The following is a 113649-nucleotide window of genomic DNA, read 5'->3' on the forward strand; positions in this document are numbered from 1 at the left end:
TAGGACGAAACGATTCAAATTTACCACACCTGTTGGCACCGGACTTGATTCAAATGCGTTTTCCGGCAAGGCTGAGGGTATGAACATGCAGCCTCCCAGCCGGTTTTCTGCAAACTCGGCCCAGATGCCCGTCGCGTTCGACCGGCGCGAGATGTCACATATACTGTCTGTCTATGGCAAGATGGTTGCCGCCGGAGAATGGCGTGACTATGGCATTTCCAACCTGCGCGATATGGCGGTTTTTTCCATTTTCAGACGTACGGCAGAGCATCCGATCTACCGGGTCGAAAAACACCCTCGTCTGCGGTCCAAACAGGGGATGTATTCGGTGATCGGCATGGACGGGCGTATCTTGAAGCGAGGCCATGACCTGCGCACCGTGCTGCGCGTGTTGGAACGCAAGCTGATCCGGTCTGTGGACCTTGACTAGAGCCTTTTGTGAGAAGTTACTGACCCGTCGCCCTGCTCCAGAATCCGTGTGATTGCTTGATCCATCGGCTCGAACGTCACGTCCATGTGGTAGGCGTTGGCATGAAGCAGCATGTTCTCGCCATAGACCCATGCCACGTGGCCTTTCCAGAACAACAGATCCCCGCGCTTTGGTTCAGTTCCGGCAGGCAGCGCCGTACCCAGTTCGCGTTCCTGATCGTTGCTATCACCGGGGCAGGGTATGCCGCAGGCCAGCAAACCGGCCTGAACCAACCCAGAACAATCAATACCGAAGCGACTGTTTCCCCCCCAAAGATAGGGTGTGCCCAGAAACAGTTCGGCCACCGCTACGGGATCGGTCAGGTGAGTTGCGCTGAGTTTGGCGTGAATCGCCGGAATGAACCCCAGTTCTGTTTCCAGAAACCTATTCTGTTCCGACAGCACGCATAATTTGCTGCCGAAACTCAGCGATACGCGGTCCTGGCTTTTCATGTCGGGTTGTTTATAGGCATGTGTCGCGGGCGCGGTGACCCAGTGGGTCTGTTGGGCCTCAGGTCCCAACTGATCGGCCCTGACCCAACCGGGATAGCCGTCCTTGTCCGAGGTGATCCGGCTCCACCCATCGGTTTTGTCAACAACATCTACCGGGTCGCCAAACAACAGCTGCCGGTCCCTGGGGCCATTCGGGCTGCGCAACAAATCAACAACCGGCTTTATGACGCGCAGGCGGGTCATAGGTTCAGAATCTCGGGCAGGGCGGTCAGCAAGGCACGCGGCCCTTGGCCCAGACCGCCTTTGCTGCGTCCGGGGGCCTTGCTGGGCTGCCAGGAATAGATGTCGAAATGCATATAGCGGCTCTCACCCACAAAGCGGCGCAGGAACAGGGCCGCGGTGATCGAGCCTGCGAACCCACCTGAAGGCGCATTGTCCAGATCAGCAATGCCGGGTTCGATCATCGCCTCATAGGGTTCATGGAAAGGCATCCGCCAGACAGGGTCGGCCGATTGCCGACCAGCGTTGGCCAGTGCGTCTGCCGCGCCATCGTCATCGGTGTAAAAGGGCGCCAGATCGGGGCCAACCGCGACGCGCGCGGCACCGGTCAGCGTCGCCATCGAAATGATCAGGTCAGGTTCACCCTCATCCGCCAGCGCCAATGCGTCAGCCAGAACCAGCCGCCCTTCGGCGTCGGTGTTGTTGATCTCAACCGTCAGACCTTTGCGCGATGTCAGGATATCCCCCGGACGGAAGGCATTCCCCGCGACCGAATTCTCAACCGCCGGGATCAGCACGCGCAGTTGCACAGGCAGCTTTAGTGCCATGATCATCCGCGCCAAACCCAGCACATTGGCCGCACCGCCCATGTCCTTTTTCATTAGGGACATCGAATTCCCTGGTTTCAGATTCAGTCCGCCAGTGTCAAAGCACACACCCTTGCCGACAAGGGTCAGTTTGGGCCCGGTGTTGCCCCATGTCATCTCGATCAAGCGCGGAGCTTGCGCGGCGGCGCGTCCGACCGTGTGAATCAGCGGGAAATTTTGATCCAACAGGTCGTCGCCTTTGATTACCGAACAGGACGCGCCGAATTCCTGCGCCAAATCCTCGGCTGCGGCCTGCAGCTGATCCGGTCCCATGTCCGAGGCCGGTGTGTTGACCAAATCGCGGGTCAACGCCTCGGCACTGGCAAGCGCCTCAATTCGCGCGGCATCGACACCTTCCGGTGCGACGAGTCGCGCCTTGGCGGGTGATTGATTGGCGTAACGGTTAAAGGCATATCCTGCGAGCAACCAACCAAGGCACTCGTTGCTTATCGCATCAGCGGGCACACCTGATGCGATGCGATAGGTTCCCTTCCGCAAGGCTTCGGCCGCCGCTGCCAACGGGAACCGTTTGCGCGCGCGCTTGTTGTTTTTTCCGTAACCCGCCAAGGCCATTTGGGGGGTACCATCCGATTGCGGGATCAGCAGAGCTTGTCCCATGGCCCCGGTGAATCCGCTGACCTCGACCCACGATGCGATGTGGCTTGGCTGGTCTTTCAACCAATCGTCAAGATCGGGTTGCGAAATGACATGCAGCGGAACAGAGGGTTCGGACGGCGAAGCGAAGGACAGGGTCATGTGTATCTCGGCTGGTTCGAATTACGCTCAGCCTAGCCGCCCACGATCCGTCCGCAAGCCCCGTCAGAGGGAAAGATCCTGCTGATCCCAGATCACGGTCAGCGATTTCTCACCTACACGGATCAGGCGCGACAGGGTGGCCCCCGTCGCGACCGCATCCCCAACATCCACAGATTGCGCCACATCACCGGCGACTCGGGCCAGCGCGGTCATGCCAATCTGTTCGGCGATGGCCACCAATGACCGGGCGCATTTGCGCAGCCCGGCCCAGTCGCGCTGACGCCAAAATCGCTCGCAGTTTGACAGGCGCACGGCCAATTCTTCGACCGTACGGCACAACACATCCAATGCGTTCTTGTCGCCCAATTGGCGATGCAGCCCGTTCAAGCGGTCCGTATCCAGCCGAACGGTTTCCTTTTGTTCAAGCGTGACTATTGTATCCACCACATCTACCCCAATTCTCTACGCCCCCACGGCATAGTTGGACATTGGCGGTAGAATCCTTTGCAAAACCTTGCGTCGATGCTGGAAAATGGGTCGAATTTTCTGCGAATTCAGGTTACAGCAGCCGACAGACAAAAGAACGGGGACATGAGAATGGACTTAGCCAAACCTCTGCCGACCTATCTGGTCAAGCGGTACCACGGATGGAAAGCCACCACCTATTCGGAGAACCAGGTCTGGTATCGCCGCCTGGCCACTGAAGGGCAGCGCCCGCGTGCGATGGTGATTTCGTGCTGTGACAGCCGGGTTCACGTGACATCGATCTTCGGTGCCGATCAGGGCGAGTTCTTTATTCACCGCAATATCGCAAACCTTGTGCCGCCTTACGCACCTGATGGCGATCACCACGGCACCAGTGCGGCAATCGAATATGCGGTTACGGCGTTGAAAGTCGCGCACCTGATCGTTCTTGGCCATTCGCAATGTGGTGGCGTTCAGGGCTGCATTGACATGTGCAAGGGAAAAGCCCCGCAACTGGAGGCGAAAGAAAGCTTTGTCGGCCGCTGGATGGACATCCTGAAACCGAAGTATGACTTGGTTGCCGATGTTGAAGACAGCGTCGATCAAGCGCGGCAGTTTGAACGGCAGGCAGTCGTGGCATCGCTGGAGAACCTGATGACCTTTCCCTTCGTTTCATCTGCGGTAGATGACGGCTCGCTGAGCTTGCATGGGCTGTGGACCGACATCGGTGAAGGTGGCCTGCAATGTTATGACCCGGCCGAGAAGAAATTCGTGGTTGTCTAAACGGGCTGACATCTGAGAGTTTTCGAATGGCGCGGATCAGGTCTCTGATTTCGCGCCATTTTTTGCTATGATCGAAAACACACTCTTTCGATCAGGAGCGCGTCATGCGATTCATAAAACGTATTTTCATCACTCTGCTTGTTCTTATTCTGGTTCTGGTTGGCGTGTCTTATCTTTTGCCGGGCAAGGCCGAACTGTCCCGCAGCATTACGATCAACGCACCCGCCAGCGCGATCTTTCCTTACGTGAATTCGATGCAGGAAACTGAAAAATGGTCACCTTGGTTGACGCGCGATCCCGAAACTCAGCTGTCCTACAGCGGCCCTGAGGCGGGCGTTGGCAACACCTTGAATTGGGCATCTGAACACCCGCAGGTTGGTACTGGATCACAGGAAATCGTCGAAAGCGTTCCGGATCAAACCGTCATAACGGCGCTTGATTTCGGTCCGATGGGGTCCGCATCGGCCTCCTTCGATCTGACGCCCGAGGGTGAACAGACGCAGGTGACCTGGGGGTTCGAGTCCGATCTAGGCATGAACCCCATGTCACGCTGGATGGGCCTGATGATGGATAAATGGGTCGGAGGAGATTACGAGCGCGGTCTGACAAACCTCAAAGCATTGGTCGAGGGGCAGGGATAAATCAGGCGCTTCGATGCATTCGCGACGGCTGGGTTTGATCGGTCTGATCACCCCTCGGCTGGGGAAACAGCCCTTTGGTAAAGATGCCACGTGGTGTGGCCCAGAATCGGAAGGGTGAAGATCAGGCCTAGAAATGCAGGTAACATCGACAGCAACATCGTGACCGAGATAATCGCTGCCCAGCTGAGCATGACCACTGGGTTTCCGGTGACAACCCGGATGGATGTGATCATCGCGGAAATGAAGTTCGTCTCTCGATCCAGCAGCATTGGCATGGCGACGACCGTTACCGAGAACAGGACTGCCGACAAAAATGCGCCCACACAGGTACCAATGGTAAGGAACGTCCAGCCCTGCGGCGTAAAGAAGACGATGTTCAGAAAACGGTCAAAATCAGAAAACGATGCATTTTGCAGCGTGATCGCCAGCCAAAGCCGTATTTGATAGGTCCAAACCCAGAAAATGAACAGGGTTACAAAGGCCATCCAGCCCATTTCACGCTTTCGCTGGTTGGCCATGACGGTGAGGATATCAGACCATCCGAAATCCTCGTTGTTTTGCATCCGCCGAGACATCTCATAGAGCCCGGCGGCGGCAAAAGGCGCAACCAACGGAAAGCCAACAGCCGCGGGAATGATCATCCAGATTTTGCCAAGCCAGACCAGACACCAGACAAACAGAATCCCAAAAATTGCATAAAACAGGCCAAAAAAGCCGCTCATGACTGGGCGTGCCAGAAAATCAGCTAATCCGGCTTTTAGCGATGCGCTGATATCTGCCGCCGTCAATGTGTTCACCTCGGGCATGGCTTGCTGCTGCGGCGTCAGGTTGTCCGGGGGCGAGGACCCATTGGTTTTGGATGTCATGACACACTCCTCCAAAAGGGCGGAATCGTACTTGTCGGTTCGACAACAGGCTTTGCGGCGAAAGTAGTCCCTGCTGCGTATCGAAGTGTGTATCAGCTAAAGGACAAGAGCAAGGTTTCCTGGCGATCCTGGACGCCCTTCGAGTCCGCGAAGACTCCGCGTCCCGCCAAAAAAAAACCCCACTGACAGCGCAGCAGGGTTTATACAATTCGCAGTTTCGGGTCGGGGCTTAGCCCTTCTTCAGAACCTCACGGCCCAGCAGTTCCGCAATCTGCACCGCGTTTAGCGCTGCACCTTTGCGCAGGTTGTCCGAGACGCACCACAGGTTGATACCATTCTCAACGGTCGAGTCCTGGCGGATACGGCTGATGAACGTGGCAAAATCGCCTGCGCATTCGATCGGGGAGACGTAGCCGCCGGGTTCGCGCTTGTCGATCACCATGATGCCTGGGGCTTCGCGCAGGATGTCACGGGCCTCGTCTTCGTCCAGGAATTCCTCGAACTCGATATTCACCGCCTCGGAATGGCCGACGAAAACCGGCACGCGGACGCAGGTGGCTGTGACCTTGATCGACGGATCGACGATCTTTTTAGTCTCAACAACCATCTTCCACTCTTCCTTGGTCGAGCCGTCTTCCATGAAGACGTCGATCTGGGGAATGACGTTGAAGGCGATCTGCTTCTGGAACTTGTTTGGTGGCACGTCCGTAGTGGGATTATAGATCGCTTTGGTCTGATCCCACAGCTCGTCCATGCCTTCCTTACCGGCGCCAGACACCGACTGATAGGTCGACACGACGACGCGCTTGATGCGCGCGCGGTCATGCAGCGGCTTCAGCGCGACAACCATCTGCGCGGTCGAGCAGTTGGGGTTGGCGATGATGTTCTTGTTTTTGTAGTCGTGGATCGCCTGCGGGTTACATTCCGGCACGATCAGCGGAATGTCCGGGTCATAACGATAGAGCGACGAGTTATCGATCACCACGCAGCCAGCTTTGGCCGCCTTGGGGGCGTAGACCTTGGTCGCCTCGGACCCTACGGCAAACAGCGCCATGTCCCAGCCGGTGAAATCGAACGTGTCCAGATCCTTGGTAGTGAGTGTCGTGTCGCCAAAGCTTACTTCGGTGCCCAGCGAACGACGGCTTGCCAAAACAGCAAGTTCATCGACGGGGAACTGGCGTTCAGCCAGAATGTTCAGCATTTCGCGGCCCACGTTACCCGTGGCGCCGACGACTACGACGCGATAGCCCATTTCATGTCTCCAATGTTAAGGACGCGCGTTCATAGCCGCGTTGCAGCAAATAAAAAAGAGTTTTCGGGGTTTATTTCGCGCAATGACACCGATTTGACGTGGCGCATCGCCTCAGGTGTCGGTCAAAAGGCGTTCATAGAGCGCGACAAGCGTCTTTGCCTCACCATTGATGTCGAAATTCTGCTCGACATGAACGCGGGCGACGGCTCCAGAACGCGCAAGGGAATCGCGGTCGGACAACATCTCGGCGGCGGCTTCGGCCAGAGCGGGGATATCACCGGGTTCGACCACGCGGCCCAGCGACGGGTCGGTGACGATCTCGGAGAACGCGCCTACATCGGTCGCAACAACCGGCACGCCGCAAGCCATTGCTTCCAGCGGCGTCAGGCCGAACCCTTCCCACCGTTGCGGGGCAATGAACAGGTCCAGCACCTGATACCATTCGGCGATCTGATCGACGGTCACCTCGGGCATGAACAGAATGCGGTCGGACAGGCCCGCCTTGGCGACCTTGTCTTTCAATTCGGTCAGGAAGCTCGTATGCTTTTCCGTGGCGCGGCCCATGACGATGCCATGGACGTCGTCGAAGCGGCCGCACAGGTCGATCATTGCGTCGACAAAGGCATCGGTGCCCTTCTGGTGACGAATGCGGCCGTAGCAGCCCAGCAATAGACCATCTGGCAAACCCAGTCGCGCCCGAACAGCTGCTTTGTCTTCGGGCGGTGTGAAATCCTGCAAGTTGATGCCATGCATGATGACCTGCGCATCTCTCTCCAGATACTCGGCGGTTTTGCGCGAAGTCGCGACGACCGCGTCCATTTTGTCGATCAGCCATTTGGTGTAGCCGCTATGCGCGCGTTGCGAGGCGCTGGTGAACAGCAGCTTCAATCGCAACCGCAGCACATTGCGCAGGATCAGGCCCAGCAGCATCTCGGTATTGCGGCGCGCGTGCCAGACGCGCAGTGTTTTGCGCGACAAAAAGGGCAGGCGGCCCAGCGGGATATGTGGGATGTCATCCGGCAGACCCGGCCCGGTGGCCGCGATGTCGATCCATTGCACCTGCAGCGGCACCAACCGGGCAATCGTCGCGGTCACACCCGAAAGTCTGCGTTTGAGGTTGGGGGCAATGACGCGCGGGTCGGACATGGACACTCCTGGCAGTTCCAGCGTTAGTCGACGCTGTCGCGGCTGAACAAATAGATCACGCAGCCGATGGCCAGCGTGACCGCAAAAAAGCCGAATATCGCTGTGTAGGGCGCGGTCGGGCTGATGTCCACCGTGGCGGCATGGATGCGGCCGGTGACGAATTGCGCCAGTCCTACACCGCCAATGCCGAAGAGGTTCAGGAGGGTCATGCCGCGCCCAACCAGATGCGGCGGAACAAAGGCCCGTCCATGAGCCATGATGACCGGGAAGCTGGCCCCCAGAAACCCGATCGCTGCCATCAGGACGACCGCCAGCCCAACTGCGTTGTCGACCCAAAGGCACATCAGAACCAGCCCCACTGTGCCCAGCGCGTTGCCGCCAAAGATCACCCATTTTCGCGTGCCCAGCATTCGATCGAGCGGCCCATACGCAAAGGTACCTGCAATCATCGCCGCCCCCATGATCAGGGTCGCTGTCCCGATCTGGGTGGTGCTAAGACCGAAGATATCGCTGAGGTATGGCCCGGCCCAAAGGCCGCGCGTTGCCGCCGACGGGGCATAGGCCACCAGCATCAGCGGCAAGATCGCCCACAGGGCGGGCTCTTTCAGCAGGTCCAGCACCGATCCCCTGTGTTCGGTCTCGACACGTTTGGGATCATGCACGCTGAACCAGATGCCCAACGCGATCGCGGCGGAAAAAACGGCCAGCGTCCCCATCGTGGCCCGCCATCCCATCAGCTCGACCGCCAGCGCAGTAGGGTACGAGGCAACCAGATTGCCGACCGATCCAACGCCCAGCATGACAGCCGCCAAAGTGGCGAAGCGGGCAGGTGGGAATTCTCGGGCGAAGATATAGTAAGATGCCATCAACACCGGTGAGCAGCCGACCCCGATCAATCCCATGGCGATGGCGATGTGAAATGGGGAGCTGGATAGGGCAAACAATGCCGCTCCGCCGGCACCACCGACCAGCAGCAAGACCGCCGCCGTCAGGCGCGGTCCAACTCGGTCCAGTGCCCAGCCTACGGGCAACTGCATGGCAGCAAAGATCAGAAACCAAAGACCGGACGCAAAGGCCAGATCCTCGGGTGTGGCCCCGATATCGCGCCCCAGATCAACACTGAGAACCGCGAGAAAGGCGCGAAAGAACTGGCTGAGCACATAGCCCAGGCACAACACCACCAGACCTGCCTTCATGAAAACCCTCTCCCCCAAACCGGCGAAGAAATGCTTGGCACGTCACGGTGCCACACACAAGCGCGTGTGCTATACTGATTTTGCCGGACAGTGATCACATTCGGGCTATCCTTGTCCTTACCGATTATCCGAGGTGCCAATGAAAGACGCCCAGGCCGCGTTCTATGACAGTCTTCCCCTGTTGCGGGACTTTACCCGTTTGGTGGATCCGGCGCGTTTCTCTGCTGTTCCGGGCGATTGGGCGTTGGGCGTGGCAGATATCGTCGACTCCACCGGTGAGATTGCAAAAGGGCGCTACAAGACGGTGAATATGGTCGGCGCGGCGGTGATCTCGGGCATGATCAACGCGCTCCACGGCAAGGATTTTCCATATGTTTTTGGCGGTGACGGCGCAGGGTTCGCCGTGCCCGCAAGTGAAATCGACACCGCAAAAGCGGTATTGGCAGACCTCAGGCGCTGGGCGGAAGAAGAATTCTCGATCTCGCTGCGCGCGGCGTTGGTTCCGGTTGCCGAAATTCGTAAGGCAGGTAAGGACCTGCGGGTCGCGCGTTATGCGCCGTCTGATGGGGTGGATTACGCCATGTTCTCGGGTGGCGGGTTGGCCTGGGCTGAGGCGCAGATGAAGGCTGGTACCTTTTCGGTGCCGCCTGCCAAACCTGGTGCACAGCCCGACCTAACCGGTTTGTCCTGCCGGTGGTCCAACAGCAAGGCACGCAATGGTCAAATCGTCTCGGTCGTCGTCCAGCCCACAGCAAATGCGACCGAAAGTGACTTTGCGGATTTGGCCCGCTCGGTTCTGTCGGCGTCAGAAGAGTTGGAGCGTTCGGGTCATCCAGTACCAGAAGATGGCCCACCGATCAGTTGGCCGCCGCCGGATGTTGGCCTGGATGCCCGCGTATCACGAGCCGGGAACAATTTGTTGCTGCAGCGGATCAAATTGCTGGGCCAGAACTTTTTGATCGCCCTGTTGTTCGCATCGGGCAAACGGTTGGGCAATTTCGAACCCGGCCATTACAAGCGCATGGTCAGCCGCAACGCCGACTACCGTAAATTCGATGATGGGCTGAAAATGACGCTGGATTGTGACGCTGCCACGTTGACGCAAATCCGGATGATGCTTGAACAGGCACGCGGACAGGGCAAGATCCGCTATGGGCTGCATGCGCAAGACGAGGCGATGATGACCTGTATCGTCCCCTCGGCGACGCGCGACGATCATGTTCACTTTGTGGATGGGGCTTCGGGTGGTTATGCGCAGGCCGCCGCCGCCATGTACGCCTGACGCGCTATTTCGCTTTCCATTTTGCCGCCAACGCCCGGGATGCTTGCGCCAGCAACATCACATCAATGCCGACCGCAAGAAACTGTGCGCCCATTTCATAATAGGCTTGGCTGGCCTCGTCACTGGTTCCCAGAATGCCGGGCGCTTTGCCGGCGGCCTTGATACGCGCTATGGCATCCGCAATGACAGCGCGCACTTCGGGTGCTGCGCTGTTTCCCTGAAACCCCATGTCCGTGGACAGGTCCGCTGGGCCAATGAACACCCCGTCGATGCCGTCGACCTTCAGGGTATCATCCAGCGCGGCAATTCCGGCGCGGTTTTCCACTTGCACCAGAAGGCAGATTTGGTCGTCTGCAGTTTGAATGTACTCGGGGATCGAGCCGTACATTGTCGCCCGGGCCGCACCGGCCCCAACGCCGCGCACACCCGTCGGGGGATAGCGGCAGTCCCGAACCAACTGTCGCGCCTGATCGGCGGTCTCGACCATCGGTACCAGAACGGTTTGCGCCCCGGCATCCAGCACCATCTTGATCAAAGCGGTGTCGCCAACCGGAACCCGCACCACCGGATGCGAGGAGCTGGCAGCCAACGCCATAAGCTGATCACGGATTGATCGGATATCGTTCGGCGCGTGTTCACCATCAATGACCAGCCAGTCGAATCCGGCGGTGCCCATAATTTCGGCAGTGATGGATTCGGCAAAACTCATCCAGCAGCCTATCTGCCGATCACCCTGTATTAGAGCCTGTTTGAAGCTGTTTTTTGGGACTGGCATGGCCGGACCTCCTGTTTATGTCAGTGAGCGGGCGATTTCGGTTATGACGTCATAGGCCATTCGGACATCGTCTTCGGTGGTTTCGAACTGACCGGCCTGGAACCGGATCACCAGATCGCCATCCACGCGGGTTTGCGTCAAATAGATGCGGCCGTCGTCATTGATGGCGTTCACCAAACGCAGGTTCAGGTCGTCCAGATCCGCATGACCTTCCGGCGCATAGCGGAACGTCCACAATGACCACATCGGCTGTGTGACGATTTGGAAATCCGCCTCGCTCGCGAGCCGATCATGCAGCGCTACGGACCAGTTCACGTGATTGCGCAGGCGTTGGCGCAACCCTTCCAGCCCATATGCCCGGATCACGAACCATAGCTTGAGCGCCCGGAACCGACGGCCAAGTGGCACAGACCATTCCGAATAGTTGATGATACCGTCCTTGCCATGGGTCTTGAGGTATTCAGGGCTGATCGCCAGCGTCTGCACCAGATCATCGGGGTCTTTCAGGAAATGCGCACAGCAATCGAACTGCACACCCAGCCATTTATGCGGGTTGAAAACGATACTGTCGGCCTGATCCACGCCGGGCCAGTAGTGGCGGTATTCCGGGCAGATCATGGCCGATCCGGCCCAGGCCGCATCTACGTGGGAGTAAAGCCCGTATTTCTGGGCGATCTTCAAACATTCATCTACGGGATCGGTGGCCCCCGTTCCTGTACCGCCAACGCAAAGGATGACGCCCGCCGGATGCAAACCAGAGTCTAAATCGGCCTGGATCGCTGCCTCCAGTGCTGCGGGATTCATCCCGCGCCAATCTCCCTTGATCGGAATCCGAACCAGATTGTCTTGCCCGATCCCCGCAACCCAAATGGCACGATCGACTGACGTGTGCACTTCGGCCGAGCAATAGACGCGCAGAGGTTTTTGCCCAAAAAGACCCTGTTGATTTCCCTGCCACTTCAACGACTTTTCGCGCATCGTTAGCACAGCAGCCAATGTTGCTGACGAGGCGGAGTCTTGAATAACGCCAGCGAATCCCTCGGGCAGGTCCAGCGCGTGGCGCAACCAGTCCATCATCCGTGTTTCCATCTCGGTCGCAGCCGGTGACGTTTGCCACAACATACATTGCGGTGCGATGGCGCTGGCCAGAAACTCGGCTAGGACCGATGGGGCAGAGGCGTTCGAATTGAAATAGGCAAAGAACCTTGGATGTTGCCAATGGGTGATCCCCGGCATCACGATCTGTTCGAAATCCTGAAACACGTCCTCCAGTGACTGTGCGTGCTCGGGCGGCAGCGCGGGCAAGGCATTGAGGATATCTCCCGGCTCAGTCCGGGCGCGGACGGGTTTGTCACCTACAGTCAGGTGGTAATCCTGCGTCCACTCAGCAATTCGTTTGCCCCAATCCGAAAACTCATCCCACTTCATCTTAACCCTCAGATTTCTGCCAACCCCGGGATCGGACCGGGACTTAGTTTCTTTGTGCGTCCAGTGATCGTCATTCTGAAGAAAACGTCAATATTAATTGCTTTGTTTACTAATTTTGAGATGCGGCTCGAAGCTGCGGTGTGCCTAAAAGGGTAGTATATTGCACGTTCAAGTTACTGATATCATAAATAAAATTCTTGGACAGTTGCAGTTTGATCCAATTTGGGCAAAAATTCCAATATGACCAGAGACCTGCCTAATACGTCCCGCTCATTGCCGATTGCACTGCTGCGGGCGCGCGAAAGGGTCATGGGGCCCATTCGAAATATGCTGGCTGATGCGGGTGTTACGGAACAGCAATGGCGCGTTCTGCGTGTTCTGAAAGAAGAAGGCCCTCAAGAGCCAACGCATATAGCGGATCGATCGTGCCTTTTGCTGCCCAGTCTGACGCGCATTCTGCAAAAACTGGAAGCCAAAGATTTGATCCGGCGCCGGGTCCATCCCGAGGATAAGCGTCGTCAGATCATCGATATCACGGCCAAAGGCGAAAAGATCATCCAAGACAACATGCAGGTGACACTACGTCTGGCTGAAGAGATCAAGACTCAGCTAGGCCCGGATCGGCACGAAGCGCTGCTGGACTTACTGAACGATCTGCATGATCTGAAGACCTGATTGCACGTCGCGCATGCAAAGGCTTTTGTCCCCGCCAGAGAAGTATGGATATCCTCCGGCGGGGTGGCCAGACTTTGACTGGACTGCGTGTCTGGCCCGCGGCCGGATGGATTTATCCGGCTCACACCTCAGAGAAACAGCCACCTGAAAATAAGCGGACATCCGGACGCAAAGACCGTGTGGGGGTACAGGTCTTTGGCCGTCGCTCTCTGATTCAGTTGCACTCGCCTACAGGCAAATCACCTGATCAGCGACGAGTGGATTTCGGATATCGCCAGGGAATGAGTGTCAAAACGATGGTGGCGTGATCCATTATACAACCAAAGGTAGCGCGCACCCAAGGCTTTCCAAGGCAAAACTTTGAATTGTGAACAGCCAGCCACGGGGCTAGTTCGCGTGATGGTGATGCCTGGCGCGAACCTGCATGGCTTGTTCAACTGGTCCCGCCAACTTAGAAACAAGCTGCAAGTTGCAGTTAGGGGGCTTTGATACCGGACAGCTTGTTTTCCTTACCCGACCCGATTTCGATCCCGGTTGAGGGTGAATTGTCGACCTATCCCGTGGGGCGCATTTTCTGTGTCGGCCGAAATTATGCGGCCCATGCGGCCGAAATGGGAAATGAGGTCGATCGTGAGGCGTCTTTCTACTTTACAAAATCTGCTCTGAACGCGGTTCTGTCGGGTGCAACCGTGCCTTATCCGCCTGGAACTGAGAATTTTCACCATGAGATGGAACTGGCGGTCGCGATCGGCAAACCCGTTTTCCGTGCGACGCGTGCCGATGCGCTGGATGCGGTTTATGGCTATGGTTGTTCGTTGGACATGACGCGCCGTGACCTGCAAGTCCGCGAACGGAATAAACAGCGCCCGTGGGATTTGGGCAAGGATCTGGAAAACGGCACTGTGTTGGCCGCTTTGACCCGCGCGGCAGATTGGTCCCCGGACGACAAGAAACGCATCTATCTTAACGTGAACGGGGAAACGCGGCAGGACGCGACGCTGGAAGAGCTGATCTGGAAGATAGATGAGGTCATCTGCCATTTGTCCGGATATTATCACCTACGGCCCGGTGATCTGATCCTGACTGGTACACCGGCTGGGGTTGGCCCGGTGTTGGCGGGCGATGTCCTGGAAGGCGGGATAGACGGGTTACAGTCTATCAGCCTGAGTCTGATCTGAAAAAAGACCCTATTTAGGGTCTTTTAACCAATCACGGGCGAATTCCACGTTGTCCAGCCCGGCAAATCGTCGGACTCGGTCGAGCTCTGACTGCAACCTTTTGGTTCTGGCATCTGACCAGCGCACGGATCGTTCCGGCCATAAGGCGCTGATTTGCAGCGCCCCGCAATCCCGGTTGGCTTTCATGTCAATACGCCCGATCAATCGGTCGCCCTCAAGCAACGGGAACACATAGTAGCCGTAAGTGCGCTTTGGGGCAGGTACAAAAACCTCGATGCGATAGTGAAAGCCGAACAACCGTTCGGCACGGTTACGGTCGCGCAGCATGGGATCAAATGGGCTAAGGACCCGAATGCGGCCTGGGGGACGGGGTGCAGCCTCTGCATCCTCGGAGATGTTTGGTCGGGCGATCACTTTGCGCAGCTTGCCGTCCGCGCAGGTCACCTCGATCTCTTCCAATTTTCCCTGAATTAGACCCTGTTCACACCAGAATTTTGCCTCGCTTGTCGTGACAGTGTCCCAAAACGCAGCCAATTCACCCGAGGTTGCAAACCCCAACCGATCAAGCGCCGCGTTGCACAGCCAATCCACTGTCTCCTCGGCATCACAGGGCATATTGCCCGGGCAAAGATGCGTTTCGATCACCCGTTCTGTCAGATCATAGCGCTTTTGAAATCCTTGCCGCCCTATGACCGTCAGTGCGCCCGAGCGCCAAAGAAACTCTAGCGCCGTTTTTGACGGATGCCAGTCCCACCAGCCGCCGGACCCCTTTTTCTCGTCTTTGCCAACATCGGACGAGGATACTGGCCCGTGATCCCGGATATGTTGCAGAACGGTTTCAAATCGCTGCTCGAACCCGTCGCGGCGCCAGTTTTTCCATCGGGACTTCAGCAGATCTGCATCGCGCTGAAACCGCAAATGCCAGTGCGGATAAAACGCCATCGGAATGACAGCGGCGTCATGGGTCCAGTGTTCAAACAGCGCCCTGTCGCTTTCGTACAAGCGTTTGAGATTGCCTGCGCGATAGGATGGGCGCCGCGAAAACAGGATCATGTCATGGGCGCGCGCAACCGTGTTGATGCTGTCCAATTGCACAAAGCCAAGACGATGGATCAGGTCCAGCAATTCCGCGCCTTTTGCGCCGCCCGATGGCGGCTCGGCCAATGCATGACGATCCATGAACAGCGCGCGAGCTGTTCGGTTGTCCAGCCGTTGCAGCGCCACGCGTTCAGCGCCGCTTTAGGGTGTCGCCAAAGCTGATCCTGGGGGTCAGGGTCACACGCGTGTCGACCTCGGCATTGGGATCAGCCAATTGCGCCGCGATGATCTCTGCGGCTGTGCGTCCGATCTCCAACCTGCAGGCGTCCATTGTGGCCAGCTTGCGCGGCAGACCCTGCAAAAGCTCGACGTTATTGAACCCGGCCAGGCCGATCTGTCCCGGCACATCAATACCCTGATCCAGCAGATATAGCAGCCCACCTGCACCGATCATGTCGTTGGAGTAATAGAGGAAATCCAGATCGGGGGACCGTTCCAGCATGGTCTGGGTCATCTCACGCCCTTTGGCCAGAGCTGATCCGCCAGAGTAGAATTCGCGATCCTCGATCTCAACCCCGTGTTTGCCCAGAACTTCGGTGAAGCCTTCGAACCGTTTGCGCGCCCGGTGATCCAGCGGCATTTTGGTGCCCATGAACCCTATATGCTCATAGCCCGCCTTCAGGATCGCCTGCGCCATTTCGCGCCCGGCACGGCGATGGGAAATCCCAACCATCGCGTCGACCGGTTTGCCGTCGGTGTCCATGATCTCGACCACTGGAATACCCGCGGAATCCAACATGGCGCGCGCGGCCTCGGTGTGTTCGAGGCCAGCAATGATCACTCCGGACGGCCGCCACGAGAGCATCTCGTACAGCACTTTTTCTTCCTTTTCCGGCATATAGTCGGTGACGCCCACAACCGGTTGCAACTCGGTGTCTTCCAGCACCTGATTGATACCTGTCAGAACCTCGGGGAAGACCATGTTCGACAGCGAGGGGATAATCACCGCCACCAAATTCACCCGGCTGGAGGCCAATGCGCCTGCGATTTTGTTTGGCACATACCCCAGCTCTTTCGCGGCGGCCAAGACGCGGGTGCGTGTGGCGTCCGAAACATCGCCCCTGTTCCGTAGAACCCGACTGACCGTCATTTCCGACACTCCGGATGCTTCCGATACATCACGAAGGGTAAGCGGGCGTTTGGTTTCTGTTGTCACTGAGGCACCTGCGATGTTGTTTTGCCCGATGGTAGCGTGAACAGCGCAAGTTTTACAACCGTCGCGCAAAGGTCATGGCGACCCCGAAAAACCCGGTTAGAAAGAGCCGTGCGCGGGTCCGTGGCTTAACCGGATAGAGCAGCCCCCTCTTAAGTGCTCACGAATCCTGTCTTAATGACAGGCAAGCATGCCAAAGTGCTATGAACTGGCCGTATAGATCAGGCGACGCGTGATAACACTCTGCCAGACATCGACAACACAGCACAAAAACGTAATGGAAACTCGACCGCACAACCAATTTCCATTTCTACTTTAGCATCATGCATATTGAGGATTTAGTGTGGGGTTTTTAACCGAAAATCTTCAAAAAAGAGAGGTTGATCAGCGGTAAAAATTGGGTAGATGCTTTTAACCTCACGTTAACAGCTAAGTCTGTTGTTTTTTCTTTCAATTTCACGAAAGTGAGGTTTCGTCGCCTTAATTGGGTCATCATTTTTAGAGAAAACCCGAGCAATCAATATCGTTTAAGTTGAGAATCCCTAATGACTGCTACTACATTTGTCGCAAGACCGCCTGCATCCTCCCCCCTCAGTGCAATTCAAGGTACGCGCGCATATGGCGATGGCAACCCTGCGACCGTTACCACGATTACATACCATTTCGGGAATTTCCTAGATACACGGACGTGGACTTCAGAGTACAAAGCCGAGTTTCGTGCGGCGCTCGCTGCGATAGAAGCTGTGGCGAACATCAGATTTGTCGAAACTCCATTTTTTGGGTCGGCTGATCTGGTGGAAGCTATCGCGCCGGCGACATTTTTTGATTCACCGAATGTTCTTGGGTTTCATTCCACCCCATCCGATGGGGTCTCTGTTGGCGCCTTCAACACGAACTTCTGGACAGCCGGTTTTAACAGCAACGGCGACCCGGGTGGATTCTTCTTTACGACATTGCTGCACGAATTGGGCCACGCGCTTGGGTTAGGTCATCCACAGGATGATGGTCTGGGCACGACGGTTATGGCCGGGGTTACCGCGCCTTTTAACTCATTTGGTGTCGGCGGCCTTAATCAGGGTGCCTACACAGTCATGTCATACAATGACGGCTGGACCTCAAAGAACGGAACTCTCCCGGCAAATGCGACTTATGGTGGGTCGACCGGGTTAGGTGCTCTGGACATCGCGGCGCTTCAGGCCATGTACGGTGCGAACACCTCGACCAACTCGGGGAATAATACATATGTCATCCCGTCCGCGAACGTCGCAGGTGTCGGATATCAGGCTATCTGGGACACCGGCGGTTATGACTCGATCTGGTATCAGGGTAGTGCGAACGCAAGGATCGACTTGCGCCCGGCGACACTGGATTACACTGACACCGGTGGCGGTGTAATTTCGTTTGCCGAAGGAGTAAAAGGCGGCTTTACCATCGCGCAGGGTGTTGTGATCGAAAACGCCTATGGCGGTGCAGGTGACGATCTGATCTTTGGCAACAATGCCCAGAACATTTTGCGCGGCAACAGCGGCCACGACACGTTCCAGTCACTTTCGGATGGAAGCGATAACTCAATCTTCGGCGGGTACGGTAACGACTTGATTTACGTCGCGGTCAGCACCGGTGCAGATCAGGTATTTGGCGAACAAGGCAATGATGTTGCCGTTATTTCAAGCAATGCCGGATCTTTTTCCGGCGGAACCGGCACAGATATCGCTAGGTTTGTCAGTGCGCTGAGCGGTTATCTGTTCATTAGTAACGGTTCGACTTACCAGTTTCTGAACATCGTCACGCGTATCACGTTTTCGGTTTCAAGTGACGTGGAGCTGATCCAATTCCAGAACGGTTTGATTCAGTATGACCGATCGAGCATCATAAACGCGACACAGCTTTCGGATATCGACACTACGGGATTGACACTGAAGCACGCAAATCAGGGTGTCTATGTAGTGGATGCGGGCAACTCGAACGTCGGTGTGACTTTGAATGGTCAGGCGGTCGGACAAAACTCGATTGCAGGTTGGCAAGCTGTTCAGACCGAAGTGTATTTAAGTGGCTATAAACTGCTTTGGAAGCACGCAAGCGGAGCATTCAGCGAGTGGTACATCAACAGCGCGGGTCAGTTTGTCGCCAGCGCCGGCATCCAAAACATTGTCGACTTCGAAACATACTACAATGTCGATCTAAATAACGACGGCCGGACAGGTCACTTCTCGACCCTTGTTGAAAACACGGGGGGCACTTCGCTCTTTTCGTCCACTCATGAAGTTTATCTTCTGAACGACAATATTGGCTTGACCCTGAACGGCGGCCTTATCGGTGCTAACAGCATTGCCGGTTGGCAAGCGATTCAGGCCGAAGCCATCGAAGGTGGTTTCAAGGTGCTGTGGAAGAATGGGGACGGCGCTTATAGCGAATGGACCGTCAATAGTGCTGGCCAGTTTATTGGCAGTAACGGGGTCGGAAATGTCATCGACGTCGAGGCGTTTTACAATGTCGATCTGAATAACGACGGTCGGACTGGACACTTCTCGACGCTTATTGAAAACGACGGGGACACGTCTTTCTACTCGTCGACCCACGGCGTTTATCTACTGAACGACAATATCGGTCTGACTCTGAACGATGGGCAGGTGCTGGTCGGCCCCGGTACTATTGGTGGTTGGGATGCGATTCACGCCGAAGCCTCTGGCGAAAACTATAAGGTGCTTTGGAAGAATGCGGACGGCGCTTATAGCGAATGGACCGTCAATAGTGCTGGCCAGTTTATTGGCAGTAACGGGGTTGGAAATGTCATCGACGTCGAGGCGTTTTACAATGTCGATCTGAATAACGACGGTCGGACTGGACACTTCTCGACGCTTATCGAAAACGACGGGGACACGTCTTTCTACTCGTCGACCCACGGCGTTTATCTACTGAACGACAATATTGGACTGACCCTGAACGGCGGGCTTGTCGGCCCCGGTACTATTGGTGGTTGGGATGCGATTCACGCCGAAGCCTCTGGCGGCAACTACAAGGTGCTGTGGAAGAACGCGGACGGTGCGTACAGCGAATGGACCGTTGGCGCTGACGGCAAGTTTAAAGGCAGCAACGGGGTCGAAAATGTCATCGACGTCGAAGAGTTCTACAACGTCGATCTGAATGATGACGGCCGGACTGGGCATTTCACGACTACTATAGAAACGAACGGATCCACCACGCTCGCCTCATCAACACGAGGTGTTTATCTGATCAATGACTCGATTGAACTGACATTGAATGGAGCCAAAGTCGGCCCCAACAGCTTTCCTGGCTGGCAGGCGATTCACACCGAGGCCTTTGACGGTGGCTTCAAGGTGCTTTGGAAGAATGCAGAGGGTGCCTATAGTGAATGGACCGTCAATGGCACCGGGGAATTTGTTGGTAGCGTCGCTATTGCGGACGTGATCGATGTGGAGAGCTTTTACAGTTACGATATCAACGGTAGCGGAACAATTGGATACGAAGAACCAAAGTTGACCCCGTTCTTGTCAGCCACAGCGCAATCAGTGAGTGCCAAGGAAGTGTCGGAAAAAGCGATTTTTGAGGAACCTGCTGATCTTCTCAAATTCGCTTCTGACCTCTTGCCGGCGGACGAAATTGAAGATGACTTTTCTTTGTTGTTCTCAAGCCGATCTGAACTGTCTGGTAGCGAAGGGTCCGAGCGGCAAGCTGGGTCTCTTATGAAGGAATTCGAAGGCATTGAAGACGATGATCTGGTGATTTCAACCTTGTTAGAAGACGACGCCTTTCTTCTGTAAAAGCAATAATGAAGCTAATGTCAGTCCCGTCGGTTTTGACGGGGCTGTTTGGCGCAGAGCTGGAACGGCGAGAAGTAAAAATGTCGTATCTGTTTGGGATAGCTGACGTTCTGAAGCTGCGTAGGGTATCCAGATTTAAACCGTCGATGTAGGCAACGCTTAGATCAACCGCGCGCCCTATCTTTCAAAAAGCGAGGGCTCAGGCCCCTTGGAATGCGTTCACTGATCGAATAAGCAAGGCTAAATGAACCGTTTCTGTGTTCTCAAATCGTCTGCTGCAAGACAATATGACCTGTTGTTTTTCAAAGGACGGCCCCGTGGCTCAACTGGATAGAGCAGCCCCCTCCTAAGGGGCAGGTTGCAGGTTCGAATCCTGCCGGGGTCGCCATTTGGTTCTTCTTTAAACTGTGATGTCATACCGGGAATTCGCACGTGGCTGTACTATCTAACGATGCGCCTGTTTCAGCTTTATTGGACGTTCGCGTGATGCTGTGGCTGGGTTTTAAGCCAACTTAGGCGAAAGGCTTTGAAAGCTGACGGGTGCAGTAACTAAAACTAGGTGAAATTTCGTATCAACGGTGTATTAGACGTCGGTACAGCCAGATTAGTGTGAAGAAGCGAGCATGACTGAGCAATCATCAAACAAAAAAAGCCCGATCGTCGAGAACATTAATCAACAGCTTTCCAATATAGAAGCCAACGAAGAAGTCGCCGAAATTGATATCTGTCTGACTTTCGACCGGAAATTTGTTCCTCATGCTGCCGTCACTTTGTTGTCGGCCATCCGTTCAGTTGGGAGCGAGTGCAAACTGAATGTGCATATTCTTCACGTCGATGACATAGATGATCGATCCCGGAGTTCGCTCGAAGGGTTGTCGCAGCGTGCCAACATCCTGTGGTATCGGGTTGATGGTGACCGATTTGACAGCCTCCCTGACAACCGTGAGCATATATCAAGGGCAACCTACATTCGCCTGCTCATTCCGGAAATCCTGCACAAGTTTGCCGACCGGGTAATCTACTTGGATTGTGATACGATCATAACCGATCGATTGAGTATATTATGGGCGACCGATATTGGCACTTCGCCGATTGCTGCAGCCCCGGATGAGGGCGGCGTTACACAAGCTGAGCGCCTTAACTTTTCCAAAACGGCTTTCTATTTCAATGCAGGGGTACTGATTTTCAATCTGAATGCGATCGATCCCAAGAAATTCGCCGCCAAGGTTGAAGAGACGGTCTCGCGTACGGATGTCGAGATCGAACTACAGGATCAGGACATTCTGAACCTGATGTTCGAGGGACAAACGGCAAAACTGGATCTGCGGTGGAATGCGAATACGCGCTTGTACACCCTCAACAAATTAGAGCCGGCCTATACGCCGGAAGAAGCAAAAATTGCCAGAATTTCGCCCGGCATCCTGCACTTTACCGACAACAGAAAACCGTGGAATTCAAACTGCAACCATCCCTTGCGAGAGCTCTATTGGGATCTTCGCAACCAGACGCCATGGCAGGAAACATCCAGCGAGCGATTGCGCCGAAAAATAATAGATTTCGCTCGTAGCCGATTCAGTAAGTCACGCAAGATGGTCAGCGCAGACAACTAGTGGAGCCTGATATAGAAACGGCAATCGCCAGCGTGGTTGTCAACCACGCTGCGTTTTTGGGAACCCGCTCTGATTCAGTCGTTTTTTGGCTGCATCATTTTGTCTTCCAACAGTAGTCTCAGATAGTCGGCGTACTGCGTTTTCTTGAAGATTTCGGCTCTTTCAGCCAGAACAGAACTATCGATCCAACCTTGCACCCATGCTATTTCGTCGGGGCTTCCGGCCTGCATCCCTTGCCGTTCCGTGAGTGTACGCACAAAGTTGCCGGCATCCAGAAGGGACGCGTGCGTTCCGGTGTCAAACCAAGCAAAACCACGCCCCAGTGATTGAACATTCAATAGGTCGTCCGCCAAGTATGTTTCCAAAAGCGTAGTGATCTCCAGTTCCCCGCGCTCAGACGGCTGGATACCACGGGCCCGTTTGGGAGCGTCTCCATCCAGGAAATACAGACCTGTTACGGCATATCTTGATGGAGGGTTTTTGGGCTTCTCAACTATGTGACGTACCTTGTCGCCATCAAAATCCACGACGCCATAACGTTCGGGGTCAGCAACCCGATAGGCGAAAACCGTTCCACCTTCAGTATTATTGTTCGCGGCGTCCAGGAGCTCGGGCAATGCGTGACCAAAGAAAATGTTGTCGCCCAGGATCATTGCAGATGGCGCACCGTCCAGAAAATCCTCGGCAAGCAGATAAGCTTGGGCAAGCCCGTCCGGCGAGTCCTGAACGATCCAGGTCAGGTCTAGCCCGTATTGGCTTCCATCTCCCAAAAGTCTTTGAAACTGGGCTTGGTCTTGCGGCGTAGTGATAATCGCGATTTCCCGAATACCCGCCAGCATAAGAACGCTAAGGGGGTAATAGATCATCGGTTTATCGTAGATCGGCAATAGCTGTTTCGAAACAGCCATTGTGATTGGGTACAAGCGCGTACCCGAGCCGCCAGCCAGAATAATGCCCTTACGTTTCATTTTCTTTCCTTTGTAATTGCTGTGATCGATCCGCCGGAAATTTGGCGAATTTCACATATTCTGCAAAAATGATGTTAGCCGGAAGAACCCAAACGCTGACCCACCCCCGTACGGGATTTGAGGTTTTCCAACCAGTCCGCATTTTCAAGGTACCATTGAACAGTCTGTTCCAATCCTGTCTCTGGCGTGTGAGATGGGCGCCAGCTCAACTCTTCACTAATGCGTGTCGCATCAATTGCATAGCGCTTGTCGTGGCCCGGGCGATCTTTCACAAACGTGATCAGTTCGGAATAGGGAGCACCTGCAGGTCTCAAGCGATCCAGGACCCCACATAGTTTTTCAACCAGCTCCAGATTGGTCATCTCGTTTTCGCCGCCGATATTGTAACTGCGGCCAAGTTCGCCTTTTTCCAAGACCAAAAGAAGGGCTTCGGCATGATCTTCGACATGTAGCCAGTCGCGAATATTATCGCCTTTTCCATAGATCGGAATAGCCTCGCCGGCCAAAGCCTTGAGGATCACCACCGGGATCAGTTTTTCGGGAAACTGAAATGGCCCGTAATTGTTAGAACAGTTGGTCATCACAATCGGCAGCCCGTAGGTTTCATGCCATGCACGTACCAGGTGATCTGAGCCGGCTTTGGAAGCCGAATATGGAGAGTTCGGCTGGTAGGGGCTGTCTTCAACAAAGAATCCGGTTGTCCCAAGTGAACCAAATACCTCGTCGGTTGAGATATGATGAAAACGAAATCCTTCTGGCCGACCCTGCGATACCCACCAGTGGCGGGCTGCTTCTAGCAGCCGATAGGTTCCGACAATATTGGTTTCGACAAATGCGCCCGGACCGTCAATTGAACGGTCTACGTGGCTTTCAGCGGCAAGATGCATGATCGCGTCAGGCTTATGCTGTTCAAGTAACTCCAGCATTCTAACGCCGTCGCATATGTCGGCTTTTTCAAAAATGTGGTTCGGGCTTTGGGCGATGCTGGCAACATTTTCGGTGCATGCCGCATAGGTGAGTGAATCAACGTTGATCACAGAATGACCGCTACGGATTGCCAGGCGCACCACTGCCGAGCCGATAAACCCCATTCCGCCTGTTACCAGTATTTTCACGTCACTACCTCGTTCATGTGTGGGCTGTATGATGGCACGATTGCTTCCGTGCAAAAGAAATTTAATACGTTGCGAAATCTGGCAGGAAACCTGGAAGCAGCAAAGATACCCCCGCCGGACTTTTCATGTGAGCTTTCTCATAACACGCTGCCAACTGCTACTGTTTCAAATAGCTTTCTGATCTCTAGGTCCCTTCAGTAAGGTTGACAATAGCGATTGGAGTTATGTCCTGAGACGACGGCATCGCAACGGCGCATCGCTGTAATTTAACCTGGTTCCCATTACAAAAAGGGTCAATTGCTTGAATAGCATAACCAGACAATTTGAGGGCGGATCGCAATCGGATGTGGACAATGTGTGGCATTCTTTGCTGGCGCGGATTACCGCCGATCTTTTTAGATTAATGTCGTTCTATGAGTGTGAAATAAATCCAAATCCGAAAAACCGTGGAAGAGATTGCCATCAGCCATGCCAACAGGGTTTTGAACGGTTGCTAAGGTGTACAGATCATCCAGCCTGTCTAAGAAGACGTCCCTACGGGAGTCATTATTCAGGCTTTCAAATTGCCGTGCTGCGGTGATTTTGCGGTCACCATTTGCGTCCATCAAATCCAAAACCTGGTCAATGAACTCGTCGTCCGTCCGGATATATTCGGGTTGATCGATCAGATAGTCCATTTGCCCGATAAAGGTCTTTCTGGAAACCACCGGAAGACCATTGCTGATATAGTCCATAGCAGCGGTGCAGCCGTTTTCTGGCAGGGTGTCCAGTGCAACATCCGCTGCTTTCAGGTAGCTCTTGAACTGGGCTTCGTCGCAAGCAAGAATTGGTATCACCCGCTGGAGGTCGTGCGCGTCGCATCCGACGGCGATCAATTGTTGTCGACAGAAGGTCTCTGACACACCAACGAGAAGTATCCAAATCCGGTTGTTTCGCCTAAGTATTTTCTTGACCGTTTCGAAGAAGTTCAAATCTAGAAACGGCTGGAATTTGTATTGCGATGCTGACGCAATCGCGATTTTGGCTTCTTTTGGAATCGAAAATTGGTCGCGGCTGAAACCTTGATCAGTGCTTGCCGCTTTTTTTTGGACGGACAGAGGGATCCCCAGTCGCTTGCTGTTTGAAATACCGCGTCTTGTCCCGGTCAACGCTCTTCCCCAGCTACGGGTTTCCGCAACCGCATGCGCCACCTCCATTCCGACTGAGAAACGATGATCGGCATGATTGTAAAAAATCACGGGCACAGGAAAAGAGGGCAGCCCGAATGCGAGGGACGGCACAATATCGTGCATATGAATGTGCAGAACAACGAATGCGTACCCAAGCGCAATGGACTTGAGTTCCTCGGCGCGTGTTCCGATCGATTTCTTGTCACGTAACCTATGTACTGTTCCACCTGCATTGGTCACGACGTCGTTCAATAGTTTTGGAACCGGCTGGGTACCCTGTTCCGTCAGAACCACGGATTGTGAACGCTTTTCACCATCCAGGGCTATCCAGCGTTCCACGACGCGTGTGTGCCCTCCCCATGGAAAGGCTGTGCTCATAACGTGCAAAACACCAGAACGGTCGGTTTTCCCCGGATTGATTGGCGGCCTTATCGTTTTGGCCAATTCGGAGAGGGCGGCCTCCAGTTCGCGCGACCGATAGACACCGGCACCGGTGCCATTGGCAAAATGCGCTGCCACCTCTATGGCCTTCATTTTCTTAGAAGGCGTTTTAATGGCGGCAAGTTCAAAACAAATACGTTCAAACTTTTGGGCGTTCGCAATCGTCCTAGATAGCAATTCACGCCGTGAATGCATTCAACGCCTCGCAAACATCACGCACGTCTTCATCCGACATTGTCGGATCAATTGGCAACGACAGCACTTCTTCATGAATGGCTTCCGTTAGGGGAAAGGAAAGATCGGCCAGTTCAGCATATGCAGCCTGCTGGTGGGGCGGTATGGGGTAATGAACCAGAGTTTGGACACCGCGTTCTTTCAGGTGTTTCTCAAGCAGGTCGCGATGTTTCGTGCGAATGACAAACAAATGCCAGACGCTGGTCAGCGCATCGCTTGGGAATTCCGGCAACGTCACGTGATTGCTTTTGATGCCATCACAATAAGCGCGCGCGATTTCGCGGCGTCGCGCGTTTTCATCGTCAAGGTATCTCAGCTTGACCCGTAGAATGGCAGCCTGAATCTCATCCAGTCTGGAATTTCGGCCTTTGGCTTCATTTACATATTTTTTCCGCGAACCATAGTTCGACAACATGTCCACTTTTGCCGCCAGGGCATCGTCATTTGTCACGACGGCACCGCCATCTCCTAAGGCGCCGAGGTTTTTACCTGGATAAAAGGAAAACGCCGAGATATCGCCAAAGTTTCCTGCTCGTATTCCATTAAAAGTTGCGCCATGGGATTGCGCGCAGTCTTCGATGACGAACAATCCGTGTTCCTTGGCAAATTCGCATATGGCTGGCATGTCCGCCAATCGCCCATATAGATGCACCGCCAGAATTGCCCGTGTTTTGGGCGTCAGTGCTTCAGCCAGCCCGTTCTTCGACAGGTTAAAGGTATTGGGATCCGGCTCAACCAGAACGGGCGTCAAACCAACTCTGGATATGGCAAGGACGGTCGCAATGTAGGTGTTGGCCGGAACTAGGACTTCTGCACCGGCGTCCAAATCCAATGCATCCAGACAAAGCTCTAGTGCATCCAGGCCGTTGCCTACTCCGATTGCATGCTGAGTGCCGCAGTACTCGGCGAATTCCCGACAAAAATCCTGATACTGTGTACCACGTACGTACCATCCGCTAGCGAGAACGTCTTGCATAGCCTGAGCGATTTCTTCGCTGTGGCGTGCGTTAATCTCTTTCAAATTCAAAAAGCTGATCATAGCGTCTTCCTTACTTTCAGCTGTCTACGGAGCGCGGTTCGCAGATCAGGTTGGTATCTACTGCGATTGACATGTCCAATGGTTTTCGAACCTTGAATTCGTATTCAACACCCAATTCTTCCACCCACTTCCGGGCCTTAAAGAACTGATCAAAATTGTGATAAATACTGATGAGGAGAACTGGCTTTTGCTCGATTATTGTCTTTCGAGCACCTTCCAGAACATCGAATTCCATGCCCTCAACGTCAATCTTAATCAAGCCGACTTTGATCCCATGTTCTTCCACCAGAGAGTCCAGAGTCCGGACGGCAATTTTGTCATGCTCGACGGACTGATCGTCCGACTCTGTTATCAAGCAAGACTGATCTCCACGATCCAGCACCGCCATTTCAGACGGCTCACTGCCAAGCCCGATATTCAATGATCGAACGGCTTGTATGTTATTCTGTTTGATCGTCTCATTCAGGAGATCAAAGCTCTCGCGGCTAGGTTCGATAGCCCAAATGTCGCCGTCGCTAAACTCGCGCATTATCAGCACGGAATCGCCGAAATATGCACCTACATCGATCATTGCCCTGTCTTTCAGGAATTCAGGACGTTCAAGTTCAGTGATGAAGTGTTTGTAATAGAACACCGTTGAAGAGATATCTGCGGACGGCAAACGATATTTTCCGTCATATAGATACCACTTGTCCGATAGTCTCAGGATGCGATTGTAGTGGAAATCCATCAACTCGCGGAATTTATCTTCCTCTTCGCGTGTAAGCTGGAAGGCCCCGGCATCGTCAATTGCATAGTCGCGGATACGTTTCAGGACCCGAGTTATGATGCGGCGGCTTTCCTCGTCCAGACCGGCAATCAAGTCCAAATACAGCTGCTCTACATCGCCGCTGAACTTTTCATAGGACACTTGATCAATTATTGATTCACACGTGTCCATATGTGCGATGTGCGTGCCATTGTTTACATAACTTGTTGGTGGGCCCAAAACCGTCGCTGAGGTGTTTTGGTAGACTTCCTGAACAATCTCGGCCTTCAGCGCCTCAATCCGCTCGGATTGAGATGCGATTTGCGACGCTTGTTTTTCGAGTTGAGCGGTTTGATTGTCCATCCGCTCAGCCTGAGCGCTCAATTGTCCGCCTTGGCTTGCAAGCTCACTATGTTGCTGGTCCATCTTGGCGGTGAGCGACGGGACACGGTTTGTCACAAGATCAAAAAGTTGGGTGTTAAGTGCCCTCGTGGCCCGACTGTTCTTCTTGGCTTTCCGGAACATGTTCGCCCCGATCAGCAACAATGTAAGCGGAAGAGCAGCAATTGCGATCAATCCAATCAGCAAGAGCCACAACTTGTACTCCAGGCTCTTAAACTTCATGCGCCGAATTAGCTTGTCCTTGTACCGCAACTCCAGCATGCCGTTAGTATAACGCACAGCCCGCAGTTTCCCTTTGAAGCCAAGTCGGTACGTTTTCTTCTCGATTTGCCACCCAAGGAAAGCCTCTTTCGCGTCCCGGTACGTGAGTGTTGATTTCGAGGCCGCTTTCAGGAATTCATCAGCTGCAAATTTGGCATTGTGAAATTTAGAAACGTACTGATAGACGTCTTCGCCGAGTTGCTTTTGTTTTTCTGCGTCCAGTATGTCGCCCATGACTTCTGCACATTTACGGATCGGAATGTCAAAGGACGGTGCCTGTTCAACCTGCCAGCCCAGACAGAACCCTTTGGCTTCCTGAAGGTATACGAAAATGTCGTCATCATAGTCATGTATTTCGTTGCAAACTACGACTGTGGGAATAGCCAGCCGGCCCGATGCCAAGGCAGACGTGCCCATCGCAAACATGACATCGACATTCTCTATCAGGAATGCATCAAGCTTTTCATCAAACATGGGTCCAGTGAGCACAATGTTCACAGACGGGTAGTCCTCTGGCACTACCTTGCTTTCTTCCGGACCATTTCCGATGACGTACAGGGTTTTCTTGCCTTCAAACGGATAGGCATCGAAATGACGAGCCAGATTTGTTACCGCAAAGACTTTGTCAATAGACAGGCGCCCGAGGATTGCAACTTTCAACTCGCCTTGAGGGGCCACATAGTTTGTCTTCCTAGTAGAGCTGGGTTCGATGCCAATCGGAACATAGTTCTCGTCGAAAGGGATCCCATAGTCTGTTTGCGCTTGTCGATGCGCTGCATCGCAAAAGAAAACGGCATGATTGTCACTGACCGTTTGAAGAAACTCAAGAAGACGGTCCGAGTCTATATTCCATGAATCTTTGAGAACCGGAACACACAAATTGTGCCAATTCACAAATATGATCTTGCTGTCGGGGTGAAGTTCGGGCAGCCAATGAGCCCAATAAATTGGGATGATGAGCATAACGGGCTCTTGCAATGCAACGCCGAAGTTCCCGTCTTCCAGCTCGAGTTTCTCCACATTGGACCCCTCGAGCATTGGGTCCGTAATTCCGTCTTTGAAATCTGTGTAGTAAACCTTGCCGGAATAAACCTCAGCCAATCGCCGTGCAATAGACGTCAGGTATACCGGGCCGCCGGATGCCTCGCGCCACGGGAAGTAGAATACAATTGGCAAATTCATTTTTCGGAAATCTCGATAAGTTCGACAATAAATCGGTTGGGCATTACCATGAAGACAATTGGCGTCTGAAAATAAACGGATTTCTTCACCGGAGTTATGGGGCGAATACCCAGGCGTCCCATGGTGCTCATGGCCGTCTCAATGTCTTTTACATAGTACGCGAAGTGATAGGGTGCCACACTATGTGAAAGCCAACTGTCCAGCGTCTTCGAGCCTTCCATGTTCTCGAGGAGCTCAATGCGGGGTTGGGATTTTGCGGTCATAAACAGACCGTGTACGCCTTGACCGGGGTCCGTGAATCGAGCCTCATCCGTGTAGCCGACGAGGCGATATCCAGCGGCCGCGGCTTCAATTGATTTTGCAGCAATTCCGATATGATGGAATTCAAATACACCTAACTCTGCCTGCAGGCGACGGTTAAAGATGTTCTGACAAAAACTTCCCCATTTCGAAGCCGTCGTTTCAACATATTCTTCTTTAGTTAGAACATGCTCGACCAACTCGAACGTTTCACCACGCAATTCCACGGTATTCGGCGCGGCCGCAGCGCGCCGCTTTGCATAGCCATCATGGAACTTCACGACACTGGTATTTTCGGAAACGGTCCGGCAATAGATTTCAGCCAAACCCAAATCATGAAAGCCAAACGACATCAGAAGGTTGACGCTCTCGATGGCGGCAAGACTGCCATCTTCGATAATCCATCGGCCCCATTCGGCCTGGCCTTCATTGATATCGTAAAGCCCGATCAGACCAACCTTCTGTTGGGTGAAACGATCCAGGACCAGAAAGTAATAATCCTGATCGGCCTGGGCCTGCTTCCGCAACCAAGCCCGCTGCGCTTCTACGTCGGGGGAAATCGGGTTGAGATACTTTTGTTTTTGGCTGTCTGCGCTGCGCAAGTTGACGATGTACTCTGCATCGTCTTCAGAAACGGGGCGCAATTGAAAGGATAACCCCGTCAGACGACGCGAGCGAAGTACATCTGTCACGAACCCGCTCCCTAGTTTCCGTTCAGTTTCGATTGAATTGCATCAACAAAGCTCTTGGGAGAGCCAAGTTCCGTCAGCTCCTCTGGTGAGAACTGAATCCCGAATTCTTCTTCGGCGGCCAAAGCGTGTTCGATGCGGTCAAATGAGCTCCAGACTTCGGCATCTTCGTAATGCGCTTGGAATTTTTCACCCAGGCCCGCACGGCTTTCTACAAAGGACAAAACGTTTTCAGACATGGTTAGTAACTCTGCTCTTCTACATCTAGTTCAGGGACGGAGATCTCGACGATTCCCTGAGGGAATGAATAGTCTAGCTCCGAAGGTACGTTGGCGTGTTCGTTTAGATATTTCGCGACGAAATCCTCTGCCGGGCCATTTCGGTCGCCTTTTTGAAACTCGATCCCGACTTTCGAACACCCCAGTTGATCCGCTGCGCATTTGATAGCGCCCAGAACAACAACGTCGTCCAGGCCACGACCCAACGCCCGGCAACTGACAAACATGTCTTCTACCTTCAGGGTGTCCTCGTGTTTATGCGCAACCAGACAGCCAATGATGCCACTATCGATCAGCTTGTCGCTCATCGAAACGGTCATTACGCAAGAAGTCGGGCTTTCCGCCGCGGCTTTTACTTCGGCAAGTGAGTATCGCTTGTAGTTGAAGATAAACTGGTTGGTCTTCCGGGAGAGTTCCGAAACCCGGGTCACCTGTTCAGGATCGTTTGCCTTGAAGCTGATCTTAATCTCAAGCGAACGCAGATAATCTTCGGGGGACATCTGCTCTCGCAGGCGTCGCCGTTCTTCATTTGCCTGTACGTCTTTACTTCTGGCTGCGTCTTCTGCAGTGACTTTCGATTTCAGAAGGCCCGGGTATATGCTGACGCCACGGGCATTGGCATCGCTGTCAGGTGAGGCCCAGAACTGCTTGATGTCCGGCAACGCGTTGCTTACTTCAAAAAGCTCACCCATATTGTCGTCGACAAACAGCATTGAAGAATGGTGGATATTCAGGAATTTTTCCAAACCTTGGATGTTGGAAGATTTGGAATCCCAGTTGACCATAAACTTGGTCACGTGTTCAGGGCGAAGAGGGAAGTCAGTGCGGCTGTTGAACAGATGCTCAGCATCTTCCGCTTCGTTCTTCGACGCAACGCAAATAAAGAATCCTTGGCCCGCAAGTTCAACCAGCTTCTGCTGCAGTGCAATATGTCCGGGTTCCAGAACAACTCCGTCTGCGCCGTCCTCGCCAAGCACGCCTTTGTAAAGGGTATTGTCGAGATCAACTACAACTGCTTTCAATCCCGGCAAGATAACAGCAGGAATGATGCGCAACCCAAGCAGCCTGGACATTTCCATACATGCCGCCGGACTACAGCGGGTGCCGGTGAAGTCAGCGAGCCGCTCATCAAAGAACTTGTCCCCGAGGCGGGTGACTATCGGCGTAACGTCCGCTTTGAACAGAGGCTCCTGAGCTTCAAATTCCGCACCAATTGGTACAATAATGACGGGGTCCGCCGCGCTTTGGCTGAGTTCATTTAGGCGGGCAGCAATGTGTTCACGCCCTTTGTCATCGTACCGATCCAGATCAACCCAGAGAATATGCGCATCTGCACCTGTCGAAAAATCGACATTTGCAAATGCATCATCGTAGTCGCTGTAATTGAACTCTGCCTTCAAGCCCGAGATTTCCAGGAAGGCATTCAGAGTCGCAGCGACCAATTCAAAAGAGTGGTTGCGGATGACATTGATCTTCAGGTTGCGAGCTTGCTCGTCCACCCGGCCAATAAGATCGCTGCGCTTTAGATTTTGGCTTGATGTGAGGCTGTGAAATTCGAGAAGTTTATCCATTTTAGCCACTTATCTTCATGTTTTTGTAGTCGTCATACGAGTGGATGTATTCTTCGGGGTCGTAGAGATTATCTGATACAACAACCAGAACGCAATCCTCGCTAAAGTCATACATCTCTTTCCAAACCATTCTTTCAATCCAGAGGAGTTTTGAAGGAGAGTCCAGCTCAATGCTGGCAAATTCACCGTCAGGAGCTGCCAGCCTGACTCGGCAGCGCCCGTTAAGGCACAAAAATCCAAAGCGTGATCGCAGGTTCGCATGACTGCCGCGCGGCTCGTCGCCAACCGCTCCGTAAATTGCAAACATGCGCTTGAGTTCGAATGGCACTTCTTTGAGTTGCTCTACGACGACCAGGTTACCCCGATCATCGCCGCGTACCTGTAGTTCAACAAGCCCGAATAGTTCATCATAATTATTTTCAGACCGGTCCATGCAGCACACATCCAAAGGTTAATCAATTTTTTGCGATTTAGCACCGTTTCCGCAGCGCGTATATAGTAGCGTTACACCCTTCGCGATCCAATTTCAGAATATGCGAATTTTTTTGCCTGTTCGTCGGCCTGGTTTCAAATGAGTGCAGCATCCGTCATTGGGCCAGACCGAAGCCCAGGCTTTTGAAATTGGTCCGAGGCGCCAACTTTGGATGTCCGGTGCTAGCCGGTGTAAGGTGAGCATTGTCAGTCCTATCCATCACGCCAAATGTAGGTGAATGCAGATGTGGACAGACCGAAGCTGCGGTACATCACTCCGCGACTTCGGCTTTTGCTTCGGCCGCAGGTTCGCGTTTCTTGAATTGCTGATCGAAGAGTTTTTTGAACTGACCTTCGAGTTGCATAAGTTCGTCGAGATTGCCCTGTTCAATGACGGCGCCGTCCTGAACAACGATGATTTTATCGGCCTCCAGAACGGTCGAAAGTCTGTGCGCAATTACGATCACCGTCATGTTCTGTGTCAATGTGTCCAACGCAGACTTCACCAGAGCCTCGGATTCTGCGTCCAGCGCGCTGGTGGCTTCGTCCAGCAGCAATATCTCGGCATTGCGCAGGATTGCGCGCGCAATTGCAATCCGTTGCTTTTGCCCGCCGGACAGGAAGGTCCCGTTTTCACCAACCTGAGTGTCATAGCCATTGGGAAAATCACAGATGAAATCATGCGCGTATGCTGCCTTTGCAGCTTCGATGACCTCTTCGTCTGTCGCGTCTGGTGCCGAACAGCGCAGGTTTTCCATCACTGACGCTGAAAACAAGAACGTGTCCTGACCTACATACGAGATCTTTTTTCGGAGCGAAGAAAAGCGGGCGTCCTGCAAATTTTGACCGTCTATTTCGACGGATCCTTCATCAGGGTCATAGAACCGCATAATCAAGCCAAAGATCGTCGATTTTCCGCCACCGGACTGACCAACCAGTGCCGTGGTTTTTCCAGCCTCGAAGGTTACGTTCATATTTTCGATTACCGGAATTGACCCGTGGTATCCAAAGGTGACATTGCGCAAGCCGATCTCGCCGGGCCCGTCCAACAGATCGCGCGCTTCGGGGCTTTCTTGCATGGTGTCTTCTTGATCCAGCAAGCCAAACAACATGCCAACACCGACCATGGCCGCCTCAATCTGAACGCGCATTTTCGACAGACGTTTGGCGGGCTCATAAGCCATCAGCAACGCTGTGATAAAAGACATCAACTGCCCAGCTGTTGGTTGTTCCGTACCTGCAATTCCCAAGGTCGAAACGACCAGAACGCCGGCAACGGCCAGACCGGCCAGAAACTCCATCAGCGGGCTAGCGATCGACTGCAGCCGCGCAATATCGTTCGAGCGTTCTTCGACCTTGAGGATGGCTGTTTCCATACGGTTGATCATCCGATCCTCAAGAGAGAACACCTTGATGATCTTGATGCCGGCCGAGGTTTCCTGCAGCACACGAATAATTTCTGCCAGCGATTTGAACTCTTGCTGCATGATCGAGCGCACGCTTTTCAACAGATAACGCACGCCCAGCAAAGCCACGGGTCCGACAACAAAAAACATAATGGACAGAACGGGCTGCTGGTAAACCATAACGATTATCAGGCCCACCAGGGTCAAGGCGTCGCGAACAAAACCGGTAACCACCACATCAATCAAAGTTCGGGCAGCTTGTGCACCGTGTGTCGTACGCATGAGCAGGTCAGAGGATTCATTCTGGGCGAAGAACGAAATGCCATGCCGCAACAGCTTACGATACACGCGGTCTTGTTGCATCGCAATGATCCGGTTCCCCGCACGCGCCAAGTATATAGACTGGATATAGGAGGCCACCGCTTTGGTTAGAAACAAGAGAACAACGCCTAGAGCGATTGCAAACGCCCACTCACGCATATCGGGGCTGGTCATCGCATCAACGATGTATTCCATCATGAAGGCCGAGCCAGCAGTGGTCGCGGCAACGGCGATCATCGCAACAATGGCGACAGCATAAAGAGGACCTTGGGCAAAAAAACTCTCGCCAATGAGGCGGCCCATATAGCCTGATCGCCATTCGGTCCAGGCACGCTTAATCATTGCATTCTCCAGATCGTGAAATCATGCGCTCGCTCAGATAACCTATAATCATTCCCGCCTAAAGGGCAGATCAAATGGCGCGACAGTGTTGCCCAATCAAAAGGTTGCGCAGAGGCTCCGTCAAATAAGGGCTGGCGCTGCGATGTGCAAGGTTTTGATGTTCTCTTTTGACAAGATGACGCGGTGTATTGTGGGCTTTCGCGCGCGGGGCCTCTGCGTGGTACTTAAAGTCAAAGCCGGAAGGTGTCAGCACAACTTTATAGCGTCCTGAATGTACTTTCTGCCACGAAAGATCCCTGAATTCTGACCAGTAGATTGAGGTGCCGGCAGTTTCTCGCGTTACCGCGAGTGATCAGGTCAAATGATTTTCTTTTTGGATTCATTGTGATATGTATATGCTTGAAAAAATGGAAGCTCTGATATTGTGGGGCAGATTACTGTAGCGTGAGAGTAACGACTGAAATTCAGCGATTTTTTGCCGCTGGAAATCCTTGATGCGTAGGGGGAAAAGGGTAGACCTTTTGCCCTTGTGCTTGGTAAATATGGCCCATAGTAACGCGGTGCATGTATTATTGGTAATGGAACAGTGTCGATTAAGGCTGTCATTCTGAGTTTGCCGAAAGATGTTGAACGGCGACGATTCTGCGAAAGCGAATTTGCCCGCTTTGGCTTGAATCATGAATTTTGCGACGCTATTGCCGGAGATCAGCTAAACAACTCAGAGTTGCATCATTTGTATGATGCCGACATGAACCGGATTAAATTCAAGCGCCCGCTCAGCCGCAACGAGGTCGCCTGCACCCTTGGGCATCGTCAGATTTGGCAGGAAATTGCTGACTCTTCCGACTATGTCAGCCTTGTTTTGGAAGATGATGCGACGTTCGTGCAGGATCCCAGACCGTTTTTCAGTGAACTGGCTGCCTGTGGTGAATGTTTCGAAGACGTCATGATCAAAATCGACGGCGTGTCGGGAAATAACGGGCAGGTCATTAAATCAATTGCAGATCAGGACCTTGTCTTGTCGGACCGTCTGCCACCCAGAACTACGGGCTATATCATCGGCCGACGTGCTGCCGCTCGGCTTTTGGCGATTGAGGCCCCGATTGCGCGCCCCATCGACATCGACCTGAAATTCTATTGGGAACACAACGTACCCATCCTCACACTTGCCGAGCAGATGGTCGCGGAGCGCAAAGAGGTAGACAGCACGATTGACCGCTGCCGCAGTAAAATGAAACCCGGCTCGCCCATGGCCAGATTCGTTCGAAACCTAATGTACCAGACAAAGTACACGTACGGACGGTTGAGCCATCCGTTGAACCCAGACATGATTGAAGGGCTCGGCCCGTTGATGCAGGCAGGAAATCGGGTTCGGAACCGCGCATGAAGAATAGCCTTGTGGTTGTCCGTGCGGGCAACAAGTCATTGCACCATCGGTGGCAAGAAATCCCCTATGAAGATCGCACCTACGATCTTCTGATCAGCTATTTCTCGGACGAGGCTTTTGCGGCATTCAAACCTGAACCCGGTGTCGAGGCTGTGCTGGTAAAAGGCGGCAAATGGGATGGGTTGTTCAAAACCCTCGCTGACCGTGACCTTGATAAGTATGACTACTATTGGCTGCCAGATGACGATCTGGACATCAGCGCTACGGATGTAAACGCGCTGTTTGATGCTATGCAGGTTCACGGATTGCGTATTGCACAACCGTCGCTGACCCCCGAAAGCTATTTCTCGCATTTTGTGTTCAGCCAATGCCCGGGCTTCGTGCTGCGGTACACAAACTATATTGAGATCATGGCCCCGTGCCTGCACAAGGATATCCTGCAGAAAGCACTGCCGCTGTTTCAGGGCACCATGAGCGGCTATGGTCTGGACTATATATGGTGCCGATGGGCCGAGGCTGGCGCGTTTCGAACCGCCATTCTGGACGAAATTGCGATGCACCACACGCGGCCGATCGGAAAGAACCTGAAAGCTGCGATGGCCGAGTCGAATAACCTCAGCTCAGAGGAAGAAGAGGCCGTTCTAAAGCAGATGTTTGATCTGTCGCGGCGCACCGTTCCGGTCGTCTTTGCCGCGATCCTGCAGGGTGGGCAACCCATCTCGGGTCGTCTGCAGCTGGGGTGGCATATGTGCCGGGCATGGATGTCGGTCCTGCCGAAATTCCGCAGTGCCAGCGAGGCGCGGTCGGGGATTTTCAAAATTGCCCGCCGTCAGCTGATCAAACCCCTCGACATGACGACGATCTCGATGAAACAGGAAAGCCCCTGATATGCAGTTTTTGATGGTTGGGGCCGGATTGTCTGGGGCTGTGATCGGTCGGGAACTTGCGGAACAAGGGTATGATGTCACCGTGGTCGACAGCCGTGACCATATCGGTGGAAACTGCCACACAGAACGGGATGCCGATACCGACGTGATGGTCCATGTGTACGGGCCACATATCTTCCATACGGATGATGAAGAGGTTTGGCAGTATGTGAACCAATACGCCAACTTCCTGCCCTATAAGAACCGGGTCAAAACCACCTCGCGGGGGCAGGTTTATTCGTTGCCAGTGAACCTGCATACGATCAATCAGTTCTTTGGCAGGACCATGCGCCCGGACGAGGCGCGCGCGTTTATCAGTGAAGAGCAAGCCGATACATCCATCACCGACCCGCAGAGTTTCGAGGAACAAGCGATGCGGTTCGTCGGTCGTGATCTGTATGAGGCGTTTTTCAAGGGCTACACGATCAAACAGTGGGGATGTCACCCATCCGAGCTGCCCGCGTCGATCCTGAAACGCTTGCCGGTGCGGTTCAACTACGACGACAATTACTTTTTCCATAAATTCCAAGGCATGCCCGAGAACGGGTATACCGACATGATTGGTGGCATCCTTGATCACCCTAGTATCACCGTTAAGCTGAATACCACTTTCGATCGCAACATGGCGGATGGCTTCGATCACGTGTTCTTTTCTGGCCCGCTGGATGGCTATTTCGACTACGAGCTTGGCCGCCTGGGTTATCGCACCCTTGATTTCGAACGGTTCACCTATGATGGCGACTATCAGGGTTGCGCCGTGATGAACTACGGCGAGGAAGAGGTGCCCTTTACTCGGATCACGGAGCACAAGCACTTTGCCCCTTGGGAAACGCACGAGGGCTCGGTTTGTTATCGCGAGTTTTCCCGCGCGGCGGGTCCGGATGACATTCCCTATTACCCGATCCGTCAGGTAAAGGAAAAAGCGCTGCTAGGTGAGTATGTTGCGCTTGCTGAAAGCACGCGAAACGTCACATTTGTCGGTCGCTTGGGAACCTATCGGTACCTGGATATGGATATCACGATCCGCGAGTCGCTGGATACCGCTCAAGCCGTGCTGTCCGCGATCTCGGCAAAAGAACGTTTAAAACCGTTCTTCGTTCCAGTTCTTTGACGAAGGTTTGAATGCGCCAACTCAATTTATGTTGGCGCAGGTTCGGGGAACCGCGCGCGCGTTCGGTTTGCAAATGCCACCAACGACAGCATCACCGGGACCTCTACCAATACGCCGACCACAGTCGCCAGAGCCGCGCCCGAGTTCAGACCGAACAGGCTGATGGCCACAGCGACAGCCAGCTCAAAGAAATTGGACGTGCCAATCATTGCGCAGGGTGCGGCGATCCGGTGCGGCACCTTTAGGGCATAGGCTGCACCATAAGCCAGGGCAAAGATGCCGTAGCTCTGGATCAGAATGGGTACTGCGATCAGGACGATCACCAGCGGTTTGGCCAGAATGGTCTGTCCCTGCAAGCCAAACAGAATGACGACAGTGGCGATAAGGCCCATGACCGACCACGGTTTGACACGTGCGGAAAACGTGTCGATGGCCTGGGGCGATCCCAATGTACGGCGCGTTATCAGGCCGGCGATCAGCGGCAAAACGACATACAGCACAGTTGCCAGAACAAGTGTCTGCCATGGAACCTGAATGTCGGTCACACCCAACAGAAAGGCCACGATTGGGGCGAATGCCACCACCATGATCAGGTCGTTCACGGAAACCTGCACCAGCGTATAGGTCGCATCGCCCTTGGTCAGCTGAGACCAGACGAACACCATGGCGGTGCACGGTGCAGCACCCAGCAGGATCAGCCCGGCCGTATATTGAGCCGCGTCTTCAGGTTCGATCCATGGTGCAAAGACGTGCTCAAAGAACAGAACCGCCAGAAAGGCCATGGTGAACGGCTTAATCAGCCAGTTGACAACCAGCGTCACGATCAGCCCGCGTGGCTGGCGTGCAACGCCCGCCACTGCGCCGAAGTCGACGCCGACCATCATGGGGTAGACCATCGCCCAGATCAGCAAGGCCACGACCAGATTGACGCTGGCCACTTCGGCCGAGGCGATCAGTTGAACCAGGCCGGGTGCAACCAGTCCGATCAATACGCCGCCAACCATGGCCAGCGCGACCCAAACGGTCAGGTAGCGTTCGAAGATGCTCATGTATATGCCTCATTCGTCTGGTCGGTTAGTTTGCCGGATGTCAGGGCGGCCAGCGCGACCATAGCAGCAGCGGTGCCCAGAACCAGTGGAAGCCCGCCAATCTGATAGGTAAGTCCCGACAGGACAGTGCCGACCAGGCGGCCAGCCGCGTTGGCCATGTAGTAAAAGCCCACATCCATCGTCACACGCTCGGACTTGGTGAAGGCCAGGATGAGGTATGAATGCAGCGCCGAATTGACGGCGAAGATTGCCCCAAATGCCAATAGGCCCACAACCAGCGTAACGGTCAGCCATGTCTCGGGGCCGGATGAGAGAAGAACCGCGATGGTTAGGGTAGCAGGCACGCAAAACAGCGCCGCGGCCCAATTCTTGGCAGCGTGGATCAGATCCCCTTCCGAGCGTTCCTTTGCACGCAGGATTTTCGGCGCGCTGGCCTGAACAGCACCGTAAAGTATGACCCAAACGGCCATGAATGTACCGATCATGAAAAATGCGGCACGGTTGCCATCCTCGGTTCCGTCCGACAGCACCGCGTAGAAATAGATCGGTATGCCGACCACGAACCACACGTCCCGCGCCCCAAACAGGAAGACACGAGCGGCGGATAGCCAGTTCACATTGGCGGATTTTGAAAAGACCTCGGAGATTTTGGCGCCTTTGCGCCCTTTGGGCAGACCGGTCGGCATGAACAGGATGACGGCGACGAGGAATGCGGCAAGTATGATCGCCATTGCCAGAACAGCCCACATGAAGCCCACTGTCGCCAACAGTGCCGCCCCAAGCAGAAACCCAAACCCTTTCACAGCGTTCTTCGAGCCGGTCAAAATCGCGACCCAGCGAAACAACCCTCCGCCCTCGGTCGGGGCCAGCAGTTTGACGGCGGATTTTGAGGACATCTTGGCCAGGTCCTTTGCAACCCCACTGGCCCCTTGCACAATCATCACAAAGACAACTTTTACCGGGATCGCCCAATTAGGGTCTAGTTGCGTAAGAACCAGCAACGCTGCAATCTGCAGTGCCAGCCCTGCATAAAGCGTCGAGGTCAGCCCGAACCGCGCCGCGATCCAACCGGCGGCAAGGTTCGTGCCCATGCCGGCGATCTCATACAGAACAAACAGATATGCCAACTGAACCGGCGAGAATCCCATGCTATGAAAGTGCAGCAGCACCAGCATACGCAGGGCCCCGTCGGTCAGCATGAAGGCCCAATAGGCTGCTGTGACCGTGATATAGGCCGACATACCTTCGGGCCTTTGGGTCACAGCGATGCACCAACCATCAGGGCAACGTCGACCAGACGATGCGCGTAACCCATTTCATTGTCGTACCAGGCATAGATCTTCACCTGTGTCCCGTTCACCACCATGGTCGAGGGCGCATCCACAATCGAGGACCGTTCGTCGTTGGTGTAGTCGGTGGAAACCAGCGGCCGCGTCTCATAGCCAAGGATATCTTTCAACTCACCTTCGGCCGCGGCCTTGAAAAGCGCGTTGACCTCTTCGACTGTGGTTTCACGCTCAACCTCGAAGACGCAGTCGGTCAGCGAGGCATTCAGCAAGGGAACCCTCACCGCGTGGCCGTTCAGCCGCCCCTTGAGTTCCGGGTAGATCAGCGTGATTGCCGTGGCCGACCCGGTGGTGGTCGGGATCAGAGAGTTCAAAGCAGATCGCGCCCTGCGCAGATCTTTGGCGGGGCGGTCCACGATGGTTTGCGTGTTGGTCACGTCGTGAATTGTGGTCATCGACCCGTGGCGAATACCAAGGTTTTCGTGGATGACCTTGACCACTGGGGCCAGACAATTCGTGGTGCACGAGGCCGCCGTTACGATGCTGTGGACATCCGGATCATAAGTGGCCTCGTTCACGCCCATAACGATGTTGGCGGTCGGGCCATCTTTGACCGGGGCCGAGACAACAACCTTCTTAACACCCGCTTCGAAATAGGGGGCCAGCTTGGCCTGGGTCTTGAAAACACCGGTGCAGTCGATCACCACATCGACACCGTCCAGCGGTAGTTCCGCCAGATCTCTGGTGCCGATAAAGGGTAGGCGGGTGCCGTTGATCGTAACGCTGTCGGCGTCATGCACGAACGCGGCATCCCAGCGCCCATGAACAGTGTCAAACTCCAGCAGGTGCGCGTGCATTTCGGGATCGCCTATTGCGTCATTGATCCAGGCGATCTTTGCGCCTTTGTCGAGCAGCGGTTTCAAGGCCAGTTTCCCCATCCGGCCCAATCCGTTCACAGCATAAGTCGTCATTTCATGTCCTCAGTGGGCGTCCTGCCGATGTCATCAACAGCAGATTGCAGTGCGATCCGGTCGAGGCTTTCGACCGGCAAAGACGTAAAGGCCTCAATCCGGCGCTTGAGCGCGCCATATGCATGTTGAAATGCAAGGCTTCTTTCGGCATCCGTGCCCTCGGCCCTGACCGGGTCTGGCATGCCCCAATGGCCACTGATTGGCTGGCCTTCCCAAGCGGGGCATTCCTCATTCGCGGCCTTATTGCAGACCGTGAAGACGAAATCCATCTCGGGCGCGCCGGGGGTTGCAAATTCGGACATGTTCTTGGATCGCAGGATGGATGTGTCATGTCCTTTGTCGTCCAGAACTTGCACGGCCATCGGGTTGAGCTCGGATGTGGGTTGCGTGCCGGCCGAGAAAACGTTGAACCGTTCACCTCCCAGCGTGCGCAGCAGGGATTCCGCAAAAATCGACCGCGCAGAATTGCCCACACACAAAAACAAGACGTTGAATTTCCGATCTGTCGCCGCCTTATTTCCCTGAGCAAACGGCATGCAGATATCAGGGCGACCGCGACAGCAATCGACAATCAGATAGTCGAGCATCTGCTGCACGTTTTTCATTTCAATCGAATAGAGCAGAGATGTCCCGGAACGTTCCTGCTTGACCAGCCCGGAACGCTGAAGCGCGTTCAGATAGTTCGACAAGGTGCTGGCCTTCACGTCGAGCTCCGCCGCCAACTCGCCCGCCGGAACACTGTCAGGAAAACGTCGCATGAGCATGCGAAACACAAGGATACGCTGCGGATGACCCAGGATGGCCAATTGGTCTGTTATCTGTTCTATCATATTTCATGAAATATTAAAATAAGACAGCCCAGTCAACCGAAAATACATGGCCATCGAAGGTGCGCGTAAGCGTTGGAGCAGGCGTGATATTCTTGCTGGAGCGTGGTGATGGAATGGGCTTCAAGCGATCTGAGCTGCGGGAATCACCATCACACACCGGTAGGCGTCCGAGGATATCGAGACTTGCACGCATCTGCCCGAGGGTTTAAAGGAACCGTCGCTTGCCTCAATAGCTCAGCTGGTAGAGCAGGTCCTTCGTAAGGACAAGGTCGGGGGTTCGAGTCCCTCTTGAGGCACCACTTTCCCTTGGATAGTTAAGCTAAACTAGCGGCCTACCTCGTATCTCACTTTTGGTTTGATCCTGCGGGCTATCATCGGATGCTAGCGCAGCTCAATCTCCGTAGCTATTTGCCTGCGTGATTTTGATCCGCAAGGGCCATGCTTGCGATCGGTAAGCAGGTATCAGGGAATCGTATGTGCGGTGGAAAAACGCTTTCACGTGACGGGTTCTGATTCAAACGAGAATCGTCAGGAAATTTTCAATTACCTGTTTTAAAACAGATATTTGAAGGTTTTGGGTTAAGCTGCTCTGGTGGTAGCATTCAGCTTAAAAAGTTGTTTCCACGCCAATTCTTAGACAAAGCCAAGGAGTTTCATCATGAAAGGTGACAAAAAGGTAATTGAATACCTGAACAAAGCTCTGCGCCACGAACTAACAGCCGTCAGCCAATACTGGTTGCATTATCGCCTGCAAGACGATTGGGGCCTTGGCAGCATGGCCAAGAAAAGTCGAGAAGAATCCATTGAAGAGATGGAACACGCCGACAAACTGATCGAGCGGATCATTTTCCTGGAAGGTCATCCCAACCTGCAAAAACTTGATCCCCTGCGGATCGGCGAAAACCCCCGGGAAACGCTGGAATGCGATCTGGCGGCGGAACAAAGCGCGCGCGCGCTCTACAAAGAGGCGCGGGATGTCTGCAAAGAGGCAGGAGACTATGTCTCGATGGGATTGTTCGAAAGCCTGATGTCGGATGAAGAAGGTCATATCGACTTTCTGGAGACTCAGATCGAACTGTATGATCGCGTCGGACCCGAGCTTTTCGCGCAACTCAATGCAACCAAAATGGAAGATGCCGAATAGGTAGTCGTGTTGGCGACGATGGCCGCGGGCATAGGGTTTCCTATCAGCGGGTGGTTGCAGGATTAGGGCGTCGTTGCCCTAAGCACATTCCTGCACGCCGAGACCTATCAGGTACTCGCCGGTCACGAACAAAAGTTCATTTGGTCCGGCGAACCGCGCTTTGGACATAAACCAGTTTCTGACCGGGTTTGGGTAGTAGCTGGACAGTGACGCGCTTTTCCTGTCGAACTCATCTGCCGTCATTTTCTTTCGGTTCGAGCGATGGGGGCCATGAAAGCCAAAGATAGTCTCGGGCGAAACGCAAACTTCGTCCGCACCCAGCAGCATAGTGCAGCTAGAGTGGCAAAAATCTCCGATGATTTGAAACTGCGCGTTTGTCCGGTTGGCGATTTCGATCTGAACCATGCGATCCACAATCCGCCCACCCGGATCATTGCCAACCTGAATCTCTTTTGAACTTGCCGGCATACTCATCAGAACGAGCGTAGCCAACGCTGCTATCGTGTTTCTCATCCGCCCGCCTGCTCAAGGGTGGAGTTTTCGTTTTTCTTACCATTATCAGAAAAGCGGGCGTGCAGGAACGGCGCGCCGGGACGCAAGTGGTTTCTGTGTTCTGAAGGACTCACCCGAAACCGGATGAATTCGACGGCTTTCCGAAAATTACGCCAAAAACGCTGCTTACGGATTTTCAAACAACGGTGAAATTCAGTTGCCTAGCATCGTGCCTCAGGCGCGTTTTTCGCCGATGGTTGCTACACCCAGAACGGATAGCACTTTGGCCTCGATTTGCTCGGCATTCAGGCCCGCTACTGTATACATATCTGCGGGGTTGGCCTGGTCAATAAAGGTATCAGGCAGAACCATCGAGCGATACTTGAGACCCTGGTCAAAGACGCCTTCATCGGCCAAAAGTTGGGCAACATGGCTGCCAAAGCCGCCGATGGCACCTTCTTCAATGGTGATCAACGCCTCGTGGTTGGCGGCCAGATCCAAAATCAGGTCGTGGTCCAAGGGCTTGGCAAATCGAGCATCAGCGATAGTGGGGGTGATCCCACGCGCAGTCAAAGCTTCGGCCGCTTTCTGTACTTCGGCCAGCCGTGTCCCGAAGGACAACAGTGCGACCCGTGCGCCTTCTTGGATGATCCGGCCTTTGCCGATTTCCAGAACCTCGCCACGTTCCGGCAAGTCGACGCCGACACCTTCGCCGCGAGGATAGCGGAACGCAATCGGGCCTTCATTATGCGCGACAGCGGTGGCCACCATATGCACCAGCTCGGCCTCATCCGCTGCGGCCATGACCACGATGCCGGGCAGGTTGGACAAATAGGCGATATCGAACGACCCCGCATGGGTCGCGCCATCCGCGCCCACCAACCCTGCACGGTCGATCGCAAAACGAACCGGCAGGCGCTGAATGGCTACGTCATGCACGACTTGATCGTACCCACGCTGCAAAAACGTGGAATAAATTGCGCAGAAGGGCTTCATCCCGCCGGCGGCGAGAGCGGCGGCGAAGGTCACGCCGTGCTGTTCGGCAATCGCCACATCGAAACAGCGCGAGGGGTAGCGTTCCGCAAACAAGTTCAGCCCGGTGCCGTCGGGCATCGCAGCGGTGACAGCAACGATTTTGTCATCGCGCGCGGCCTCTTCAACCAGGGTCTTGCCAAAGACCGATGTGTAAGACGGTGCGTTTGAAGGTGCTTTCTTCTGCTCGCCCGTGACGACGTCGAACTTCGCTGTCGCATGGCCTTTGTCGCGGGCCTGCTCGGCTGGGGCATACCCCTTGCCCTTCTTTGTCAGCACATGAATGAGGATCGGGCCCGTGGCGCGGGCCTTGACCGTGCGCAGGACAGGCAACAGCTGATCCATATCGTGCCCGTCGATCGGACCTAGATAGGAAAAGCCCAGCTCCTCAAACAATGTGCCGCCCACGGCCATGCCCTTGAGCATTTCCTTGGCGCGCTTGGCGCCCTCGCGGAAGGGTTCCGGCAACAAAGACACTGCACCTTTGGCGGCGGCTTTCAGATCGTGGAATGGCTCTTCGGCGTAAATGCGCGACAGGTAATTGGACAGCGCGCCGACGGGCGGTGCGATGCTCATTTCATTGTCATTGAGAATGACGATCAGGCGTTTCTTCAGGTGTCCGGCGTTGTTCATCGCCTCAAAGGCCATGCCTGCAGACATTGAACCGTCACCGATCACGGCAATCGCGTCACCCAATCCCTCGGGCGTCACACCGCCCAGATCGCGCGCAACGGCAAACCCCAGCGCGGCACTGATCGAGGTTGAGCTGTGTGCTGCGCCAAACGGGTCATAGGGGCTTTCGCTGCGCTTGGTGAAGCCGCTCAGCCCGTCCTTCATGCGAAGCGTACGGATACGGTCGCGCCGTTCGGTCAGGATTTTGTGTGGATAGCACTGATGACCAACGTCCCAGATGATCTTGTCGCGCGGCGTGTCGAACACGGCGTGCAGGGCGGTCGTCAATTCGACCACGCCCAGACCCGCGCCCAGATGTCCACCGGTGACGGACACGGCCGATATTGTCTCGGTCCGCAATTCCTGCGCCACCTGATGCAACTGCGCGTCCGAAAACTGCTTGAGATCCGCAGGGCGGTTCACAAGGTCCAGTAGGGGCGTATTCGGGCGGTCAGACATGTGGCGTTCCTGGCTTAGCTGTCCCGGGCAATAACGAAGCGTGCCGCGTCCTTCAAGGTTTCAGCCTTGGCACCGTATCCATCCAGCGCGGCGCAGGCCTGATCAACCAATTCTGCGGCGCGGGATTTCGCGGCGTTCAGGCCCAAAAGCGAAACAAACGTGGCTTTGCCCGCCTGGGCGTCCTTTTGCAGTCGTTTGCCGGCCTTCTCGGCATCACCTTCAACATCCAGAATGTCATCAGCGATCTGAAAAGCAAGGCCAAGCGCCTGGGCATATTGGCGCAAGGGTTCGGGATCTGCCTGGGCCAAACGCGCACCGGCGCAGGCGGACCATTCAATCAGCGCACCGGTTTTGCCAGCCTGAAGCGTGGTGATCTGCTCCAGTGTCAGGGGCGCGGCCGCTGTTTCAGCCGCCATATCGAGCGCTTGCCCCAGCACCATTCCCTGCGCACCGCTTGCTTGGGCCAGGGTTAGAGCCAATTCAGCACGAATTTCTGCATTTCCGACCTCGGGCCGGGTGCACAGCTCAAAGGCCAGTGTCTGCAGGGCATCACCGGCCAGAACGGCGGTGCCTTCGTCCCACTTTACGTGCACGGTCGAACGTCCACGTCGCAGATCGTCATCGTCCATGCAGGGAAGGTCATCATGGACCAGAGAATAGGCGTGTAGGGCTTCGATGCCTGTCGCAGGCCAGATTGCCTGTGTTGAGTCGATGCCATGCATCCGCGCGCTTTCCAGAACCAGAAACCCGCGCAATCGCTTGCCGCCCTGGGTGGTGTAGGCCATCGCCCGGGTAACATCCAATTCGTCCAGCGCTCTCAGGACCAGATCGAACTGAGCCTGAATCCGCGCGGCATCCTGCGCCAGAATTTCCTTGAACATTTACTGACCTTCGACAGGCGTCGTCCCGGTTGGCTGCCCATTGGCATCCAAAGTAATGGCTGCGACCTTTTCTTCAGCCCGCTTCAATTCGTCTTCGCAGCGTTTCTTCAACGCGGCACCGCGCTCATACAGCGCAATGGACTGATCCAACGCCACGTCCCCACGCTCCAGCTGGCCGACAACGGCCTCAAGCTCTTTCATGGCTTGTTCGAATGTCATCTGATCAACAGGAGTATCGGTCATCGGGCTGCCTTCATCAGTTCTTCCACATGGGCACGAGTAGCCTCGGCAAGGGCGTTCAGATCATACCCGCCCTCCAAAGTCGAGACGATACGACCCTCACACAGCTCATCGGCGACCTTGCACAGCTCAGCCGTAACCCAGGCAAAATCGCCTGTGGACCAGTTCAAGTTGGCCAGCGGATCGTCCTGATGCGCATCAAAACCTGCCGAGATGATGATCAGTTCCGGCTTGAATGCGCGCAGTCTCGGGAAGGCTTGCGTTTCGTAAGCTGTCCGCATCTCGGTCCCACCAGTGCCGGGTGCCAGCGGGATGTTCAAAACGGTCTCATAAGCGCCGGTTTCATCCGGGCGCCCCGATCCGGGCCACAGCGGCATTTGCTGGCTGGTGATCACCAGTGCACGTCTTTCGTCCCACAGCAGATCCTGCGTGCCGTTTCCGTGGTGAACGTCGAAATCGACGACGGCTACGCGTTTCAATCCATGATGATCCAATGCGTGCTTGGCCGCCAGCGCGGCGTTTCCAAACAGGCAGAACCCCATTGCCGTTTCGGTTTCGGCATGGTGACCGGGCGGGCGGATGGCGCAAAACGCATTCGAGGCTTCTCCACCCAAAACCATATCTACCGCCCGCACAACCGCACCTGCAGCCCGGTAAGCCGCATCCACCGACCCCGGAGACATGAAGGTGTCGCCGTCAATCTGTTTAAAGCCATCGGATGGCCTGCTATTACGGATTTCACGGATATGGCTTTCCGGATGCACGCGCAGTAGGTCGTCATCCGCCGCCAAAGGGGCGGTTACACGTGTCAGTTCCAAGCCTTCTAACGCATGCAGAATATGCTCTAACCGCGCCACCCTCTCGGGGTGACCTTGCGGTGTCACGTGATCAAGGCAATCGGCGTGGGTCAAAAGGGCGGTTGTCATCGGGATCCCATCTTCATCTGGCCATAATTATCCTCGCCCAAGGCAAGAAAGCGCCGCGCCACGGCTGAATCAATCTGGTGCCAGCATATATCCGGCGCCGCGGACGGTCTGCAGGTAACGCGGCTGCTTGGGGTCCTGTTCGATTTTGCGGCGCAGACGGGTGATCTGAACGTCCACTGCGCGTTCCTGCGCCTGACCCTTGTCGCGGCCCAGATCTTCGACCAGTTTGGTTCGGCTGATCGGCTCTCCGGGCTGGGCCGAGAAAATCTTCATCAACTGGCTTTCGGTCGCCGTCAGGCGCACCGGGTCTTCGCCCTGCCACATCTCGCCACGCTCGATATCGTACCGGATCGGACCAAGATGCAGTATCTTCGCCGTCGCGTCCTGCGCAGGCGTTTCCGGCATCCGCCGCAGGATTGCATTGATCCGCAACAACAGCTCTTTTGGCTCGAACGGTTTGGCTAAGTAGTCATCCGCACCGGCCTCAAGCCCGGCAATGCGATGTTCGGTTTCGCCGCGCGCGGTCAAAAGCAGGATAGGAGTGGTATGGGTTTCGCGCAGCGCCTTGGTCAGGCTGACCCCATCCTCGCCGGGCATCATCACGTCCAGCACGATCATGTCGAAATCCAACCCCGAAAGCACCCGCCGTGCATGTGCTGCATCCCTTGCAGCCGTGACCAGAAATCCGTTCCGCATCAGAAACTTCTTCAACAGATCGCGAATGCGCTCGTCATCGTCGACGATCAGCAGATGGGCATCCATTTCGTTCATGAGGTGGTATCCCGCAGTTTCGTATAGGCATGACGCATATCAGCATCCATCATTGCTTCAAGCACTTTACGAAACCCCGACACAGCCTCGGGTCCCGCCTTTTTGTACGCCGCACGCATTCGAACGCGCTGGGCCTCAGACAGTTTGGCCTCTAGCGCCTTGCCCTGTTCTGTCAGAAATAGGTGTCTTTCGCGTTTGTCCACTGATCCGACCCGGCTTTCGACCAGACCGTCGTCGATCAACGTCCGCAAAACCCTGTTCAGAGACTGTTTTGTTACGCCCAGAATGGCCAGAAGGTTGTTGACAGTCGTACCCGGTGCGCGGTTGATGAAGTGGATTGCCCGGTGGTGCGCCCGTCCATAGGCCATTTCGGTCAGTATGCGATCAGGATCTGCGGTAAAGCCGCGATAGGCGAAAAACATCGCCTCGATCCCCTGCCGCAACTGTTCGTCGGTCAAAAACAACAGGCTCTCGCCACCAAAGGCTGGGGCGGGGCGGGTATCCGACATAGTATGCCTCATTCGTTACTCGACCCGAGTTTATGTCAGCGTTATTGACATTCCAAGAGTGGACGGGTATCGAATCGCAGTTTTTGCGCAACTTTATGTCCGATGTGGACTTAATTTACGCAATAATCGGAAATTGATCCCATGTCAGGAGGTTTCGCATGGCGGGGTATGATGATCGTGATGGCGTCATCTGGTTGGATGGCAAACTTGTGCCCTGGCGCGAAGCCAATGTGCATATCCTGTCCCACGCGATGCACTATGCGTCTTCGGTGTTCGAAGGTGAACGTGCTTATAACGGCAAGATTTTCAAAAGTCGCGAACATTCTGAGCGTTTGATTGCCTCGGCCGAAGCGCTGGACATGCCTATGCCCTATTCGGTGGATGACATCGAGGCCGCCAAGGACGAAGCGCTGAAAGCCAGCGGTCTGCAGGACGCCTATGTCCGCGCGCTGGTCTGGCGTGGCTCGGGGGAAGACATGGGTGTGGCATCAGCCAAGAACCCGGTCCGGATGGCCGTCGCCGTGTGGCCTTGGGGTGCCTATTATGGTGACGCCAAGATGCAGGGTGCCAAGCTGGATATCGCGGAATGGAAACGCCCCAGCCCGGAAACTATTCCGGTGCACGCCAAGGCGGCGGGTCTGTACATGATCTGCACCATCTCGAAGCATAAGGCCGAGGCCAAGGGCTGCTCGGACGCGCTGTTCATGGATTGGCGCGGTTACGTGGCCGAGGCGACCGGTGCGAATGTGTTCTTCGTGAAAGATGGTGAAGTTCATACGCCCCTGGCCGATTGCTTCCTGAACGGGATCACCCGTCAGACCGTCATTCAGATGCTGAAAGACAAAGGTATCACCGTCCACGAGCGCCGCATCAAGCCCGAGGAAATGGCCGATTTCGAACAGTGCTGGCTGACCGGCACCGCAGCCGAGGTGACCCCGGTGGGACAGATCGGCGATTATACGTTTGAGGTCGGAGACCTGACCCGCGAGATCGCCGCCGATTATGAGGCGCTTGTGCGCGCCTGATAACTCTCAGATGCATTGAAAGAAGCCCTCGCGCTTTCGCGGGGGCTTTTTCATTGCCGCACGTTCAAGAATCTTTGCAGATCGTTCACATAGCTGGACGAACGCGCGGCCGCGTCTATCTTAATTCAATGTTGGATCTGCTTAGCGATATTCTCACCCGCCTGTCCTTGAAGGGCACATTCTACTTTCGAACCTCTTTCACGCCGCCCTTTGGTATACAGGTGCCGGCCTATCAAAATGTGGCCAGATTTCACTTTGTACAACGCGGAGAGTTGAAAGTTTCTGTCTCTAACACAGGGCAAACCCTGCGATTGAAGCAAGGCGATCTGATCGTGATCCCGCACGGATCAGCCCATGCGTTATTGTGCAATGAGGTTCAACCGCTGGATGCCCTGCCGCTTGAACACGTATTGGAAGAGGCCGGGTACAAGGGCGACGGGGTTCTGATTTATGGCGGCGAAGACAAAAGCCGCGATACGCAATTGATCTGCGGTCATTTCTCTTTCACCGGGCCGCCGGGGCGACAGGGAACAGGGCATATGCTGATTGATCGGCTTCCCCCATACATCCTGATCGAAAACTATGGCGAGGAAGCCGGAGCCTGGATCGAAGCCACCCTGCGTATGATCGGGTCCGAGATCAACGGCGCGCGGATCGGTGGTGACCTTATAGCGCTGAAACTGTCCGAGGTCCTGTTCGCGCAGGCCATCCGGGCCCATCTTGAACATCAAAGCCCCAGCGACACCGCGCTTGCCGGGTTTGCTGATTCCCGCATTTCGCGTGCATTGACTGCGTTTCATCATTCGCCCGCGCAAGAGTGGAGCGTCGAGTCTTTGGCACGTGAGGCCGGAATGTCTCGCACTGCGTTCGCACAGCTATTCGCAGACAAGATGGGGACAACGCCCATGCAGTATCTGACCGATTGGCGGATGCAGATTGCGTGTCACGGATTGACTGAGGCCCGCTGGAACGTGGCCGATGCCGCGGCCGAGGTCGGCTATGCTTCGGAAGCCGCCTTTTCGCGGGTGTTCAAAAAGCAGGTTGGCGTATCGCCAGCCGCCTATCGATCAATGCACTGATCGAATTGAAACTCTGGACGATCTGCAACGTTTCACGAACGATCCAGAATTAAACGTTCTGAGTTCCTTTCCTAGTTTGAGGTCATCCCATATCAGGAAAGGAACTCTCATGTCTCTCCGCTTTGTCACCCGCAATATTCACGCTTATCTGGACTATCCTGTTGCCATTGCGCTGATGGGGTTGCCCTTTTTGCTTGGACTGGGGCAATCCAACCCGATGGCGTTGTGGCTGTCGGTGGTCACCGGCGTCGCGGCGTTTGTTTTGACGGTGTTGACGGATCACCATTTGGGGATCTGGCGCGTTCTTCCCTACAACTTTCACTTGGCGGTCGATCTTCTGGTCGGCGTTGTTTTCCTGGCCGCGCCCAGCCTTTTTGGGTTTTCGGGAATGGATGCGATCTTTTACTGGCTGAACGGGGCAGCGGTGGTCGCCGTCATCTCGCTTAGCGCGCCAGAGCAGGGTGTTACTGCTTGAACCTGACGCAGATTGGGCTCACCGCAACAACATGAACGTCCAAAATCCCAGAGCCGCTTGTCTCACCGACAGACGGCTCGCTGTTCTGTTTATTGCGCCGAGTACCGGCAAATGTGACCCTAAAAAGGAGATTTTAGGAAAATGGTTTTCTCAAAACGCCTGAAGTAACTCCGTTCCAAGCCGATCAACTGTGGGGCTATCCAGGAAGTGTTATTTTGATCTTGCAAATTCCGACAAAAATAATCAGATAAAGATCAAGGCCAGATGTGTTAGCATCCAGCACGGGGTTTCGAGGCGGTCTGCGGGCTTAGCGTATAGCCTGGTGAGAGCGCGCCACCGCCTCGGAAACGACACGCGCAACAGGAAATGACGATGGGTGACCCACTTGATGAAATCATGGCACGGCACGAAGCGGCCACCGCTTGCGGATGTTGCTGTGACGACGATTATTGCGCCTATGTCGACAAACCCAAGGCGGCCCAAGGTGACAGGGCTGAACAACCGTTGCCGGATAGCGCCGCGTGTCGACGCGGGTCAGTTAGGTTTCTCAACGAAAACCCGCCAGCTTAACAGCCCCTGAGGGGGGGGCTGTTAAGACCCTGATGCTCAGAAATCCACGCCGCGCTGGGCTTTGATTCCGGCCTGAAACGGATGCTTTTCCTCGGTCATCTCGGTGACCAGATCGGCATAGTCCCGCAACGCCTGCGGTGCGTCCCGACCCGTCAGGAACACGCTGGTCTTGTCAGACCGTTCTTTCAGCCCATCGATCACCTGTTCAACCGACAGGTATTCGTACCGAAGCGCGATGTTGATCTCGTCCAGTACGATCAGATCGTATTCGCCGCTGGACATGAGGGCACGCGCCTTGTCGAAGGCGGCGTTTGCAGCGGCGATGTCGCGTTCACGGTCCTGAGTGTCCCAGGTGAAACCTTCGCCCATCGTGTGCCATGTCACTAGATCGCGTTCTTCGAAAAAGCGACGTTCGCCGGTTTTCCACTTGCCTTTGATGAATTGAACAACGCCGACCTTCTGGCCCCAACCCAGCGCACGGACCACGACCCCGAACGCGGCCGAGGACTTACCCTTACCCTTGCCAGTGTTGATCAGCACCAGCCCGCGGTCGGGATCAACTGCCTCGGACACTTTCTTGCGGTGCTGGGCCTGCACCTTTTGCATCTTTTCCTTGTGGTCCTGTGCGTCGCTCATGGGAAACCCTCATCTTGTGTTGGGCACACCCTAGGGGAAGTTCTGCAAAGGTAAAGGTCAGGCTTTGGGATCCGTGACCGCGCGTGCCTTGCCGCGCTCCAAGCCCAGTTGATGTTCGCGCCAGATCACCACGACGTTACCGACAATCACCAGCGCCGCTCCGGCCAGCATGACCAGCGTTGGCAGTTCACTGAACCAGACATAGCCAATGACGATGGCAAACAGCATCGAGGTGTAATCATAGGGCGCCAGCATCGAAGCCTGCCCAAACCGATAGGACGAAGTCACTAGAATCTGCGCCACACCTCCGATCAGACCAGCCAGAATCAAAAAGCCTGCCTGTTCCCATGTGGGCATGACCCACCCCCAAAAAATAGTCAGCCCGGACAGGATGGTCGCCGTCATCGAGAAATAGAAGACAATGGCCGCAGGATGGTCGACCTGCACCAGCTGCCGGATGTGGATCTGCACAAAGGCCCTGGCAACGGTCGCACCCAGAATACACAATGCGCCGAAGGTGGCAGCAGCTTCCATGTTGTTGCCACCCAGTCTGGGCCAGATCATGATCAGGACACCCAAAAGCCCGATGGACACAGCCGCGATTCTGATCTTACGGATGCGTTCGCCTAACATCACCGCGGCAAGGATCAGGGTGAAAATCGGGGTGGCATAGCCAATCGCCGTCGCTTCGGGCAGCGGGATCAAGCCAAGGCCGGTAAATGTAAGCCCCATCGCCGTGGTGCCCAACACGCCGCGCCAGAAATGACCCGAAGGTTTGCGGGCTTTGAACCCTTGCGCCAATTCTCCGCGCGCCATCAGCCAGATGACAATCACCGGAATGGCAAAAAGGGACCGGAAAAACACCATCTCGCCAGGTGGGAAGTGATCGGACTGCGCTTTGACAATCGCCGCCATGACCGTGAACAAAAACACCGCGCTCGTTTTCAGAGCGACGGCCAGCAAAGGTCGATGCGATGTTAAGGGTTTTGCCATCGGCGCGAACCTGCGCTTTTGGCGGGGAAAGATCAACGCGTCGTTTACAGATTCGTCCAATCGGTCGGCAGTGGGCTGCCGATCTCTTGCGCGAACTCTTCCAGAAAGCGGATCATGCGTGCGATTCTGCGCTGCGCGATCTCTTTGCCACCCTCGGTCAGCATATCGCCAGGAAGGCCCAGTAGTTTGACCTTCCAGTGGTCGATTGAAAAATGCAGGTCGTCCAGCGGACGGCTGGCAGCAAAGGGATCTGCCGGGTCATAAAGCGACCGTCCCAAAGCACCGGAGACCGAGAAATTCCGGGCAACTCCAATCGCGCCCAGCGCGTCCAGCCTGTCGGCATCGCGCAGAATGCAGGCTTCGAGCGTTTCCGGCGTGATGTTGGCCGAAAAACTATGTGCCTCGATAGCATGTTTGATTGCGTGGATCTGACCTGCAGAATAGCCTAAGTTTACCAAAATAGACTCTGATTCTTCGGCCGATCGGCGCGATGCCAAATGGCGGTCTGGGTCGTCCTTGGACAAATTTACCAGATCATGCAGATAAGCGGCGGCCAGCAGCACCGGCATGTCGGTCTGGTCGTTTGCAATGGCCTGCGCGTTTACCCAGACCCGGTCCAGATGGGCCAGATCATGCGCCGGGTCGGTTTCCATACGCTGCGCAACGACGGCCCGCAGGCGCGTGCGCAGATCAGCCGATCCGTCCACGGTTCTCTCCGATCTGGCCGCGATGCAGCAGCAGGTGGTCGAGGATCACGCAAGCCATCATCGCCTCACCCACCGGAACGGCGCGGATGCCTACGCAGGGGTCGTGACGGCCCTTGGTGATGATCTCGGTCTCTTCACCGGATTTGGTGATGGTTTTGCGTGTGGTCAGAATGGATGAGGTAGGCTTGACAGCAAACCGCACCACAATGTCCTGCCCAGTTGAAATCCCGCCCAAGATACCGCCCGCGTGGTTCGAGCTGTATTGCGGGCCGTTCTGGCCCATGAAAATCTCGTCCGCATTGGCTTCGCCCGTCAGTTCGGCAGCGGCCATGCCTTCGCCGATCTCGACACCTTTGACGGCGTTGATGGACATCATCGCAGCGGCCAAATCAGTGTCTAACTTGGCGTAAACCGGCGCGCCGATGCCTGCGGGGACACCGCGGGCCACAACCTCGACAATCGCACCAACCGAGTTCCCGGATTTGCGCAATTCGTCCAGATAGTTGGCCCAGTCTTCGGCGGCTTGTGCGTCCGGGGTCCAGAACGGGTTCTGTTCGATCTGGGACCAGTCGAAATTGCCCCGGTCAATCTTGTGCGGGCCGATCTGGGTCATGTATCCGGTAATCTGCACATTGGGCGCGATTTGCCTGATCGCTTCTCGCGCAAGCCCGCCTGCGGCCACACGCGACGCAGTTTCACGGGCCGAACTGCGCCCGCCGCCGCGATAATCGCGGATGCCGTACTTCTGCCAGTAGGTGATATCGGCGTGCCCGGGACGGAACTTGTCCATGATATCACCGTAGTCTTTCGAGCGCTGATCCGTGTTCTCGATCATCAGCTGCACCGGTGTGCCCGTGGTTTGCCCTTCGAACACGCCCGACAGGATTTTGACCTGATCTGGCTCGCGCCGCTGGGTGGTGAACTTGTTCTGACCCGGTTTGCGCTTGTCCAGCCATTGCTGAATCATCGCCTCGTCGATCGTAACACCCGGAGGGCAGCCATCGACGGTCGCACCCAATGCGGGCCCGTGGCTTTCACCCCAGGTGGTGACGCGGAAAAGGTGGCCAAAACTGTTCATCGACATGGGGCATGCTCCTTTGCGCGTCGTGATTAGCGGGCAAGGCCCTTGGCCTCAAGCGGATTTGCGGTTGGGGCAGGGGAACCCCAACCAGCTGTGCCTATGCGGCACGGGTCAGCGACGCACGCGTTTGGGTGATCTTCAGGGCCGCCTGCGCAGCCTCGCGACCCTTTTCGACAAAATGCGCGCGGTAGATGGCATTGTGGTGATCGGTTTCCTGATACTGGTGCGGCGTCAGCGAGACTGACAGTACCGGAACACCGGTGTCCATACTGGCGCGCATCAACCCATCGACTACGGCTTGCGCGACGAAATCGTGCCGGTATATGCCGCCATCCACGACAAACGCCGCGCAGGCGACCGCGGCATAGCGCCCGGTTTGGGCCAGATCGCGGGCCAGCAGCGGCATTTCGAATGCGCCGGGGACGTCGAAAACGTCAACCTTTTCGGCGGGGACAATCTCCAGAAACCCTTCGAAAGCCTGGTCAACGATATCGGAATGCCAGTTGGCTTTCACAAAAGCATAGCGGGTGTGTGTCATCATGATCTCCTTTCGCAACAGACACGTCACCCAAGGCGATCACGGGCAGGCGCAAGCCAGGGCCGACGCGCTGCACGTTCTCTTTCATCCGGACTATAACCGTCGGCTCTGGCATCTCACCAGATCTGCTGACACCCCGCACACCGGGGCCGCTCGCGGGCTTACGGATCATCGCCCGCATACCGCCGGTGGGGAATTTCACCCCGCCCTGAGAACGGGCGGACCTTGCCAAGGTGCGGCCGGTTCTGCAAGAGATTTTGCAGGAGGACAGCCATGCATCCCAATCCAGCCTTCCGCGCAGAAGAGACCGAGCGCCACGTTACCTTTGCGCGTGACCGCGCGTTCGGGGTTCTTGCGGTGTCGACGGATGAAGCGCCGTTGATTAGCCACGTGCCGTTTCTGCCGTCTGAGGATGGCGCGCTGGCCGAGCTGCATCTTGTCAGATCCAACCCGATCGTCCGCATGCTGAAAGAGCCTAAACCGGCAAGAATCGCCGTCACCGGACCAGACGGATATGTATCGCCGGATTGGTTCGGGATCGCCGACCAGGTTCCGACATGGAACTATGTCGCTGTGCATCTGATCGGTCAGTTAGAACAGCGGCCGCACGCGGAGTTGCTGGACCTGTTGAACCGCCAGTCCGCCTTTTATGAGGCACGCTTGCTGCCTAAACCGCCTTGGACGACCGGCAAGATGAGCCAGGACGCGTTGGATAAGATGATGCGCATGATCGTGCCGTTTCGGTTTCGCATTGACGACATTCAAGGCACCTGGAAGCTAAACCAGAACAAGCCCGATGCAGCCCGCCTGAGCGCGTCAGAACATATCGCAAACGACGGGATCGGGTCCGAGCTTGATGCTCTGCAAAAGTTGATGAGAGGGTGAGGTTGGCGCACCAATTGACGGGTTTTGTTTTGCATTGGGTGATGTAGAGTTCCGGCAATTCAGGGAGATCTCTTATGAAACTCTATTTTAGTCCCACTTCGCCCTATGTCCGTAAGGTTATGGTTTTGTTGCATGAAACAGACCAGTTGCAGGATGTCGAACTGCTGAACGTTGCGACAACGCCAATGTCCCCGGCCGAGCCGCTATTGGCCAAGGCTCCGCTGACAAAGGTGCCCGCGTTAGAGCGCCCAGATGGACCGACCCTGTTCGATAGCCGTGTTATCTGTGCGTTTCTGGACGCGCGCGGGCAGGCCGGTCTTTATCAGGACGGTGCCCGGCATTGGGATGTGATGACGCTTGAGGCGCTGGCGGATGGTATTCTGGATGCGGCGTTGCTGATCACCTATGAGGCTCGGATGCGGCCCGAAGATAAGCAATGGGAGGGCTGGGCCGATGCGCAATGGGACAAGATAGAACGCGCCTGCGCCGCGTTGAACCAACGGTGGATGGCGCATCTGTCCGGACCGTTGGATATGGGGCAGGTCGCAGTGGCCTGCGCGCTGGGCTATGTCGATTTCCGCCACGATGCGCGCGGGTGGCGCAAGGGAAATGACGCGCTGGCCGCTTGGTACGAGAAGTTTGTCGAACGCCCCAGCATGGTCGCAACGCAACCGCCGGCCTGATCGGGGATCAATGCGCTGGTCGCTCTGACGGCAGAACGACCAGCGACAGACATCATTCGTTGAACGTCGCCAGATAGGCCGCGATGTCATCGGCGCCCTTTTTCAGTTTGACGCTCATGTTTGGGCGCGCGGTTTCGTCATCCAGATATTCCTGAATAAATGCGATCGGGTTTTTGGAATACGTGGCGATATTCTCTTGCGTCCAGACCAGCCCTTCCTGGCCCGCCCGGATCATGTCGTCGGTGAACATTCCGATGGGCAAACGCTCGCTTCCGTTCAGGTAATCTGACTCGGTTCCGGCGATGCGACCGACGACGCCGTAAAGATTCGGGCCAGTGATGCCGCCTTTGACCAGAACTTGGCCATCTTTGATGATCGCGTGGCAAGAAGAGCAGCGATTGTAGAGTTTTTCGCCTTTCGCCGGATCACCGGCCGCTATCGCCTGAAAGGGCACGGTCAGTGCGAGGATCAGGGTTGTTGCAAAGAGCTTTGACATGAGGGACGTCCTGCAGAGATTGGGATTTCCCGCCTTTCGATCATTTGCGTCCAAAGTTCAATCGAAATCAACCACGACTAAGCCTTTGTAAAATATCTATTTTTAACTCAGAATTTCTACATTTATATACCTTGCAGAAGCGGCGCGTCTTGCTATGTCGGGTGTCACCGTGAATTCGAGCTTAAGTCAAAGGTATCGGTACATATAGGTCGTTGCGTGACGGGATTTTCCGTTCGGGTCGAATGCGAAATCGGGGATGACACCTGCCGGTTTGAACCCGACAGACCTGTAAAGGGATTCCGAGACGTCTCCGGTGCGCGTGTCTAGTGTGATGAGTGTCTTCCCGGCTTCTTGTGCGGATTTCAGGGCCTCTTGCATCAGGGCCTTGCCCAAACCGCGACGTCTGGCATCAGGGTGAACGATCATCTTCGAGATTTCTGCCCGGTGGGGCTGATTTGGGGGCACGGCAAGCAACAGCTGGACCGTACCGATCATGCGACGCTGATAAAATGCGCCAAACAAGTGCCGCGCGCCTGTTTCAATGGCGGGTTTGACGTCATCCGTCCAGAATCGCGCGGCGCTGTCATGGTCGAGCGGCATCATGAAGCTGATCGCGGCACCGTCGGCAACGCTGTCAACAAGCGTGCGGCATAGATATGTCAGATTGTTGTCGATATCCGTCGGGGTAAGGCGGAAGACGTTGGGTGTCTGAACGGTCATGACAATGCGATCACGTAAGTGCAGGGACTATGGGTCGTTTCAAATACGGTTTCGCCAAATAAAATATACCGCAGGCAATCCCCTTGTCGAAGGTCATAAGCTTTCCTCTCGACCGTGATTTCGATCTGCCCGGACAAGACATACAGGTGATGCTCTTGCCCCGGCACTGCGGGTGCATCATAGGCGATGCGCTGCCGCGCGGTCAGGGTTCCTTCGATCAATTCAACCGAAAGGTGCCCACTGGGCGGCGAAACGCTGCGACGTTGAAACGCGCGCCCACGATCCGTCCAGAACGGCTGGTCGTGCCGCCGGACGATCGGTTGGAAACTTTGCTCCAACGGGGTAAGTAGCTGAGAGATCGGTACTGCATAAACCGTTGCCAGACGGCTTAGCGTCTCGGCGGTCGGGCTGACTTCGTTTTTCTCGATCCGCGACAGGGTGGCGCGACTTAGACCGGTTCTTCCAGCCAAAGTATCGAGGGTCATGCCGTGCTGCTCTCGCAATCCGCGCAAATGCGTGGCCAGTTTGTCAGAGGTGGCTTCCATGGAATTTCTCATATACGGAAATATTCCCGAATATGACGAAAAGTTCAAGATGGGCGGATCGGCATTCTGTAAAACCTTTTGGGGCTGGGTCGGTTCTGCACCGTTCTATCCCGCCGAAGCGAATCGAATCACATTTGGAAAAGCCGGAGGACCGGAGTGTTTTTGCCAAAAAACAGGTCCGTATCTTGAAACTTTCGCCCCTCGTTGTGACATGAATGCCCTGTTGTGGCGCACTGCGCGCCTATGACCGCTGGACGAACCGAATTCTCCCGGATAGATAGCCGCGATGAGACGCCGCTTTGATGCGGTGCTGATGCATGTTTGCTCGGGTTACCCCCGGGCGCCGGAATCGGAGAAAACCTCGTGTCCCACGCAGAAGACCACGAAGGCACCCGCAGAGATTTCCTCTACTACGTCGCAGGCGGCGCAGGTGTCGTCGCGACGGGTGCAGCCGTATGGCCCCTGATCAATCAAATGAACCCATCGGCAGACGTTCAGGCGCTGTCCTCGATCCGCGTGGATGTGAGCGGCGTTGAGCCAGGTACGCAGCTGACCGTGAAATGGCTGGGTAAACCTGTGTTTGTCCGCCACCGCACAGGTGCCGAAATTCAAGAAGCGCAGGAACAGGACGCCGAAGGCGTTGATGCACTGCCTGATCCGCTGGCCCGCAACTCCAACCTGAACGCGGATGCTCCGGCAACCGACGCCAACCGCGTGATGCCGTCGCCCGAGGGCGAAGCGCCGGGCGCGTGGATCGTTCAGATGGGCGTATGTACGCACCTTGGCTGTGTGCCGCTGGGCGATGCTGGCGACTTTGGTGGCTGGTTCTGCCCCTGCCACGGATCGCACTACGATCTGGCCGGACGTATCCGCAAGGGTCCCGCACCTGAAAACCTGCCCGTTCCGCCCGCTGAGTGGACCGACGCCAGCACCATCAAACTCGGCTAAGGGAGACCCAAACTTATGTCCGGAATTCCCCACGATCATTACGAGCCGAAGACAAACGGCGAGAAGTGGCTGAACAGCCGCTTGCCCATCGTCGGCCTGATTTACGACACCATCATGATCCCCACCCCCAAGAACCTGAACTGGTGGTGGATCTGGGGCATCGTCCTGGCGTTCTGCCTGGCGTTGCAAATCGTCACCGGTATCGTTCTGGTGATGCACTACACCCCGCATGTCGATCTGGCCTTCGCTAGCATCGAGCACATCATGCGCAACGTGAATGGCGGCTATATGCTGCGCTACATTCACATGAACGGCGCGTCGCTGTTCTTTGTTGCGGTCTACATCCACATCTTCCGTGGCCTGTTCTACGGCTCATACAAAGCCCCGCGTGAGATCACGTGGATCATCGGTATGCTTATCTATCTGATGATGATGGGTACTGCCTTCATGGGCTATGTTCTGCCTTGGGGTCAGATGTCCTTCTGGGGTGCGACCGTGATCACCGGCCTGTTTGGCGCGATCCCGTTTGTGGGTGACGCGATCCAGACTTGGCTGCTGGGCGGACCCGCGGTGGACAATGCGACGCTGAACCGCTTCTTCTCGCTGCACTATCTGCTGCCGTTCGTGATTGCGGCTCTGGTCATCGTGCATATCTGGGCCTTCCACACCACCGGCAACAACAACCCCACAGGTGTTGAAGTTCGCCGCACGTCGAAAGCCGATGCCGAGAAAGACACGCTGCCATTCTGGCCGTACTTCGTGATCAAGGACCTGTTCGCTCTGGCCGTGATCCTGGTCGTGTTCTGGGCCATCGTCGGCTACATGCCGAACTATCTGGGCCACCCGGACAACTACATCGAAGCCAACCCGTTGGTAACGCCTGCACACATCGTTCCCGAATGGTACTTCCTGCCATTCTACGCGATCTTGCGCGCCTTTACCGGTGAAGTCTGGGTTGTACAATTTGCCAGCTTCATCACCGGTGGCATCGTCGACGCCAAGTTCTTTGGTGTGATTGCGATGTTCGGTGCGATCCTGGCAATGGCGCTGGCGCCCTGGCTGGACACGTCGACCGTGCGTTCGGGCAAATACCGCCCAATGTTCAAGTGGTGGTTCTACCTGCTGATCATCGACTTCTTTGCCCTGATGTGGCTGGGTGCGATGCCCGCGGAAGAGCCCTATGCGACCTTCTCGCTGATCGCGTCCGCCTACTGGTTCGCCTATTTCTTCGTGATCCTGCCGATCCTGGGTGTCATCGAAAAACCGCTGCCACAGCCAGAGACCATCGAAGAAGACTTCAACGCGCATTATGGCAAGGCTGACGCCGACGCCACGCCGGCCGAGTAAGAAGAGGGACCGGAAACATGTTCAAGAAACTTGCAATCGGTGCCGCGTTTGCTTTGGCCCTTACCCCTGCTGCGTCCTTCGCAGCAGGTGGGGGCGAGCAGCACATCGAAGACTTCCACTTCTCGTTTGAAGGCCCCTTTGGCACCTGGGATCAAAACCAGCTGCAGCGCGGCCTTCAGATCTATACCGAGGTCTGTGCAGCCTGCCACGGCCTGCGCTATGTGCCTCTGCGTGATCTCGAAGCGCTGGGCTATTCGGAAGAAGAAGTCATCGCCTATTCGGCAGAAAACTTCGAAGTGTTCGATCCCGAGCTGGACGATTTCCGTCCGGCCATCCCGACCGACCACTTCCCGGTCAATGACGGTGTTGGCGCACCGGACCTGAGCCTGATGGCCAAGGCCCGCGCTGGATTCCACGGGCCTTATGGTCTGGGGATCAATCAGTTCTTCAAAGGCATGGGTGGCGCGGAATACATCGCCTCGCTGCTGGACGGCTATACCGGTGAAGAAAAAGAAGAAGCAGGCACCATCCTGTATGAGAACAAGGCCTTCCCCGGAGGCTGGATCTCGATGGCACCGCCGCTGTCCGAAGATCAGGTTGAATTCGCCGATGGCCACCCGGCCACTGTCGAAGCCTTGTCCGAAGACATCGCAGCCTTCCTGATGTGGACGGCCGAGCCGAAGATGATGGAGCGCAAATACTCGGGCTTTGTCGGCGTGCTGTTCCTGTCGCTGTTGTCGGTGCTTCTGTACCTTGTCAACAAGCGCCTGTGGGCAGGCGTGAAAGGCAAGAAACGAGGCTGAGTTTCACAGCCCCACAATGTTTGAACCCCCGCGCCACCGGCTGCGGGGGTTTTTTTGTAGCAATCGGGTAGGGGGCCAGATGAAGGCCGGATCAGGCTTGTAGCTGCGTGCCGGTGACGCTTGTGATTGTTGCCTTCACGATTTGCCCTTCGGGCTGTGGTGCCTCAAAAGCGACCTCGGTGAATTGTTCGGTGCGGCCCATATGCGGGTTTTCCATCAGGATGTGATGAGTTTTGCCGATTTGGGTCTGCAGGTGTTTCGTGACCTGCGCGTTACCGGCCGCGCGCAGGCGGGCGGCACGGTCCTTGATGACGTTCCCATTCACCTGCTGCGGTATGCGGGCGGCTGGCGTGCCGTCGCGTTTGGAGTAAGGGAACACGTGCAACCAAGTCAAATCGCAATCGGTCACCAGTCTCAGCGAGTTTTCGAAATGATCATCCGTTTCGGTCGGGAAGCCAGCGATGATATCGGCGCCAAAGGTCATTTCGGGGCGCAGCTTGCGGGCTTCTTCGGTGAACCGGATGGCGTCATCGCGCAGATGGCGGCGTTTCATCCGTTTCAGGATCAGATCGTCGCCATGTTGCAGGGAAAGGTGCAAATGCGGCATCAGGCGCGGTTCGGTCGCGATGGCCTGCATCAGGTTCTCATCCACTTCGATCGAGTCGATCGAACTGATCCGCAGGCGTGGCAGGTCGGGCACCAGTTTCAGAATCCGCATGACCAGATCGCCCAGCTTGGGTTGCGCAGGCAGGTCGGCGCCCCAAGAGGTCAGGTCAACGCCGGTCAGTACGACCTCGTTATAACCCCGATCCACCAACCGCTTGATCTGATCCACAACAACGCCGGCAGGGACGCTGCGCGAGTTCCCACGGCCATAGGGGATAATGCAAAAAGTGCAGCGATGGTCACAGCCGTTTTGGACCTGAACATAGGCGCGTGAGCGGGTGCCAAAACCGTCGATCAGGTGGCCTGCGGTTTCGGTGACGGACATGATGTCATCGACCTGCACGGCCTCGGTCTGGCCAATAAAGTCCGCCGCCATGCCTTTCCAGGTCTCCGGCTGCATTTTCTCGGTATTGCCAATGACCGCGTCGACCTCATCCATTTGGGCAAAGGTGTCAGGCTCGGTCTGGGCCGCGCAGCCTGTCACGATCAGCCGCGCGTTAGGGTTTTCCCGCCGCAGCTTGCGAATCTCTTGCCGGGCTTTGCGCACCGCTTCTGCCGTGACGGCGCAGGTGTTCACGATCACCGCGTCGGTGAGCCCGGCCTGCGCTGACAGCTCTTTCATCGCCTCGGTTTCATAGGCGTTCAGGCGGCAGCCCAGGGTGGTGAACTTCGGTGCGCTCATTCCAGTGATTCCAGAAATTCCGGTGTCAGTGTGCCCGAGAAGACGTGGCGGGTTGGTCCGGTCATCCAGACGCCATCGTCGCGCCAGTCGATCCAGATCGTCCCGCCATCCAGTTCAATTTGCACTTTGCGCCCGGTCAGGCCGCGACGCGCAGCAGCAACGGCTGTGGCGCATGAGGATGATCCCGAAGCCAGGGTGATGCCCACGCCACGCTCCCACACGCGCATGCGGATGTGGTCCGGTCCAATGATTTGTGCCACTTGGACATTCGTACGCTCAGGATAGAGTGGAAGGTGCTCGTAACGCGAACCGAACTCGGTCAGAGGGATAGCCTCGGCATCATCAACAAAAAAGGTGCAATGCGGATTGCCCATCCCGGTGGCCGTCGGCGCTCCCTCGATGGGCAGTTCCAGCGTGTCGACCTCCTCAGACAACGGAACCTCGTTCCAGTTTAGTTGGGGGTGTCCCATATTAACTGAGGTCAGGCCGTCTCCGGCGTCCTTGGCGTAAAGAGTGCCGCGTTCGGTCGTCAGTGTCAGGTCGGATCTATCCGATTCCTGCATCAGGAAACGGGCGATGCAACGGGTGGCATTTCCACATGCTGCCGAGGTAGATCCATCTGAATTGTAGAACACCAGATGCGCATCCGACCTGCCGTTTTCGATCACGGCAAGCTGATCGAAACCTACGCCGAATTGACGATGCCCGATTCCCCGCGCAAGTGCCGGGCTAATCCGCGTCGCAGACGCGCGCGCGTCCACAACGACAAAGTCATTGCCCAGCCCGTGCATCTTCATGAAGGGCAAACCAGTGTTCTGTAATCCTTGCATGGCGCGCATATAACCCTGCGCCTGAAAGGAATCCACCCTGCGACGCAGATTCCTTTAAAAAGGGGGTTGACCCCCCAGCGCCACCTGCCTAATTAGGCCGCCTATCGGGTCGCCGGAAACACTGATTACTTTGGCGAAACGAGGTGCAAATAAGGTCTTGAACCCGGTCGGGAAAATGACTTAAAGAGCGCCACGGATCGACAAGATCCAACAAAAGAGTGGGCCGTTAGCTCAGTTGGTAGAGCAACTGACTTTTAATCAGTGGGTCGCAGGTTCGAATCCTGCACGGCTCACCACTTTTTTAATTATCCATCCTTGCTACAAAGTGATCAAAGAAGCACCGTAGCATTCATTGTATGTAGGGATCTGATTTCAGCCGAAAGAAAATAGTGGATCGTTCGTCCGTTCACCGCTTGGGAATGGACTCATCCTGAACACCTGCGAAACGAGTATTCAGCCTAAGAAGCCCCCTTTTGCTTAAAGTGATCTGCAAGGCGAATCGATAGGGACATCATCATAAGTGTTGGATTTGCGTGTCCCGTCGTTGGCATAACGGAACCGCCGGCAGCATAAAGTCCCTCAATATCTCGAATTCTCAAATCAGTTGTAACGACCCCTTCCCTTGGTGACAGTGACATTCGCGTGGTCCCCATGGTGTGCCCGACATCAAACATATCCGCCTGATCCGGCTTTCCATTGCGCAGCCACTCGGAAACCTGAGGGGGTGGTAAGCCGCATTTCTTGAACTCGGATACAAAGTTCTTCCCCATTTGAAGCAGTGTGTGGCGCTCTTCAAAACCGGTCGACCAGTTTACCTTGGGTAGGTGTTGTCCCAGTTGATCTTGACGATCTGAAAGCACGACTCTGTTTTCAGGATTGGGCGCTTGTTCGATTATTGCATGGGCCACGATGCCATCCAGCTTGTGTGGGAGCCCTCGATAACGAAATTCGCGGACAGAGGAATTTGGAAAGAGTGCAGCAGCAGCTTCGGCGATCTGATTGCGAACGGATTTGGGGAGCTTTCCGCTATTCAGTGCTTTCATTCCAGCGACCTTAAGAGCAAAAACCGGGCTTCGCGCCACAACCATCACGTCTTGCAATCTGGATTGGCTCTTGCCGCCCAATAACCGCCCTAACGCACTGACCGGATCTTCCTGAGAACGTTCCTCCAGAAAAAAGATAGCGCCGTTTAACAGCTTTTCGGTTCGCTGAATTGCCGGGGAGGTTGCAAGCCCACTAGAGTACATATGCGTGCGCCCATCTGTGGGGAGGCCAAAAAAGCCAAATCGCTGCGTCATTCTCTGTGCGTCGGAGGCGTCAAAATAACCGAGTTCCGCCTGCAGATGGCCACAAAGATAGCGTCCGACCAAGTCGAAACGGTTGCCCAAGCCATTTGGGTGAACATCGTTGGACACCAGTAGCAACCTTGCGTTTTCGATTGCTCCTGCCGACAGGACGCATTTTTCCGCATGGATTGTAACATTACGGATTTCTGGCGACAGCGTTGCAAAACTCACGCTTTCGAAACGGGTTCCGGTAGTGTCGACGTTTATCTTAGTTGCAGTAGCGTTGAGCAGAACACGCACGTTTTTGGCGGTCAAATTGGCGAATTCGCTCCCCATTCGCAAAAGGTCGAGAGGGTTTTCTCGGCCACGCGAAAACTGCCAGAAACAATCCTCGAATACCGCCGGGTCGATTGAAGGTTGCGCCGGAGTCGTCCCTAAAAGCTCCCACAAAGCAGAGTTGTATACCTGTGGACCAAGGTTAAGTATTTGTCCGGCTCGCTCGATATATGGTGCAAGCTCGCGCTGTGAAATCGGCCAACCCGAGCCGATAACCCATTCCCGCTGCTGATAGTCGATTTCGCTGAAAGCTGCAGACTTCCCAGCCCACGCCAATGTGGACCCACCGAGGCCGCGACACCGGACGCCGAATGGCTGGCTGTCTTGATCCCAATGTGTCGCCAGACCTGAATTGAATTTGGCCCGAGCTTGGGATCGAACTGCATCGGGCATGTCCACGGTGTTGAGCGCTGAATGTTCAGGTGTTTCTTGTTGCAGACCGCTTTCAGCCACGACCACATTTAGACCTGACCCGATCAATTCTCGGGCAATGGTCAAACCGCAGGCTCCGCCGCCGACGATCAGTACGTCTGTTCGAATCACCTGTTCATGCGGTACTTCTTGGAGTTGAATAATTTCCATATTGTTGTGTCGGAGCGCTTTTTATCTGGCGCGATTGGAAAAAGTTATTTGGTGAATTTTGCGAGTAAATTAGAGATGAATATTGGAAACATCTTTTTAGCGATCTGTAAACCTTCGCACGGCCATCTGAAAACAGGGACAGGGGGACGGTCGCGTGCAGCGTTTGGGATTTAGAGAGTGGTTGGCAGCGGGAACAGCGATCGCTCGGGGTGATCTGCTTCGAAACTCTGGGTCTGGCCAATACTGTCGCCGTTTTGAGCAACGATTGTCCGAACTGACCGGTGCGAAACAAACGCTGATGGTTAACAGCGGAACCTCGGCCCTTACCGTGGCCCTTGCATCTTTGGGTGTCGGGCCCGGTGATGAGGTGCTGGTTCCCGCATATACATGGATGGCAAGCGCGGCGGCAGTCGTCCACGTTGGGGCGGTGCCAATTCTGGTCGAAATTGATGAGACGCTGGCGATTGATCCAAGGGACATAGAAAACAAAATTTCACCCTACACACGGGCGATTTTGCCGGTGCACATGAGCAACCGCCCGTGCAACATGGACGCAATACTTAAAACCGCGAAGAAACACGGTTTATTGGTTGTAGAGGATGCGTGCCAGGCCGTCGGGATAAAGTACAGGGGTCAGTACTGCGGAGCAATTGGCGACGCTGGCGCCTTCAGTTTCAATCAGCACAAAAACATAACCATCGGCGAAAGCGGCGCAGTTTTGTTAAGCAGCGATCACGACTACTTTCGTGCGTTTAACTACCACGACATCGGGATTTCCTATCGGAATGATGCGTTTACCGAACCCTCTCCTTTGTTCATTGGGCTGAATCTGCGGGCAAACGAGATTTCTGGTGCCATGATGAATACGCAACTGTCTAAACTGCACCGCGTTATCTCACGTATGAAGCAGCGATACGAGGTGGTGACAGAAGCGCTAGAAAAAGGTCGCTTCCCCCTCACTCCACAAAATGACCCCGAGAATGCACTTGGTGTCGTCGTTACATTTGATACGGAAAACGAAGCCGAGGCTTTTGCCGAACGCCGCGGGGTTAGTCGTGTTTTTGACAGCACTAAACACGTTTATTCAAACTGGGATCCGATCCTGGAAAAAAGGACCTTCCATCCAAAGGTCGATCCTTGGGCATGGGCGCAACGGCCGATCGAATATGCTCCGGACATGTGCCCGCGAACACTGGATATTTTGCGGCGCAGTTGCCGGGTCGGGATTGGAGAGCGATATCCACTCGCATTGGTGAAAATGGTCGCGCGCGATTTTTCCAAGGGATAATTTCATGCGCCTCGGACTTTGGTTTGCGCGATTGTGAAAGTAGGTATCTAGATTGAAAGGGGCCCAGAGTTGACGCGCAAAGCACCGTCCTGCCGCCCGAACTGATGTGCAGTCGACATCCAAAAAGGTCTCGAGACGTCAAAAACTGTCCTTCTTCACATCTGAAAGAAACGTTCTGCTTCCAATGATTTAGGGAAACAGCATCTATTCGCAAATGCGGCAGCAGTCTTATGTCGAAACTTGATCTGTTTTGCGACCACGTCAAAAAATCGTAGAGTCGTCAAAATATAAACGAATAGTGATTGATATGCGTGTGCGTCTAATGCCCCGGTAAAAGGTTCTTTATGGATAACAATGTAAAAAGTCCGCGCAGGTATGTTCCGCTAGACTACTCGTTTCGCTTCAAACGCAACAAGTCTACCGGCCTACCGTTTTTTCTCGATAATCTTGGCGATGATTTGCTGTTGGTTCTGTTGGCATTCGTGCCATTTTCATCGGATCCAATCAGCGTCGCCCTAGCCATTTTTTTCTTCCACATTTCTTTCTGGACCGTCTACGAGATCGGCTACTTCGAAAACGACGCGGTGTCGGAAAGCCTTGAACATGAAGCCAAGGTAACGCCTGGCTTTGACAGGGCCGCGACGTACTTCTCCGAACGCCAAGCTTGGTTGTGGGCGGTGGCGTTTGCGGCGCCTGGGGCATTGCTGGCTGCGTGGGTTACAGAACCCGAAGCAACCGGGCTATTTGTACTCTTATACCTGCTTACTTGGATCACTTTACTGGGTTGTCTTCGGGCGGTCTATTATGCGTACAACCGTATCGATAAGTTGAGCCGCGTATGGGTCTATTTACCCTTACAGATCCTGAAATACGGGTTTCCGTTGCTGTTCTTTTACCTGCCTGCTGCGGGCGCAGCCCTCATATTTGCGCAATGCCTGCGCCGTTGGGTGCCATACATCGTGTACCGATACGGACGCAGTGGCCTTGTAGGACTTCCGTCTAAAGTGTTGCGAATACTCTCGTTCGTGTCGATCTGGCTATTGTTGTTGCCATCCAATCTGAGCGAAAGCTACCTTATTCACGGGGGCATTATTCTGGGGTGGCTCTGCTTGCGAGGGTTCAAGCAAACAAGAAAAGTGGTACGTGAGATGCAGCATGTACAGCACGACAAATGGTCGTCTTCAGGCGGTATGGACAGTTAATGGTGATGCAGCGTCCCCTTTACGAAACTGCTTCTCCTGAACAGCTCACACATGCCATGGAAAAAGCTGCGGGCAAGCTGCTGATCGTCGATTTCGATGAGACACTTTGGTTGCGCAATTCTACCGAGTGCTTTCTGGCCCATGCGCGTCCTGCTCCTTTGGCAGCGGCAATCTTGCGCGGTCTTGATTTGACACGCCCGTGGAGGGTCATTGGCGGGCGGCGACGGGCGCGAGACTATCGTGATTGGCTTCGTGTGATGGCCATCGCGACGTTGATGCCATGGACCCTTCGCAGTTGGGCACGCATCGCTCCCAAGCTTGGTCGCACTTTCGCCAACACAGCACTTGAGGACCTAATAGGCAAGGCTCGACCGGCGCGGTTTGTCGTTTTCTCAAATGGTTATGAAGCTATTATCGCGCCCTTACTGCAATGCTACCCCGGAACCCGACCTGAGCTTGCAGCAGCTTCCTTAAGATCCGGCTGGAAGTGGCGCCGCGCAGGCAAGCTTGCGAATGCCGAAGCGTATTTTGATGCTGGACAATTGGATGATGCCACAGTGGTGACGGACCACGAAGATGACGCCGAACTGTTGGCACGGGTCAGTAACGGTCTGCTGTGCGTCTGGCCTGACGCCCGATACGAAAAGGCCTTTGCCAAACGTTAGCGGCCTCTATTAAGCAGCAGATGTTGGGTGATGCACAAATTCAATGGATCTGGTCCAGCGGCCGTTTGATGCGCACGTCAACCCCAACCGACACGCGTTTGCTATTTGTCTTTTTGCACAGGGGTGATCGAAGGTATTGCCCAAGCGTCATGTCGATGAGCCTTTGGCGTCGCCATTGTATGTGGCTTCGTGTGAGTGATTCTGCCTAAGAGTGTTTCGAATTTAGAAACATAACACTAGGGTGGTTTCAAACTGTTACCGATTTTGTTTGTGTCGTCTAATCGAGTTGCGTTTATTGAAGGTAGCGCTGTCAACGCGGCGTCTGTGTTAATTCTGAGGCTGTAATTGCAGACTTCAATTTACTGTCGCACCAACAAATTTAGCATGTAACAGCGTTGGTAACAAAGAACTTCAAGTTGTTACGGTTCATTTTGAATGATTGTCGAGGCACCCATACCCATCTGAAGATCCACTGCGTCAAAAAGTACTAGCATTGCAATTTGAATTTCGCCCGGTGGTGTATGACACTGGAATTGTCTACGTTTGTGCAACCTTCGTGGCGACATGCGTCAATTTTTTTAATGAGTTTGAGGTGCACTGGAGAATGGCGGACAAAATCAACATTGCCGTTGTTGGCCTGGGTAAAATGGGCTTGTCACACTATGCCATAGCCAATGTGCATCCGATGGCCAATGCGGTAGCCTGTGATGATTCCAGATTCATCAGCGATGTGCTAAAAAAGAACGCGCAAGTTACAATTCACAGTGACTACGCAAAGATGCTTGCCACTCAGAATTTGGATGCGGTCGTCATTGCGACCCCGTCACGTCTGCATGCGTCCATGGCCTACGCCGCCTTAGAAAAAGGTTTGCACGTCTTTTGCGAAAAGCCGTTTTGCCTTAACTGGCAGGATAGCCTCCGTTTGGCGGAGTTGGCGAAAGACAAGGGCGTCGTCACGCAGGTTGGCTATCACTACAGATATGTTGGCGCGTTCCAGGAAGTCAGGAGAATCCTGAATTCCGGAGCACTGGGTAATATCACACACGTGCAGGCCGAAGCTTATGGACCCGTCGTACTGCGTCATCGGCGTAGCACATGGCGCACTGACAATTCCGAAGGCGGCGGCTGCCTTTATGATTATGCGGCTCACCCTTTGAACCTTTTGAACTGGTTCTTTGGTACTCCAACGCAGGTTTCCGGCTCAGTTCTCACGCGCGTTTTCTCAGAAGATGCAGATGATCAGGTGATGTCGACCCTACGATGGGATAATGGACCCACGGCACAGCTTTCAGTCAACTGGTCTGACGAGAGCCATCGAAAAATGTCGACGAAGATCACAATGATTGGAACCAATGGACGCCTTTTCGCTGACCGTCAGGAGTGTCAGCTTTATCTGCGAAATGCTGATCCTGAATTGCCGACTTATACCAAAGGCTGGAACGTCAGATATACGACAGATCTTACGGACGACGTGTGGTTCTATCTGCGAGGCGAAGAATACTCAGCCCAGCTTGATGGATTTATCACCGCTGTGGCCCAAGGAAAACCAGACCTCATTTTAAACGATTTTGCTTCTGCCACCGAAACCGACAAAACTATGTCGATGATATTGTCCAATGCCGACACCGGTATGCCTGTTGGTGAAGCCCCGATCGTCACGCAGCCCGCGCCCGCGAAAAGGCGTGGATGGTTTCGTCTTTAAGGAGTGCATGACGTGGATAAGTTGCTTTTCGGCGATAATCAGTTTTTTGGCGTCAACCACATGTCCGAAGAAAAAGCGCGGGCGCAAGCGATGCGTTTTCAGAGAACTGACGCGATTATGGACGTTCTGGATGTTGCCTATGATGTGGGTATTCGCACTTTCATGTGTACGACCCACGATCAGATTTCAGAAGTGGCTGATCGTGTTCGGGCCGATCCCGTTCGTTACAGCGATTTCCAGTTCTACCCCTGTATGCCCTACGCGCATAAATACGCCAACGCCGTAACTGACCACGGTATGTTGGGGGCCATAAGACACCTCATGCCTAATGATGGTCTGTTTGCAACCGCGCTTGCGGGGACAAAAGCCCTAGCATCAAAAGAAATGGATGGCATCGCCAGGGCAATGATTGATATGGAGATGAAGATGTTCACGGGAGCAAAAACTCCTGTTGTTTTCATACAGAACGTCTTTGCTGATTTGTTGATTGGCGTGGGGTTCCATCGGGCTTTCCGAATTTTCCACGATCACATCCAAGAGAAATACGGCGCCGAGCCTGCTTACATCACAATGAACATGCCGCTGCTTCTTGATATACTGGAAAAGCAGGGCATTGAACGCCCAATAATCTGTTCGAATATCAACAAGATCGGCTTCCGTATGTCTGGCGGATATGATGCCTATCTTGACGCATTGAAATCCGGACGTGTGCGGGCTGTCGCTATGTCTGTTTATGCCTCTGGGGCGATCCCCGCAGATGAAGCAATCCACTGGATATCAGAGCTCCCGGGCGTTGAGTCGATTGTGTTCGGGGCTTCAAGCGCGGGAAATATTCGTGGGACGAAGGCGTTGGTTGACAAATACATTGGCGGGCGACGCAATGCATGAATTGAGCCCGTCAAGCTACTCGGCCGTTCCGACACTCCTGATGTCCTTATTGTCAAACTTTTGCAAACAATAAGGCATGCCCGATACAATTGCGTTTTTTGGATCCGGGAGCATGCATATCTATTGGTTTGGCCGAAATCCGATGCGCATTGCTTTGCGCGCTGACGTCGTGATTTTCAACCATAGTGCAGGTGTTAAAACCGGTCTAAGGGCCAGAGCGCTAAGCGCCGATGATTCCTGACTAATCTTGAAAAGCCAGAATCAAACGGTGACCAGCTGTTTCATATGCCTCATTTTTCACAGATCAACGAAACCGATACTTAGGTTTGATTGGCGACCTAAGAGTCTACCTAGTCAGGAAAAATGGCTTTGGGTGACGTTCCATCTATGCTACCAAATTCGTGTTTGTTCATTGTTTTGAATGTTGTTATGCCCGATCAGGTTTTTCCAAAGAGCGTCAAGCTTTCGTGCCGAGGTTGCGGCAAAGGTTTAGCCGAAACATTTGTCGATCTAGGCGCCACGCCGCTGGCGAATTCGTATGTAGATCCGTCCAGAGTTCTCGAGCCAGAGCCATTTTATTCGCTTCATGCATATGTTTGCCCACACTGTTGGCTGGTCCAGTTGCCAGCTGTCGAACAGCGCGAAACCATATTCAATGAGGATTACGCTTATTTCTCGTCCTTCTCGTCGACGATTCTGAATCACGCAAAAGGCTATGTCGCCGAGATGACCGAACGATTTGGGATCGGCCCGGAACACCGGGTTGTCGAGATCGCGAGCAACGACGGCTATCTGCTTCAATATTTTCACGCAAATGGCGTATCTACGCTGGGGATTGAGCCATCGGCAGGAGTCGCAAAGTTCGCGCGCGAAAAAGGTTTGCCAACGGAAATTCGCTTTTTCGGCCGAGAAACTGGTGAGTGGCTGCAAAGCGAAGGCCTGCAGGCTAAACTTCTTCACGGTGCAAATGTACTGGCCCATGTCCCGGACATTGACGATTTTGTGAGCGGCTTCCATCCGGCCCTGGCAGAGGGCGGGGTGCTTACAATGGAGTTCCCGCATCTGCTGAATCTGATCGAAAAGAACTATTACGACACGATCTATCACGAGCATTATTCCTACCTCTCATTGATTGCAGTTCGGGAGATTTTTGAACGCCACAAGCTCAAGGTCTTCGAGGTGCAAGGGATCGCGCCACAAGGTGGGTCGTTGAGAGTGTTCGCCTGCCGTGCGGAGGACGTGGATACCCATCATCCGGTGTTGCCTTCCGTGGCCGAACTTGAAGTTCGCGAAGTGGCTGAGGGTTTAACGTCGCTCAATCGATACCGGGATTACGCGAAACAGGTTCACAAAACAAAGCGGGATCTGTTGAGGTTCCTGATGGACGCACAGGAAGCTGGAAAAACCGTCGTCGGGTACGGAGCACCCGCCAAGGGAAACACCCTTTTGAACTTTTGTGGCGTCAAGACGGATCTTCTTGAGTACACCGTTGATGTGAGCACTGCCAAAATGGGCAAGTTGCTGCCAGGAACACGTATTCCGATTCACGCGCCCGATAAGATTTTCGAGACTCGGCCCGATTATGTGCTGATCCTTCCGTGGAACATCAAAGAAGAGATCATGGACTCGATGAAGGGCATCGTCGAATGGGGCGGAAGATTTGTTGTTCCATTGCCCGAAGTAAAGGTCTTAGAGTAGTGATGATGGCGGATCGCACGAATACCCCCGTCGGGGAGTTGCTTCATTCTCAGCTCGTTCGCCTATATCCAATATGCCGTTCAATCACGGGCCCAGGTGTACGCGAAACGCTTTCGCTGATAGGCGAGCATATTCCACTTTCCGTCACCGAGGTCCCTTCAGGCGAACCCGTTCTGGATTGGCATGTCCCAAAGGAATGGACCATTCGCGACGCTTGGGTTGCTGATGCCTCCGGGAACAGGGTGATCGATTTCCAAAAGCACAATCTGCATATCGTAAGCTATAGTCGTTCGGTGCACACCCGTATGTCACTGTCGGAACTGAAGCCACACCTGCATTCGGATCCTTCGAATCCCGAATGGATTCCCTATAGAACCGGGTACTACGCGGAGAACTGGGGTTTTTGTCTGCCGCACCGTGATCTTGAGGCTATGCAGGAAGGGGAATATGAGGTCGTCGTGGACGCGACGCTTGAGGACGGATCTCTCACCTACGCTGAGTGTGTCATACCAGGGCAAACGAAGGATGAAATTCTACTGTCGGCCCACATTTGCCATCCCTCTTTGGCTAATGACAACCTATCATCGATTGTGGTTGCGACTGAACTTGCACGTCGACTATTGGAAGGGCCGCAGCCGCAGCACACAATCCGTGTTCTGTTTATCCCCGCCACAATTGGCTCGATCACTTGGCTCGCGCGCAACACTGCAACCGTTGACCGGGTCAAGCATGGTCTGGTGCTGGCAAACCTTGGCGATCCGGGGGCGATTCACTACAAGAAAAGCCGCCGAGATGACACAGAAATCAACCGGGCAGTCAGATTGGTGATTCAGGATCAACCGGATCACAAAATGCTGGAATTCGAACCCTATGGTTATGACGAAAGGCAGTTTTGTTCGCCGGGCTTTGACATGCCAATGGGCTGTTTTTCCCGAACGCCATATGCCAGTTTCCCAGAGTATCATACCTCGGCGGACAATCCCGAATTCGTCAGACCGGAAGCGTTGGAAGACTCGTTGACTAGGTTGGAGAAGGTAATCGATATCCTTGAGCGTGACAAAAAGTTCATGAACCTCAACCCGAAAGGGGAACCGATGCTTGGACGACGTGGCTTGTATGACGCGATTGGTGGCAGATCGGATTCCAAGGAGCAGCAGATGGCGTTGCTTTGGGTGCTGAACTATTCGGATGGGGATCACAGTCTTTTGGATATCGCGGAGCGATCTCAACTTGGGTTTGATCGTGTGGCGCGTGCGGCTGAAATTTTGCTGCAACATGGCTTGCTGGTAATCGCGTCATGAGGTTGGCTCGATTTGAGTCGCAAGTTGCCTTGGTTACAGGGGCAAGCGGCGGAATCGGCGGCGCAATTTCCGAGGCTTTGGTGGCCGAAGGTGCCGAAGTTCATGCATTGTCGCGTAAAACTAAACAGAGTGACCGACTTATCTGGCATAAAGTTGACCTCTCTGACGACGGGGCGATGGAAGCTGCTGCCGACAAAATTTCATCCACTATCGATGAGCTTGATATACTTGTTCACGCCGCTGGCGACTTTGCCATGGGCACCGTTGCGCGTGCGCCGATCACGGAATTAGACCGGATGTGGAGAATAAATTTGCGCGCGCCTTGGGTTCTGACGAAGGCGTTATCGCGCGCGCTATCAGCCCGACATGGATCGGTAGTATTTTTGAACTCATCGATTTGGAACAACGCCCGAGGTGGCACCGGCGCCTATTCAGCCAGCAAATACGCGCTCAAAGCCTTTGCCGACGCCTTGCGTGATGAGTTGAACCCGGTCGGCGTCCGTGTCTTAAGCGTCTTTCCTGGGCGAACGGCAAGTGCCATGCAGCAAGGTATTTTCGCAGAAGAGAACCGAGCTTATAATCCAGACCTTCTACTGCAGCCGGATGACATATCGCAGATTGTGCTGCAGTCTTTGTTGTCGGCAAACACAGCGGAAGTGACCGACATTCATGTGCGCCCGGCTAAAAAGTTCTAGCCGTCCAGGTAAAAAACCAAGCTGCAACAATGCAACTTGGATAGTTGCAGCATTCACTCCGTTTGACTTGGCGGGGTCGCAAGTTGAATTCACTTAACAATCTTTTGCTTCATCCACTGCGGTGCATGCTAAGATCTAAATGAAATTTTTCTTCGGTGAATCAAGTTGAATACAGTCGACACCAACCCAGGTCTCCGTTTGGTTTCAAGACTTCGAACCAGAAAGAATTTGCCTGCAGTAAGCAGCGTTGTGTTCATCGCGAGATTCAAAGTTCCGTATCACCAATCATTGAGTTTGCAGAGAGAAGCCTCGTGAAAACCGCTCAAGAAGTTGTGTTCACCGATTTGGAATATATCGCTTCCAAGCTTGGACCAGAATTTGAAACCATGTCAGGCCGAAGCCTTTTGATTATCGGAGGGGCAGGTTTTTTGGGGTATTATTTGGTGCAATCCGTGGTCCATTGGAACAACGTTTCGGGTCAAGCACCGATCAAGATAACAGTGTTTGACAATTACATGCGCGGCGTACCGGATTGGCTGAAGTCCATACAGGATGATGACAACCTAGCACTGGTAACCCATGACATTACGGAACCGTTGCCGGATGACATGGCCGATTTCGATTACATCATCCACGCGGCCTCGATCGCTTCGCCAATCTATTACCGCCAACACGCGCTGAAGACGATGGACGCCAATGTCGGTGGATTGCGGTATATGTTGGACTACGCTTTGGCGCAGCATTCAAAGGAAAAACCGATCAAAGGGTTTCTCTTTTTTTCAACATCCGAAATCTACGGTGATCCAACCCCCGAAAACATTCCAACTCCGGAAACGTACCGGGGAAATGTGTCGTGCACTGGCCCACGAGCTTGCTATGACGAGTCCAAGCGATACGGCGAAACGCTTTGCGTCGTGTTCGCCCAACAACACGATCTGCCGATCACGATAGCGCGCCCGTTCAATAACTACGGCCCAGGCCTGAAAATTTCGGACCGCCGAGTGCTGCCGGATTTTGCCCGCGATATCTTTGCTGAACGCGATATCGTGATGTTCAGCGATGGCGCGCCCACTCGGACATTTTGCTATGTCGCGGATGCCGTCTGCGGTTACTACAAGATTCTGTTGAACGGAAAGCCGGGCGAAGCCTACAACATTGGTATTGAAGACCCCGAAATCTCTATGGCTAATTTGGCCGAGCGTGTTATCGCAATTGCCCGCGACGAATTTGGCTATCAGGGCAAAGCGGTTTTTCAAGTCTCGGAAGACAAAGACTACCTTGTCGACAATCCCAATCGTCGCTGCCCAGTCATCGCTAAAGCCCGGTCCGATATTGGCTACGACCCCGAGATCGGAGTAGACGAGGGGCTGCGTCGCGCAATGATTTGGTACAGCGGCAACCGAGAGGCAGAGGATATGTGATGCGTGTATCAGTCATAGGAACGGGATATGTTGGTTTGGTCTCGGGCGCTTGTCTGGCAATGAAGGGTCACGACGTGGTCTGTGTCGATACGGTTCAGCAGAAAATAGATCAGATCAACGCCTGCACGCCACCTATTCACGAAGACGGGTTGGCAGATCTCTTGTGCCAGACTGTACGCCAAACGTTGCACGGAACGACAGATCTGCGCGATGCGGTTTTGAATTCGGACATTTCGCTGATTGCTGTTGGCACGCCGTTCGATGGCAACGAAATCGACCTGAGGTATATCCGCGACGTGTCGCGCCAGATTGGTGAGGTAATCAAGGACAAGGATGCCTATCACGTCGTAGTGGTAAAAAGCACAGTCGTTCCGGGAACAACCGACACGGTTGTCACGCCAATTCTGGAGGAGGCTTCGGGCAAAAGAGCGGGCCAAGATTTCGGTATTGGCATGAACCCCGAGTTTCTCAAAGAGGGCGAAGCCATCACGGACTTCATGCATCCTGACCGCATCGTTATCGGCGGAGGTGATGACCGTGCGATAGCCGCGATGGACGAGCTTTACTCCGTTTTTCCTAATGTTGATATCGTAAGGACAAACCCTGCTACCGCGGAAATGATAAAATACACCGCGAACTCTTTGTTGGCGACTTTGATCTCATTCTCGAATGAGATCGGAAATCTCTGCGCCAAAGTGGGAGTTGATGTAGTCGAGGCGATGGAGGGTATGCATCTGGACAAACGGTTTACTCCTATCCTACCGGAGAACGCGGAGCGCATCTGGCCCGGTTTCATAACTTATCTGGCGGCCGGTTGCGGTTTTGGTGGCAGCTGTTTCCCCAAAGATGTAAAGGCGCTGATTGCGTATGGAGAAAACGCCGGATCTCCGATGCCTTTGCTGAATGCAGTAATGCAGACCAATAATAAACAACCCGGCCAGATGCTGGACCGATTGAAATCTCATTTCCCTGACCTTCGCGGCAAGCGGATTGCTGTCTTGGGCCTGGCTTTTAAACCGGGAACTGATGATATCCGAGAAAGCCCAGCTTTGACCATTGTCCACAAGTTACTGACCGAACAGGCTGAGGTCGTCGCCTATGATCCGGTTGCGCGCCACGAAGCTGAAGCTCATTTTAGCGACTCAATTGCTTATGAGGACGAACTGAGCCGGGCGATCGAAGGTGCGGACGCGTTGATGATAGTGACCCGATGGCCCGAGTTTTCAAAATTGCCCGAATTGGTCAAAACGTTTGTCCCACAACCGCTGGTCATCGACGGACGTCGGATGATCCCGAAAGACAGTGTCGCGAATTACGAAGGAATTGGGCTGCAGGGTTTGGTGCGCTGATCGCCCAAACGTCCGAAGGCGACCTGGCCGGACAAACGATCCAGAGAGAGTGGAGAGCGCAAGAGGGTTCCCAAGGGTATATGGCCGTACTTATTGCCTAGAACGCAAAGTGGTCCACAGTTTGGATCGTGAATAAACGCCCGAAACTGCTTGGCTTGAAGTCGTTTTAGGAAATCGTTTCGAGGTCGGGCTGTTCTGGCTGACTTATACCTAGCTGTCGGGACATGTCATTCAGGCGACTGTGGCGATCTATCATGGCCACGGTTTCCGGCAGATCCAAATATTCCAATACACTGGCCCAGCGGTGCACCCAGTCGTGCCTTTGCAGCGAATTGGCGAAGTTTATTTTCCGCCTACGATGTTGTTCAGCCGGGTTGTCCAGCAACGCCAGAAGGCTTTCCAAGGCCTCGTCCGAGTCTTCAGGCAAACGGAACACTGCTTCGGGCCAATCAAAGTACTGATAGTAGTCAGGTGTTTCTGGCGCGTATCCAACCTGAACTGCACCGCCCGCCATTCCTTCGATTTGTCGGGGGCCCCATGCGAGATGTCCTGAGCATTGGTCCTTGTGGCCAAATTTTGCGATGTCTACTACGAAAAGTTTACTGTGTTGGATGATACTGGCCAGTAGTTCGCGGTGCGCGGATTGCTGCTCGGTGACCGGAGGTTTAGTCGCCGTGTCGTACAGGTAGAAGCCGCCACGGGCTTTCATTGCTTTTACCAGCTTCTCATGCAGCTCTGGACGCCTTCTACCCATTGAATAGACGTCAACAGGCCTTTCAACACGTGACGCAGCCGGTGCAAATCGCACCATGTCTACAGCTGCAGGCATTTGGATAACGGGCTTACCCGTCAAGCGGTGTAATAGTTCGCAGGTTTCGGCAAACGCGCAGGTTATCAGATCAAATTCGGACAAGGATTTAATCAAAGGGGAATAAAGAGCGACGTCAGCAGCCCAGACCTCTTCGAGAACGCAGATTGCTACACCCGTTCTTTCGCGCCAATTCGGGATGGCATCCAAGGCAAGCAGCTCAATTGGTTTTTGGACATTGCAAACAAAGACATCATAGTCTTTTTCAAGTCGTGCCTTCGGCACGCCAGATGTCCAATATTTGAAAAGACCCGTGTGTTTAGACAGCCATCTTTTGGGATTAACCTGAACGCGTGTTTGTTGGGCGCGGGCTGGCATCAAGATATCCGCGCCCTCAACCTGAGCGACCACATCTTCGAATTCGTACCCAGAGCAGCGTGAAATACCTGTGTTCAACTTGCGTTGAGAGAAAATCAAGACATCTCGTCGGGCTTGTTTGAAATTCATAGAACTCGTCAACCTAATACTCCTACTAAACACAAAATTAACAAATCTCTCACCCGTCCGAAACGACGCTCAATGACGAGTGATCGTCCAGACTGTACGGCAGGGAGCAATGGGTGTCTGGCATAGGTGAAACCACTTGAAGCATTGTGCAGCCCGAGGGCAGGTGGCACTAAAGTGATTTATATCGCACCCAATCACCGGGATGCGCGCCACGACCAATACCCAGTCGGTGTCTGTCTCCATTCTGCCCCGACACATCGTCCCGAGCGCCATTTTTTTCTTCCCAAGTCGCCCACGGACGGTTCCCGCTTTTCCACATTTCTTCTAACCGTCTTTTGTCTGCTAGGTGGTCCATGCAGTACCAGAAACCGGAATGGCGATAGGCCATCAATTCGCCCAGCTCCATCAATTTAGGAAGAGGCCCCTCTTCCCACATGATGTCGTCCCCATTGACGCTTGCAACCGCGTCGAAAACTTCGGGTTCGAGCACGAAGAAGCCGCCATTGATCCAGTCAGTCGCTACTTCTGGTTTTTCCATGAAACCTTCCACAAGCCCATCTTCGCGCACCTGAAGGTGACCGAAGGTCGTTAGCGGCCGGACCATGGTTATGGTTGCCAGTTTGCCATGAGATTTGTGGAAAGCCAATAACGCGTCCAGATCAACATTCGAAACCCCGTCGCCGTAAGTCAGCATGAACGTGTCATTGCCAAGATAAGGTTGCAAACGGGCCAGCCGACCCCCGGTCATCGTTTCGGTGCCCGTGTCAATAAGATCGACAGTCCAGGGCGGCATCTGGGTGTCTATGGCCGAATTCCGATACTCTGGCTCGCCAAACAGTTCGCGCTTGGCGAAATCGACGCGCAGATTTCCGTCATGCTGACAAAGATCCGATATGTACTGTTTGATCAGATCGCCCATGTACCCCAGGGCCAGTACGAAATCGTGATGACCATAGGTCGAGTAGTGCTGCATGATGTGCCACAAGATAGGGCGGTTCGCGATCTCAACCAAAGGCTTGGGACGAACGCGTGTTTCTTCGATTAGGCGCGAGCCCTTGCCGCCTGCAAAAATAGCTGTTTTCATGTGGGTCTCCCACCGAATAGGAACTCGTTAAGGCTTAAAAAGATAATGCCTAAATTCCATACCACTCAGCCGTAGCTGTCAATCTCGCTTGGATCCAAATATTGCTGAAATGGTTGTCGTTAAAGAAACGGTCGCAGGAAATCGCAGGTTTTGGTCCGCCCACATAAACCGAAACTAATGCGCGGCGGCATAGTTCGCCCGCGCCGAGGCCCTTAGCGCTTTCGCGACAAGGTTCATCTTTGTGGTGTATGCAACGAAGAAAATCCAGCTGGCGCTCATCCTTTCCATCACCATGCTCTCAGTGATGTTTGAGAAGATGAACACCATCCCCAAAATGAAAACGAAGACTATGGGTTCACGGTCCGGGATGAAGCGTAGCCCATAAAACATCGAGAAGAAAAAGCGAAACAACCCTAGAAGCAAAAGAGAAATTCCCACAAAGCCCACATTAAGAAATGTTTCAAGCAACCCATTGTGGGAATAGTGGGGCAGGAAGCCCAAATTGGCCTTGCTCGAATACACACTCAGGTGCGAAGCATTTTCATACCAGTGGGCGGCATATCCGTAGCCGACCCAGAACCGATCCATAATATTGGGCCAGACCAATTCCCAAATTGGAATCCGGGCCGACAACGTGGGCTTTCGTCCGATCAGTGAAAACAGAGGCTCTGCAAGTGTCGAGGCAAGTACAAATGCGACCATGCCTACAAAGATCATTGAGAACAGTATGTATCCTATGCCCCAAATTGTCTCCATTCGAGGCATAATTTTGCTAACATACAGCGCTGTCACAGAGAACAGGGCGATGATCTGAGATGACCGTGATTCTGAGGCAATCAATAGGAATAGTCCCAAAATTGCCGTCGCAACAAAGACAGTCTTTAGTTTGCCAGTGAATTGTCCAGATGCATAGGAACACGTTAGCAACGCGAACATCCCCGCAGTTCCCAGGCCGTTCTTATGCAGGAAAATCCCGTTCCATGTATTCCCCCACGGTGGAATGCCTCGTGCTTGGGGCAAGGCTATGATGGCCACCATAGCCAGCAAAATCACGATGCCATAGAATGTCGCCAAAAACAAAAGCAATCCCCGTAAGGACATAACACTGGCCAGCACTAGTCCAAGCGCGGTTGTTACGACCAATGGAACCGCGCGCTCGAAAGAATGTCTGGGAAAGTCGCTCCAAAGCACTGAAAAAAATGCAAAAATAACTAGCAGTGTGATTTCGGGGGATGAAACCGCACCGCGGATAAGGTGCCGAAAATACAATAGGGTGATCGTAAGTACAGGAACTAGCAGTAGAACTCCGATCTTGTTTGCGATGCCTTTCTGCCAGAACACGATTGCCAGAAAGTGAGTGCCAATCACCACCAGAACACACAGGCAAAAAGCAAGCACAAGGTGGTTAAACGATGTTCCTGCGTGATATTGATACGGTAAGCTGCGGGTAACAGGTTTCATGGCAAAAACTGGTCGATGAAAGAGACGTTCACAAAAAAGGATCACTCAGCAGAAGAGGGCTGCTGAAGCCACAAAACCGTACAAAGATGGCGGACGCTTGTCTACAAGCACCGCTTCGCTGCACGGTCGTAGGCTCAGATATCGTTCCCATAGACAATAGTGACCAGTTAATCCCAAATGTAAGATTAAAAATTCGGATGTTATACACTCAGATCACGCATAGGGCATTGCGACGAACGGTCCGCGTTTGTCGTTCACGATTACCGGTCCAACGATTTGTGCCGATTCAATTCTCCTGGTTGCTCCGAAATGGGCGATTGTATCTAGCTTTGTTTAAAGTTTTTTTCTTGTAAGGCGTTCTGAAATGACCTGGTTTTTTGTCCCTCGAGTTCTGTCTGCGGTTTTTGCGATAGCCATTTTGATGGTTATGACGAAAGTTTTGGGCCCGGCAGAGTTTGGACGATACAACTTAACACTTTTGGTCGGAACGATCCTGTTTTCATTTTCGTTTTTGTGGCTGGTTATTGCGATCGCCCGGTTTCATCACGCCAAGGAGTTTGAGGGTAGGACAATTGCCACCGTTATGGGGGCATCGGTTGTGCTGGCATTTATTCTTGTGGTTTTGTCCAGCCTCGTAACGCTGGTCTTGCCCGGAGAATGGGTCGAAAACCTTAAATTTGCGGCGATTTTTTGTATCAGCCACGGGATGCATGAGCTTGGGGCAGCTTGCCTGCGCCAGTATCACGAAGGTCCAAAATATGCTGCGGTGACTTTGTTGCGACACGCACTAGGGGTCGCGCTGGCGGTTGGCTTTATCCTGAACGGAGGGGGCTACGAAAGTGCCGTGATTGGAATGTCGATTGGGGCTGCTGTGACCGGAGGTTACGCATTGCTCATCGCGTTTCGGCGTTCAGGCATCGTTGTTCCCAAATTAGCCGAATTGAAAACATACCTCTCATTCGGCTTCCCTTTGGCCATTGTGTCCTCCAGCGCAACATTCTTCGCGATGTTTTCTCAGTCGATATTGGCGATTTTGGCGGGGATGGAGGCTGTTGGATACTTCGCCGCTGCACAATCCCTTGCGGCACGGACACTTCGCCTGCCAATGGGAACGCTGTCACGTGTAATTGGCCCATCGGTCTTCGAGGCCCAAGAAGTTCAGGGGAAAGCCTCGTCAGATGCGGTTCTCTACCGGTACTTCTCGTTTTTGATGCTGATCTCAATGCCGATCCTTGCCGTGTTGATATTTTCGGCGGACGTTTTTGCCAATCTTCTGTTCGAGCCTGCCTTTGCAGACCAGACCGCCGGATACATTCGTATCCTGACGCTCTCATCATTTGTGTTTGGATTACAGGGTGCCTACCTTAGTTTCGCGTTTACACGATCAAAGAAGACGGTCCTGCAGCTGATTATCTCGGTGACAACGCTGCTTGGTCATGCGGCGATATCGTATCTGTTCATATATTGGCTGGGCGCAAAAGGAGCGGCATATGCATTTCTTGTGAGTGCAATTCTGAGCTTTCTGGTCTATTTTCAATACGGGCGTCGGATTGACCGTATCAGCATCCCGTTGGCAGAATTTGGCAAAGCACTTGCGGGCTTAGTTGCATTTGCGCCCTTAGGGTTGTGGGCGAACGCATCGACGGGCTTGATGCAGCAATTTGCGATCTTGGCCCTTGGCCTGACGATAATGTTCGTTGCATTACTGTATGTCGGCCAGACCGCCGCATTGGCTGTCGTGCGAAAGCTAAAGCGGCGCTTGCTGATCGGTGGATTTCCTTCGTCCAAGTAGCTCAATCCCAGCGACAGGTGGACACCCTAAAGCAGACTGGGTGTTGCAATTCTGGCATATTTTTGCCGAGTGGATTTGGTTTCTTCGTCAGACCTGTCGCAGTCAAGGCGCGTCAATACTATGTAGGCGATCGATGGCAATCGAGTGCGTGTCGCCTTGCTGTGTTCGACCAAAAAGACGTCGCGACAGCAACAACACTGGGGTTGCCTTAAAAAGACCACAAATTGGACTGAGCATCAATAAGTACCGGCTAAATGACAAACACTGAGAGCAAACACTGAACATGGTCATTGTTTACTTACTGTCCGGACCTTTGGTCGCCGCATTGTGTTTTGTGGCGTTCATCCTCAACGGCATGGGGGTCAGTTCAGCCTTGCTTTTTGGTTTTTTGATCGGGATGTGCACTCCTCTTCTGATCATGGGGCTCAAAATCTTGTGGGGGAGCAAGCTGCGCTTGAAAATTGCAGGTAAGCTCCCTTTGAAATCCGGCAGCTAGCCAAAATTGCCGGAACGTGCCGACTTGGTGGTGAATTCACATTTATTTGCCGCCTCGTCCCTGCTGCTTTAGGAGATAGCAACGCAGGGAAGGGCATGGTGGACCTGTGAACAATTTTTGTGCGATTGCGTATTCGCGGGCTCAGCCTCAGCAACAAAAAAGTTGTTTCACGTTGCCTTTAGTGCGATGCTCGTCGCCAGGGCAATTCCGGTACGGTTTTTTGTGCGAATCGGATTAATAACTATGGGTGGGTGGCTGTTTAAGGCGGTTACAGGTCCAGGTCTATTGAGTAGAAAATAGTTAGGCAGCAGCGTTCTGGCCTCATTTTAGGTCACAGCGTTATTTGGCCATTCGCGAGTTATTAGTGTGGGGACGTCGCTGTCCTGCGTGTTAGGGGGTTAATATGAGTGATATTCCCGGTTCGTTTAGATTTGAAGAACCTAGAATTTATAATAAAAATCAGACATCTAGCGTAAAGAGTGATGTCAGCCAAAGGCTAAAGGGCTTCTACGCGTTGAAAGGTAAGCGCCTGCTTGATCTTGCGCTGGTATTGATCGGCGCTCCTTTTGTTTTGCCGCTCATGCTTGCCATTGGATTTTTGGTTAGGCTTGATGGCGGTCCTGCGATCTACCGCCAGAAACGAATTGGTATCGGTGGTGACGAATTTGATTTCCTGAAATTCCGCTCGATGGTCGAAGACGCGGATGAAATTATGCGGCAACATTTGGCTGAAAATGAATCTGCTGTTGTCGAATGGGAAACAAAGCAGAAGCTGGACAACGATCCCCGCATTACAAAATTTGGCCGTTTTATTAGAGCGACGTCTTTGGATGAGCTGCCTCAACTTTGGAATGTCTTGATCGGCGACATGAGCCTTGTTGGCCCGCGGCCGATGATGCCGGAGCAGCGGAAGCTGTATCCGGGCGGGGATTACACCCTGATGAAGCCAGGAATTACCGGTCCATGGCAGGTGTCCGAACGCAACGATGTCGAGTTTGCTCATCGCGCAATCTTCGACAGTGAGTATGTGCGAAAAGTCGGCTTCTGGTTCGACCTTAAGATTTTGTTTCGAACCATTGGTGTGGTGTGCAACGGAACAGGACAGTGAATTCGGAGCCCTTGACTGAGCTTATTTTGGCTTAATGGGTGAGAAGATTAAGTAGCAAAGGTGGTTTGGGATGCTTGAACCGATCCGGTACTTGTCGAAGCTATTCACAGCATGCGCACTTGGTTTGTCCTGCCTTATGCTAGCCACAGCGGCGATGGCGGACTTTGACCTTGAACCAGGAGATCAAGTCAGCGTTTCGCTAACGGGGCTGGATGACCTGTCCTTTGACGCCACAATAGACGCTCATGGCGATGTAAACCTGAAATGGCTGGGGCAATTTCGTGCGCAAGGGCTATCTCTGGAGAGACTGGAACTGCTCGTCCGGCAAGATGCCGCAGGTAAAATCGTCAAACAGTACGACCTTAACGGCGACATCTACATAATCCAGCTCGCTGGTGATGAGATTGAGATTGCTCGAAATGGATACCGGCCCATCATAATCGGCGGCGACGTCGCTCGAACCGGCGAAATAGACTACAGACCAGCAATAACCGTGCGCGAGGCTGTCGCCTTGGCGGGTGGGGTCCGCAGCATGTTGCTGGCCGATGATGTGACAATCGACCCAATCCAGTTGCTGCGCTGGCAGACTGCGTATGGTCAGGCTGCCCTGCAACATGCGCAAGCGCTTGTCCAATCTTGGCGCAGCTCGAGTGAACTCGCACAGGACATGGATCTTGAGCCGCCAGTTCCCGAGTCCGTCACAGTATCGCCTAGTGTTCTGGCCGAATTGATCGCCGAGCAAATCAGGATCCGCAGTATCAACCAGGAAAACGAGGCCGGTGAACGCGAGTTCTTTGAAGATGCGAGACAGCAGGCGGCCGAGAGAGTCAGAATTCTGGAAGAGCAAATAACTGAACTGGCGAAGGCGTTGGAAGCTGATGAAGAAGAAGAGGCTCGCGTGGTCAGTTTGGTCGACAAAGGATTAGCACCCGGATCGCGGCTCGCGGATACGCGTCGTACAACGGTGTTGTCCGCGACGCGCCTGCTGGAAGTTGAAGAAGATCTGGCGGGAACCAGTCTCATTTTGACCCGGCTAATCCGCGATGAGGAACAATTCGAACAAGAACGGACGTTGAGATTGCTGCAAGAGCGCCGGGTTGCAAGCCTATCCGTACGCGACGCCAAGCATCAATTGGACACAATTTCGAAATACTTGGCAGGTGCATCCAATGAGATTGGAACGGAAAGCCTCATAACCGATATCGACTATACGGTCACAATTTTTCGAACCGAAGACGGCCAGCTTCAGCAACTTGTCGCAGACAAACTGACGCAATTGCGACCGGGTGACAGTCTGGAGATTTCTGTTCAGGAAATCACCGAAGATGCACCACTTACCGAGTGAGCGTAGCGAGATTCTGGCTACGTAATGCCCCATAGAACGTGAGTTAGTAGATCATCAAATCCAAATTTTATGAGTTCAAAAAGTTGACGAGTTAAGTTTATGCATTTGTGTACAATTCCTCCTGCGTATTTAGGCCCGAGAGTTCAGCAACCCGGTGCCCCAATTTGTTGGACTGACGTTCGAAAAAACCTGACGGGTATGCGACGTCATACGGCAGTAGGCGTCTGAAATGGGTTATGAAACAAACATGAGTGCGACGATCAGGTCTCGGCGCGGACCCGATTTTCTGTGCATCGGGATGCCAAAATGCGGTACATCGACCCTGCAGGTTCTATTTAAGGAACGTACCGAGATTTACGTGTCACCTGTAAAAGAAATCAAATTTTTTGCGCACAATAAAATCGGCTACGATGGGGGTCTCAGGAACTTTCTGTTCTCGAAACACTGGGCGGCCCGTCAAGAGCGCCGCGCAGTTGCTCAGATAGCCAAACAAGTTGCAACAGGGAAAGAGGATCTAAAGCGCTTAAACTGGGCTGTCAGTTTTGCTACCGCTCAGCGGGACCTGGACTGGTATCTTAACCTTTTTCCAAAGAACCGAATAAGCGGTGACATCTCGCCTTGTTACCATATGCTTGACGACGACGAGGTTCAAAACCTCAAAAAACATTTACCGAACTTGAAAATAGTGATCCTTCTGCGAAACCCTTTTGAGCAATTGTGGTCGCATTGTCGAATGTCCACTCGTGCTGTCAGAATCGATGATGAGGTCGCATTTTACAGGGAAAAAGTCGAGTATCAGATGAATATTTGCCGGCGCTATGTCGATCTGGTTGAAAGGTGGCAGAACGCCTATGGCCCCGATAATGTGATTATAGATTACTTGGAAAGCCTGAGCGCGGACCCGGCGGAAGTACTTAGCCGCATTGTCAGCTTCGTTGACCCGGCGAAGGGTGCTGTGAAGCGGATCGCGGCAGTCGACGCACCGCCTAGGGTTTTTAAGGGTAAGAAGATGTTTATGCCCGATGAAACTCGTGAAATGCTGCGGGATGCTGCCCTGCAACGGCTGGAAGGCTTCGAGCGCATCAATGAGGAATGGCGTCGACGGTGGCATTCCGAGATCAGACAACAGTTCGCAAATTAGTGTGCTGATTGGCGAGCGCCAGATCTTTCGCTAACCATATCAAAAAACTTTAGTGAACTGCGTGCCCAGCAATACCATTAAATGCGATTACCCAAGAATTGGATCCCCGTAGAGCTTGACGCGTTTCATGTCTACGCGTGTAGCGACTAAGGCTGAGGGTCGTACACCGGCGTTCTCAAGTTCACGCATGGCTTGAAGGATGGACTTTCGCCGCGTGTCGTTCCATCGAACAAACAGGATCACTCGATCAGAGAGCTGCGATAGATAGCCTGATTCCACTGCGCTCAACAGCGGCGGCGTATCCAGAAGGATGGTATTGTAGGTTCCGGAAAGTGAACGGAGTAGGCTAACAAAAGCTGTAGAACACAGAAAGTCCTCCACGGACTTTATTTGACCTTCGTTCTCTTGGGCACCGATCAAGGGAAGGATGTCCAGACCATCCTGAGGTGTTCCAACGATATAGTTTTCCAGTGAAAGAGGATGAGTTGTCGCAAGTTTCAGCGACTCTGCTGTCATCTGAGACAGGTCGCGATAAGTGGACGTTAATGTATCACAATCGATGATTAGCGTTCGATATCCTGCTTGCGCACACACCGATCCGATCAGAAGAAGAGTTGAGGTATTTCCCTCATCTGGCAAAGCCGCTGCACCAGATAAGATAGTACATCCTTCTTCGGCGACCCGCTTTCTATGCTTGTTGTCCGAGTTTTTGGCAAATAAATCGGCCGACTGCGGTGTCGCAGTTTCGTCATCGGGTCGCATTGTTCGCAGGCCGATGGCGCTGCTGGCCAAAAGTTTTCGGCCGTAGTGCATCAACGTCGGATCAAGCTTTCCGTTGTTCATAAAGAAAGTTTCGAACGGCGGTTCGTTTTTGACCTCCGGAATGATCGCCGAAAGCTTTACTCCCGTTGTGTTCTCCAATTCAAACGTGGTTCTCAGGCGTTTTTGCAGCAGTTCGCGAACCACGGTAAAACCGAGGCCCAAGAAGATAACTGCAAACATGGTCGTTAGAGCGACGGACGACCTCTTGGGGGCAGATGGGTCAACGGACACGCGAGCCCGTTCAATAATATGGGCTCCCGCATCAAGGTAATTCCTTTGCTCGGCTCTGCGACCAAGTTGGGCAACAAAGTCCCTGTAGATTGTCTCAACGACAAGGATCTCATTTTCTATCCTCTTCGTGATCGAAGCGTGCTGGACCTGACGCACCTGCTGTTCCTTGAAGGTTTCAATGCTCTTTTCGAGGGTTACCTTCTGGCCGTTGAGGACCTCTAGTTTGGTTTCCAGAGCCTTGACTCCGGTGTCCAGCACTTCGGCCTGTTCCTCCGGTGTGTCCATTGCTTCAGAGGGGAATATCAAACCGACTTCGGAAGCAAAATAAATGGCTTCCTGTGTTTTTCCCTCGTTGATCAGGTTTTGAATGGTACTGAGGTGCCCGTCCTGCGCGACGATCTCTGCGTCAACCAGCTGCGCCCGTTTCTCTGATTTGATGCGTTGCGCTTTGATCGTTGCATATTCCTCAGGCGAGAACGGCGTCTCGATCGAATGCGACTCCAGTTCGGAGCTTAGAACATTAAGATCCTCGCGAATCTGGTTAATCCGTGTCGACAACCATTGCTGTGCCTGGTCAAGGTCATCGCGCTTCATTCGCGTAAGAACAGTCAAGTATTCAGAGGCCAGGTAGTTTGCGATACTTGCTGCTTTTTGCGGGGACTTTGAAGTGACGCTAATCCTGTAAACCGCTGATATCTCCCCGATCTGCTCTACCTGCCTGGATTCAAGAAGTTTTTCAACAGTTGCCGCGCGCTGAATTTCACGCAGTTCCTCGGGTTCTAGATCGCCTGCCGCACCATTGTCTCCGCCGATCGCGTTCACAATCACATCTTTCAAGCTGCGGGCCCACGAGATTGGGTTTAGGGAAAACCCAGCTTCCGCGCCCGAAAACTCGGGGTCGTCTTGCAATTGCAGACGATCAACAACGCTTTCGATGATGTCGGTGGAGCGCAGCAGTTCAAGCTCACTCTCCAAAGAGGTCAATGACAATGGAAGTCCGGACACTTGCGTCGTGAACTGCGTCTCGGTTTGGACGCGGGTGTCGATCATCACCTTCGCACTCGAGGTGTATTTGGTATCGGAAGTGTAGGTCAGAACATAGGCGGCAAACGCGACTGCAAAGGCTGCCAGGAAAATCCAACCGATCGAGCGTCTGATCGCCCAAGCAATACTCGAAATCACTCGCAGTTCAGGGTCTCCTGCCGGAGCAACGCCTAAACCGGAAAGCTCTGCGTCCAAAACTTTTCGGTACTGATCAGTCATAACAATAAACAATCTCAAACAACGATAACTGGACAATAAGGGTTTACGGGCGACGGCAACAGAAAAAACTGTATTTACCAAAAACAATGTATCGGAATCGCTCATATTGAAGCCAAAATCGAAAAGTGCCGGCTTTGATTGCTGACCTTGTCAGCGCATCCAAGATCAATACGGGATCAGAGAGCAATTTTAGTTTCAAAAAAAATGCGGTCTTTGATAGTGTTGCTCAAGTTAGAAGTATTTGTACTATTTGTTTTGAGAGTGAGTAACGATGGAGCGAGTTCTGAAGATGCGCTTGCCACATGTGATTGTAAGTGGGATGCCAGTTGCGCTTGTCAGCGATACCGAACTTAGCTCAGCGATGGTCGAAGATGTCAAACGCCGGCGAAGCGGTGAGGCTCAACGCGCATTGACTGTTTTCGATGCTAATGCATACGGTATCTCGCTGTACGAAAAGGACCCGCAATTTGCCAAGGCAATTAATTCTGCGGACATAGTGCATGCGGATGGTCAGATCGTTGTCTGGGCTTCCAAATTTGCGCGAGGTTCGAAGCCAATACCAGAGCGCACGGCGACAACAGATTTCATCCACACAGCAGCCGGACCTGCCGTTAAGCATGATATCAGTTACTATCTGTTGGGTGGCACGGAAGAGATCAACCGTTCCTGCGCTGAAAAGCTGATTGAGCTTCATCCTGGCTTGACCATAGCAGGTCGGAGGAACGGCTATTTTGACGAGTCTGAAGTTGACGCGGTTGTCGCTGACATCAATGACAGTAAGGCCGATGTTCTTTGGGTTGGGTTGGGTAAGCCAAAGGAGCAACTCTTTTCACTCGAAATTACGCCTCGTCTGGAGCATTGCGCTTGGATCGTGACATGCGGCGGTTGCTTTCATTATGTGGTCGGAGATTATGCGCGCGCGCCTGTTTGGATGCAAAAAATCGGATTGGAATGGCTTCACCGTACCGCGACTGGCCCCGGTCACATTCGAAAGAGGCATTTTCGCAGGTACCCCCATACGATCAGCGTGGTTCTTAAGAAAGATATTTTGAAGTTAAAGTGAATTGTTAAAAAGGCTCGGGGCTTTTTCCCTTGTCTTGTTAGTGGGTTGAGTTGTTCAGAAGGGAATTCATGTGTCGAAAGTGGATTTCATAGGAATTGGCGCGCAGAAAGCTGCAACCACTTGGTTGCATCATGTTCTCTCAGAGCATCCATTGATTGCGACCAGCGAGCCCAAGGAGCTTAATTTTTTTACGGCGAATTATGACCGTGGATACACATGGTACGAGAGCTATTTCCATGGCAGTTCTGAAAATGCGATCAAGGGTGAGTGCTCGCCGACTTACTTCTTTAGTCGTGACGCCGCTGAACGCGCAGCCCAGTATAGCCCGGATCTGAAGCTTATATGCATATTGCGAGACCCAATCGAACGGGCATTTTCGAACCATATGCACGAGATCCGCAAAGGCCATATCCCACCAGAAACAACATTCGAAGCCGCATGGAAACGAAATCCTGCATATTCACTACAAAGCCAATACAAGGCTGTTCTAGAGATCTGGCTGGCGAATTTCGATCGCGATGCTCTGCTGGTTTTGTTTTCCGAGGACATCGCGTCGAATCCAAATGTAATTTATGAGCAAGTGTGTGGTCATCTTGGTGTTGAACCCAAACGGCACCCAGCGTCACTCACAGAACGGCATCACGAAAACGTAACTTACCTTTACCCAGTAGTTCAAAAAACGCTGCGCTACGGAGGGGATGCGATGCGTTCGCTGGGGATGCAGGATCTGGTGAAAAACCTCAAAAAAGCGCCTGGGCTCAAGCAGGCTATTTCGATGAACAAGCAACACTTGAAGACGAAGGTAGCACCTCCGACGCCAGAAATGCGGGAGATGCTGGTCGAGCATTTCCGATCAGATGTTAAGTATGTGGCGCAACTTACTGGGCGTGCGGTTCTACCCTGGCCGACCTGGCGCGATATGAGTTTTGTCAATTCTGCAGCGAATGAGTGAATTATGAGCGTATCAAACACTTTGAACATGGCTGGAGATATGCGCTTGAACCAAGTGGTGCGGATGACCCGGCGTTTGCTGGGCGCGCGCTTTCTGGATAGCGAGGATTTTCTGCCGGTTATCTCTCCGGAGAAAGGGGAGAAGCTTGCCGCATTAGCTCGAAAAGCGCGTGGCAGCATCGAGACTCCGGTTTTAGTGCTTGGTGTGATGCCGCGATCAGGCACCAATTTCTTGCGCGACCTCATCGCAATGCACCCTGATGTTGGGGCTGATCCGGGTCGTCTATATGAGTTCCCTCTATTGCACGCGGCTGGGGATGCTGCGGCTTTTACTCGGGATTTCTTGCGATACTTCCCAAGAAACGAAGAAGTCTTGGGCCAGTATGACGTGCTGGCCATGCTTGCTGGCAGCTGGTTCAGAGAACTGCAAGCGCAGGTTGATGGTAAGAACATATTGCTGAAATGCCCCCACGTTCATGACCTGTCACTGGCGCGGTACATCTTTCCCGATGCAAAGATCATCCTGTGCATTCGGGACGGGCGTGATGTCGTTGACTCTTCGCTCAAGACATTTTCTCGGTTTTCACTTACGAGCAAAAATTTCCGCCAACTGGCGGATGAATGGCGTTTGGGTGCCGAGGCCATCATGACATTTGCCGAAGGTGGCCTGAACCGTAACGACGATACAATGGTCGTCCGCTACGAAGATATCCTTGCCGATACGCATGAATACGTAAGAAAAACCTTGTATCATATTGGGTTGGATGAAGCCGTGTTCCCTTGGGATGAAATCGACAAGATGCCCGTTCGTGGATCGTCCCGCTCGAAGGCTTCGGATCAAGAGCGCTGGCAACCAGAGACCAAGTCAGTGGATTTCAACCCGATCAAGCGCTGGGCATCATGGTCAGACGGAAAAAAGGCGAGGTTCGACAGAATAGCAGGGCATGCGCTAGAGATGGTCGGTTATGAGCGTTGACGCACGATCTCAGGCGGGAACCCACGTTGCGATCTGTATAGCGACCTATAAACGTCCACAGGGATTGCGGGCATTGATTGACAGTCTGAACGATCAGCAGCTTGGCGCCCGCGATGTGCGCGTAACGCTCGTGATTGCAGACAACGCTCCAGCTACGACGGCCCGTTCGGTTCTGGGCGAAATTCAGGATTTGTCATGTTGGCCAGTGATTTACGTTCTGGAACACGAACGCGGGATTGTATCGGCGCGCAACCGGACATTGGCCGAGGCCCCTCCGGATGCGGACTATTTTGCATTTCTTGATGATGATGAAACCGCCTCTGAAAACTGGTTGGCAGAGTTATTAGGAACCATGATTTTACCAAACACTGTTGCGGTTCAGGGAGCTGTCGAACCGCGTTACGACGAAGCCCCACCCGCTTGGGTCAAACAACTGAACCTGTTCCGAATGGGTCCCTATGAGCAGGGGGCTGAACTTCCATCAGCTGCCACCAACAATTCAATGGCGGATGCTGCCATCATTAGAAAACAGACCATGAGGTTCGACGCCCGCTTTAACACCACTGGCGGAGAGGATGAGGAGTTTTTTTCGCGACTTCGGATCGAATCGGGCGGAACTATCCGCGCTGCTGCGCAGGCTCTGGTCTGGGATCATATCCCAGCTCACCGGGCGACGATGCATTGGCTCAGGCGTCGTTGGTTTCGCATGGGGCATACACTGGCGCGGATAGCTCAAATCCGTCGCAAGGGAATACCGATACGTGTGGTAAAAGGTTTTGCGGCTATAGGTTGGGGGCTTGTGATGTGCGTTTTCCTTGGTTTCGGGTCAAAGGCAAGATGCTGTAAAGGAGCGCTCGAAATTTATCGTGGGGCCGGGATGTTGGCGGCCTTTTTGCAGATCCGTTTCGACGAATACAATACAGCTGCCGTCCGCTTGGACCGAGCAGGAGGGGGCTGATATGGACAACTCAAAACCTGAGTTTTCGATCATCATTCCCGCTCGGAATATGGAGCGCTATGTCGAGGAAACGCTACAAAGCGTATGCCGGCAAACAATGACGGAATTCGAAGTTTTGTGTATTGACGATGGCTCGACAGACGACACCCGTGAGATCTTGGAGCGTTTCGCTATGCGCGACGTGCGTTTTACCCCAGTGACTGGCCGGGCCAAAGGTGTCGGTGCGGCCCGCAACCTAGGTTTGAGTTTAGCGCTCGGAAAGTTCGTGCTGTTTTTGGATGCGGACGATTTGCTGCACCCTGAAGCGTTGCAAAGATACTCGGATGTGCTGGCAACGTCCGACGCCGTTGCAGCCATCGCCGGTGTTCAACGGATCAACACCGTGGGTCAGGAGATGAATGGCGCGGACAACCGCTTACTTGTTCCTAGCAAGGACCAATTGGCTGTGTTGTTGCGTAAAAACTACGTGGTGAATGGCGGTGCGCTTGCGATGAAAGCCGATGCAGCGCGGCAGTCCGGCGGTTATGAAGAAGACCTCGTGTATGGCGAGGATTGGGAGTTCTGGTGCCGTGTCGCTTTGATCGGAGGGTTCGCCGTAGTCGAAGGACCGCCACTTTTGTATTATCGGCAGGTGGCCAGCGGAGCGAACTTCAGAGCCCGTGATCCCGCTTTTGCCCGGCGAGTGCCGTGCATCGAAAAGGTTTCAGCCAACCCGGCAATGCGGCAAGCCTTCGGGTCGCGGTTGCGATTCCTGCTGCGTGCGCGGAAGATTGATATCTTCTGGTCCGGGGTTCGGAACCAATATCAGTATGGGCGCAAACCGCTAGCGCTGTTGGAGGGCGTCTGTGGGATGTTTATGTATCCTGACAGCCTGTTTCGCCCAAAACTGATCTATAGGTTCATGCGCAGTTTGGATCGAAGGGTGTAAGCTTAGGCTAGGGGCTTTCTCGCGCCTATGGAGGGGATGGGGCAAATGCAACTTTCACGGCGGGCATTTTTGTTGCGGGGCACGGCGGTGGCCGCCGCGCCAATTGTGGTTACGCTAGCGCCCAGTTTTACAGCGGCCGCCGCCGACAAGGCCGATATTGGATATGTCGGAGAGAATGGGTTCCAATTGACGGTGATAGACACGATGTTGGACATGTCGACCCCGGTCGAAGTGTTGCGTTCCGACCGGGTTCGCTGGTCACCGGACCCGGCAAACGGGTTTGGTGCGTCCGGCAAGCTGAACGGATTGCCGGGCTATTTCTCGGGCGATGCGCATACCACAGCGCCGCAAATATTTACTGCCTGGCCTAAGGTTCAGGAGCAAAGTCGGAAGGACGGTTTTCGCATCGGTAACTCTGCGATTCAGCCGCAGGCAGCGGCGGATCGAACCGACAACTGGCGTGTTCTGATTGACGGACAGCCAGCGGGCATTGTCGGTCTCTGGCGCAAGTCTTCGCCCATTCGCACGCTAGCCGTTGCTGATCGTCGGTGGGAAAGCACCAAGCGGCATTTGGTGACATTGGAACTTGACCGCGCCATTCCTCAAGGTGCTGTTCTGAGCATCACGGGTCCATCCTTTGCCGAGACTGAATATGTAAAAGACCCAGACGTATTCAGTGAATCCATCCATGTGTGTCAGGCGGGCTATCCTTTGACCGGGCCCAAAAAGGCTTATGTCGGCAGTTGGCTGGGACAGGATCAGGTCGGCAAAAATGGCAGCACTGATGCATTGTTGTCACCCGCAACTGAATGGAGCTTGGTATCTACGCAAAATGGCGCCGTTGTTCGATCGGGTCGTTTGACCTTGGCCAAACCCTCCGAAGAACCACATCGGAATGGCCTTAACTTCAATGGTTGCAGTATTTATGAGGCCGACTTCTCCGACCTTGAACTTGATGGTGAATACCAGATTCAGGTATCTGGATTAGGGCGGTCATTCCCGTTCAACGTATCCCTAGCGGCCTATGATGAAGCGCTCCGCCTGGCTGCCCGATGGTATTTCCATCAAAGGTCTGGCTGTGAGATCGCCGCACCTTATGGTGAGGGCCGAACCCGTCCCCGCAACGGGCATCCGGCAGATGGGCTGACGGTCTGGCAGACGGATTTGAAGCTTGGGAATATGAGGGATGGCTACGGCAAGGTGCGGGCCCCAAAAGCGCTGTCAGAAAATGTAAACACTCTGGGCGGGTCAGACGCGGCACCCGAGCGCTCATCTATGAAGGCCAACCCCAAAGCTTGGGGCGGTTGGCATGATGCCGGGGATTGGGATCGGCGCATTCAACATATGGATGTCGTCTTCCACATGGCCGATATCGTCGAGACCTTCCCCCATTGTCGCAGTCTGAACCTGAACCTTCCGGAAAGCAAAAAAACCTTCTCGCACGCAGATGTCGCATCGCGCAAAGACGATGACGATAGGGGTGACGGCGAAACCGTTCTGCCTGATCTGATCCACGAGGCACTTTGGGGGGCATCGCTGTGGCGTCGAACTCAGCACGAAAATGGTGCGATTATCGGAGGGGTCGAGTATTCCATCAGCGGAATTCTGGGCTCAGTATCATGGAACCCTGTTCAGAAAGCATATGCATATGGCCCAGAGGATTGGGCTGCTTATCGTTTTGCTTATGGGGCTGCAAAGCTGGGCCATGTGATCCATCATGTCTGCGGCGATACCGTTCTAGGAAGTGCCATCGTCGCTGAGGCAACACGCGCTTGGCTTTGGGCCGAACAACAGCCAACCGACGGGTTTTCTGACTCTGCACTTAGTAGAGTTAACCAGATCCGTATCGCCGCGGCCGCAACTGTCTACCGAGCTAGCGGAGATCCTCAAGCGCGCAAGGTATTTGAAGACCAAAACCCTTTCGTGCCGCAAGCCGAGAAGCCAGACTCTTCATTAAAAAAAGAAGTGTTTCCGGCCGCTTATCTTGAATATGTGCGAGCCGCGCGCGAGGGTCGAGAGGTTAATGCCGCGATCGTCGGAACCATCGAAGGGTGGATCAAACAGCGCGCCCTGAACGGTAAGCGCATGGGGCGCGACTTCGGGCTGCACAACACTGCCGCTTATCCCTGGGGCCTGGGATGGCTACGCTTTGGCCCCGGTTCGAACTGGCGGGCGGGGCAAATGGCAATGTACTTCGCGTCAGAAGGTGAGGCGACCACGGAGGTGCATAACGCTGCAGTTGAGGGAATGTGGTTCGGACTGGGATGTAACCCCGCCAACGTGAGTTTCGTGCAAGGGCTGGGGCATCGGGAATTTTCTGACCCGCTCTTTACGGACGAACTCAGTGGCAAAAAAATCCCCGGACAGATCAGTTTCGGCGTAGCGGGGGGGAAGTTGTATGAATGGGAGCAGCGTAAGACCGCCGGAGCGTTCTACCCACCCAATCAGGAAGCCTGGCCTATCTACACACAGATTTTTGAAAGCCGCAGTATTGCAATCGCGGCCGAACATGGGATCAAGTCGAATGCGATGGAATGGCTGGTGGCCTGCGCGTTTGCAACTCTGCCTGACTGACCCACGCAATAAAACCTAAGTTCTCGGAGCACCGGATCGTGGGCCTTTGAAAAGCTGTTGAAACTCTTTGACACTCTTGCTGTCTTGACTATGTGTACTCCAGCAGCAGCGGAGCCTTGCCGTCTATAGATTTCCGCATTGATTAACTAGGAGCGTGTCAATGTTGTTTCTCCGTTCGGCACTTGTTTTTCTTAGCTTTTGCTCTTTGCCAGTAGCAGCATTGGCCCAGTCAGAGGAAAACAAACCAACCGGTTTGATCATGGAACTCAATACGGTTCAGGATGTTGGCCAGGCATGTAGGTTGACCTTTGTGATCGAAAACAAAACAGGCGCAGCAATTGATGCTGTTAGCTATGAAACCGTAATTTTCGATGCCTCTGGTAGTGTGGTCAGCCTATCATTATTCAATTTTCGTGATCTGCCTGTCGATCGACCACGCGTTCGCCAGTTCGATCTTCCCGGCATGACATGCGGCGCTGTTGGTAGAGCCTTGATCAACGGTGCAAATACCTGCGTTGTCGCCGGATCGGACAGTCAGGTCTGTCATGAGGCCTTGAAACTGCAAAGCCGAACAGATGTGGAGTTGATTGGATGAGCCCCTTTGATGCGCTGCGCGAAATCCTTGATCTGGGCGGGCCTGTTGTTGCGATCCTGATCGCGATGTCAGTGGTGACCGTTGCGGTCACGCTTTACAAACTCTGGCAATTCGCAGCATCCGGGGTCGGGCGTCACCGGGTGTTGTCCGAGGCGTTGGCTGCCTGGGATGCGGGCGATCCGCAAACCGCCCACGCCCGTCTGGACAAAAGCCGCAGTTACCTTGCCCCACTGGTACGGGTTGCGATGAATGCCTCAGATACGCCGGGTCTGGACCAAAGGCTGGATGCCGAGGCAGGTCTGGCGCTTGCCGGGCTTGAGCGCGGCTTCAGACTGATGGACACCGTGGCGCAGCTTGCGCCGCTGCTGGGTCTGTTTGGCACGGTCCTGGGGATGATTGAGGCGTTTCGCAGCCTGCAATCCGCTGGATCGTCTGTCGACCCATCCCTGCTTGCCGGAGGTATCTGGGTTGCCCTGCTGACAACGGCTGTGGGGCTTGCCGTGGCGATGCCGACCTCGATGCTGTTGTCCTGGTTCGAGAGTCGCACGGCGCGCGAACGGGTCTTTGCGGACAAGGCGCTGCGCACAATTCTGGTGCCGGGGCAGGCCGTTCCGCAGGCCGACGATGTGCAGGCTGTGGCGACCGCCCCCGGACATGCGTAACACCGCACCCTTCGTACGGCGTCCCATGTCGATGACTCCGCTCATCGACGTGATTTTCCTGCTGTTGCTGTTCTTCATGCTGACCTCTACCTTTTCCAAATATGGCGAAATCGAGCTGAGCAACGCAGTGGGCGGCAGTACGACTTCGGCGACACCGACCGAGCGCTTGTTCCTGCAGTTGGGGTCGGAGCGGCTGGTGCTGAACGGGCAAACGGTCTCTCTCAATGATCTGGAAACGCAATTGGAGGCCGGGCAGGTTCTGGTCAGTTTGGACCCGGATACAACGGCGCAGCGTGTCATCGACGTATTGGTCCGGCTGCGCGGGCGTGACGGGTTAAGCGTTCTGGTGCTGGAATGATCAAGTACAGGCGCCCCAAACGCAGACGTGACTCGACGATTGCCCTAATCAACGTCGTTTTCCTGATGCTAATCTTTTTCCTGCTCACCGGCACGCTGGCCCCGCCGTTGGATCCGGATCTTGAGCTCGTGAACACCGCAGACCTTGAAGGGCGCGAGCCACCTGATGCGCTGATCCTGCACGCCGACGGCACGCTGAGCTATCGTGGAACGCCAACAGATCCCGAAACGCATATGCGTGGCCAAGGGGACGAAGCCGTGCGCATCGTGCCCGACCGAAACGCACCGGGCCCGCGTCTGATCGAGGTGACCGGTGCTTTACGCCGTCTGGGCGCGTCATCCGTCTTTGTTGTGACCGAGAAGGCGCTGGAATGATCCGCCGGTCGGTTATGATTGCGGTGGTGGCCATTCTGGTGTCGCTGTTTTTGCACCTGATGGGGTTAAGCGTGACCGGGCAGCGGCTTGCAGAAGACGCGCCAGGCGGCCAAGCGCCTGAATCAATTGAGCTAAGCACGACGTTCGAGGATCTTGCCGAGGTTTTCGCCGAACCGATTGAACCTGAACCGGCCGAGGCACCAGAGCCACCGGTTGAAAGGCTGCCTGAGGAACCGGAAATCCCGGTCAGTGAGGCGCTTGTGGCGTCTGAAAACCCGCAGGAGGTTTATGCGCCTGACATCGGCGAAGCCGAAGTGGTCCAGCCGACTGCCACGGAACCGGTTGAGCCTGATGTGGCAGAGACCGAAAACACATCCGAAGGCGATGCCGCCGCCAGCGAAGATGTCGACGAAACCCCACCGGTTGAGGCGGAAACAGCGACCGATGTGCCCGAAGGAATCCCCGAGGCAGTCGCGGTCGAGCCAGAGGTCGCGACCGAGGTCCAGCCCGTATCGCCCCAACCGCAAGAGCTGGCGGCGCTGCCGGTCAACCCGTCGCCCGAGGCCGCGATCCCTGTTGTACCGTTGGAGTCCGAGGCGATTGAGCCGGATGATCCGGTTGATCCAACCGACCAGGATGCAAATGAAGACGTGACAGAACTGGCCGTGACGTCTTCGATCCGGCCGCAGCGCCCTGAACGCCAACCGACGCCGGAACGGCGGGGCGTGCTGAATGGTGCGCGGGACTTCAGCGAGTTGCAGTTTCCGTCAGAGGTGGTTGAATCGCCCCTTTACGCCTATCGGCGCGAAGGGTTGGATGCCTTCACGTCCGGCAGTAGCAGCAGCCGTTCGGGCGGGCGTGGCCCCGGCAATTCGGACACCACCAATTATGCGGGTGAGGTCTTGGTCCACCTGAACCGCGCACCCCCGGTATTTGTTGCTGCCCGGGGATTTGCCAAGGTGTTTTTCGAAATCAATCCCGATGGCACGCTGGCATGGGTCGATGTCATCGACAGTTCAGGGTCGTCCGATGTTGACCGGGCCGCAAGGGCGCAAGTGCAGGCGGCTTCGCCCTTTCCGCTGCCGCCAGGTGGGGTCAGCCGCAAGCTGTCTTTCTTCTACACCAGCAATTGATTGGTGGGTTTCATCATCCGATTTACCCATCACAGAACCCGTTTTGAGCGGGATTTTGCCCGAATCTGCCCATTTTCGGAAGGTGGGGTCAGACCCCGGGAAGTCTCAATTGCAAACATGTACGTTTTTTGGCATTTAAAGGGGCATCGTCGCATTTCTTTGATCAACTTTTTGTAACGAAACACTGCTGATCGCGAAACATACGTAAATACTCAGGAAATTGGGTTTCGTGCGGTATTCTGCATTTGCAAAGATGCAACAAATACCAACCTTGCCCAGAATGAAATGCAGCGAAACCATTGCGCGCGCTCGGAATTTGTCCGAGTAGGCCAGCAGTCGCCCTAGCGGCTGCACTCCTCTCAAAACTTGTGGGTTTACCATGAAAAATCTTCTCATTGCATCGACGGCTCTGATTGCAACTGCAAGCGTTGCAGCGGCCGACGTTAAATTCAGCGGCTACGGTCGTTTTGGTATTGGCTACCAAGAAGATCGCACCGGCACTGTTAACAACTTTACCACGGATGCAAACGGCGACATCGTCGCTGATGGCACCGCGAACGTCGACACCGACAACACCATCCTGGTCTCGCGTTTCCGCCTGAACATCGACGGCACCGCAGAAACCGATGGCGGCGTTGAGTTCCAGGCACGTGTGCGTCTGCAGGCTGATGACGATTCCGGCAACGGCGAACAGAACAGCGCGGGACTGAACGGCGCACGCTTCTCGGTCATCTACGGTGGTCTGCGTGTTGACGCTGGCAACGTTGCAGGTTCCTTTGACAACCTGGCAAACTACTTCGGTAACGAACCGGGCCTGGAAGAGTTTCTGGGTCAGTATTCGGGCGTGAACTACAGCTTCCTGGAGTACACCTCGACCGGTTCAGGCGCGAATGCTGTGTTCTTCCAGTACGCAGTTGGCGATTTCGCATTCGGCGCGTCATATGACCAGGCAACGATTGCTTTTGACGGTGTTGCGCAGGACGCAGACCGCTGGGACGTCAGTGCAACTTACACCTTCAACAACATCACCGCTGCACTGGCCTATGGTCAGACCAAGGCGAACGTGAACAGCGCGAGCGAAAAGCAGTCGCTGACCGTTCTGACCCTGGGTGCAGAATTCGGTGACTTCTCGGGTACTCTGTTTGTTGCGGACGATGACGTTGTTGATGATGCCGAGAACGGTACCGCATACGGTCTGTCGCTGGCATACAATCTCGGCGCCGCAACCACCCTGCAGTTTGCTTACGGTGACGGTTCGGCTGACAACGATACCCGCAATATCGGTATTGGCGCCATCTACGACCTGGGCGGCGGTGCATCGCTGCGTGGTGGTATCGGCGAAATCAAAACGGGTGACGAAGACGGGCGCATCCGCGCTGACTTCGGTGCTCAGTTCAACTTCTAAGTTGAGCTAAACTACAAAGTTTAAGGGCAGGTCTTCGAGCCTGCCCTTTTCTTTTGCTAGCTTATTTCTTCTCAAAGAACAGGATGACCTCGCCCAGCCGGACGCCATAACGCGAGACATAGGCTCGGTTCAGCAGACGGTCATCGTCCAGCAGCCACATCCAGTCGTCAAAGTTGACCCGCATGGTGCCCTCTTTGACCGGCAGGTCGATCTTGTATGTCCAATTGAATGTATCGCCGCGCTCGACCCCGGTGGCGGTTCCCAAAACGCCGGGCGCCGTGCCGGTCCAGGTGTCCTCGCCCGTCTTAGTCAACGTCCAGACACGCTGCTCGGTGGCGCCGTCATCATAGACGAAATCCTCAACCAGGGTCAGGATTTCACCATCCCACGTTCCGTCGATATCCACCGTAAAGCGGCGCGGAACGTTGCCCAGAACATCCTGAAACTGGCCATAGGCGACGGTCTTGCCCTCAAAAAACTCTTCAAGGTTCAACTGCCGATCAGACAGAAAGGTCTTGGGAACGCGCGGTTTAGCTGAACAGGCAGTCAGAACGGCCAGTCCGGCGACTGCCAGGCCCGCAACAAGGACCCGACGCGAGATCATTGCAGCGGCCTTTGTTCTGCGTCCGCATCATAGCCGTTTGAACTGGGGACATGTGCGGATTTAACCTCGGGCGCGGGGCGCATCGTGGCAATCAGCTCTGCGACCTTGATGCCGAACTTGCGCATCTCGGACCGGTTCATGATTACACCGTTTTCGGTCAGGTACATCCAGTCGGTGACGTCCAAAGTGTGCCCACCGGCATCCTCGGGAAGAATAATGCGGTAGGTAAGTTTGACAGTTGATCCCGAAATTGTTCCATGACCTTCACCGACGATGTCATCCGCCGTGGCGATGAACGTATTGCCGGTGCCCAGCGTCAGATACCATTTACGTGTCATCTGTTTGCCGTTGGAATAGGTGAAATGCTCGGACAACGTGCCGGTGTTGCCATCCCAGTTCCCAACCATACGGGCGACAAAGCTGTTCGACATCTTGCCGTTCGGCCCATAGATCAGCCCCTCGGACAGGATTTCTCCGTTCAGTACCTCTTTCATTTTGAATGCAGGCCCAGTGCCGGTGTAGTCGGCCGGTGTTTGCGACCGGAAGCTCAGGAACCGGTTCTTGGCAATAAACAAAGCGAGAGCGGCGAACAGTAAAACAACAAGCGTTTTCATTTGGCTGAGACCTCCGTGGGCAACGTCAGGACCATGCCAAACGCGCCAAGTTTCAGGATGCAGGGTAGTACCGCATAAGCCAGATTGAGTGTTTCCAGGGCTTGGGCGGAATTTGATTGGCCAGGTGAAAAGCCGCTGCGTTCCAGCAGGGGCAATGTAAAGAAGGCGGCAAGCGCGAGGCCCAGCTTGCCCGCAAAGGACCAGATGCCGAACGCGGCTGAGGCGTTCAGGCCGGCGCGGGTCAAAACGACCGAGAACATGGCCGGCAGGACCACCATATCGGCCCCAAGTGCCGCACCCGAGGCAAGGCAGATCAGAGCAAAGCCCAAAAGCTCACCCGCCGGCAACATCGCAGCACCTATGAAGCTGGCAATAGACAGCGGCATAGCAATGATTAGGGTCTGTTTTGGACCAATGCGATTGCTGAGCTTGGCCCAAAGCGGCACACTGGCGCCGGCGCTGAGGAAAAACAGGATCAACAAGGGACCCGCCTTGCCCGGCAATTGCAGCCTGTCTTCGACGAAGAACAGAAACAGGGTTGAGGTAATGGCGACCGGCAAGCTGTTGACCAGCGCCAGCGCCAATAGTCGCAATGCCCCGGCCTGACCCAGCCCTGCGAAAGACAGGCCCTCGCCAGTAATCGGCGTGCGCCGCCACATTGGAAATGTCAGCGCGATGGTTACGATCGACAGGACGCCCAGAAACAGCCCAAAGGCGGGGTATCCCTGTGCGCTCGCCCCTAAAGCGACGAACAGTGCAGGCGCGCTCGCGGCAATGACAACCCCCGCCAATTGTCCACCTTCACGGAAGGCTGCCAGTGTCATTAACTCTTTTGCGTCTGGTGTTTTGGCCAGGGTTGCGCTGCGCCCGTAAAGCAGGATGGTCCCGAGGCTGTAGGCCGAGAACAGCAGGATCAGGATCAGGATCAGCGATGTCACGCTTGCGCCCTGTGGCAAGGCAAAGAGCAGCGGAAAGCCGACCGCCAGCCCAACAGCGGCCATGGCGGCGAACAGCAATTGACCGCCCGGCCATCGGTCAATCGCCCAGCCTATCAGCGGGTCTTGCACAAGATCCACAAGCCGGATCAACAGCAGTACCGTTCCAATCACCCCAAGGCTAATCCCAAGGTTAACCGCAGCAAAACGCGGCAGGTGGATGTAGAGGGGAATACCCGCCGCTGCGAGCATCAGCGCATAGAGGCTGACCCGGGGATACAGCATCACTGTCCCTTCAATTGCCGCGTAAAGCTTGCGGATCTGGTATTGTCTCCCAGAAAGATCGACATGAATGTCTTTTTGACGCCTTGCCCGGACAGGGTGCAGGTTTTGCGCCCGTTCCGCCAGAAACCAACCTTGTTCGGCCCTTCCGAGATGGCCAGATAGCTGTCGCCTTTGCTGACAGCCTGAAAGCACTGCTCAAGCTGGGCTTGTGTCAGCCCGCTGTTTCCTTGCCGTGTCATCTCATCCAGCGTGGATTCGACGAGAGCCTTCTGCTTGAGGTTTTTGCGGTAGGTCAACTGCAACCCGAAATCGTCGCTCCAACTGAACGGGTCACCGACGGGCGTGAAGAGCTTTGCGTCATAGATGGGAAGGCCTAGATACCGGAAAGTCGCGGAACCGCGCAGTTCGGCATTCGGCAATTCGTTTGACACGGGTGACGCCGCCAGCCCGGCTGGGGCCAGCAAGGTCAGCGACAGCAGAGCGACGCACCAGACCGAGCTATTCGGCCGCGACAGGGATGACCGGGTCATTTTTGGCAACGCCATTGTCAGCTCCGATGGTTTGCGGGGTGCCATTCAACTGCGCGACAACATGCATCGCGCTGGCAATCCCGTCTTCGTGAAAACCATGCCGGTTATATGCACCGGCAAACCACGTTTTGTTCTGTCCCTGCATGTCGCGAATTTGCCCCTGGGCCTTCAGTGCGGCTTGATCGAAAACCGGATGGGCGAATTCGACTTCGTCATAGATTTTGTCTGCGGGAATATCCGCCGCAACATTGAGCGTTACAAACATCGGATCACTGTCCGGAATGTTCTGTAACCGGTTCATCCAGTAGGTGACGCCGACATTTCCGGCCTGTGAACGATAGGTCCAGCTGGACCAGCAGGCCCGCCTTTTGGGCATCTGACCGGGATCGCAATGCAAGACGGCCTTGTTGGGCTGGTACTTGATCGCGCTAAGGGCTGCTGTTTCCTCGGCTGTGGCGTTGCCGCCCAGAATGGCCAGCGACTGGTCGGAATGGGTGGCAAGGATGATCTCATCATAAAGGTCAGCCTGGCCTTCGCTGAGTACGGTCACGCCTAGTTCATCCCTCTGAACATGCTGCACGGGGGAGGCGACGCGGATTTCGCAACCGCGGGCGCGCAATGCAGCCTCGATCCGGCGGACATATTCAATGCTGCCACCTTTGACCGTCCACCACTGATGCTGCTTTGACCGATCACCGGCCAGCAAGGCATGGTTTTGGAAGAACTGCACCAGCGAACGTGCGGGAAAGCGGTCAATGAATTCGACGGGGGTAGACCAGATCGCCCCGCACATGGGCATCAGATAGTTGTGGCGGAACCAGTGGCCCAAACGTAGTTCGTCGATCAGTTCGCCAATCGTAGTGTCATTGTTCTTGGCAGCTTCCGGGGCTTCTTTGCCAAAGCGCAGAATGTCCGAAATCATCTTGTAATAGGCCGGACGCATCAGGTTGCGTTTTTGCGCTGTCAGGGTGCGCAGATTGTTCAATCCGTATTCAAGGCGACCATTGTCTATCGTAGCGCCAAAGCTCATCTCGCTTTTGGTGACCGGGACGTTCAGCTCGTCGAACAGTTTGGTCAGGTTGGGGTAGGTGGAATAGTTGAACACGATAAAACCGGTGTCGACCGGTTGATCACCGTTTTTGCCAGCCATGACCGTTCGGGCATGGCCGCCCAGTCTTGGCTCGGCCTCATAGACCGTTACATCATTGTCTTCGGATAGATAGTAAGCTGCGGATAGGCCTGATATTCCTGCACCTACAATTGCGATTTTCTTGCGTGCGCCCCTTGGTTCGTCGAACATGTGATCCCCTTAGTTCGGCAATTTAAATGGATTACGCATCAGATGCGTGTACGGATCAATCACGTTGGACTTTTTTTGAACGTGCGTTACATCGTGATGTCTTGCCCGGTTTTTTGAGCGTTAACGTGATCCAGCTTTGTTGCCGATCCGTAAAATCCTTAAATTGTCTGAATCAACACGAAACCAATGTCCGGGCCATATGTACCCGACAGTCCGGATGGCCCAAGCATGAGCAGTTTTGACGGAAAAACCTATTGGATCGTTGGCGCCAGTGAGGGGCTTGGCCGATCTTTGGCCCAGGCGCTAAGCCGACAGGGGGCAAAACTGATCCTCTCGGCGCGCAATGCGGCGCGATTGGCCGAGATTTGCAAAACCCTTCCGAACGCGCGGGCGGTGCCGTTTGATGTGACCGACCTGGCGGCTGTGCGCCGGGCCGTTGCAGATGTCGGCGTGGTGGATGGGCTGGTCTACAATGCCGGTGCCTACGAGCCTATGAAATCGGCCGATTGGGATACCGAAGCTGTTCTGTCCATGACAGACGTGAACTACCTTGGCGCGCTGCGTGTGTTGGGTGAGACGGTGCCAGGGTTTCTGCGGGCCGGACAGGGCGACATTACCCTGATCGGGTCTTTGTCTGGCTATCGCGGGCTTCCGGCTGCTGTCGGATACGCGGCCAGCAAGGCGGCGCTTGTCTCATTGGCTGAAACGATGCGATTTGATCTGGCAGGCACGGGGGTAACTGTTCGGATCGTCAATCCAGGTTTCATTAAGACCCGCCTGACCGAAAAGAACACGTTCAAGATGCCGATGTTGATGACGCCGGAGGACGCGGCGGACCGGGTGGTCAGGGCGATGTCGCGCCGCCGGTTCCGCACCGATTTCCCGGCACCGTTCTCTTGGGTGATCCGTTTGCTGGATTACCTGCCGGATTGGCTGATTTACCGCGGGAAATAGACTCTAATCAGAGGTTCTAACCAAACTGCCCCTGACAGAACCAGCCTGCCGACATCGTGCCGCCATGGCCGTAAAACAGCCACAGTCGCTCACCCTGTTCGGTGACCACCACCCAATAGTCACGCACGCCGCTGCGCCAGTTGGGGTCATCCAGCCACCATTCGGGTGCGATCCGTTCCGGGCCGGTGGCCTGGGCCAACTGCCAGTCGCGTCCGCGCCAGCGAAAGGCGGCTGGAATATCCGGGGCTTCAGCGGCCATCACCGGCTCGGGCTGCCACATCTGCAAGGGGCGCGGGCGCGGTGGGGCAGGCCAGTCGCGCGCGGGTTCAGACCATGCTGCCGCCAAAGTCTGTGCCGTTTTTTCGGGGATATGCGACGCGGCCGGATGGCGGCGTGTGATCACCTCCAGCCCGACCCGCGCGCCCAGTTTGCCGATCAGATCATCTACGGCTGTATTGCCCTCCAGCCGCGCGCGGGCCACACGGCGCGCCTCGGCGTGCCCGGCCACGGTGCGGGCATGGATGGGCTCGGTCTGGATCGCCTCAAGCCGCAGCATGTCGATGCCATAGCCTGCGTCTATTTTGTCAATTTTCATCTCTAACAAAGGGCGAATGCGGTGTTTGTCATAGGTTGGACGGGCCAGACCAACCTCGATGATCTCGGCCGCCTGATCGGCGCGATGCGCCTCAAGCCGTAGGTTGCGGACGCCACGCGCCTTCTCTTCCAGCTTCGCGCACAGCGTGGGCAGCACCCGGTCGATTGCGGCCATCACATCCTCGATCAACCCGATCGGGTTGGGCAGGGTCATCCGCACCGCAAAGTGATGGGGCGGACGCGCGGGGGATACCGGTTCGGGCGCGCTGCCCATCGCTTGGTCCAGTCTCATCACCAGCCCGCGCCCGAACCGTCGGGCGAGAGAAGCCCGGGGTTGGCCCAAAAGATCGCCGATCCGGCGTAGGCCCAGCCGGTTCAGTTGTGCCACAACCTGATCTTCCAGCCGCAGCGCCGCAATCGGCAGAGGGCTGAGCGCGCCATAAGATTGCCCTGGTGCTGCGATCCGCGCGCCACCGCCCAGAGCCATCACTTGCGGTGCGGCCCCGCCCTTGGTCCAGTGCCGCCGTTTCCCTGCGCGCGCGCGGGTGGCGCGTGCCTCTTGGCTGATGGCGTCGCCGTTGCGGTCAGACGTGGCCTCTTGCCCCGCATAACGCGCCAGCGCCCAGGCTGCGCCCAACGTGTCGGCGATACCCATCTGAACGCTCAGCCCCATATCGGCGCAATCGGTTTCAATGACGCTCAGCAGCGCCTCCTCCCCGCCGAACAGATGCGTGCAGCCCGACAGGTCGACGATCAGACCATCGGGGATCTCTTCAGCCACCCATGGGCTGAACTTGCCGGCCCAGCGGCGCAGCGCGGTCAGAAACGCGGCCTCGGCGGGGGCGTTGCGGTGTCGCGTGATCAGGGCCGCGCACATGGCATGGGCATCACGCACGGGCTGGCCCACACGCAGGCCTGCGGCCTGCGCTTCTGCGTTCAATGAGGTGATCACCTGCATGTTCGACTGTTCCGCAACCACCGCCAAAGGGCCAGCATGCAGCCCCCGCGCAGCACGGATCAGCCGTTCAGCCCCCAGACGGGGGAACCACAGTGAGAGTATTCGGCGTTTTGGCATTGGCAGACATCAAAATGTTCCCATTTTGTTCTTATCGTAGAATCATGCCTCGAGTCCACGCTTACCCGCAGGTCAGGCGTTGAATGATTCCGGCTCCGTTCACGAAAACATTCAGCCGGTCGATGCGATAATCCTGTGTGGCAATGTCATCAGGACCCAGAACACGCGACCGTTCGGGCAACTGGGCTTGGATGGTCGAAACCGGTTGGCCGATGGAATCGGCAAAATCGTCGCCCAGGCAAAAGGCCAGATCAACCGGCGCGTCCGTTGAGGCGGGTGTTTCCACGGGTGCAGTCGTCTCTGCACAGCCTGCCAGCAGGACCAGCGCGGGAATAAATCGGTGCATTGGCGTTTCTCCTTCTGACAATGTCGTTACTGCAATATCAAACATTTAGCCAACCTGCCACCAAAGCGCAGTTGAAAACACCCTGCAATTGACGCAGGGTCGGGGCAAATAAGACAGGGAGACAACGATCATGCGCACCCGTGCCGCCGTCGCCATTCAGGCGGGCAAACCTTTGGAAGTGATGGATGTGAACCTCGAAGGCCCCAAGGCGGGCGAGGTTCTGGTCGAAATCAAAGCCACCGGCCTTTGCCACACCGACGAATTCACCCGGTCGGGTGCTGACCCCGAAGGCCTGTTCCCGGCCATTCTGGGCCACGAGGGCGCGGGTGTGGTTGTCGACGTCGGTCCGGGCGTCACCAGCCTGAAACCGGGCGATCACGTGATCCCACTTTACACCCCTGAATGTCGTGAGTGCGAATACTGTTTGCACCCCAAGACCAACCTGTGTCAGGCGATCCGCGAAACCCAAGGCCGGGGCCTGATGCCCGACGGAACCTCGCGGTTTACGACTTTGGATGGTGACCCGATCCTGCACTACATGGGCTGCTCGACCTTTGCCAACCACACGGTTCTGCCCGAGATCGCGCTAGCCAAAGTGCGTGAGGACGCGCCTTTCGACAAGATTTGCTACATCGGCTGTGGGGTCACCACCGGCATCGGTGCGGTCATCAACACTGCCAAGGTTGAGATCGGGAGTCGCGCCATCGTGTTTGGTCTGGGTGGCATCGGCCTGAACGTCATTCAAGGCCTGCGTTTGGCCGGAGCGGACCAGATCGTTGGCGTCGACCTGAACCCGTCAAAAGTCGAGATGGCGACTAGGTTCGGCATGACCGATTTCGTCAACCCATCCGAAGTTGAAGGTGATCTGGTGCCCTATCTGGTGAACCTGACCAAAGGCGGCGCGGATTACACATTTGACGCCACCGGTAATGTCGGCGTGATGCGCACGGCTCTGGAAGCGGCGCACAAAGGCTGGGGTGAATCGATCATCATCGGCGTGGCACCTGCGGGGGCCGAAATCTCGACCCGCCCATTCCAGCTGGTCACTGGCCGCTCGTGGCGCGGCACCGCCTTTGGCGGCGCGCGGGGACGAACCGATGTGCCCAAGATCGTCGACTGGTACATGGACGGCAAGATCGAGATCGACCCGATGATCACCCACACCATGGGTCTGGACGATATCAATCACGGCTTCGACCTGATGCATAAAGGCGAAAGCATTCGGTCGGTGGTTGTTTACTAAGACTCTAAAACGAGACCATCCGCGTAATGCGGTTGAAAACGGCGCGCGGAATAGTGCGCCGTTTTTTAGTTTGACGTTTACTCCCCTGGCCGTGACGCCCCGGTATCCGACCGAGGTGACCGCACCCGCAGGACGGGCGTGTTGGCTGAGGTCGTGTTGGTTCTGCTTTCGCGCCACACCACGTAGACGCCGGATGCGATAATGACGCTTGCACCGACTGCAACCCAGACGTCCGGGCGTTCGCCAAAGAAAGCCATGCCGAAAATCGTGGCCCAGATGATCTGGCTATATTGACTGGGGGCAATAACCCCGGCGGGCGCGGCCCGATAGGCCAGAATGATCAGATGCTGGGCGATGACCGAGAAAACGCCTACCAATGCCATCATCGCAAGATGCAGCAGGGATGGTGGTTGATAGACGGCAGGCTGTGCAAGGCTCATCACCGCGATGGCCAACAACATGGGGTACAGGATCAGCACCGCCGATCGTTCCTCATTCCCGATCTTGCGCACCAACACAGATGCGAAGGCGCTGCAAAAGGCGGCTGTCAGGGCGGCCAGATGGCCCAGCGTGATATCTGTTGCGCCGGGGCGTAAGACAATCAGCACGCCGATCAGACCAACACCGACTGCGGCCCAGCGCTGGGCGCGGACCACCTCGCCAAGGATGGGGATCGACAGGACCGTCACGATCAGTGGAAAGGAGAACAGCAGCGAATAGACCTCGGCCAGCGGCAATACGGAAAAGGAGTAAAACGCGCAGGACATTGCGGTGACCATCAGGCCAGATCGCAGCAACACCAGCCATGGGTGATGGGGCAGGAAGTTCCCGGTTGTCCGGTCGGTCAGAATCGTGACGGCCATGGGCACAAAGGAAAACAGCGTGGCAAAAAAGATGATCTGCATCACCGAGTAGACGCCGCCGAGCGCCTTGATCAGCGCGTCATGGCTGGCAAAGACCGCAAAGCCCAAAAACGCATAGCCAAGTCCCCGAAGGGTGGAGTTCTGAGTGCTCATCTTTGTGGCCTCGGGTGATGTTTCGGTGTTGTGACTGTGCCATCACACCGCGTATGTTGCGGGTGGCTGGCCTTTGAGTAAACCCATTTTGGTGGCGCGCATAGCCCTTAATTTACCGCTAACATTGCATGGCCGCTATGACGCGGGATCACCGCAGGATCGGGGGTGCATCCTTGGGTTGACGTGCGGATTGAACACCGGCCTTCATTCCCACACCAATGCGGCGCGCCAGCGCGACCCACGGTGTTGCGGTTTCAGGGGGCAGCGTCTGCGTCGCGACCTCTTCGAACAGATCCAGCCAATGGGCGAAGAACTCGGGCTTTACGTCGGGACGTTCGATATGGACTCGTTGCGGGTTGCCGTCATAACTGCGCTCGAACAAAATCGCGTTGCGCCAGAACGCGGCGATCTTCTCCTCATGTGCGTGCCAATCGTGGACATGTTTGTTGAAGACGGGCCCCAGAACCGCGTCCTCGCGCACTCGGGCGTAAAATGCGTGG

108 protein-coding genes, 3 tRNA genes and 1 riboswitch (2 of these 112 only partly in view) are annotated in these 113649 nt (G+C 54.7%); of the genes, 55 read left to right on the forward strand and 56 right to left on the reverse strand.

Features of this window, described 5'->3' with window-relative positions:
• Together AC2FID_RS09830 and AC2FID_RS09835 are read left to right on the forward strand one after the other, a co-directional pair.
• Window positions 1-3, forward strand: the 3' end of a protein-coding gene (locus AC2FID_RS09830; protein WP_282170627.1) for an ABC transporter permease. 1662 nt of this gene lie to the left of the window's left edge; 3 of the gene's 1665 nt are visible here — the last part of the coding sequence; its start codon lies off the left edge, out of view; it ends in the stop codon at window positions 1-3.
• A gap of 76 nt (window positions 4-79) precedes the next feature.
• A complete protein-coding gene (locus tag AC2FID_RS09835) occupies window positions 80-430 on the forward strand; it encodes a DUF2794 domain-containing protein (protein ID WP_058275250.1) in 351 nt (116 codons plus the stop codon).
• Here the strand turns inward: AC2FID_RS09835 and AC2FID_RS09840 are convergent.
• The 3 genes from AC2FID_RS09840 to AC2FID_RS09850 form a co-directional block, all read right to left on the reverse strand.
• Window positions 427-1164, reverse strand: coding sequence for a C40 family peptidase (locus AC2FID_RS09840; protein ID WP_496836585.1), 738 nt, complete (start codon window positions 1162-1164; stop codon window positions 427-429). The two genes, AC2FID_RS09835 and AC2FID_RS09840, sit on opposite strands and share 4 nt — an antisense overlap.
• Complete coding sequence (locus tag AC2FID_RS09845) at window positions 1161-2543, reverse strand: leucyl aminopeptidase family protein (protein WP_496836587.1); 1383 nt, start codon at window positions 2541-2543, stop codon at window positions 1161-1163. Before AC2FID_RS09845 ends, AC2FID_RS09840 begins: the two co-directional genes overlap by 4 nt.
• A gap of 63 nt (window positions 2544-2606) precedes the next feature.
• Window positions 2607-2987, reverse strand: a complete 381-nt coding sequence (locus tag AC2FID_RS09850; RefSeq protein ID WP_496836588.1) for a hypothetical protein — start codon at window positions 2985-2987, stop codon at window positions 2607-2609.
• Between the two features lie 153 nt (window positions 2988-3140).
• On the opposite strand from AC2FID_RS09850, the gene AC2FID_RS09855 reads away from it, so the two are divergent.
• Both AC2FID_RS09855 and AC2FID_RS09860 read left to right on the forward strand, forming a co-directional pair.
• Entirely contained in the window at window positions 3141-3791 is a 651-nt protein-coding gene (locus AC2FID_RS09855) for a carbonic anhydrase (protein ID WP_282119743.1), read from the forward strand.
• Between the two features lie 104 nt (window positions 3792-3895).
• Window positions 3896-4432, forward strand: coding sequence for an SRPBCC family protein (locus tag AC2FID_RS09860; protein WP_496836590.1), 537 nt, complete (start codon window positions 3896-3898; stop codon window positions 4430-4432).
• Window positions 4433-4479: 47 nt separating this feature from the next.
• Here AC2FID_RS09860 and AC2FID_RS09865 read toward each other — a convergent pair whose 3' ends face one another.
• From AC2FID_RS09865 to AC2FID_RS09880, 4 genes are all read right to left on the reverse strand, one after another.
• Window positions 4480-5298 (reverse strand): DUF2189 domain-containing protein, encoded by an 819-nt coding sequence (locus tag AC2FID_RS09865; protein WP_496836591.1) that lies wholly within the window; start codon window positions 5296-5298, stop codon window positions 4480-4482.
• A gap of 229 nt (window positions 5299-5527) precedes the next feature.
• Window positions 5528-6550 carry an aspartate-semialdehyde dehydrogenase gene (locus AC2FID_RS09870; protein ID WP_058275078.1) on the reverse strand — a complete coding sequence of 341 codons (1023 nt, stop codon included), beginning with the start codon at window positions 6548-6550 and terminating at the stop codon, window positions 5528-5530.
• A 111-nt stretch (window positions 6551-6661) separates the two neighbouring features.
• Entirely contained in the window at window positions 6662-7696 is a 1035-nt protein-coding gene (locus AC2FID_RS09875; RefSeq protein WP_496836593.1) for a glycosyltransferase family 4 protein, read from the reverse strand.
• 23 nt (window positions 7697-7719) lie between these two features.
• Window positions 7720-8892 (reverse strand): MFS transporter, encoded by a 1173-nt coding sequence (locus tag AC2FID_RS09880; protein WP_496777080.1) that lies wholly within the window; start codon window positions 8890-8892, stop codon window positions 7720-7722.
• A 139-nt stretch (window positions 8893-9031) separates the two neighbouring features.
• Here AC2FID_RS09880 and AC2FID_RS09885 point away from each other — a divergent pair, with 139 nt between their 5' ends.
• Entirely contained in the window at window positions 9032-10174 is a 1143-nt protein-coding gene (locus tag AC2FID_RS09885) for a DUF3095 domain-containing protein (protein WP_496836594.1), read from the forward strand.
• A gap of 4 nt (window positions 10175-10178) precedes the next feature.
• On the opposite strand, the gene AC2FID_RS09890 is transcribed toward AC2FID_RS09885, so the two are convergent.
• Both AC2FID_RS09890 and AC2FID_RS09895 read right to left on the reverse strand, forming a co-directional pair.
• Entirely contained in the window at window positions 10179-10949 is a 771-nt protein-coding gene (locus tag AC2FID_RS09890; RefSeq protein WP_496836595.1) for an aldolase/citrate lyase family protein, read from the reverse strand.
• Window positions 10950-10964: 15 nt separating this feature from the next.
• Window positions 10965-12377 carry a pyridoxal phosphate-dependent decarboxylase family protein gene (locus AC2FID_RS09895; RefSeq protein WP_496836596.1) on the reverse strand — a complete coding sequence of 471 codons (1413 nt, stop codon included), beginning with the start codon at window positions 12375-12377 and terminating at the stop codon, window positions 10965-10967.
• 240 nt (window positions 12378-12617) lie between these two features.
• Here AC2FID_RS09895 and hpaR point away from each other — a divergent pair, with 240 nt between their 5' ends.
• Both hpaR and AC2FID_RS09905 read left to right on the forward strand, forming a co-directional pair.
• Window positions 12618-13052: a homoprotocatechuate degradation operon regulator HpaR gene (gene hpaR / locus AC2FID_RS09900; RefSeq protein WP_058275072.1), complete on the forward strand. Its 435-nt coding sequence runs from the start codon at window positions 12618-12620 to the stop codon at window positions 13050-13052.
• Between the two features lie 488 nt (window positions 13053-13540).
• Window positions 13541-14230, forward strand: a complete 690-nt coding sequence (locus AC2FID_RS09905; RefSeq protein ID WP_496836868.1) for a fumarylacetoacetate hydrolase family protein — start codon at window positions 13541-13543, stop codon at window positions 14228-14230.
• A gap of 9 nt (window positions 14231-14239) precedes the next feature.
• On the opposite strand, the gene AC2FID_RS09910 is transcribed toward AC2FID_RS09905, so the two are convergent.
• Both AC2FID_RS09910 and AC2FID_RS09915 read right to left on the reverse strand, forming a co-directional pair.
• On the reverse strand, window positions 14240-15454 hold the full coding sequence (locus AC2FID_RS09910) for a winged helix-turn-helix domain-containing protein (protein ID WP_496836598.1): 1215 nt from the start codon (window positions 15452-15454) through the stop codon (window positions 14240-14242).
• 4 nt (window positions 15455-15458) lie between these two features.
• Entirely contained in the window at window positions 15459-16484 is a 1026-nt protein-coding gene (locus AC2FID_RS09915) for a LacI family DNA-binding transcriptional regulator (protein WP_496836599.1), read from the reverse strand.
• Window positions 16485-17026: 542 nt separating this feature from the next.
• Between AC2FID_RS09915 and AC2FID_RS09920 the strand changes: the two genes are divergently transcribed.
• The 3 genes from AC2FID_RS09920 to AC2FID_RS09930 all read left to right on the forward strand — a co-directional run bounded on the left by AC2FID_RS09920 (window position 17027) and on the right by AC2FID_RS09930 (window position 21873).
• Window positions 17027-20263 (forward strand): M10 family metallopeptidase C-terminal domain-containing protein, encoded by a 3237-nt coding sequence (locus AC2FID_RS09920; RefSeq protein WP_496836601.1) that lies wholly within the window; start codon window positions 17027-17029, stop codon window positions 20261-20263.
• Between the two features lie 311 nt (window positions 20264-20574).
• Window positions 20575-20651 (forward strand) — tRNA-Arg (locus tag AC2FID_RS09925).
• Window positions 20652-20886: 235 nt separating this feature from the next.
• The gene (locus AC2FID_RS09930; RefSeq protein WP_496836603.1) at window positions 20887-21873 is read left to right on the forward strand and encodes a glycosyltransferase family 8 protein; all 987 of its coding nucleotides are present in this window, start codon (window positions 20887-20889) and stop codon (window positions 21871-21873) included.
• A gap of 74 nt (window positions 21874-21947) precedes the next feature.
• Here the strand turns inward: AC2FID_RS09930 and rfbA are convergent, their stop codons facing one another.
• From rfbA to AC2FID_RS09980, 10 genes are all read right to left on the reverse strand, one after another.
• Window positions 21948-22841 (reverse strand): glucose-1-phosphate thymidylyltransferase RfbA, encoded by an 894-nt coding sequence (rfbA, locus tag AC2FID_RS09935; RefSeq protein WP_496697478.1) that lies wholly within the window; start codon window positions 22839-22841, stop codon window positions 21948-21950.
• Between the two features lie 74 nt (window positions 22842-22915).
• A complete protein-coding gene (gene rfbB / locus AC2FID_RS09940) occupies window positions 22916-23956 on the reverse strand; it encodes a dTDP-glucose 4,6-dehydratase (protein WP_496836605.1) in 1041 nt (346 codons plus the stop codon).
• A 395-nt stretch (window positions 23957-24351) separates the two neighbouring features.
• Window positions 24352-25761, reverse strand: coding sequence for a hypothetical protein (locus AC2FID_RS09945; protein ID WP_496836606.1), 1410 nt, complete (start codon window positions 25759-25761; stop codon window positions 24352-24354).
• A complete protein-coding gene (locus AC2FID_RS09950; protein ID WP_496836608.1) occupies window positions 25745-26839 on the reverse strand; it encodes a DegT/DnrJ/EryC1/StrS family aminotransferase in 1095 nt (364 codons plus the stop codon). Before AC2FID_RS09950 ends, AC2FID_RS09945 begins: the two co-directional genes overlap by 17 nt.
• A gap of 16 nt (window positions 26840-26855) precedes the next feature.
• Window positions 26856-29432, reverse strand: coding sequence for an FkbM family methyltransferase (locus AC2FID_RS09955; RefSeq protein WP_496836610.1), 2577 nt, complete (start codon window positions 29430-29432; stop codon window positions 26856-26858).
• Window positions 29429-30424, reverse strand: coding sequence for a GNAT family N-acetyltransferase (locus AC2FID_RS09960; RefSeq protein ID WP_496836612.1), 996 nt, complete (start codon window positions 30422-30424; stop codon window positions 29429-29431). Before AC2FID_RS09960 ends, AC2FID_RS09955 begins: the two co-directional genes overlap by 4 nt.
• An 11-nt stretch (window positions 30425-30435) precedes the next feature.
• Window positions 30436-30660, reverse strand: a complete 225-nt coding sequence (locus tag AC2FID_RS09965) for an acyl carrier protein (RefSeq protein ID WP_113791061.1) — start codon at window positions 30658-30660, stop codon at window positions 30436-30438.
• A gap of 2 nt (window positions 30661-30662) precedes the next feature.
• Complete coding sequence (locus AC2FID_RS09970) at window positions 30663-32270, reverse strand: HAD-IIIC family phosphatase (protein ID WP_496836614.1); 1608 nt, start codon at window positions 32268-32270, stop codon at window positions 30663-30665.
• A gap of 1 nt (window position 32271) precedes the next feature.
• Window positions 32272-32703 (reverse strand): sugar 3,4-ketoisomerase, encoded by a 432-nt coding sequence (locus tag AC2FID_RS09975; protein WP_496697464.1) that lies wholly within the window; start codon window positions 32701-32703, stop codon window positions 32272-32274.
• A 310-nt stretch (window positions 32704-33013) separates the two neighbouring features.
• The gene (locus AC2FID_RS09980; RefSeq protein WP_496836617.1) at window positions 33014-34810 is read right to left on the reverse strand and encodes an ABC transporter ATP-binding protein; all 1797 of its coding nucleotides are present in this window, start codon (window positions 34808-34810) and stop codon (window positions 33014-33016) included.
• 586 nt (window positions 34811-35396) lie between these two features.
• Here AC2FID_RS09980 and AC2FID_RS09985 point away from each other — a divergent pair.
• From AC2FID_RS09985 to glf, 3 genes are read left to right on the forward strand one after another with little or no spacing between them, the layout of a single operon-like run.
• Window positions 35397-36197 carry a glycosyltransferase family 25 protein gene (locus AC2FID_RS09985; RefSeq protein ID WP_496836619.1) on the forward strand — a complete coding sequence of 267 codons (801 nt, stop codon included), beginning with the start codon at window positions 35397-35399 and terminating at the stop codon, window positions 36195-36197.
• Window positions 36194-37084, forward strand: coding sequence for a hypothetical protein (locus AC2FID_RS09990; protein ID WP_496697460.1), 891 nt, complete (start codon window positions 36194-36196; stop codon window positions 37082-37084). The genes AC2FID_RS09985 and AC2FID_RS09990 overlap by 4 nt, the downstream gene beginning before the upstream one ends.
• A gap of 1 nt (window position 37085) precedes the next feature.
• On the forward strand, window positions 37086-38234 hold the full coding sequence (glf, locus tag AC2FID_RS09995) for a UDP-galactopyranose mutase (RefSeq protein ID WP_496836621.1): 1149 nt from the start codon (window positions 37086-37088) through the stop codon (window positions 38232-38234).
• A 26-nt stretch (window positions 38235-38260) separates the two neighbouring features.
• Here the strand turns inward: glf and arsB are convergent, their stop codons facing one another.
• The 4 genes from arsB to AC2FID_RS10015 are packed head-to-tail and all read right to left on the reverse strand — an operon-like array spanning window position 38261 to window position 42370.
• Window positions 38261-39283: an ACR3 family arsenite efflux transporter gene (gene arsB / locus AC2FID_RS10000; RefSeq protein ID WP_496836622.1), complete on the reverse strand. Its 1023-nt coding sequence runs from the start codon at window positions 39281-39283 to the stop codon at window positions 38261-38263.
• Window positions 39280-40545 carry an organoarsenical effux MFS transporter ArsJ gene (gene arsJ, locus AC2FID_RS10005; RefSeq protein ID WP_496836624.1) on the reverse strand — a complete coding sequence of 422 codons (1266 nt, stop codon included), beginning with the start codon at window positions 40543-40545 and terminating at the stop codon, window positions 39280-39282. The genes arsB and arsJ overlap by 4 nt, the downstream gene beginning before the upstream one ends.
• Window positions 40542-41540: an ArsJ-associated glyceraldehyde-3-phosphate dehydrogenase gene (locus AC2FID_RS10010; protein ID WP_496755447.1), complete on the reverse strand. Its 999-nt coding sequence runs from the start codon at window positions 41538-41540 to the stop codon at window positions 40542-40544. The genes arsJ and AC2FID_RS10010 overlap by 4 nt, the downstream gene beginning before the upstream one ends.
• Entirely contained in the window at window positions 41537-42370 is an 834-nt protein-coding gene (locus AC2FID_RS10015; protein WP_496836626.1) for an arsenate reductase/protein-tyrosine-phosphatase family protein, read from the reverse strand. The genes AC2FID_RS10010 and AC2FID_RS10015 overlap by 4 nt, the downstream gene beginning before the upstream one ends.
• A gap of 223 nt (window positions 42371-42593) precedes the next feature.
• Here AC2FID_RS10015 and AC2FID_RS10020 point away from each other — a divergent pair.
• Both AC2FID_RS10020 and bfr read left to right on the forward strand, forming a co-directional pair.
• Window positions 42594-42669 (forward strand) — tRNA-Thr (locus AC2FID_RS10020).
• A gap of 359 nt (window positions 42670-43028) precedes the next feature.
• Entirely contained in the window at window positions 43029-43514 is a 486-nt protein-coding gene (gene bfr / locus AC2FID_RS10025; protein WP_108860610.1) for a bacterioferritin, read from the forward strand.
• 78 nt (window positions 43515-43592) lie between these two features.
• On the opposite strand, the gene AC2FID_RS10030 is transcribed toward bfr, so the two are convergent.
• The 7 genes from AC2FID_RS10030 to AC2FID_RS10060 all read right to left on the reverse strand — a co-directional run bounded on the left by AC2FID_RS10030 (window position 43593) and on the right by AC2FID_RS10060 (window position 49496).
• Window positions 43593-44027 carry a hypothetical protein gene (locus tag AC2FID_RS10030; protein ID WP_159090026.1) on the reverse strand — a complete coding sequence of 145 codons (435 nt, stop codon included), beginning with the start codon at window positions 44025-44027 and terminating at the stop codon, window positions 43593-43595.
• A gap of 213 nt (window positions 44028-44240) precedes the next feature.
• Entirely contained in the window at window positions 44241-46169 is a 1929-nt protein-coding gene (dxs, locus tag AC2FID_RS10035) for a 1-deoxy-D-xylulose-5-phosphate synthase (protein ID WP_496836628.1), read from the reverse strand.
• Between the two features lie 14 nt (window positions 46170-46183).
• On the reverse strand, window positions 46184-47050 hold the full coding sequence (locus AC2FID_RS10040) for a polyprenyl synthetase family protein (protein WP_496836630.1): 867 nt from the start codon (window positions 47048-47050) through the stop codon (window positions 46184-46186).
• The gene (locus tag AC2FID_RS10045; protein ID WP_058272726.1) at window positions 47051-47293 is read right to left on the reverse strand and encodes an exodeoxyribonuclease VII small subunit; all 243 of its coding nucleotides are present in this window, start codon (window positions 47291-47293) and stop codon (window positions 47051-47053) included.
• On the reverse strand, window positions 47290-48216 hold the full coding sequence (locus AC2FID_RS10050) for a histone deacetylase family protein (RefSeq protein ID WP_496836632.1): 927 nt from the start codon (window positions 48214-48216) through the stop codon (window positions 47290-47292). The genes AC2FID_RS10045 and AC2FID_RS10050 overlap by 4 nt, the downstream gene beginning before the upstream one ends.
• A 69-nt stretch (window positions 48217-48285) precedes the next feature.
• The gene (locus AC2FID_RS10055; RefSeq protein WP_058272724.1) at window positions 48286-48987 is read right to left on the reverse strand and encodes a response regulator; all 702 of its coding nucleotides are present in this window, start codon (window positions 48985-48987) and stop codon (window positions 48286-48288) included.
• Window positions 48984-49496, reverse strand: a complete 513-nt coding sequence (locus AC2FID_RS10060) for a MarR family winged helix-turn-helix transcriptional regulator (RefSeq protein ID WP_058272723.1) — start codon at window positions 49494-49496, stop codon at window positions 48984-48986. Before AC2FID_RS10060 ends, AC2FID_RS10055 begins: the two co-directional genes overlap by 4 nt.
• A 158-nt stretch (window positions 49497-49654) precedes the next feature.
• Between AC2FID_RS10060 and AC2FID_RS10065 the strand changes: the two genes are divergently transcribed.
• The 4 genes from AC2FID_RS10065 to AC2FID_RS10080 all read left to right on the forward strand — a co-directional run bounded on the left by AC2FID_RS10065 (window position 49655) and on the right by AC2FID_RS10080 (window position 52645).
• Window positions 49655-50521, forward strand: coding sequence for a branched-chain amino acid aminotransferase (locus AC2FID_RS10065; protein WP_058272722.1), 867 nt, complete (start codon window positions 49655-49657; stop codon window positions 50519-50521).
• A gap of 128 nt (window positions 50522-50649) precedes the next feature.
• Entirely contained in the window at window positions 50650-51600 is a 951-nt protein-coding gene (locus AC2FID_RS10070; protein WP_496836635.1) for an AraC family transcriptional regulator, read from the forward strand.
• 109 nt (window positions 51601-51709) lie between these two features.
• Window positions 51710-52075: an SPW repeat domain-containing protein gene (locus AC2FID_RS10075; RefSeq protein WP_109313720.1), complete on the forward strand. Its 366-nt coding sequence runs from the start codon at window positions 51710-51712 to the stop codon at window positions 52073-52075.
• 372 nt (window positions 52076-52447) lie between these two features.
• On the forward strand, window positions 52448-52645 hold the full coding sequence (locus tag AC2FID_RS10080) for a hypothetical protein (protein WP_145975814.1): 198 nt from the start codon (window positions 52448-52450) through the stop codon (window positions 52643-52645).
• A gap of 36 nt (window positions 52646-52681) precedes the next feature.
• Here AC2FID_RS10080 and cobO read toward each other — a convergent pair whose 3' ends face one another.
• The 5 genes from cobO to AC2FID_RS10105 all read right to left on the reverse strand — a co-directional run bounded on the left by cobO (window position 52682) and on the right by AC2FID_RS10105 (window position 56600).
• Window positions 52682-53281, reverse strand: coding sequence for a cob(I)yrinic acid a,c-diamide adenosyltransferase (gene cobO / locus AC2FID_RS10085; RefSeq protein ID WP_496836638.1), 600 nt, complete (start codon window positions 53279-53281; stop codon window positions 52682-52684).
• A gap of 57 nt (window positions 53282-53338) precedes the next feature.
• Window positions 53339-54274, reverse strand: a complete 936-nt coding sequence (locus AC2FID_RS10090; protein WP_058272776.1) for a DMT family transporter — start codon at window positions 54272-54274, stop codon at window positions 53339-53341.
• A gap of 44 nt (window positions 54275-54318) precedes the next feature.
• Window positions 54319-54981 (reverse strand): HD domain-containing protein, encoded by a 663-nt coding sequence (locus tag AC2FID_RS10095; RefSeq protein ID WP_496836640.1) that lies wholly within the window; start codon window positions 54979-54981, stop codon window positions 54319-54321.
• Window positions 54965-56065 carry a chorismate synthase gene (aroC, locus tag AC2FID_RS10100; RefSeq protein WP_496836642.1) on the reverse strand — a complete coding sequence of 367 codons (1101 nt, stop codon included), beginning with the start codon at window positions 56063-56065 and terminating at the stop codon, window positions 54965-54967. Before aroC ends, AC2FID_RS10095 begins: the two co-directional genes overlap by 17 nt.
• A 94-nt stretch (window positions 56066-56159) precedes the next feature.
• Window positions 56160-56600, reverse strand: coding sequence for a 6,7-dimethyl-8-ribityllumazine synthase (locus tag AC2FID_RS10105; RefSeq protein ID WP_496836644.1), 441 nt, complete (start codon window positions 56598-56600; stop codon window positions 56160-56162).
• A 72-nt stretch (window positions 56601-56672) separates the two neighbouring features.
• A riboswitch (FMN riboswitch) is annotated at window positions 56673-56820 on the reverse strand.
• 53 nt (window positions 56821-56873) lie between these two features.
• Between AC2FID_RS10105 and AC2FID_RS10110 the strand changes: the two genes are divergently transcribed.
• Both AC2FID_RS10110 and AC2FID_RS10115 read left to right on the forward strand, forming a co-directional pair.
• Entirely contained in the window at window positions 56874-57485 is a 612-nt protein-coding gene (locus AC2FID_RS10110) for an FMN-binding negative transcriptional regulator (protein WP_496836646.1), read from the forward strand.
• Window positions 57486-57559: 74 nt separating this feature from the next.
• Entirely contained in the window at window positions 57560-58168 is a 609-nt protein-coding gene (locus tag AC2FID_RS10115; protein WP_496836648.1) for a glutathione S-transferase, read from the forward strand.
• Between the two features lie 52 nt (window positions 58169-58220).
• Here AC2FID_RS10115 and AC2FID_RS10120 read toward each other — a convergent pair whose 3' ends face one another.
• The 3 genes from AC2FID_RS10120 to AC2FID_RS10130 all read right to left on the reverse strand — a co-directional run bounded on the left by AC2FID_RS10120 (window position 58221) and on the right by AC2FID_RS10130 (window position 59929).
• Window positions 58221-58664 (reverse strand): c-type cytochrome, encoded by a 444-nt coding sequence (locus AC2FID_RS10120; RefSeq protein WP_496836650.1) that lies wholly within the window; start codon window positions 58662-58664, stop codon window positions 58221-58223.
• A gap of 186 nt (window positions 58665-58850) precedes the next feature.
• Window positions 58851-59384 (reverse strand): GNAT family N-acetyltransferase, encoded by a 534-nt coding sequence (locus tag AC2FID_RS10125; protein ID WP_496836652.1) that lies wholly within the window; start codon window positions 59382-59384, stop codon window positions 58851-58853.
• Complete coding sequence (locus AC2FID_RS10130; protein WP_496755437.1) at window positions 59381-59929, reverse strand: helix-turn-helix domain-containing protein; 549 nt, start codon at window positions 59927-59929, stop codon at window positions 59381-59383. Before AC2FID_RS10130 ends, AC2FID_RS10125 begins: the two co-directional genes overlap by 4 nt.
• Between AC2FID_RS10130 and AC2FID_RS10135 the strand changes: the two genes are divergently transcribed.
• The 4 genes from AC2FID_RS10135 (at window position 59928) to AC2FID_RS10150 (ending at window position 63027) form a co-directional block, all read left to right on the forward strand.
• Window positions 59928-60176 (forward strand): hypothetical protein, encoded by a 249-nt coding sequence (locus AC2FID_RS10135; protein WP_058279153.1) that lies wholly within the window; start codon window positions 59928-59930, stop codon window positions 60174-60176. The two genes, AC2FID_RS10130 and AC2FID_RS10135, sit on opposite strands and share 2 nt — an antisense overlap.
• A 116-nt stretch (window positions 60177-60292) precedes the next feature.
• Window positions 60293-60877, forward strand: a complete 585-nt coding sequence (gene petA, locus AC2FID_RS10140) for a ubiquinol-cytochrome c reductase iron-sulfur subunit (RefSeq protein WP_058272711.1) — start codon at window positions 60293-60295, stop codon at window positions 60875-60877.
• A 15-nt stretch (window positions 60878-60892) separates the two neighbouring features.
• Window positions 60893-62224, forward strand: a complete 1332-nt coding sequence (gene petB / locus AC2FID_RS10145) for a cytochrome b (protein ID WP_108860628.1) — start codon at window positions 60893-60895, stop codon at window positions 62222-62224.
• A 17-nt stretch (window positions 62225-62241) separates the two neighbouring features.
• The gene (locus AC2FID_RS10150) at window positions 62242-63027 is read left to right on the forward strand and encodes a cytochrome c1 (RefSeq protein ID WP_472722602.1); all 786 of its coding nucleotides are present in this window, start codon (window positions 62242-62244) and stop codon (window positions 63025-63027) included.
• Window positions 63028-63118: 91 nt separating this feature from the next.
• Here the strand turns inward: AC2FID_RS10150 and mtaB are convergent, their stop codons facing one another.
• Together mtaB and dapF are read right to left on the reverse strand one after the other, a co-directional pair.
• Window positions 63119-64375, reverse strand: coding sequence for a tRNA (N(6)-L-threonylcarbamoyladenosine(37)-C(2))-methylthiotransferase MtaB (mtaB, locus tag AC2FID_RS10155; protein WP_496836656.1), 1257 nt, complete (start codon window positions 64373-64375; stop codon window positions 63119-63121).
• Window positions 64372-65214: a diaminopimelate epimerase gene (gene dapF, locus AC2FID_RS10160; RefSeq protein ID WP_496836870.1), complete on the reverse strand. Its 843-nt coding sequence runs from the start codon at window positions 65212-65214 to the stop codon at window positions 64372-64374. The genes mtaB and dapF overlap by 4 nt, the downstream gene beginning before the upstream one ends.
• A 211-nt stretch (window positions 65215-65425) precedes the next feature.
• Here dapF and AC2FID_RS10165 point away from each other — a divergent pair.
• Window positions 65426-65501: transfer RNA gene (locus AC2FID_RS10165), tRNA-Lys, on the forward strand.
• A 162-nt stretch (window positions 65502-65663) separates the two neighbouring features.
• Here AC2FID_RS10165 and AC2FID_RS10170 read toward each other — a convergent pair.
• Window positions 65664-67409, reverse strand: coding sequence for a GMC oxidoreductase (locus AC2FID_RS10170; RefSeq protein WP_496836658.1), 1746 nt, complete (start codon window positions 67407-67409; stop codon window positions 65664-65666).
• A 154-nt stretch (window positions 67410-67563) separates the two neighbouring features.
• On the opposite strand from AC2FID_RS10170, the gene AC2FID_RS10175 reads away from it, so the two are divergent.
• The 10 genes from AC2FID_RS10175 (at window position 67564) to AC2FID_RS10220 (ending at window position 79618) form a co-directional block, all read left to right on the forward strand.
• The gene (locus tag AC2FID_RS10175; RefSeq protein ID WP_496836660.1) at window positions 67564-68697 is read left to right on the forward strand and encodes an aminotransferase class I/II-fold pyridoxal phosphate-dependent enzyme; all 1134 of its coding nucleotides are present in this window, start codon (window positions 67564-67566) and stop codon (window positions 68695-68697) included.
• 344 nt (window positions 68698-69041) lie between these two features.
• Window positions 69042-69899 carry a hypothetical protein gene (locus AC2FID_RS10180; protein ID WP_496836662.1) on the forward strand — a complete coding sequence of 286 codons (858 nt, stop codon included), beginning with the start codon at window positions 69042-69044 and terminating at the stop codon, window positions 69897-69899.
• Between the two features lie 5 nt (window positions 69900-69904).
• Window positions 69905-70564, forward strand: a complete 660-nt coding sequence (locus tag AC2FID_RS10185) for a hypothetical protein (RefSeq protein ID WP_282170089.1) — start codon at window positions 69905-69907, stop codon at window positions 70562-70564.
• A gap of 604 nt (window positions 70565-71168) precedes the next feature.
• On the forward strand, window positions 71169-72266 hold the full coding sequence (locus AC2FID_RS10190) for a Gfo/Idh/MocA family protein (RefSeq protein ID WP_282170090.1): 1098 nt from the start codon (window positions 71169-71171) through the stop codon (window positions 72264-72266).
• A gap of 12 nt (window positions 72267-72278) precedes the next feature.
• Complete coding sequence (locus tag AC2FID_RS10195) at window positions 72279-73154, forward strand: hypothetical protein (protein WP_496697407.1); 876 nt, start codon at window positions 72279-72281, stop codon at window positions 73152-73154.
• Between the two features lie 429 nt (window positions 73155-73583).
• Complete coding sequence (locus tag AC2FID_RS10200) at window positions 73584-74852, forward strand: methyltransferase domain-containing protein (protein WP_496836664.1); 1269 nt, start codon at window positions 73584-73586, stop codon at window positions 74850-74852.
• 5 nt (window positions 74853-74857) lie between these two features.
• Entirely contained in the window at window positions 74858-76153 is a 1296-nt protein-coding gene (locus AC2FID_RS10205; RefSeq protein ID WP_496836666.1) for a DUF4910 domain-containing protein, read from the forward strand.
• The gene (locus AC2FID_RS10210; RefSeq protein WP_496755428.1) at window positions 76150-76848 is read left to right on the forward strand and encodes an SDR family NAD(P)-dependent oxidoreductase; all 699 of its coding nucleotides are present in this window, start codon (window positions 76150-76152) and stop codon (window positions 76846-76848) included. Before AC2FID_RS10205 ends, AC2FID_RS10210 begins: the two co-directional genes overlap by 4 nt.
• A gap of 311 nt (window positions 76849-77159) precedes the next feature.
• Window positions 77160-78269, forward strand: a complete 1110-nt coding sequence (locus AC2FID_RS10215; protein WP_496836668.1) for an NAD-dependent epimerase/dehydratase family protein — start codon at window positions 77160-77162, stop codon at window positions 78267-78269.
• Window positions 78269-79618, forward strand: coding sequence for a UDP-glucose dehydrogenase family protein (locus AC2FID_RS10220; RefSeq protein WP_496836669.1), 1350 nt, complete (start codon window positions 78269-78271; stop codon window positions 79616-79618). The genes AC2FID_RS10215 and AC2FID_RS10220 overlap by 1 nt, the downstream gene beginning before the upstream one ends.
• 166 nt (window positions 79619-79784) lie before the next feature.
• On the opposite strand, the gene AC2FID_RS10225 is transcribed toward AC2FID_RS10220, so the two are convergent.
• From AC2FID_RS10225 to AC2FID_RS10235, 3 genes are all read right to left on the reverse strand, one after another.
• Window positions 79785-80711 carry a glycosyltransferase family protein gene (locus tag AC2FID_RS10225; protein WP_496836671.1) on the reverse strand — a complete coding sequence of 309 codons (927 nt, stop codon included), beginning with the start codon at window positions 80709-80711 and terminating at the stop codon, window positions 79785-79787.
• Window positions 80712-81102: 391 nt separating this feature from the next.
• Window positions 81103-82017 (reverse strand): sugar phosphate nucleotidyltransferase, encoded by a 915-nt coding sequence (locus tag AC2FID_RS10230; RefSeq protein ID WP_282170098.1) that lies wholly within the window; start codon window positions 82015-82017, stop codon window positions 81103-81105.
• Window positions 82018-82191: 174 nt separating this feature from the next.
• Window positions 82192-83478: an O-antigen ligase family protein gene (locus tag AC2FID_RS10235; protein ID WP_496836296.1), complete on the reverse strand. Its 1287-nt coding sequence runs from the start codon at window positions 83476-83478 to the stop codon at window positions 82192-82194.
• 364 nt (window positions 83479-83842) lie between these two features.
• On the opposite strand from AC2FID_RS10235, the gene AC2FID_RS10240 reads away from it, so the two are divergent.
• From AC2FID_RS10240 to AC2FID_RS10260, 5 genes are all read left to right on the forward strand, one after another.
• Window positions 83843-85270 carry an oligosaccharide flippase family protein gene (locus AC2FID_RS10240; protein ID WP_496836674.1) on the forward strand — a complete coding sequence of 476 codons (1428 nt, stop codon included), beginning with the start codon at window positions 83843-83845 and terminating at the stop codon, window positions 85268-85270.
• Between the two features lie 283 nt (window positions 85271-85553).
• On the forward strand, window positions 85554-85766 hold the full coding sequence (locus AC2FID_RS10245; protein WP_496836675.1) for a hypothetical protein: 213 nt from the start codon (window positions 85554-85556) through the stop codon (window positions 85764-85766).
• Between the two features lie 403 nt (window positions 85767-86169).
• Window positions 86170-86874, forward strand: a complete 705-nt coding sequence (locus AC2FID_RS10250; protein ID WP_282170102.1) for a sugar transferase — start codon at window positions 86170-86172, stop codon at window positions 86872-86874.
• Between the two features lie 70 nt (window positions 86875-86944).
• Window positions 86945-88219 carry a polysaccharide biosynthesis/export family protein gene (locus AC2FID_RS10255; RefSeq protein WP_282170103.1) on the forward strand — a complete coding sequence of 425 codons (1275 nt, stop codon included), beginning with the start codon at window positions 86945-86947 and terminating at the stop codon, window positions 88217-88219.
• A gap of 229 nt (window positions 88220-88448) precedes the next feature.
• Complete coding sequence (locus AC2FID_RS10260) at window positions 88449-89360, forward strand: sulfotransferase (protein ID WP_282170104.1); 912 nt, start codon at window positions 88449-88451, stop codon at window positions 89358-89360.
• 87 nt (window positions 89361-89447) lie between these two features.
• Here AC2FID_RS10260 and AC2FID_RS10265 read toward each other — a convergent pair whose 3' ends face one another.
• The gene (locus tag AC2FID_RS10265; RefSeq protein ID WP_496697386.1) at window positions 89448-91781 is read right to left on the reverse strand and encodes an exopolysaccharide transport family protein; all 2334 of its coding nucleotides are present in this window, start codon (window positions 91779-91781) and stop codon (window positions 89448-89450) included.
• Window positions 91782-91995: 214 nt separating this feature from the next.
• Here AC2FID_RS10265 and AC2FID_RS10270 point away from each other — a divergent pair, with 214 nt between their 5' ends.
• The 12 genes from AC2FID_RS10270 (at window position 91996) to AC2FID_RS10325 (ending at window position 103653) form a co-directional block, all read left to right on the forward strand.
• Window positions 91996-92739 carry a WecB/TagA/CpsF family glycosyltransferase gene (locus AC2FID_RS10270; RefSeq protein ID WP_496836871.1) on the forward strand — a complete coding sequence of 248 codons (744 nt, stop codon included), beginning with the start codon at window positions 91996-91998 and terminating at the stop codon, window positions 92737-92739.
• 70 nt (window positions 92740-92809) lie between these two features.
• Window positions 92810-93691 (forward strand): sulfotransferase family protein, encoded by an 882-nt coding sequence (locus AC2FID_RS10275; RefSeq protein ID WP_282170107.1) that lies wholly within the window; start codon window positions 92810-92812, stop codon window positions 93689-93691.
• Window positions 93692-93694: 3 nt separating this feature from the next.
• Entirely contained in the window at window positions 93695-94666 is a 972-nt protein-coding gene (locus AC2FID_RS10280; RefSeq protein WP_282170108.1) for a sulfotransferase family protein, read from the forward strand.
• Window positions 94656-95624 carry a glycosyltransferase family 2 protein gene (locus AC2FID_RS10285; RefSeq protein WP_496836679.1) on the forward strand — a complete coding sequence of 323 codons (969 nt, stop codon included), beginning with the start codon at window positions 94656-94658 and terminating at the stop codon, window positions 95622-95624. Before AC2FID_RS10280 ends, AC2FID_RS10285 begins: the two co-directional genes overlap by 11 nt.
• 1 nt (window position 95625) lies before the next feature.
• A complete protein-coding gene (locus tag AC2FID_RS10290; protein WP_496705483.1) occupies window positions 95626-96552 on the forward strand; it encodes a glycosyltransferase family 2 protein in 927 nt (308 codons plus the stop codon).
• A 45-nt stretch (window positions 96553-96597) separates the two neighbouring features.
• The gene (locus AC2FID_RS10295; protein WP_282170111.1) at window positions 96598-99126 is read left to right on the forward strand and encodes a cellulase N-terminal Ig-like domain-containing protein; all 2529 of its coding nucleotides are present in this window, start codon (window positions 96598-96600) and stop codon (window positions 99124-99126) included.
• A 160-nt stretch (window positions 99127-99286) separates the two neighbouring features.
• Window positions 99287-99721 (forward strand): hypothetical protein, encoded by a 435-nt coding sequence (locus AC2FID_RS10300; RefSeq protein ID WP_496697375.1) that lies wholly within the window; start codon window positions 99287-99289, stop codon window positions 99719-99721.
• On the forward strand, window positions 99718-100383 hold the full coding sequence (locus AC2FID_RS10305; RefSeq protein WP_496836682.1) for a MotA/TolQ/ExbB proton channel family protein: 666 nt from the start codon (window positions 99718-99720) through the stop codon (window positions 100381-100383). Before AC2FID_RS10300 ends, AC2FID_RS10305 begins: the two co-directional genes overlap by 4 nt.
• A gap of 25 nt (window positions 100384-100408) precedes the next feature.
• The gene (locus AC2FID_RS10310; protein ID WP_496836684.1) at window positions 100409-100741 is read left to right on the forward strand and encodes an ExbD/TolR family protein; all 333 of its coding nucleotides are present in this window, start codon (window positions 100409-100411) and stop codon (window positions 100739-100741) included.
• Entirely contained in the window at window positions 100738-101115 is a 378-nt protein-coding gene (locus tag AC2FID_RS10315; RefSeq protein ID WP_058272852.1) for an ExbD/TolR family protein, read from the forward strand. The genes AC2FID_RS10310 and AC2FID_RS10315 overlap by 4 nt, the downstream gene beginning before the upstream one ends.
• Complete coding sequence (locus tag AC2FID_RS10320) at window positions 101112-102248, forward strand: energy transducer TonB family protein (protein ID WP_496836686.1); 1137 nt, start codon at window positions 101112-101114, stop codon at window positions 102246-102248. Before AC2FID_RS10315 ends, AC2FID_RS10320 begins: the two co-directional genes overlap by 4 nt.
• Window positions 102249-102627: 379 nt before the next feature.
• A complete protein-coding gene (locus AC2FID_RS10325) occupies window positions 102628-103653 on the forward strand; it encodes a porin (RefSeq protein ID WP_113791010.1) in 1026 nt (341 codons plus the stop codon).
• 61 nt (window positions 103654-103714) lie between these two features.
• Here the strand turns inward: AC2FID_RS10325 and AC2FID_RS10330 are convergent, their stop codons facing one another.
• From AC2FID_RS10330 to AC2FID_RS10350, 5 genes are read right to left on the reverse strand one after another with little or no spacing between them, the layout of a single operon-like run.
• A complete protein-coding gene (locus AC2FID_RS10330; RefSeq protein ID WP_282152213.1) occupies window positions 103715-104257 on the reverse strand; it encodes a DUF3833 family protein in 543 nt (180 codons plus the stop codon).
• Window positions 104254-104871: a DUF3833 domain-containing protein gene (locus AC2FID_RS10335; RefSeq protein ID WP_282119665.1), complete on the reverse strand. Its 618-nt coding sequence runs from the start codon at window positions 104869-104871 to the stop codon at window positions 104254-104256. The genes AC2FID_RS10330 and AC2FID_RS10335 overlap by 4 nt, the downstream gene beginning before the upstream one ends.
• A complete protein-coding gene (locus tag AC2FID_RS10340) occupies window positions 104868-106091 on the reverse strand; it encodes an MFS transporter (protein ID WP_496836688.1) in 1224 nt (407 codons plus the stop codon). The genes AC2FID_RS10335 and AC2FID_RS10340 overlap by 4 nt, the downstream gene beginning before the upstream one ends.
• Window positions 106091-106636, reverse strand: a complete 546-nt coding sequence (locus AC2FID_RS10345) for a hypothetical protein (protein ID WP_496836690.1) — start codon at window positions 106634-106636, stop codon at window positions 106091-106093. Before AC2FID_RS10345 ends, AC2FID_RS10340 begins: the two co-directional genes overlap by 1 nt.
• On the reverse strand, window positions 106590-107921 hold the full coding sequence (locus AC2FID_RS10350; RefSeq protein WP_496836691.1) for an NAD(P)/FAD-dependent oxidoreductase: 1332 nt from the start codon (window positions 107919-107921) through the stop codon (window positions 106590-106592). Before AC2FID_RS10350 ends, AC2FID_RS10345 begins: the two co-directional genes overlap by 47 nt.
• Before the next feature lie 228 nt (window positions 107922-108149).
• Between AC2FID_RS10350 and AC2FID_RS10355 the strand changes: the two genes are divergently transcribed.
• On the forward strand, window positions 108150-108875 hold the full coding sequence (locus AC2FID_RS10355; RefSeq protein ID WP_109313690.1) for an SDR family NAD(P)-dependent oxidoreductase: 726 nt from the start codon (window positions 108150-108152) through the stop codon (window positions 108873-108875).
• Window positions 108876-108891: 16 nt separating this feature from the next.
• On the opposite strand, the gene AC2FID_RS10360 is transcribed toward AC2FID_RS10355, so the two are convergent.
• Both AC2FID_RS10360 and AC2FID_RS10365 read right to left on the reverse strand, forming a co-directional pair.
• Window positions 108892-110544: a DUF6504 family protein gene (locus AC2FID_RS10360; protein WP_496836693.1), complete on the reverse strand. Its 1653-nt coding sequence runs from the start codon at window positions 110542-110544 to the stop codon at window positions 108892-108894.
• Window positions 110545-110605: 61 nt separating this feature from the next.
• Window positions 110606-110890: an I78 family peptidase inhibitor gene (locus AC2FID_RS10365; RefSeq protein WP_058272899.1), complete on the reverse strand. Its 285-nt coding sequence runs from the start codon at window positions 110888-110890 to the stop codon at window positions 110606-110608.
• Window positions 110891-111020: 130 nt separating this feature from the next.
• On the opposite strand from AC2FID_RS10365, the gene AC2FID_RS10370 reads away from it, so the two are divergent.
• A complete protein-coding gene (locus tag AC2FID_RS10370; protein ID WP_058272862.1) occupies window positions 111021-112133 on the forward strand; it encodes an S-(hydroxymethyl)glutathione dehydrogenase/class III alcohol dehydrogenase in 1113 nt (370 codons plus the stop codon).
• A 77-nt stretch (window positions 112134-112210) separates the two neighbouring features.
• Here AC2FID_RS10370 and AC2FID_RS10375 read toward each other — a convergent pair whose 3' ends face one another.
• Both AC2FID_RS10375 and AC2FID_RS10380 read right to left on the reverse strand, forming a co-directional pair.
• Window positions 112211-113149, reverse strand: coding sequence for a DMT family transporter (locus tag AC2FID_RS10375; protein WP_496836695.1), 939 nt, complete (start codon window positions 113147-113149; stop codon window positions 112211-112213).
• A 148-nt stretch (window positions 113150-113297) separates the two neighbouring features.
• Window positions 113298-113649: the 3' portion of a group III truncated hemoglobin gene (locus AC2FID_RS10380; protein WP_496836696.1), read on the reverse strand. 62 nt of this gene lie beyond the right edge of the window; only the last 352 of its 414 coding nucleotides appear in the window; the start codon falls outside the window, past its right edge; its stop codon occupies window positions 113298-113300.

The organism is Ruegeria sp. CDSC068, assembly GCF_059610545.1.

What these genes read in the sequence shown, in the direction of transcription:
- dapF (WP_496836870.1), bottom strand. Translation starts at nt 65,214, where the DNA reads ATGCGCGCCATGCAAGGATTACAGAACACTGGTTTGCCCTTCATGAAG.
- AC2FID_RS10105 (WP_496836644.1), bottom strand. Translation starts at nt 56,600, where the DNA reads ATGACACACACCCGCTATGCTTTTGTGAAAGCCAACTGGCATTCCGAT.
- AC2FID_RS09920 (WP_496836601.1), top strand. Translation starts at nt 17,027, where the DNA reads ATGACTGCTACTACATTTGTCGCAAGACCGCCTGCATCCTCCCCCCTC.
- AC2FID_RS10080 (WP_145975814.1), top strand. Translation starts at nt 52,448, where the DNA reads ATGGGTGACCCACTTGATGAAATCATGGCACGGCACGAAGCGGCCACC.
- AC2FID_RS10115 (WP_496836648.1), top strand. Translation starts at nt 57,560, where the DNA reads ATGAAACTCTATTTTAGTCCCACTTCGCCCTATGTCCGTAAGGTTATG.
- AC2FID_RS10235 (WP_496836296.1), bottom strand. Translation starts at nt 83,478, where the DNA reads ATGAAACCTGTTACCCGCAGCTTACCGTATCAATATCACGCAGGAACA.
- AC2FID_RS09860 (WP_496836590.1), top strand. Translation starts at nt 3,896, where the DNA reads ATGCGATTCATAAAACGTATTTTCATCACTCTGCTTGTTCTTATTCTG.
- AC2FID_RS10250 (WP_282170102.1), top strand. Translation starts at nt 86,170, where the DNA reads ATGAGTGATATTCCCGGTTCGTTTAGATTTGAAGAACCTAGAATTTAT.
- AC2FID_RS10015 (WP_496836626.1), bottom strand. Translation starts at nt 42,370, where the DNA reads ATGATAGAACAGATAACAGACCAATTGGCCATCCTGGGTCATCCGCAG.
- AC2FID_RS10335 (WP_282119665.1), bottom strand. Translation starts at nt 104,871, where the DNA reads ATGAAAACGCTTGTTGTTTTACTGTTCGCCGCTCTCGCTTTGTTTATT.
- AC2FID_RS09845 (WP_496836587.1), bottom strand. Translation starts at nt 2,543, where the DNA reads ATGACCCTGTCCTTCGCTTCGCCGTCCGAACCCTCTGTTCCGCTGCAT.
- AC2FID_RS09965 (WP_113791061.1), bottom strand. Translation starts at nt 30,660, where the DNA reads ATGTCTGAAAACGTTTTGTCCTTTGTAGAAAGCCGTGCGGGCCTGGGT.
- AC2FID_RS10375 (WP_496836695.1), bottom strand. Translation starts at nt 113,149, where the DNA reads ATGAGCACTCAGAACTCCACCCTTCGGGGACTTGGCTATGCGTTTTTG.
- AC2FID_RS10230 (WP_282170098.1), bottom strand. Translation starts at nt 82,017, where the DNA reads ATGAAAACAGCTATTTTTGCAGGCGGCAAGGGCTCGCGCCTAATCGAA.
- AC2FID_RS10125 (WP_496836652.1), bottom strand. Translation starts at nt 59,384, where the DNA reads ATGACCGTTCAGACACCCAACGTCTTCCGCCTTACCCCGACGGATATC.
- AC2FID_RS10300 (WP_496697375.1), top strand. Translation starts at nt 99,287, where the DNA reads ATGTTGTTTCTCCGTTCGGCACTTGTTTTTCTTAGCTTTTGCTCTTTG.
- AC2FID_RS09875 (WP_496836593.1), bottom strand. Translation starts at nt 7,696, where the DNA reads ATGTCCGACCCGCGCGTCATTGCCCCCAACCTCAAACGCAGACTTTCG.
- AC2FID_RS10285 (WP_496836679.1), top strand. Translation starts at nt 94,656, where the DNA reads ATGAGCGTTGACGCACGATCTCAGGCGGGAACCCACGTTGCGATCTGT.
- AC2FID_RS09855 (WP_282119743.1), top strand. Translation starts at nt 3,141, where the DNA reads ATGGACTTAGCCAAACCTCTGCCGACCTATCTGGTCAAGCGGTACCAC.
- bfr (WP_108860610.1), top strand. Translation starts at nt 43,029, where the DNA reads ATGAAAGGTGACAAAAAGGTAATTGAATACCTGAACAAAGCTCTGCGC.
- AC2FID_RS10075 (WP_109313720.1), top strand. Translation starts at nt 51,710, where the DNA reads ATGTCTCTCCGCTTTGTCACCCGCAATATTCACGCTTATCTGGACTAT.
- glf (WP_496836621.1), top strand. Translation starts at nt 37,086, where the DNA reads ATGCAGTTTTTGATGGTTGGGGCCGGATTGTCTGGGGCTGTGATCGGT.
- AC2FID_RS10270 (WP_496836871.1), top strand. Translation starts at nt 91,996, where the DNA reads ATGCCAGTTGCGCTTGTCAGCGATACCGAACTTAGCTCAGCGATGGTC.
- AC2FID_RS10185 (WP_282170089.1), top strand. Translation starts at nt 69,905, where the DNA reads ATGCAGCGTCCCCTTTACGAAACTGCTTCTCCTGAACAGCTCACACAT.
- AC2FID_RS09865 (WP_496836591.1), bottom strand. Translation starts at nt 5,298, where the DNA reads ATGACATCCAAAACCAATGGGTCCTCGCCCCCGGACAACCTGACGCCG.
- AC2FID_RS10040 (WP_496836630.1), bottom strand. Translation starts at nt 47,050, where the DNA reads ATGTTCAAGGAAATTCTGGCGCAGGATGCCGCGCGGATTCAGGCTCAG.
- arsB (WP_496836622.1), bottom strand. Translation starts at nt 39,283, where the DNA reads ATGAGCATCTTCGAACGCTACCTGACCGTTTGGGTCGCGCTGGCCATG.
- AC2FID_RS10305 (WP_496836682.1), top strand. Translation starts at nt 99,718, where the DNA reads ATGAGCCCCTTTGATGCGCTGCGCGAAATCCTTGATCTGGGCGGGCCT.
- AC2FID_RS10280 (WP_282170108.1), top strand. Translation starts at nt 93,695, where the DNA reads ATGAGCGTATCAAACACTTTGAACATGGCTGGAGATATGCGCTTGAAC.
- AC2FID_RS10030 (WP_159090026.1), bottom strand. Translation starts at nt 44,027, where the DNA reads ATGAGAAACACGATAGCAGCGTTGGCTACGCTCGTTCTGATGAGTATG.
- AC2FID_RS09870 (WP_058275078.1), bottom strand. Translation starts at nt 6,550, where the DNA reads ATGGGCTATCGCGTCGTAGTCGTCGGCGCCACGGGTAACGTGGGCCGC.
- AC2FID_RS10255 (WP_282170103.1), top strand. Translation starts at nt 86,945, where the DNA reads ATGCTTGAACCGATCCGGTACTTGTCGAAGCTATTCACAGCATGCGCA.
- AC2FID_RS09950 (WP_496836608.1), bottom strand. Translation starts at nt 26,839, where the DNA reads ATGATCAGCTTTTTGAATTTGAAAGAGATTAACGCACGCCACAGCGAA.
- AC2FID_RS10055 (WP_058272724.1), bottom strand. Translation starts at nt 48,987, where the DNA reads ATGAACGAAATGGATGCCCATCTGCTGATCGTCGACGATGACGAGCGC.
- AC2FID_RS10170 (WP_496836658.1), bottom strand. Translation starts at nt 67,409, where the DNA reads ATGGAAATTATTCAACTCCAAGAAGTACCGCATGAACAGGTGATTCGA.
- AC2FID_RS10265 (WP_496697386.1), bottom strand. Translation starts at nt 91,781, where the DNA reads ATGAGCGATTCCGATACATTGTTTTTGGTAAATACAGTTTTTTCTGTT.
- AC2FID_RS09840 (WP_496836585.1), bottom strand. Translation starts at nt 1,164, where the DNA reads ATGACCCGCCTGCGCGTCATAAAGCCGGTTGTTGATTTGTTGCGCAGC.
- AC2FID_RS10240 (WP_496836674.1), top strand. Translation starts at nt 83,843, where the DNA reads ATGACCTGGTTTTTTGTCCCTCGAGTTCTGTCTGCGGTTTTTGCGATA.
- aroC (WP_496836642.1), bottom strand. Translation starts at nt 56,065, where the DNA reads ATGTCGATGAACAGTTTTGGCCACCTTTTCCGCGTCACCACCTGGGGT.
- AC2FID_RS10260 (WP_282170104.1), top strand. Translation starts at nt 88,449, where the DNA reads ATGGGTTATGAAACAAACATGAGTGCGACGATCAGGTCTCGGCGCGGA.
- mtaB (WP_496836656.1), bottom strand. Translation starts at nt 64,375, where the DNA reads ATGAGCGCACCGAAGTTCACCACCCTGGGCTGCCGCCTGAACGCCTAT.
- AC2FID_RS09980 (WP_496836617.1), bottom strand. Translation starts at nt 34,810, where the DNA reads ATGATTAAGCGTGCCTGGACCGAATGGCGATCAGGCTATATGGGCCGC.
- AC2FID_RS10050 (WP_496836632.1), bottom strand. Translation starts at nt 48,216, where the DNA reads ATGACAACCGCCCTTTTGACCCACGCCGATTGCCTTGATCACGTGACA.
- AC2FID_RS10110 (WP_496836646.1), top strand. Translation starts at nt 56,874, where the DNA reads ATGCATCCCAATCCAGCCTTCCGCGCAGAAGAGACCGAGCGCCACGTT.
- AC2FID_RS09930 (WP_496836603.1), top strand. Translation starts at nt 20,887, where the DNA reads ATGACTGAGCAATCATCAAACAAAAAAAGCCCGATCGTCGAGAACATT.
- AC2FID_RS10320 (WP_496836686.1), top strand. Translation starts at nt 101,112, where the DNA reads ATGATCCGCCGGTCGGTTATGATTGCGGTGGTGGCCATTCTGGTGTCG.
- AC2FID_RS09885 (WP_496836594.1), top strand. Translation starts at nt 9,032, where the DNA reads ATGAAAGACGCCCAGGCCGCGTTCTATGACAGTCTTCCCCTGTTGCGG.
- AC2FID_RS10205 (WP_496836666.1), top strand. Translation starts at nt 74,858, where the DNA reads ATGGCGGATCGCACGAATACCCCCGTCGGGGAGTTGCTTCATTCTCAG.
- AC2FID_RS09970 (WP_496836614.1), bottom strand. Translation starts at nt 32,270, where the DNA reads ATGGATAAACTTCTCGAATTTCACAGCCTCACATCAAGCCAAAATCTA.
- AC2FID_RS10315 (WP_058272852.1), top strand. Translation starts at nt 100,738, where the DNA reads ATGATCAAGTACAGGCGCCCCAAACGCAGACGTGACTCGACGATTGCC.
- AC2FID_RS09880 (WP_496777080.1), bottom strand. Translation starts at nt 8,892, where the DNA reads ATGAAGGCAGGTCTGGTGGTGTTGTGCCTGGGCTATGTGCTCAGCCAG.
- AC2FID_RS10330 (WP_282152213.1), bottom strand. Translation starts at nt 104,257, where the DNA reads ATGATCTCGCGTCGGGTCCTTGTTGCGGGCCTGGCAGTCGCCGGACTG.
- AC2FID_RS10245 (WP_496836675.1), top strand. Translation starts at nt 85,554, where the DNA reads ATGGTCATTGTTTACTTACTGTCCGGACCTTTGGTCGCCGCATTGTGT.
- AC2FID_RS09895 (WP_496836596.1), bottom strand. Translation starts at nt 12,377, where the DNA reads ATGAAGTGGGATGAGTTTTCGGATTGGGGCAAACGAATTGCTGAGTGG.
- AC2FID_RS10290 (WP_496705483.1), top strand. Translation starts at nt 95,626, where the DNA reads ATGGACAACTCAAAACCTGAGTTTTCGATCATCATTCCCGCTCGGAAT.
- AC2FID_RS10090 (WP_058272776.1), bottom strand. Translation starts at nt 54,274, where the DNA reads ATGGCAAAACCCTTAACATCGCATCGACCTTTGCTGGCCGTCGCTCTG.
- AC2FID_RS10370 (WP_058272862.1), top strand. Translation starts at nt 111,021, where the DNA reads ATGCGCACCCGTGCCGCCGTCGCCATTCAGGCGGGCAAACCTTTGGAA.
- AC2FID_RS10180 (WP_496836662.1), top strand. Translation starts at nt 69,042, where the DNA reads ATGGATAACAATGTAAAAAGTCCGCGCAGGTATGTTCCGCTAGACTAC.
- AC2FID_RS10135 (WP_058279153.1), top strand. Translation starts at nt 59,928, where the DNA reads ATGGAATTTCTCATATACGGAAATATTCCCGAATATGACGAAAAGTTC.
- AC2FID_RS10150 (WP_472722602.1), top strand. Translation starts at nt 62,242, where the DNA reads ATGTTCAAGAAACTTGCAATCGGTGCCGCGTTTGCTTTGGCCCTTACC.
- AC2FID_RS10190 (WP_282170090.1), top strand. Translation starts at nt 71,169, where the DNA reads ATGGCGGACAAAATCAACATTGCCGTTGTTGGCCTGGGTAAAATGGGC.
- AC2FID_RS10010 (WP_496755447.1), bottom strand. Translation starts at nt 41,540, where the DNA reads ATGACGACTTATGCTGTGAACGGATTGGGCCGGATGGGGAAACTGGCC.
- AC2FID_RS09990 (WP_496697460.1), top strand. Translation starts at nt 36,194, where the DNA reads ATGAAGAATAGCCTTGTGGTTGTCCGTGCGGGCAACAAGTCATTGCAC.
- AC2FID_RS10345 (WP_496836690.1), bottom strand. Translation starts at nt 106,636, where the DNA reads ATGGCGTTGCCAAAAATGACCCGGTCATCCCTGTCGCGGCCGAATAGC.
- AC2FID_RS10325 (WP_113791010.1), top strand. Translation starts at nt 102,628, where the DNA reads ATGAAAAATCTTCTCATTGCATCGACGGCTCTGATTGCAACTGCAAGC.
- AC2FID_RS10065 (WP_058272722.1), top strand. Translation starts at nt 49,655, where the DNA reads ATGGCGGGGTATGATGATCGTGATGGCGTCATCTGGTTGGATGGCAAA.
- AC2FID_RS10060 (WP_058272723.1), bottom strand. Translation starts at nt 49,496, where the DNA reads ATGTCGGATACCCGCCCCGCCCCAGCCTTTGGTGGCGAGAGCCTGTTG.
- rfbA (WP_496697478.1), bottom strand. Translation starts at nt 22,841, where the DNA reads ATGAAACGTAAGGGCATTATTCTGGCTGGCGGCTCGGGTACGCGCTTG.
- AC2FID_RS10045 (WP_058272726.1), bottom strand. Translation starts at nt 47,293, where the DNA reads ATGACCGATACTCCTGTTGATCAGATGACATTCGAACAAGCCATGAAA.
- AC2FID_RS10350 (WP_496836691.1), bottom strand. Translation starts at nt 107,921, where the DNA reads ATGTTCGACGAACCAAGGGGCGCACGCAAGAAAATCGCAATTGTAGGT.
- AC2FID_RS10295 (WP_282170111.1), top strand. Translation starts at nt 96,598, where the DNA reads ATGCAACTTTCACGGCGGGCATTTTTGTTGCGGGGCACGGCGGTGGCC.
- AC2FID_RS10220 (WP_496836669.1), top strand. Translation starts at nt 78,269, where the DNA reads ATGCGTGTATCAGTCATAGGAACGGGATATGTTGGTTTGGTCTCGGGC.
- AC2FID_RS10120 (WP_496836650.1), bottom strand. Translation starts at nt 58,664, where the DNA reads ATGTCAAAGCTCTTTGCAACAACCCTGATCCTCGCACTGACCGTGCCC.
- cobO (WP_496836638.1), bottom strand. Translation starts at nt 53,281, where the DNA reads ATGAGCGACGCACAGGACCACAAGGAAAAGATGCAAAAGGTGCAGGCC.
- AC2FID_RS09955 (WP_496836610.1), bottom strand. Translation starts at nt 29,432, where the DNA reads ATGAATTTGCCAATTGTATTCTACTTCCCGTGGCGCGAGGCATCCGGC.
- AC2FID_RS09975 (WP_496697464.1), bottom strand. Translation starts at nt 32,703, where the DNA reads ATGGACCGGTCTGAAAATAATTATGATGAACTATTCGGGCTTGTTGAA.
- AC2FID_RS10200 (WP_496836664.1), top strand. Translation starts at nt 73,584, where the DNA reads ATGCCCGATCAGGTTTTTCCAAAGAGCGTCAAGCTTTCGTGCCGAGGT.
- hpaR (WP_058275072.1), top strand. Translation starts at nt 12,618, where the DNA reads ATGACCAGAGACCTGCCTAATACGTCCCGCTCATTGCCGATTGCACTG.
- AC2FID_RS10365 (WP_058272899.1), bottom strand. Translation starts at nt 110,890, where the DNA reads ATGCACCGATTTATTCCCGCGCTGGTCCTGCTGGCAGGCTGTGCAGAG.
- AC2FID_RS10310 (WP_496836684.1), top strand. Translation starts at nt 100,409, where the DNA reads ATGTCGATGACTCCGCTCATCGACGTGATTTTCCTGCTGTTGCTGTTC.
- AC2FID_RS09890 (WP_496836595.1), bottom strand. Translation starts at nt 10,949, where the DNA reads ATGCCAGTCCCAAAAAACAGCTTCAAACAGGCTCTAATACAGGGTGAT.
- AC2FID_RS09835 (WP_058275250.1), top strand. Translation starts at nt 80, where the DNA reads ATGAACATGCAGCCTCCCAGCCGGTTTTCTGCAAACTCGGCCCAGATG.
- AC2FID_RS10355 (WP_109313690.1), top strand. Translation starts at nt 108,150, where the DNA reads ATGAGCAGTTTTGACGGAAAAACCTATTGGATCGTTGGCGCCAGTGAG.
- AC2FID_RS10360 (WP_496836693.1), bottom strand. Translation starts at nt 110,544, where the DNA reads ATGCCAAAACGCCGAATACTCTCACTGTGGTTCCCCCGTCTGGGGGCT.
- AC2FID_RS09945 (WP_496836606.1), bottom strand. Translation starts at nt 25,761, where the DNA reads ATGCATTCACGGCGTGAATTGCTATCTAGGACGATTGCGAACGCCCAA.
- dxs (WP_496836628.1), bottom strand. Translation starts at nt 46,169, where the DNA reads ATGTCTGACCGCCCGAATACGCCCCTACTGGACCTTGTGAACCGCCCT.
- AC2FID_RS10130 (WP_496755437.1), bottom strand. Translation starts at nt 59,929, where the DNA reads ATGGAAGCCACCTCTGACAAACTGGCCACGCATTTGCGCGGATTGCGA.
- AC2FID_RS10340 (WP_496836688.1), bottom strand. Translation starts at nt 106,091, where the DNA reads ATGCTGTATCCCCGGGTCAGCCTCTATGCGCTGATGCTCGCAGCGGCG.
- AC2FID_RS10210 (WP_496755428.1), top strand. Translation starts at nt 76,150, where the DNA reads ATGAGGTTGGCTCGATTTGAGTCGCAAGTTGCCTTGGTTACAGGGGCA.
- petB (WP_108860628.1), top strand. Translation starts at nt 60,893, where the DNA reads ATGTCCGGAATTCCCCACGATCATTACGAGCCGAAGACAAACGGCGAG.
- AC2FID_RS10070 (WP_496836635.1), top strand. Translation starts at nt 50,650, where the DNA reads ATGTTGGATCTGCTTAGCGATATTCTCACCCGCCTGTCCTTGAAGGGC.